Here is a 113646-nt window from a genome sequence, read left to right as displayed (position 1 = left end):
GCGGGATGACCACCAGGCGCAGACGGTCCCCTTCGCGCAATCCCAGTGACGATGCCGCCTCGGTCTGACCCTTGCTGACGGCCTGGATGCCGCTGCGAACGTTTTCGGCAATGAAGGCCGCCGTATAGATGGTCAGGCCGACGACCAGAGCCACCATTTCGGGCACAAGCTGCAGTCCGCCAGCAAAGTTGAAGCGCTCCAGCACGGGAATCTCGAACGCCAGCGATGCACCGGTCAGCCAATAAACCAGGGCCGGAGCCGCGATGACGATGAGGACAGGAAGCGCCAATGGGAACTTGCTTTCGGTAGCCGCCGGTCGGCGGTCTGACGAGAGCATGGTCCAGGCAAAGCCCACTGCGACGAGCGCGCTACCGAGGACGATGACACCTTCCGGCAGGAAACCGAACATGCCACCCAGGAGAAAATTGGCAACAGCCCATGCGAGGGCAAATCCCGTAAAGACGCCACCGTAAAGACCATAGGGCGTCAGCGTCAAAGCGGCCAGAAACAGCGCGCCGATCAGCGGCACAATCGGTGCGAGCGCGAGCGCCGGGATGACCGAACCCAAAAGACTGATAGCCAGGTATCCGAGTAAGAAGGTGACGACCATTGAGGCAAAACGTGAGCCCAGCACCACATAGCGGGGATAGTGACCCGTCAGCGTGCGCACCCGCGTGGCCCAGACCACCATGCTGATCGCAGCCACCAGAGCCAGGACGGCAGTCAACGCCACCCAGATGATCTCGGCGTCAGGCAAGGGACGTGGCACCATGATGCCCCGCTGATTGACGAAAATGCTGAGCGGCAACTCGAAGGATTCGCGCACGGCGGGCATGGCCTTGAGGACCGCGAAATACCAGAAGAAGAGCTGCAGCAGCAGGGGCACATTGCGGATGATCTCAACATAGACCGTCGCGAACCGGGCAATCAGCCAGTTCGATGACAGTCGAGCAACACCAAGCACAAAACCCAGCATCGTGGCGAAGACGATGCCGATGACGGCGACCAGCAGCGTGTTGAGCAGCCCAACGACAAAGGCCTCCCAATAATAGGAGGACCGGTCGAATGGAATGAGCGAGAAACTGATGCCGAAGCCCGAGGTTTCGAACAGGAAACCGAAGCCGGTCGACTTATTCTGGGCGGCGAGGTTCTGTGCGGTATTGAAGATAATCCATGCCAGGAAGGCGACCACGAGGCCGGCCACGACCACCTGGTAGATTATGCCTCGAATAACCGGATCGTTGTAGAATGCGGTGCGTGGTGGCCCCGCGAAATTGTCCTGGACGGCCATTGGGCGATTGTCCCCTTAGCAGACGGAGGCACGGATCCTGCGTGGCCGAATTTTGGGAAGAATCAGCTGTGCCTGACCACCATTGTGACCAGGCTGCCCCCAGAAAATCGCCAACCGCCGAGGCCTGCCCCACGACGAACTGGCGCCCCGGAGGGCGCCAGAACTGTTTCGCCTTAGCGGATTGGCATCGCGTACTGCAGACCGCCGTCGGTCCACAGGGCGTTCAGGCCGCGCTCCAGACCAATATCGGTTTCCGGACCGACATGCTTGGCATAGGATTCGCCGTAATTGCCCACATGTTTGAGGATGCGGTAGGCCCAGTCTGCGGTCAGCCCGATCGGGGTACCGAAGTCGCCCTCGACGCCGAGCAGGCGCTTGATGGCCGGGTTGTCCGAGCCGAGCATTTCATCGACATTGGCAGAGGTCACGCCGAGTTCTTCGGCCTCAAGCAGAGCATAATAGGCCCAGCGCGCGATGGAGAACCACTGGTCGTCGCCCTGGCGCACGGAGGGGCCAAGCGGCTCCTTGGAGATGATTTCCGGCAGAATGGCGTAATCATCGGGGTTGCCGAACTTGGAACGCTCGGCGGCGAGAGCCGAGGAATCCGTGGTGTACACGTCGCAGCGGCCGTCTTCGAAGGCCTTCACCACTTCGTCCTGGTCGGTGAACACAACTGGCGAATAGTCCATGCCATTGGTTTCGAAGTAGTCGGCTGCGTTAAGTTCGGTGGTGGTACCGGACTCGATGCAGATCGCGGCACCGGACAGGTCGAGGGCCGATGCAATGCCATCAGCCTTGCGCACCATGAAGCCCTGGCCGTCATAGTACATCACCCCTGCGAAGGTGATGCCCAGGTCGGTATCGCGGCTCATGGTCCAGGTGGTGGTGCGCGACAGGATGTCGATTTCACCGGCGGACAGAGCAGCAAAACGCTCCTGCGAGGTCAGCGGGGTATAGCGGACGGCTTCAGCGTCGTCGAAGATTGCTGCTGCAACAGCGCGGCAGAAGTCAACCTCCAAGCCCGTCCAGTTGTTGTTGGCATCAGGTGCTGAGAAGCCTGGCACGCCGCCGGTGACACCGCACTGGACGTAGCCCTTCTCTTTGACGTCATCGAGGGTAGCTGCATGAACAGCCGTCGCGCCGAGGCCCAGCGAGGCCGCGACTGCGATCGATACAAGCGCTTTTTGCATTTTTTTGCCTTTTGTTTCCTGACCCTGTGTTCGGAGCCGACCATAGTTGCCGCGGCCCCGAGAGCACCACCGCCTTTGTCTGGCGGTTTGGATGCTGCTAAGCATGCAACCTTCTATTGTCCCTAACGTCAAGGGCAGAAGGCATGTTGAGACAGGACCTCTGTCTCTTTTTTAGCCAAGCGCCCGCCATGAACCGTTTTTGAGCAGTTTCACGCCATGTCTGATCCACGCCGCGCCGACACGAACCTTTCAGTGGAAACCCTGCTGGCCCATGGCGGCCGCAAGCCCGACCAACAATTCGGCTTTGTGAATACGCCCGTCTATCGGGGCTCCACGGTGCTGTTCAACACCCTGGCGGACCTTGAGGCGCAGTCGCAACGCTATCTCTATGGGCGTGCCGGAAACCCGACCACAGCATCGGTCGAATCGGTTGTGACAGCTCTTGAAGGCGCTTACCGGACCAAGCTTGTGCCGTCGGGCCTCGCGGCCATCACCATCGCGCTCCTGTCGTGTCTCGCGACGGGCGATGACGTGCTCATCACCGACAGCGCCTATGAACCAGGACGCAAGTTCGCCGACGGGTTCCTGGAGCGCATGGGAGTGAGCGTGCGCTATTACGATCCACGCGTCGGAGCCGGCCTGTCCGGCTTGATGCGGCCCAATACGCGCGCAGTGCTCGCCGAAAGCCCGGGATCGCTGACGTTCGAGGTGCAGGACATTCCGGCCTTGGCCGCAGCCGCACATGCCGGCGGCGCGCGGCTGATCGTGGACAATAGCTGGGCCAGCCCGCTCTACCACCAGCCGCTGGCGCTCGGGGCCGACATTGTCGTGCATTCCGGCACGAAGATGTTTGTTGGCCATTCGGACGCCTTCGCAGGCACGATTTCCACCACCGAGACGGCATGGGCAGACGTGGAGCGAGTGCGTGCGCTCCTCGGCTTCTTCTCCTCGGGGGACGAGGCCTACCTGGTGGCCCGTGGCCTCAGGACCCTCGCCATCCGCATGAAGGAACACCAGCATCGGGCGCTTGAGATCGCCGGCTGGCTTGAGGCGCAGGAGGAGGTGAGCGCAGTGCTGCACCCTGCTCTCTCGAGCCATCCCGATCATGCCCTCTGGAAGCGCGACTTCACCGGTTCAGGGAGCCTCTTCGGGTTCGTGCTGAAGCCGGCGCCCCGTGCCGCCGTTGCGGCCTTTGTCGACCAGATGCAGCTGTTTTCCATGGGTTATTCGTGGGGCGGCTATGAAAGCCTCTGCCTGCCCGTCGTCATTTCAGGCGCACGGTCCGTCATCCCCTGGAGCGACAAGGGCAACCTGTTCCGCGTGCATGTCGGCCTTGAAGGCGTCGAGGACCTCAAGGCCGACCTGGCGGCGGCGCTGGAGCGCTATGCCCGGGCGCGCTGAAGCAGCTGTCTCAGGCCGTCGAGCGGCTTGAGGACCATGCGTCCATCGGGCAATTGCGTGAACAGCCATCCCCTGCGGGCGAAAAAATTGCGGATCAGGTAGGCGCCCAGCATGCCCACCACGACCCCGGCGAAGACATCCGTTGGATAGTGCATGCCCACCGGCACGCGCGAGATCGCGACGACGATGCCGACAACCAGCAGGATCGGGAATAGCGGCGGGCAAAGGAACCCCGCGACGAAGGCCATGGCGGCGGCTGTGGCCGAGTGGCCGCTGGGGAAGCTCTGGAAGGTCCAGTCATTGAGGACGTTCTGGAACGCGAACGCCCCGACCGTCTCGTATTCGGTGGGACGTCCCCGGCCGACCAAGCGCTTAAGCAGATTGGTCATGAGCCCGGGCACCCCGACACCGACAAAAACAAAGGCGGAGAGCATGGCCAATTCGCCCGTCGCCCGCCTCCAAACCCCGCGCATGGGAAACATGGCGAGGCGCAGCAGAATCATCAGCACGAGACTGGGGATAAGCACCCAGTCTGACAGGCCGTAATCGGTGATGAAGAAGAACGGCGCACGCCAGGCATCGGGCCAGGCGATGGCGCCGCGCGAGGCGGCCTCGTCAATCAGGGTGAGTAAGGCCAGAATGACGACGATAGAGACAAGGAACAGCGGCCACGACTTGCGATCCAGGCCCAGTGGCCAAGGTTTTTGAAGATCGAACATACCGAACTTGTCCTCCGGCCGACGCAATAGCGTCAAGTCGGTTGGCAAACCGCAAGTGGCCTTGCCCTTTCTTCCCGAACAGGCTAACGGAGGGGCGCGATTTCGGAGTGTAGCTCAGCCTGGTAGAGCACCGGTTTTGGGAACCGGGGGTCCAAAGTTCGAATCTTTGTACTCCGACCAATCGCCCGCATCGTGTTGAGGACTTTGCATGACCGCCCGAATCTATCGCCCCGCCCGCAATGCCATGCAGTCCGGCAAGGGCAAGTCCAAGAGCTGGGTATTGGTATTCGAGCAGGAAACGCCCCGCAGCATCGACCCGCTGATGGGTTATACAAGCAGTTCCGACACGCAGCAGCAGGTCAAGCTGTCGTTCGAGACGCAGGAAGAGGCGGAAGCCTACGCGCAGCGCAACGGCATTCCCTACTCGGTGCAGCCGGCGCATGACCCGACCCCGAAGAAGGTCAGCTACCCGGACAATTTCCGCTCGGATCGCAAGACGCCCTGGACGCACTGAGCGCTCCTGGCATTTTGAATCGGATTGGCGCCGCAAGTTATTGCGGCGCTTTTGTTTTTGGGCTGGCTGGGCCGGCTCATCGCCGCCCGGTCGTGAAGATCAGACGTCTGCGAAGCGCGTCCATTTGCTGTCGTTCTGGCTCGACTTAACCGATGCGGTGATGAACTGCATGCCTTCGATGCCATCGGCCATGGTGGGCAGCAGCGGCTCGTAGTCGTCGCCTTCGCCCCGGATGACCGCGGCAAACTGGCTGTAGAGCGTGGCGAAAGCTTCGAGATAGCCCTCGGGATGGCCCGCCGGAATGCGCACATTCATTGAGGCCGCAGGCGGCACCGAAATCGAGCCACCGCGCGTCAGCAATTGGCGAGGTTTTCCGAACTCGCTGAACCACATGTAGTTCGGATTTTCCTGGCTCCACTCCAAACCGCCCTTGTCGCCATAGACGCGAAGTTGCAGGCCGTTCTCCTTGCCCACGGCGACCTGGCTGGCCCAGAGCATGCCCTTGGCCCCACCCTCGAAGCGCAGCATGATGTGGACATTGTCGTCAAGCTGACGACCCGGCACGAAAGCAGTGAGGTCGGCCGAGACCGCCTCGGTCTTCAGACCGGTGACAAATCGCGCCAAATTATAGGCATGGGTACCGATGTCACCGATGCAACCGCCGGCCCCGGAACGCGCCGGATCGGTGCGCCAGGCCGCCTGCTTGTTGTCCTCGTCGGCGGCTTCGGTCAGCCAATCCTGCGCATATTCGGCGTGGACGACCCGGATCTTGCCCAGGGCACCGGACGCGATGAGTTCGCGCGCCTGCCGAATCAGCGGGTAGCCCGTGTAATTATGGGTTAGCAGAAACTTCGCGCCATTCTTTGGCTTGATGTCGAGCAGCTTGCGCGCGTCTTCCAGGGTCGAAGTGATCGGCTTGTCGCAGATCACATGGATGCCGGCCTCAAGAAAGGCCTTGGTGGGCCCGAAATGCATGTGGTTTGGCGTAACGATGGACACCGCCTGCACGCCGTCGGGACGAGCCGATTCTGCCTTGGCCATCTCCTCGTAGGAGGTGTAGATGCGATCGTCGGCCAGCCCGAGGTTCCTGCCCGATTCACGGGCCACTTCGGGGCGTGACGAGAGGGCGCCCGCCACCAGTTCGAAATCGCCGTCAATGCGGGACGCGATGCGGTGGACATAGCCAATGAAAGCGCCCGTGCCGCCGCCAATCATGCCCAGACGAATGGGCTTTGCGCCGTTTTCAGCCATTTATTCTCTCCCTGATCAGACCGTTTACGACAGACCCAGCATCTTGCGATTGGCCGCCTTGTCGGTGCCGCCGCTGGCGAAGTCATCGAATGCCTTCTCGGTCACGCGGATGATGTAGCTGTCGATGAGCTGGGCGCCTTCACGCGCACCATCCTCGGGGTGCTTGAGTGCGCATTCCCATTCGAGCACCGCCCAGCCCTGGAAGTCATTGGCAGCCATCTTGGCGAAGATGGCCGGGAAATCGACTTGGCCATCGCCGATGGAGCGGAAGCGCCCTGCCCGGTTCACCCAGGACTGGAAGCCGCCATAAACACCCTGCCGACCGGTCGGGTTGAACTCGGCATCCTTCACATGGAAGGCCTTGATGCGATCCTTGTAGATGTCGATGTAGTCGAGATAGTCGAGCTGCTGCAGCACGAAGTGGCTTGGATCATAGAGCAGGTTGGCGCGCGGATGATTGTTCACGCGCTCGAGGAACATTTCGTAGGAAATGCCGTCGTGCAGGTCCTCACCGGGATGAATTTCGTAGCAGACGTCGACGCCGGCCTCGTCGAAGGCGTTGAGGATCGGCGTCCAGCGGCGGGCCAGTTCGTCAAAGGCCTCCTCGACAAGGCCTGCCGGGCGCTGCGGCCACGGATAGAGATAGGGCCAGGCCAGCGCGCCCGAAAAGGTCGCATGGCCATTGAGGCCGAGATTTTGCGATGCCTTGGCGGCATGCATCATCGTCTGGACGGCCCATTCCTGACGGGCCTTGGGATTGCCGTGGACGCTGGCCGGGGCGAACCCGTCGAAGGCCGCGTCATAGGCGGGGTGCACGGCAACCAGCTGGCCCTGCAGATGGGTCGAAAGCTCGGTAATTTCCAGACCGTGACTATTTACGACGCCCTTGATCTCGTCCGCATAGGTCTTGGAACTGGCGGCTTTTTCGAGATCGATGAAGCTCGATACCCAGGTCGGGATCTGCACGCCCTTATAGCCAAGGCCAGCGGCCCATTTGCAGATATTGTCGAGGGTATCGAACGGCGCCTTGTCGCCGGCAAACTGGGCCAGGAAAATGGCGGGGCCCTTGATCGTGGTAGCCATGTGGTCTCTCCTCTAGTTGCCCTTCAACCGCAAAGTCGGGGCAGATCCCTGTCTAGTCAATTGCGGATTGTCATACCCCGCATATATGACGGGCGGCGATCACTCGCCGCCCTGACATGTTAGATAGCAATCTTGACCGGCGCCGGGCACCTGTCAATGACGTACGTTCGTCAAGCCTTCAGCAAGGCCCTGGCCTCTTCGACGCCAAGGGCGAGCGGACGCTCGCAGGTCGTTGTCAGGGTCAGCACTTCGCCGGTCTCACCAGCCTTGAGCAGGCCTGTCATCACTTCCACTACGTGCAGAGCGACATCAAGACCACACCGCGCGTTCTGGCCATTCTCGATCGAGAGCATCATGTCGGCGAGGCCGGCGCAACGATAGTTGGCGCGCGGGATTTCCTTGTCGAGATCCTGGTTCGGCTTGCCAAAGGGGTGATCCCAGGGCGAAACCGGCGTGCGGATGCCTTCGATGCCGGTGGTGACCAAGTCACCACCGAAGAAGTTCGGATCGGGCACAAAAATCGAGCCATCGGTGCCATAGAGCTCGATATTATGGTGGCCATGGGCCGCCACGTCCCAGCTGGCGCCGATGGTGATGATCGCGCCGGAATGGAACTCAAGCACGCCGTGGATGGTGGTGGGTGTGCCCACCTTGACCTTCGTGCCCTTATAGGGGCCCTCGGCGGTGACCAGACGCTCGGTGCGGGCCATGTTGGTGAAAGCCGAGAGGCGCTTGACTGGTCCCAGCAGGTGCACCAGATCGGTAATGTAATACGGCCCCAGATCGAGGATCGGGCCGCCACCGGGCTGGAAGAAGAAGTCCGGGTTGGGGTGCCAGTGCTCCATGCCGCGGCTCATCACATGCGTAGTGCCGCTCATGATTTTGCCGAGCTTGCCCGAGTCGATGATCTCACGGGCCTGCTGATGGGCGCCACCCAGGAAGGTGTCGGGCGCCGAGCCAACCTTGAGACCTCGCTCATCGGCCGCCTTCTTGAGGGCCAGGCCCTCTTCCACGCTCAGCACAAAGGGCTTTTCCGAATAGGAATGCTTGCCGGCCGAGATGATGTCCGAGGACACCTTGTAGTGCGTCGAGGGGATCGTGAGGTTCACGATCACGTCGATCTCGCTGTTCTTGAGCAATTCATCCGGCGTCTGGGCGGTAACGCCGAATTCCTCAGCGCGCTTCTGGGCGGCTTCGGGCAGGATATCGGCCACAGCGCGCACTTCGATCCCGTTGAACAGGGGCGCGAGGCGCAGATAGGCGGCGGAGATATTGCCGGCACCCATGATGCCGACGCCATAGGTTTTTGCCATTGTCAGACTCCGTAACCCTTGAGTGCGGCCGCCGCATTGCGAGCGAAGCGAATGGCATCGCTCGGCTTGTCATGTTCGGCCACGAAGTAGCGCGCCTTGGTCTTCGCCTTGATCTGCTCGATGAAGTGCGGCCAGTCCAATGTACCGGTGCCGACGTCCGCCCAGCCATCTTCGTCGGTCTTTTCGCCGGCGGGAGCGATATCCTTGACGTGGACCGCCGTGATGCGGCTGCCCAGCTTTTCGATCCAGAAGATCGGATCTTCATCAGCGCGAACAACCCAGGCCAGATCCATTTCCCACTGGGTATCAGGGGATGCGTCGAGGATCAGGTCCATCGGCGTCTTCCCGTTGGCGTCCTTGGCGAATTCCCAATGGTGATTGTGATAGCCGAAACCCTTGCCGGCAGCCTTGAAGGCGGCGGCGATGCGGGCGAGGCCTTCGGCAAATTCCTGCCAATTGCCCGTGCCGTTGCGGAAATCGTCGGAGGGCGGCGCCGGGCAATAAACCGTCTGGATGCCGACGGTGTCGGCAATCTTGAGAGCGGCTTCGGTGTCCTCAAGCTGGGCATAGCCCATATGAGCGGTCGGCATGGTCAGGCCGGCATTTTTCAGGCTCTGTGCCAGAGCGGAAGGATCGGCGAATTGACCGCCCCAGCCCTCGACCTGGGTATAGCCCAGGGTGGAAAGGGTCTTGAGGGTGTCATCCAGGGATGCCTCATTGCGAGCGCTGTAGAGCTGATACGAAAAGTCCATGATTGGCCTCGTCAGAGAAAATGGAATGCGGTGTCGCGTTCGGCCGGTGATAGCCGGGTCACGGGCTGGCGTCGCCGCGCCCGGGCAAATCGACTGCCGCGAAAGTAATGTGAGTGCCGAGAGCCGGCAGAACGGCGCCCCTGGGCGCCGTTCAATCGATTAGAGACGTTAGAGCCGTTCTTCAGATTTCGCGTCGAACAGCGAACCTCGGGCGATGTCGAAGCCAAGGCGAACCTTGTCGCCTGCAGCCAGCGGCACGTCCGCACTGCAACGGAAGGTTACCGACTTTCCGGCAATGGTGGTCCAAGCCAGCGTCTCAGACCCCATGGGCTCAACGATTTCGACTTCGGCATCGGTCGTAAAGACCATGCCTTCGGCCGGCTCGCCCACAAAAATGTGCTCGGGTCGGATTCCGAGAATAGCAGGCGTTGAGCCAGCAGTTTCCGAAACGAACTCATAGCCGCCAACTGGAATTTTCGTGCCGTCAGCAGTTACAAAGGTGCCACCCTCCAGCGTACCGTCGAAGAAGTTCATCGAGGGCGAACCGACAAAACCGGCAACGTAGAGATTGGTGGGCTTGTTGTAGATGGTGTGCGGGTCAGCCAACTGCTGGATCACACCATTCTTCATGATGGCGATGCGATCGGCCAGGGTCAGCGCCTCGATCTGGTCGTGGGTCACGTAGATCATAGTGTTCTTCAGGCGCTGATGCAGGCGCTTGATTTCAACGCGCAGGTCCGAGCGGAGCTTGGCGTCCAGATTGGACAGCGGCTCGTCGAACAGGAACACGTCCACATCGCGGACCAGGGCCCGGCCGATGGCCACGCGCTGGCGCTGACCGCCGGAGAGATTGGCCGGCTTGCGGGCGAGCAGCGGCTCGATCTGGAGGATTTCGGAGGCGCGCTTCACGCGCTTCTCGATTTCCGCCTTGGGCATGCCGGCAACGCGCAGGCCAAAGCTGAGGTTACGCTCGACGCTCATCTGTGGGTAGAGCGCATAGGACTGGAACACCATGCCGATGCCGCGGTCCTTGGGCTCTTCCCAGGTCACGTTCTTGCCGTTGATGAAGATCTGACCATCCGAGACGTCCAGGAGGCCGGCAATGCAGTTGAGCAGAGTCGACTTGCCGCAACCCGAGGGGCCGAGCAGGACGATGAATTCGCCCTGCGCGATATCGAGGTTGAGGTGTTCGAGGACCTTGACGCTACCAAAATTGAGCGAGAGGTCTTTGATTGAAACGCTTGGTTGCATCGAGATTTATCCCTTCACGGCGCCGGCGGCGACGCCGCGTACGAACAGCTTGCCGGACACAAAATAGATGATCAGTGGCACAAGCCCGGTCAGCACGGTGGCAGCCATGTTGACGTTGTATTCAGGCGTGCCCTGAGCCGAGTTGACGATATTGTTGAGCTGGACGGTCATCGGGTAGTTCTGCGTGCCGGCAAAGACCACGCCGAACAGGAAGTCGTTCCAGATACCGGTGATCTGCAGGATCAATGCCACCACGAAAATCGGCAGCGACATGGGCAGCATGATCTCGAAGAAGATGCGCCAGAACCCTGCCCCATCCACACGTGCCGCCTTGAACAGTTCCTGCGGCAGTGACGCAAAATAGTTGCGGAACAGCAGGGTCAGGATCGGCATGCCGAAGATGGTGTGGATGAGAATGACGGCCTGTAAGGTGCCGAAAATCTTGAGTTCCCGGGTGATCATGACCAGCGGATAGAGCATCACCTGGTAGGGAATGAAGGAACCGAAAATCAGGATCGAGAAAAAGATTTCCGAGCCCTTGAAGCGCCAGTTGACCAGCGCGTAGCCATTCACCGCGGCGATAAAGATCGACACGATGGTCGAGGGAATGGTGATCTTCACCGAATTCCAGAAGCCCGGCGACAGGCCCTGACAGTTCAGGCCCGTGCAGGCGCTGGTCCAGGCTTTCGCCCATGCGTCGAAATTGACCTGGTTGGGAAGGGCAAAGATGTTGCCGAAGCGGATTTCCGGCATCGTCTTGAAGGACGTGACGACCATCACATAGAGCGGGAACAGGAAGTAGAGGGTGAAGAACACCAGGATCGAGTAGATAATGATCTTCTGCGGGGTGAAGAACGGCTTGGGACGCGGCCCGCGCGGCTCCACACCGACGGCGGTGCCTTCTGCCGGCGCAGAGCCGGTCATGGTTGCGGTCTGGCTCATGTGCGACGGCCCTTTCCGCCAAATTCAAGATAGGCCCATGGGACCATGATTATGAGAACCGTCAGCAGCATCATGGTGGCGGCGGCCATGGCCTGGCCGATATTGCCGCCCGAGAACATGTAGTTGACGACGTATTTGGCAGGTACTTCCGACGAGATGCCCGGGCCGCCATTGGTCAGTGCCACGACCAGATCGTACAGCCGCACAATGCCGGAGCCGATCAGCACGACGGCAGTTATCAAAACGCCGCGCATCATGGGAATGACGACGGAAACATAGGTCCGCCAGGCGGGAATGCCGTCCACGCGGGCAGCTTTCCAGATTTCCTCATCGACGCCGCGGAGGCCGGCCAGCATGAGCACCATGCAGAAGCCCACGCCCTGCCAGAGTCCGGCGATCAGCAGCGCAAACAGCACCATGCGCGGGTTGGCGATCCAGTCGAAGGTGAAATTTTCCCAGCCCAGGTTCCGCATCGTGCCCTGAAGACCGAGCGTGGGGTTCATAACCCACTGCCAGACAAGGCCCGTCACGATGAAGCTAAGGGCGAAGGGATAGAGCATTATGGTCCGGAAGGCGCTTTCGAAGCGGATCTTCTGGTCCATCAGCACGGCAAGCAGGAAACCGAGGCCGAGGGTCAGTACCAGCGACATGGCGCCGTAGCTGATCAGGTTGGTGACCGAGACATTCCAGCGCGAGGTGGCGAAGAGGCGCTCATACTGTTCGACGCCGACGAACTTGCCATTGGGCAGAAGTCGCGAATTCGTGAAGGAGTAGTAGATCGTCCACAGCGTGCAGCCGACAAAGACGATAAGCACAGTGGCCATCATCGGAAGGGCTGCGATTTTGGCGGGTATGTTGTGCAGGAAGGTTTTTCTGAGGAAGCCGCGTCGACCGGAATTCCCGGCGCCCGCCCCCGTGTGAACGGCTGTGTCCGCCATTACGTCTCTCTCCATAAGGAAGTGGTCGACCTTGTCGATCAAGGCCGACCACCGCTTTTTAATGATGGGACCTTAGCCCCATCCAGACAGTCTGACTATCAGTCAGCCGACTCGATGATCGAGGCATAGCGCTCGATGTAGTCATCGACGGTGATGCTGTCGTCGTCCAGGAACTCGATGTTGAGATCCTGCATCTGCTGCTGGGTGTCGCTGGAGAGCGCGAAGTCACCGGAGGGCAGCAGGCCGTTTTCGAGCATGCCGAGAGCCTTCTGCATGCACGGATTGGCGGCAGCGAGGTCGATGTCGGTACGGATCGGCATGGAGCCTTTGACCATGTTGAACTTCAACTGGGCTTCGGGCGAGATCAGGATGCGGGCCAGATCGGCCTGAGCCTGGATCACGGCCGGATCGGTGCCTTCCGGAAGAACCGGGAAGTAGAACGAGTCGCCACCGCCGGTCAGCTGGTCACCCAAGCCGAGAGCCGGCAGACACTCATAGTCTTCACCCGGGACACCACCGGCAACCTGCAGGTCGCCCTGCAGCCAGTCACCATGAATGTTGCCGGCAGCAGTACCTTCGAGGAGCTGATTGCCCACATCACCGAAGGACGGAACCATCATGTCGGGCGAGATCACCTGACGAAGCGAGTCCATGGCCTCGGCAACCTTGCGGAATTCGGGACCACGAACGGCGTCGGCGCTCTTGTCGCGGTTGATGGCGAGAACGAGGTCCGAACCACCGAGACCCGACATCAGCACGCCGGGGACGCCCGAAATCGGCCAACCGGTCGCAAGACCGAAGGGCAGGATGCCAGCTTCCTCGAGGGCCGGCCAAGAGGCGACATACTCGTCCCAGTTGGTCGGCACGGGTTGACCGATCTTCTCGTAGGCAGCGGTGGAGAGCCACAGCCAGTCCCACGAGTGGATGTTGATAGGCAGACAGTAGAGACCGCCTTCGTAGCGGCAGGGCTCGAGCAGGCTCTCGTCGACGTAGAAGCCTTCAATGTTCATGTCGGCAACGACATCAGTCAGGTCGCGCATCAGGCCGGCCTGGATGAGTTCCTCGGCATCACGGCCGGTATTCATCTGGGTGGCGCCCATGGGATCGCCGCCGATGATACGGCTGATGATGACAGGGTTGGCACCAGTGCCCGAACCGGCAAGGGCGCTATCCACCCAGGTATTGCCGGTCTGCTCTTCGAAGACCTTGGCGAATTCGGCAATAGCCGCAGCTTCACCAGCCGACGTCCACCAATGGGTTACTTCGAGATCCACGGCATAAGCAGACGTGGAGCCAAGGAAAGCGGTTGCCATTGCGGCGACCACTGCAAACTTTTTCATAGGTTGTCCTCCCAACGAACACTAGGAGCATGCGCTCCAGCAATGCACCAGTCGCATGGCCGCCCTTCCAATCGGGCAATCCGCAACTGCGTGTAATCGATTGCACTACACGTTCCGAATTGGTTGTGCAATCGATTTCAAGAGTTTCATACAAGCCTTGCGGACATGTCAAGATCGATTTAGATCAAATGGGAAACTGACAGCGAGAGGGGGCGCTGCCAGCGATGACCGAGATTAGAAAAACGCCGACAATTCAAGACGTTGCGCGTTCTGCAAACGTATCGACTGCCACAGTCAGCCGCGCCCTCTCGTATCCCGACAGGGTCAGCGAAGGGACGCGCGCGCGCGTTTCAGAGGCCATTCGTGTAACCGGTTACACGCCGAACCAAACCGCCCGCTCGCTGCGCCAAAGAACGGCCCGCACGATCCTTGTGGCGCTGCCCGATATTCGCAATTCCTTCTTCTCGTCGATCCTGGATGCGATCGAGCGAGAGGCCACCAACCGGGGTTACGGCGTGCTCGTCGCCAATCTATTTCTGACCCATGCCCCCGCCAGGCGCCTGCAAGACTATATGCTATCCAACCGTGCCGACGGGCTGTTGCTGTTCGATGGATCATTGGACACGGCGACGCTGCAGGCGCTGGCGACAGCGCCATATTCCGTGCCACTGGTGGTGGCGTGCGAGGAGATCCCCAATTCCGCCTTTCACACGGTGCTTACGGACAATGTCCAGGCCGCCGAACGCGCCACGCGCCACCTGATCGATCTGGGCCACAAGAGAATCGGTCATCTGCTTGGGCCGGAGCACAATATGGTGGCCCGTGACCGGCTGGAGGGCTTTTCCAAGGCGCTGCGGGAGGCCGAGCTTCCGGTGCGACAGAACTGGCTGTTCCGTGGCAATTTCGAGATGGAGAGCGGATTTGGAGCGGCAGCCCACTTCATGTCTCTCGAGGAGCGGCCTAGCGCAGTGTTCGCCGCAAATGACGAATCGGCAATCGGCTTCCTGTCGGGCCTGCGGCAGTGCGGAATCATCTGTCCGCGTGACATCTCGGTCGTCGGATTCGACGATCTGGGTGTCGCCGCCCATTATGCGCCGCCCCTCACTACCATGCGTCAACCGCGCGAAATGCTTGGTCGCATGGCCGCAGAAACGTTGATCGACATTCTCGAAGACATCGACGAGCAGCGCGGTCAATTGCGCATGGTCCTCAACTCCGATCTCATCGTACGCGAAAGCACGGGGCGGCCAGGCAAGGATGTGACTGGCTAGAGGCGGCACAGGGGGTATGGCCTTCACGCGAAAATGCGCTAAACAGGCGCCGTTCGGTCCCGTAGCTCAGCTGGATAGAGCAGCAGCCTTCTAAGCTGTTGGTCACAGGTTCGAATCCTGTCGGGATCGCCAATCTTTTCCCATGACCTCTGCGTCCATGACATCGGGCGCACGTCGCTTACCCGCCCCGCGATGCAGAGAGCCCGTACCGTTCAGGGTTGTACGTGGTGGCGAATTGGGTCAATTTACGCCGACCAACGGGGGTTGATCCACTGGCTGATACTGCAAACCGACCGACCATCGTGCTCTTTGATCTCGATGGAACATTGGTGCATCACGTTAATCCGCGCGTGCTGCAGATGCTGGAGCTCCTTGACGATTACTCACATCGGGGCGGTCGTCTGGTCGCTCGGTTCCGGCTGGCCCGACGCAGCCGCAATGTGACCGCTACGGCGCCGAAATTGCTCGTGCACAAGGCCATCCACACGGTCCGCCGTAAAAGCGTTGATCAGATGCTGGTGCCTTGCGAGACCATGCGTGGGGTGCTGGAACGGCTGAAACGCGAAGGCGTCACCCTGGGTGTGGTCAGCAATGGCCTCGGCCGGGGCTATGGCCATGATGTGCTGGAGACTTTCGGCCTCAGGCAGTATTTCAGCGCGGCAGTTTTTCGGGAAGACGTGGCACGGGGCAAGCCCTGGCCGGATTCGGTGGTTGCTGCGCTCAGCGGCATCGGCCGCGAGCTGCGGAGCAGCGACGTCATCTGGTATGTAGGCGACCAGCGCAAAGATATCGGGGCGGCCCAGGCGGCGTCGCAGGTGATCGGCCACGCTATCCGGCCCTTCGCGCTAGGTGCCAGGGCGGCACTGGGAGCGGTCGAGGCCCGGCTGGCGCCGGCACAGATCATGTGGACCGCTGCCGATTTCGAGCGGGCCATCAATGTGGCCTTCGAACCCGAGGGCATTGAGCGATCCCTGATCGACCCCCTGCCCGCGCCGCTGCTCTAACCTATCAGAAATCAAAGCCCATCTGGTTGACCGGCGCCGCCTTTGGGGCCGGCATCGGCTTGGCAATTGGCAGGCCTGGTTCAGCGAGGGTGTTCGCGACCGGTGGCGCCAGAAACGGCTCCGGACGGGTGCGATGTGGCTTGGGCGCTGCTACAGGCTGCGGCTGTGGTGTCGGCTCCGCCGCACTTTCCACCATCTGTGCCTTGCGCGAGCTTATAGTCTCCAGCCAGACAATGGCGCTGTTCGTCCTGGCTGTGCGCAGGGCGTAGAGGTTTTCCCTCCCCTTTTTAACCTCGGCGACAAGCCCGGCCGTCTTGAGCACCCGCAGATGTCGTGAAATCGCCGGTCGGCTGATGGAGAAGGCATCGGCAAGCGTATGGACGGGCATCGGCCCGTCCAGCAGGATTTCCACGATACGGCATCGCGTGGCGTCGGCCAGAGCGGAATAGATAGCGGTCGGTGGCTTTGGTTTGCGCGTCATGGCTGCGTTTAAAGTAACGCCAGCGTTACCCGTCAAGCGGCGGTTCCGGGCAGAAATGCGTTGTTCACTAGAATAATTTGGGAGCGCTTTACGCTGTCGGCGATTGTGAGCCTGACGAAAGGTCTTGGTCACACCAACGCCACACCATGGCGGCAAGGAGAAGGAATGATGTTTTCAGCCGCCAAGCGCCCCGGAACAGCCGGGCTCTACCAACGCCGATCATATTCAAAGGCCGAATTGGTGGCTGACGCCGCCATCCACATACTGGGTCTTGTTGTTGCAGTCGGTGCGGGCTCTATCCTGTTAACATTTGCGTTATTGCACACTGCCCCCGAAGCCTTCCCTGCCCTGATTGTCTATGTCGCGACGCTCATCGTCGTGCTGGGGGTCTCGCTGGCTTTCAACATTTGGCCTGTGTCGCCTATCAAGCATCATCTGGCACGCCTCGACCAGGCGGCAATTTTCCTGTTCATTGCCGGGTCCTATACCCCGTTCCTGGCTGTGCTCGGGGGAACATCGGCCGGCATTATCATGATGAGCTTTGTCTGGGGCACGTCGCTGGTGGGCGTGGCCCTCAAACTGATCGTGCCGCAGCGCTTCGGGCGTGTCGCCATCATCCTTTATCTCGCCATCGGCTGGAGCGGTATTCTGGTGTTCCAGAAGCTCGGCCAGGCGTTGCCACCGTCGACGCTGTGGCTGCTGCTGGCCGGCGGCGTCACCTATTCGGCCGGTATCGTCTTCCACCTGTGGGAAAAGCTGAAGTTCCAGAACGCGCTTTGGCACGTATTCGTGGTGGCGGGGGCCAGCCTGCACCTCTGGGCCGTGATCGACTGCATGGTTATTGCGCGGCTGTGATCCGCGCATGCTCGACTTGATCGCCGGCGGCAATGCCCAGCTCGGTCGAGCGCCCTCCTGGGATTTCCAGCACGAACTGCACCGGCCCGGCTGACGGTATGGACGTCGTGTCATGCGGGCGGGCGTTCTCATGGATATTGAGGATGGTCCCGTCCGCCTCGATGAACAGCAAGTCGAGCGGGATATACGTGTTGCGCATCCAGAAAGAGACCGGACGCTCTTGCTGGAAATCGAACAGCATGCCGGCGTCGGCAGCCAGTTCCTGAACATACATCAGGCCCTTCGCCCGCGTTTCCGGGGTGTCGACGACCTCTACGGCAAAGTCGTGATCGCCCCCGGCGCTCTTGATCGTCAGACGTGACTCGTCGCTGCACGCCGCCAGGGTGAGGCTGGCGAGAAGCACCAGTGCCGCCAGCACAAGTTGCGCCGGACGCAGCAGTGCGGCGCCGGATTGACCAATAATACGCATGATATCGGTGCCTTCAGTGCGACGAGGGTGCATCGCCCCAACCATCCGGCCGAATTTCGGCAACCATGAGGCCCTTTGGGCCCTGGCCGTAGCGCACCAGCACATACTGGCCGGGGCGCAATTCGGTGATGCCAAAGCGACGCAGCGTTTCCATGTGCACGAAAACGTCGGGAGCACCCTCGCCCGCCGAGAGGAAGCCGAAACCGCGAATGCGGTTGAACCACTTCACTTCCAGCCGCACCATGCCCGAGGTCGCCTCGACTACCACATGGGTGCGCGGCGCGGGCATCTGCGAAGGGTGTCGCGCCGTCGATTCGTCCATGGAGACGACCCGGAAAGCCTGCAGGCCGCCGGGCCGGTTGAGCGCCTCCACCACGATTCGAGCGCCTTCATAGGCCGTCTGGTAGCCGTCGCGGCGCAGGCAGGTCACATGCAGCAGCACATCGGCCATGCCGTTGTCGGGGACAATGAAACCAAAGCCCTTGCCGGCATCGAACCACTTGATGCTGCCTGCAATTTCGATGGCATCGGCAGTTGAATGCACCCCGCCCGGCGCGTGTTCGTCGCGCAGACTGGCTCCTGAATCAGTCAGGTTGACGGCTTCACCGTCATCGCCGTTGCCCTTCGCCCCCATATTCCAAACGCCTTCTCACTCGCCCGCCGCACGCGGGTACTCCTCACAAGACCAAATCAGTCTGGCCGATTCAATGGCAAAAGTTAAGAAGGTGTTGCGATTTTGTTGACAGCTCCCGCGCGCTATTCTTGCGGCAGGGCCTATGGCTTGTTAGGCCATGCGCAATCGCCATCAATAAGGAGACGAGACTTGAAATATCTGCATACCATGGTGCGTGTCACCGATGTCGAGGAAAGCCTCCGATTCTACCGCGACGGCCTCGGTCTCGAGGAGGTGCGCCGCACCGATAATGAGAAGGGCCGATTCACCCTGATCTTCCTGCGGGCTCCAGGTGACCAGGGCGGCGAAGTCGAATTGACCTATAATTGGGACCCCGATCCCCAGCCCTATGCCGGCGGGCGCAATTTCGGTCATCTCGCCTATCGGGTTCAGGACATCTACGCGCTGTGCCAGCACCTCTCGGACATGGGTGTCACCATTAATCGCCCGCCGCGGGACGGCCACATGGCCTTTGTCCGCTCGCCCGACGGCATTTCTATCGAACTGATCCAGGATGGGCATCTGCCCCAGCAGGAACCCTGGGCCTCCATGCCCAATACCGGCAGCTGGTAAGCCCCTGACAGCCTTAAGGTTTCGCTAACCCTGCCCCTTAGCGCGAGGTTAGCGAAACCGCTCTAATTTTAGCGACTGAACCCCATGACCCATTGCCTGTTGCGATCACGCGACACGCCACGGGAAAGTCGCCATGCCCCGTCTGCTTCGTTCGCTCGCCATTGTCCTTGTCACCACCCTGGTGCTTGCCGGGTGCCTGCCCATGGCCATGTTCGCCAGTGGCGGCGGCCCGGGCTATTCGGGGCTGAAGCAGGACTGGGGCACCTATGTCAGCTCGGGCAATGTCAATGCGCTCTGCATCTCACCCAAGCTGCGCTTCGTGATATGGGAATTCGAGGGGCGCTTCGGCCGGAAAGTGGTGATGAGTTCGGGGTTCCGGAACGCCTTCCACAATGCTTCGGTTAGCGGCGCCGACAATTCCTATCATACCAAGTGCATGGCGGCGGACTTCTACATTCCGGGCGTGTCCAAGCAGGAGCTGATCGCCTTTGCCATGGGCGTGGACGGGGTCGGCGGGCTGGGTTGCTATCCGGGCCGCAGCTTCATCCATGTGGATGTGCGGGACCGTCCCCGCGGCTATCGGCGTCCGGTAACCTTCTCGGGCTGTTGATAAGTCGGAGCGCCGAAAAAAACCTCACAGGTTCAATGCAAACGGGGTTGCACAATCAAAGGCACCCCATTATACGACGGCCATCGCGCTGATGCGCCCTTCGTCTATCGGTTAGGACGGCACCCTTTCACGGTGCAGAGAGGGGTTCGATTCCCCTAGGGCGTACCATTCTCCCTTGCTGGCGGGGCCGCGAAATGCCAGCTTCGAGTTCCTCGCTCCGCGCCCATCGTCTAGCGGTCAGGACACCGCCCTCTCACGGCGGGAACAGGGGTTCGATTCCCCTTGGGCGTACCAATCTAGCTTTGACAGAGCCGTACTGCGTCAACGCGCTCCGCGAGCGTCGCCTGATCTCACGCCAGAGCTTTTTCCACGTGATGCCGACCTATCGGCACGATCATGGGCGTGTCGGATACCGGGTCGACAACGATCCGCGAGACCATGCCGAAGACATCGGCCACCACGGCCTCAGTCATCACATCCACCGGACGGCCCTCGGCGACGATCCTGCCCGCCTTCATGGCCACGATATGGTCGGCATATCGACAGGCGAGGTTGAGGTCGTGGAGCACGACCCCGACCGTGCGGCCACGCTGCCGGACCAGGTCGGTCAGGAGATCGAGCACTTCGACCTGGTGGTTGATGTCGAGGAAGGTGGTCGGCTCGTCGAGCAGCAGCAGGTCGGTTTCCTGTGCCAGGGCCATGGCAATCCAGACGCGCTGGCGCTGGCCGCCGGACAGTTCGTCCACCGGACGGTCGGCCAGCTCTGAAGTATCCGTAACCGCCAGCGCCTCGGCGACAGCAGCGTCATCCTGGGGCGTCCAGCGGCGGAACCAACCCTGATGCGGGTATCTGCCACGACCCACCAGATCGGCCACTGAAATGGCATCCGGCGCAATCGGGCTTTGTGGCAGCACGCCCAAGACAGTTGCCACGTCGCGCGTGGGCAATTGGTGGATGGGCTTGCCATCGAGATAGACAGCGCCGCGCGAGGGCGGCAGCAAGCGCGCGAGCCCGCGCAGCAGGGTGGACTTGCCGCAGGCATTGGCCCCGACGATCACCGTCAGCTTGCCCGGCGGCAGAGACAGGTCCAACGCCGAGACAATCTGTCGATCGCCATAGGCAAGGTCGAGTCCGGCGGCGAGGAGCAGGTGCTGTGCGGACATGGTTCGAACTCTTCGATCAGTTGACGCTGCCAGAGCGGCCGGAAGCCATCAGCAGCCATATCAGGAGCAAGGCCCCGCAGGCACCCGTGACGACGCCCACGGGCAGTTGCACGGATGGCAGCAGATGCTGCGCCACAAGGTCGGAGACCAGCATGACCAGAGCGCCAACCAGGCTGGCGTGGAAAAAGCCGCGCCCGGATCCCCGGAGCAGGCTGCGGGCCAGAGGGCCAGAAACGAAAGCGACAAAGCCGACCGGGCCGACAGCGGCAGTGGCAAAGGCCGAAAAGCCGACGGCCACCAGCATGAGGCCCAAGCGTGTGGTTTCAACTCTCGCCCCCAGCGCACGCGCCGTATCATCGCCCAGTTCCAAGGCATCAAGGCCACGCAGCAGGGCGATCATAAGCGGCACAAGCACCAGCATGGCGCCGCCCAGCACAAGGAAATCTCCCGGGCGCGAGGCGTTGAGGCTTCCCACCAGCCAGGCCATGGCCTGCTGCACCTCGGTAAGGCGGGCGCGGGTGAAGAGATAGGAAATCACCGCCGCCAGCATCGCCGCCATGCCGATGCCGATCAGCACGACGCGAAAGGCAGTGACGCCATTGCGCCAGGCAAGCAGGTAGATGGCCAGGGCCGTCAGCAGGGCGCCAGCGAAGGCGCCGAATGACACGGCAAGGCCCGACCAGCCTAGGATGATAATGCAAAACACCGCTGCGGCGCTGGCCCCATGGGCGATGGCGATAATATCTGGGCTGGCCAAGGGGTTGCGCAGAAGCGTTTGGAAAGTGATTCCGGCCAGCGCAAATGATGCGCCCGAGAGGACGGCGAGCAGTGCACGCGGCAGGCGCACTTGCAGCACGATGAAATCGACGCCTCGATCAACTAGCCCGGTCAGGGGAGAGAGCAGCGACTGCACGATGCCCGGAATGGGGACCGGGTAATCGCCCAGGTAGAGCGCCAGGGCAAAGGCAGCGCAGAGCGCCACGACCAGCCAAGTTGCGACGGCCCTGCGGCGTTGGGCGGCAGCATGACGGACAGAAGCGATGGCCGTAGAGTCGACTGTCGGGGTCATAGCGCGGCCAACTTGCGACGGCGCACCAGCGCGATGAAGAACGGCGCACCGATAAAGGCCGTGACAATGCCGACCTGCACCTCGCCGGGCGGTGAGATGATGCGTCCGAGCACATCGGCACCAAGCAGCAGGATAGGCGCCATCAGCATGGAATAGGGCAATATCCAGCGGTAGCTCGGGCCGGTGATGGCGCGGGCGACATGGGGCACGGAGAGACCGACAAAGGCGATGGGGCCTGCCGCTGCCGTGCTGGCTCCGGCCAGGATGACAGCGGCAAGCCCGGCCAGGCCGCGTGACAGCCCGATGCGCTGCCCGAGGGCGCGGGCCATGTCGTCGCCCATGGAGAGGCCATCGAGCAGGCGGGCCGTTGCTAGGGCCAACACCATGCCGATAGCAAGGAAGGGTGAAACCTGGAGGACGATGTCGATGGTGCGGCCAGAGAGCGATCCAACCTGCCAGAAGCGGACTTCATCGAGGGTGCGGGGACTGGTCAGCAGAATGGCGTTGATAATGGAGTGAAGGACCGCCGTGATGGCGGCGCCGCCCAGTGCCAGCTTGATCGGCGTCGCCCCTTCGCGGCCCAGCGAGGCCACAGCATAGACTACCAGCATGGCGGCCCCTGCCCCGGCGAAGGCCAGCCAGACATAGGTGGTCAACTGGCTCATGCCGAGCAGGGCAACGCCCAGCACGACGGCCAGGGAGGCGCCGGCATTGATGCCCAGGATGGATGGATCCGCCAGCGGATTGCGGGTCGCGCCCTGGAGCACGGCGCCTGCCAAACCCAGGGCCGCGCCGACCATGAGGCCCACGATTGTGCGCGGCAGGCGCAGGTCCCAAATGATCCGGTGCTCGGTCGTATTTGGATCGAAGGCCGTGAGCGCCGCCCATACATTTTCGAGCGGAATGGCGCGGGCGCCTGTGGCCAGAGAGAGCGTGGTGATGGCCGCCAGCGCTGCACCAAGCAGCAGCAGCCCGAGCGTGAGCCGGGCTGCAATATGTGCTCGGTTGGAAACCGCTTCAGCCATCGTTGGCATCAGGGCGCCAGATCAGGATCGGCTGCGTTGATCGCTGCGGTCAGTTTGTCGAGTTCGCTGGCATAGGCACCGTAATTGCGCAGCCAGAAGGCAGGCCAATCGGTGACCTGGCCGACTTCAGCGGCCTTCATCAGGGTCCATGTGGGCTGGGCCAGCGCGGTGTCCATGGTCGCGGCAGAGCGGTTGTCCACCAGGATCAGGTCAGGCTGGTACTTATCGGCATTTTCCCAGGAGAGCGTTTCCCAATAGCCGCGATCGTCGGCCACTTCGGGGTCCATGAGTTCGAGGCCCCAGGCGGCAAAGTCCATGAGTTCGGACGAGCCGGCCGTGGCGGCCACATAAAGCGCATCCGTGCCGGCCCAGACAGCCAGCGCCGTCAGCCCTGGCTTGACGGCCACTGCCGACTTGAAACCGGCGAGCGCTGTTTCGAATGTCGCCTTCTCGGCAGCGATGTCAGGCGCTGACAGATCTGCGCCAAGGCTCGCAGCCAGGTCTTCATAGTTCTCAATCAGCGTCAGAATGGATGCGCCTTGCTCCGGGCCAGTGATCGGCGCCAGCGGCGAGAGTGCCGCGACCACGTCATTGCCGCCGGACCAGGTGGTTTCGAGCGGCCAGAACTCGGCCACGATCAAATCGGGTTCGAGGGCCGCGGCCTTTTCGATGTCGACCTCGCCCCAGGCCTGGCCGATGATCTCTATGCCGGATAAATCCAGCCCCTGAAGGGCCTTGGCATCGGCCACAGCGCTGTCGGCGTAAATGCCCACGGGCCGGATGCCGAGCGGGATCAGGCCGGCCGCAGCGTCCTGGCTGGCAATGATCCGCAGCGGGGTTTCATCGAGCGTGACGGTCTGGCCATCGCCGCCGACAAAGCTCCACTCTTGTGCAAGGCCCGAAAGAGTGGTGGCAGCAAGCAGGGTCAAGGCAAGCGTAGCAGGACGAAACATGACGTAGCCTTCCGAGGTGCAGGAAATTTCCCGTTCCCTAGACTTCGTAAGATGACTGGTCAAGTCATGTTAATGCTGGATCAGGTTTCTGTCGCCTCAAGCCGGCCGGCGATACTGGTAGATGCCGACATCAATGGCGCCCTCGGTAAACCCCGCTTCGCAATAGGAGAGGTAATAAACCCATTTGCGCTTGAAGTGATCGTCATAGCCGAGCGGGGCGATCATGGGCCAGCGTTCCAGGAAGCGCTCCCGCCATAGCCGGAGGGTGCGGGCATAAGAGAGGCCAAAGGTCTCTACCTGTTCCAGGATCAGGCCATATCGATCCCCGAATTCCTTCATTACGCTCTTGGTCAGCAGCATGCCACCGGGAAAGATATAGCGCTGGATGAAGTCAGGCCCGCTGCGATAGCCGTCGAAATCTTCCTCGCGGATGGTGATGGCCTGGATGGCGGCGGTGCCGCCGGGTTTGAGCCGATCATGCAAGGTCTGGAAATAGCTGGGCCAGTTGTCCTCGCCGACCGCCTCGATCATCTCGATCGAGCCGATATGGTCGAACTGACCCTGGGTATGGCGATAATCCTCGAAGACCAGCGTCGCGTACTCATCCAGCCCCTGCCGCTTGAGGCGCTCGAGGCCGAACTTGAGTTGTTCGGCCGAAAGGGTGATGCCGCGCAAATTGGCCTTGTATAGGCGCGCCACGGTTTCGGCAAAGCCACCCCAGCCGCAGCCGATCTCCAGAACGGACGACCCCTCGGTAATACCGGCCATGTCAGCCACCCGCCGGTACTTGGCAAGCTGGGCCTCCTCCAGGCTCTGGTCACCCGAGGTGAACACGGCCGAGGAATAGGTCATGGAGGGGTCGAGCCACTGCCCGTAGAAATCATTGCCGAGGTCATAGTGCTCGGCAATGTTCTTCTTGGCCCCCTCAAGCGTGTTGCGGCGCGACAGGTGATAATGCAGGTCGCCTGCTGCCTTGCGGAAGAAACCCTTGTTGGCCTCGTCGAACATGTCGCGGTTCTGTAGGAAGAAGCGGAACAGCGCCGTCAGGTCATCGGATTCGATGTGACCATTCATGTAGGCGGAGGCAAAGCCGACTGTGCCGCGCTGCATGGCCTCGGTAATGACCCGGAAATTGTTGAGGCGGAGCGTGGCATGTTCCCCGTCACTGCCCGGCCCCACCGTGCGGGTACGGCCATTGGGAAAGATGACAGTCAACGAGCCGTGCTGCGGCTTGCCAATCAGGGAGACACCCACTCGCTCTACGAGCCACGAGGTGAAGTGTGTCCAAGCAGAAGTGCCAGTCTGTGTCTGTTCGACGGCTGTTTTTGTCATTGTGCCGCTTGATCCAACTATCGCAAGAAGCAGCGGCAGGCCATTGTCCCGTCGCCATACACTAAGCGTCAGAAATGTCTGTCGGAGAGGCGTCGCCTCCCCCAGGACACCGCAGGATAGTTTAGCCGTCGCAATCGGATATGCAAGCGGACTCGTCCTGCACCGGCATGCGCAATGCCCATGTCTCTCCACTACGCAGCGAGGCGCGGTTTGGATGCCACTGGTGCTCAGCGCGCCGGGCGGGCAATGTCGGTGAGACGGAACTGGACCTGCTCGCGGCCCTGGTAATGGTCGATCGACAAGCCGCCGGCAAAATGCAGTGGCCGGTCGCCGTCCCGCATCAGGGTGTCGCCAAGGGCGGTGCCGGCGGCGCGAAAGGCAATGGCCTTCAATTTCGCGCCATCGTCCGATGCCAGGGTGAAACTAACATGGCCGCCCTTCCCCACAATCTGCGGAAAGCGCGCGCGGTGAGCGGGAAAAGCGAAGACCGGCGAGGGATTGCCGGCGCCATAGGGGCCGGCCTTTTCGAGACTGCGCAACAGATCGACGCTGGCGCCGCGGGCGGTCAATGCCGCGTCGATCTTTAGTGCCGAGGCTGCACGGGCGCTGGCAACGCTGGAGCCGAGCTTTTCAACCAGGAAGGCGCGGAATGGCCCCAGATCGCCGGACCGCAATGTGACACCCGCCGCCATGGCGTGGCCGCCACCCTTGAGAATGAGGCCGGTTTCGACCGCCTCAATGACCGCGCTGCCCAGATCGACACCTGGCATGGAACGGCCAGACCCCGTACCGGTGCCATCGGGATTGAGAGCGATGGCAAAGCTGGGTCGTTCGAAGCGTTCGCGCAGGCGCGCTGCAATCAGGCCAACGACGCCGGGATGCCATTTGGCCGAGGCAAGGACCAGCAATGGCGGTCCATCCCCGGTCCCGATCTCCGCTTCTGCGGTCGCCGTGGCCTCTTCGACGGCCTCGACTTCGATGCGCTGGCGCTCACTGTTGAGTTCATCCAGCTGGGCGGCGATGACCATGGCCTGGTGTTCATCATCGAGGGCCAGGAGGCGCGTACCGAGCGCTGCATCGCCGATGCGACCGCCGGCATTGATGCGCGGGCCGATAAGAAAACCCAGGTGATAGGGATTGAGCGGACCGCTGGCGCGGGCGGCCAGCGCCAGGGCCGACAGGCCCGGTTTTTCGCCGCGCCGCGCCACTTCGAGGCCCCGCACCACAAAGGCGCGGTTGAGGCCAGTGATCGGAACCACGTCGCAAACCGTTGCCAGTGCAACCAGATCGAGCAGTTTCAGCAGGTCCGGCAAACCGGTATCGCCGCGATTACGCAAAGCACGGTTGATCGCGACGAGAACCATGAAGGTGACACCCGCGGCGCAGAGGTAGCCGAGGCCGGAAATGTCGTCGGGGCGATTGGGATTGACGAGCGCCGTCGCCAGCGGCAGATCGTGATCGCTGAGATGGTGATCGATGACCAGCACATCAGCGCCCCGGCCCCGTGCATGAGCGATAGGCCCGTCGCTGGTGGTGCCGCAATCGAGGGTGATGATCAGGGAGGCGCCGGCATCGATCAGTTTGTCCATGGCCGCGATATTGGGACCATAGCCTTCAAAGATGCGGTCGGGGATATGGACCTGCGGTTCGAGGCCGAAATGGCGGAGATAGCGGGTCATGAGGGCGCAAGAACAGGCGCCATCGACGTCATAATCGCCAAACAAGGCGATGGACTCGTTGTCGGCAATGGCCTGGGCCAGGCGCTCGGCCAGTTCGTCCATTGCGGTCAGGGTGGAGGGATCCGGCATGAGGTTGCGGATGGAGGGTTCGAGATAGCTTTCCGCCCCTTCAAGGCCCACGCCGCGCGCGGCCATGATGCGCGCCAGAATATCGGGGATTCCGATGCGCTGGCCAATCGCGGTGGCGGTGCGCGCCTGAGTTGTATCAAGCCGATCCACCCAGGCGCGGCCGGAAACCGAGCTGGTGATTTCGAGGAATGAACGCGGGGTTTCGGGCATGGGAGAGGGTTATGGGATTTTAGCGGCGGGGGGAAGTGGTGGACGTCAAACACCCCTGTCACCGCGCTTGCGGCTACCTTGCATGCCGCGCCTTGATCCACCTTGTGGTCTGGCTCCAGGATCGCATGACGACGGTGGACGTTTCCACGCTGCCGCGACGAAGGCGAACGCCTTCGACAAGCGAGCCGTCCGTAATGCCCGTGGCGGAGAAGAGGACGTCCCCGGCCGCCAGTTCCGTCACGTCATAAATCCGGTTCGGGTCTTCGATACCCATTTCCTTGGCGCGCATGCGCTTGTCGGGCGTATCGAGGATTAGCCTGCCCTGCATCTGCCCGCCAATGCAGCGAAGGGCCGCGGCGGCCAGCACACCTTCGGGAGCGCCACCGGAACCGAGATAGATGTCGACCCCGGTATCGGCTGTGTTCACGGCATGGATGACCCCGGCAATGTCCCCGTCACTGAGAAGTTTTACCGACACGCCAGCCGTTCGCAGCTCTTCGAGGAGGCCACCGTGGCGCGGGCGGTCGAGCACGATGGCAGTGATTTCGGAGATTGGGACACCCTTGGCCTTGGCCAGTGCCTTCACGTTCTCGGTAGCCGACCATTCGATATGGACCGTCTCGGCGGGATATTCGGCGCCGATGGCAATCTTGTGCATATAGACGTTACGGGCGACGTTAAGCAGGCCACCGCGCTCGGCCATGGCAAGAACCACGAGAGAATCGGGTTGATTCTTCGCGCAAAGGGTGACGCCTTCAAGCGGGTCTACGGCTATGTCGACTTCGGGCCCCTGCCCTTCACCGACCGCCTGGCCGACATAGAGCTCGTCGCATTCGAAATGCTCGCCCTCGCCGATGACGATGCGGCCCGATATGGCCAACTGGTCGAGTTCGGCTTTCATGGCGGCGACGGCGGCTTCATCAGCGGCCTTTTCATTGCCCTTGCCGCGCCATTCGGCGGCGGCAGTAGCGGCCCGCTCGGTGACGCGGACCATTTCCAGCGTCAAGGTCCGGTGCAGATTTGCCGGGTTCCTGCCGTCTTCAACCTTGCTGAGCTTCATATTTCCCCCCGGGGGCCTCACGCCCCCTCAGGGGTCAGAGCATTTCGATGCGGATCAATTGCGGTTCACCGACTATGAACCCATCCGCAGCAATCTGCGCAAGCGCTTCGCGCACCGATGATTCCAAAGTCTGTTGAGTGATCATGACGACGGTGCGGGTCGGAGACCCGTCGGGCGCCACCGCTTTTGCACTCAAATCCGACCGCTGGATGACAGAATCGATCGAAATCGACTTTTCCCCCATGCGCGTGGCGATGGCGGCCAGTGCACCAGCGACGTCCTTGGCGCTGAGGCGGATATAGAAGCCACCCACATGGGCGCGGCTGGGCGCTTCGCGGTAGGGCAGAAGCTCATCGCTGGGCACGCCCAGCGGCGGCACGCGGGTGCCACGGGCGATGTCGAGAATGTCCGACAGAACCGAGGATGCCGTCGGCGGACCACCGGCGCCGGGGCCAGCCAACAGCAGTTCGTGCACATGGTCGGTTTCGAGCGCGACGGCGTTCATCACCCCATCGACGCCGGCAATGGCGCTGCCCTTGGGCACGAAGGTGGGATGCACGCGCTGTTCAATGCCGTTTTCAGTGCGCTCGGCAATACCGAGGAGCTTGATCTTGTAACCGAGATCGGCAGCCACCTGAATATCGTGCTGGGTGATGCCGGAAATGCCTTCCACCCGCATCTTGTCGGGCGCGATCTCATAGCCGAAGCAGAGCGTGGCTAGGATCGAAAGCTTATGGGCGGTATCGAACCCCTCGACGTCAAATGTCGGGTCAGCCTCGGCGTAGCCCAGAGCCTGCGCGTCCTTGAGGCAATCGGCAAAGGTAATACCCTCATTGCCCATGCGCGTAAGGATGTAGTTGCAGGTGCCATTCATGATGCCAAAAACCTTGGCAATGCGTGCGGTGCCAAGGCCTTCACGAAGCGTCTTGATGACGGGAATGCCGCCGGCAACCGCGGCCTCGAAGCCAAGCTGGGCGCCTGATTCCTCGGCCAGGCGGGCCAGCGTCACGCCATGCTTGGCCAGCAGGGCCTTATTGGCGGTGACCACCGGACGACCGATCTCCAGCGCAGCCTTGACAGCCGCAAAAGCCGGGCCATCCTCGCCGCCTATCAGTTCGACGAAGAGGTCGATGCCGTCCCACTTGGCCAGCGCCACCGGATCGTCGAACCACTCGAGCCCGGAAATATCAATACCACGGTCGCGGGAACGCGAGCGGGCGGCAACGGCGACGACCTCCAATTGGCGGCCAAGTTTTCGCGTCAGTTCGGCGCCGTCCTTTTGCAGGATGCGAACCAGCGTCGCGCCGACATTGCCCAGACCCGCGACACCAACGCGAAGGGGGGCCTGACGGTCGGCATCGCCGAACTCGGCCATGGCCTTGAGGATACGGCCCCGCGTCTCCGTGCGTGGCTCGCGGCCGTCGCGCAGGTCGAACACGAATAGCGGATCGCCCGCGACGATGCGGCCAAACCGTGTTGGAGTCCAACCCCTTGCGGAGATGAAGGATTCGACGGCTTGGCGGAAAGACTGGATATCGCTCATGGGGGCGACATGTGCATAGGAATTCGCCTAGCCGTCAATAGGAGTTCGACAAGGAAAATGGGCCGATCTGCAGGTCGGCCCATCGGGATTATTCCGCCTGGCCGGCTTTGACGGCGTCGGCGATCAGCTTGATGTATTGCGGATAGCCCCATTTCAGCGACAGGGCGCTGGGCGGAGAGATCGAATTGATCAGTTCGGCGCCAACGACATGGGCCACGGCACCTTCCTGAACCTGCGGATGCAGGGCAATGACGGGGTTGCTGAAGAATGCGGCGTCGGTCTCGGGCGTTTCAAAATAGGAAACCAGGGCGTCGGCTGTCAGCTGCTCGAAGCTTTCAAAGCTCAGCGAAAAGTAGAAACTCTCGCCCTGCGCCAGTTCGGTGACTGCTGGGGACGGCACAAGGCCAATGTCGTTCAAGAACTTCACCCGGCTATCGAGGTTGGCATAAACGGCGACTTCGCCATTGTATTCCGAGACCGTAGCAAAGCTGGCGCCGGCCACCTCGGGGTATTTGGCGGTCTCGTCTGCAATAAACTGCTCGAGTTCGGCGACCAGCGCCTCGGCCTCGGTCTTCTTGCCCATGGCTTCACCAGTAATGGCAATAGTCTGCTGCCAGGGCGTACTCCAGGCCGTTTCGGGGAAGGCCACAACCGGCGCAATGCCGCTGAGGACTTCATATTCTTCCGCCGAAAGGCCCGAATAAACAGCGACAATCAGGTCCGGCTGCAAGGCCGCGATGGCTTCAACGGGCGCTTCGAAACCGTCGGGGAGGATGGTGGGGAAATCGGCGCCCAGAGCCGCTACGGCATCCTTGGTCCAATTCAGCGCGCCGTTTTCATCGCCACCATAACTGAAGTGGGGAATACCGACCGGCACCTCGCCCAGCGCGATGACGGCATCCTGCGCAGCCCAACCCCAGGTGACGATGCGTTGCGGCTTGGCGGGAATGGTGGTCTCGCCATAGGCGTGGGGAATGGTGGTGGGGAAAGACTGCGCCTGCGCGACGACAGCCATGGTCAGGCCGATTGCGGGAGATAGGACGAATGAATGGAGATGCATGGGTCACCCTTCGCACGGAGATTGCTTCTCTTACAAAAGGTGACAATTCATGTCATGTAATTTCTACCGGTGTATCCGAACAGGTTCCGATACGAATATCACCGAGATCAGCGTCGGATGAGCAGCACCATGGTCTCGTAGTGGTCAGTCTGGGGGAACATGTCGAACAGGCGGATGCGCTGCGGCATATAGGCGGGCATGGCGGCGATGTCCCGGGCCAACGTGATGGCGTTGCAGCTCGAATAGACGATCGCGGGAATGCCGGAGCCCTCCAGCGTTGCGCATAATTTCTCGCCGAGCCCTCTTCGCGGCGGGTTTACTATGATCGCGTCGGGTGGCTCGGTAGGGGACAATGTTGTCGCATCGCCCACCGCAAAAGTGACATCCCTGAGCCCCGCCTCGGACGCGCTCAAGCGTGCAGACTCGACGGCCGTTGCGCTCACTTCCACGCCGTGGACCAGGCGGCCGGGGGCAGCGACATGAAGTGCGAACCCGCCCACACCACAGTACAGGTCCCAAACGGTCCGGGGAGCAATCTCGTCGATCCACTCCCTGGCCTGCGCATAAAGACCCATGGCAATTTCCGTATTGGTCTGGAAAAAGCTGCCCGGTCGCAAATGCAGGAGCACCCCATCGAGGCGCATTGCGAGCGTCTGTCCACCACTCAGCGCAATCTCCTCATCGCCCTCAAGCACTGCCTTGTGCTGGGGCAACAGATTGGCTGTGACAACGGAGAGGCACGGCAAGTCGGCGAGCAGGCCAGACAGGTGCTTGCGCATGCGGCCAAGCGGTTCGGTCGAGCGCAGCACGAAGCGTAGCATCATCTCGCCGTCGGGGGACTCGGTCAGCAGTACATGCTTGAGTTCTCCACGGCGCGTGGGGATGTCATAGGGAACAATGCAGGCGCGGGCGATGAAGGCGGCGATCGGCCCGAACGCGGCACGCAGGCCGGCTGAGATAATGCCGCACGCGGTTAGGTCCACCCCATGCCGCCCCTCGTCCAGAATGCCAAGGGTGGGATTGTCCGCGGTGCCGCCAACGACCATCTTGGCCCGGTTGCGAAACCCTCTGTCGCTGCCTACCATCGGCGGCAGCCAGAGTGCATCCGGCCACGCGGCAAGCAGCGCGCGGGCACGCTCCGTCTTGGCGGCTATCTGGGTGTCGTGTGGTGTGCCCATTAGGGTGCAGGAGCGGCATACGCCCCTATCGAAGTAGCCGCACTGCATCACAGTGCTCACACCTGAATTCACCGGACTATCCCAAATATCGTAGGAGGCGGGATCACCGCCTCCCCGAGCCCGCTCTACTTGCTCGCTGTGGAGAGCGGCACGACATTGCCCTGCCCCGGCTTGGAGCCGAGCAGCTTCTTGATGTTGCGCGCGGCCTGGCGGATGCGCTGTTCGTTTTCAACAAAGGCGAGACGGATATATTGATCGCCATATTCGCCGAAGCCGACGCCGGGAGCGACGGCAACACCGGTTTCCTGCACGAGCAGTTTGGCGAATTCGAGCGAGCCAAGATCGGCGAACTGCGGCGGGATCGGCGCCCAGGCGAACATGGTCGCCTTGGGTACTGGAATGGTCCAGCCGGAGCGGCCAAAGCTTTCCACCATCACATCGCGGCGGTGCTTATAGACCTTGCGAACCTCGTCGATCACATCGTCTGAACCATTGAGGGCGGCGACGGCGGCGACCTGGATGGGGGTGAAGGCGCCATAGTCGAGATAGGACTTCACGCGCGCCAGAGCCGCGATCAGGCGCTCATTGCCCACGGCGAAGCCCACGCGCCAGCCGGGCATGGAATAGGTCTTGGACATGGATGTGAATTCGACGGTGATGTCGATGGCACCGGGCACTTGCAACACGGAGGGCGGGGGACTGTGCTCGTCGAAATAGATCTCGGAATAGGCAAGGTCCGAGAGAATGAAAATGTCATTGGCCTTACAATACTTGACCACCTCGATGTAAAAATCGAGGTCGGCGGTATAAGCGGTCGGATTGGCCGGATAGTTCATAACCAGCGCGATGGGCTTGGGGATCGAGTGTCGCACGGCGCGATCCAGCGAGCGCATGAAGTCCTCATTCGGATCGGCCGGCATGGAGCGGACGACACCGCCGGACATGATGAAGCCGAAGGAGTGGATAGGATAGGTGGGATTGGGCACCAACACCACGTCGCCTGGCGCGGTGATGGCCGAGGCCATATTGGCAAAGCCTTCCTTGGACCCCAGAGTAGCCACGACCTGGGTATCGGGGTTGAGCTTCACGCCGAAGCGGCGACCGTAATAACTGGCCTGGGCCTTGCGCAGGCCATAGATGCCGCGCGAAGTGGAATAGCGGTGGGTACGACCGTCCTTCACCGTTTCCTGCAGTTTGGCGACGATATGATCGGGCGTCGGCATGTCGGGATTGCCCATGCCCAGGTCAATGATGTCCACGCCTTCTGCGCGCGCCTTGGCCTTGATCGGATCGATATGAGCGAACACATAAGGCGGCAGACGGCGGATGCGATGGAAAACTTCGCTCATTTTGTCCTCATTTGGCCTGCTGGGGCCGGATGCTGGCCGCGATGCGCGGAAGCGCTACGCCTCCATAAGAGAGGCCGATTATCGCGGAATTATGGTTTTAGACGGGTTAAGCGGCCGCATCTGATGGGCCGGAGGCAGGATTTATTCGGCTCTTCCCGGCCACACATTGGCCATATGGGAAGAGCTATCGGGCGCTTGCTGCCGCTGCCGTAGGGGCCGCCACCGGATTGCCGGCGAGCAGTGCTCCAAACCATGCAATAGTGAACGGAGACGCCATGTCTCTTGCCCTTGTGAAATGTCTTCTGCTACCACGAACGCGCGTGGCCAGTGCCTTATTAAGTTCTCCGACCAGCCTTGTAAATGGCGCCGCGTCTTTACATGTAACGGCTTTGTCGGTCGCTGAGCGGCCCAGAAGCTTCAGGTAGGGTGTATGGGAAAACGCGTCGCGATCGCTACAATTGGCACGTCGGGCGACGTCCGGCCCTATCTGGCATTGGCCAAGGCTTTGCAACAGGACGGCCATGACGTCGTGGTGGGCACCAATTCTGATTTCGAGGAACTGGTCGCCTCGCACGGCATCGAATTTCACAGCTTGGGCACGAGAATCCAGGACTGGCTCCAGGAATCGCGCTTCGACAACGCTATCAGCCAGATGAAACTGCATCACTTCCCGCAATTGCTGCGGGAAGGCCAGGCCCTGGTCGAGCGCGCCGCGCGCAACGCCTGGGCCATGGCGCAGGGGGCCGATGCGATCGTGGTCAATATCAATACCAGCTTCGGTATCGACATTGCCGAAGCGCTGGACATTCCAGTCGTCATGACGGCGATGCAGCCCCTGAACCCAACACGCGAATTTCCCATTTGCGCTTATGAAGTGCCGGATCTGGGCCCGACCTTCAACAAGCTCAGCTACATCGCTATGAACCTGCAACAGGCATATTACGATATGCCGCGCGACCGGGTGCGCAAGCAATTGATGGGCCTGGGGCCGCGCAAGCGCGGTGGACTGTTCCGCGACAGCAATGGCAATAACCTGCCCACCCTCTACAATTTCTCGGCCATCGTGTCCCCCCGTCCAAGGGATTGGCCGCAGACGGCCGTCGTGACCGGTTTCTGGTTTCTCGAAGACAATACCGACTGGACGCCCTCTGCCGAATTGCGGCAGTTCCTCGATGCCGGCCCGCCGCCGGTCTATATCGGCTTTGGATCAATGCCGTTCGGCGCTGAGCGAAACACCCACATCCTGCGTTCGGCGCTGGAGCAGTGGGGCGGACGTGCCATCGTTTCGCGCGGCTGGGGCGGCATCAACCCCGCCGACCTGCCCAAGACGGTGTTTGCGGTTTCAGAAGCCCCGCATGACAGGCTTTTTCCGCTGACCTCTGGTGTGGTGCACCATGGTGGTGCTGGCACCACGGCAGCGGGCCTGCGGGCCGGAAGACCGACCTTTACCGTTCCCCAGGCCTATGACCAGCGCTATTGGGGCCGCCGCGTGCGTGCTCTTGGCTGCGGACCAGCACCCGTACGCCTGCGCACGCTGACGCCCGAAATCCTGGCCGATGCCCTTCACCAGCTGAGCTCCAACAAGGCTATGGCCGCCAATGCCAAGGCCATTGGCAAAGCGCTGTCGGAGGAAAAGGGTCTGGAAACTGCTGTTCACTTCATCGAAGCCACCATCGATGCAGCAAAGGCCGGTGCACGCCGCTACACGGCGTCCGTGTGAGCCGGCCAAAATTAATCGGCTTCGTCGCCGCGGCAGATGACTGAGGAGACGTAACCGGTGCGGATTTGTCTGGTGGGTGCGGGAGGGGGTATCGGGCGGCAGCTGACCCGTACCTTTGCAGCCAGACACAGTATTTCGGCAGTATATAGGCGTATGCCTGTTCCGGTGCCGAGCCAGGTCAATGCAGTTCGGTTTGACGATTCGCGGACCCTGGCGGCGGTCGTCAGCGGGGCCCGAGTGGTCATCCATGCTGCGCTCGACAGCAAGGCACGCGGAAAAGCCTTCCTCGACACCAACAGGGCCACGACCGAGCGGCTGCTTGCCCTGCTCGATCCCGCCCAATGCGGGCTTTTCGTCTATTTCAGCTCGCAGGTTGTCTATGCGGCGCTCGACCCGCTCGAACATAAGGTGCAGGGCGAGGACAGCGTGCTATCGGACCGAGGGGGGCTCGACGCCTATACAAGGCTAAAGCTGAGCGAGGAAGCGCGGGTGATCGAGGCTTGCACGGCCAAGGGCATCGCCTACCTGATCGTCCGGCCGACTGTGGTGATGGGGCCGGGCATGCAGTGGTCCAGCGGCATCGTGGATGCGATGCGTCTGGCGCCAGTCGGGCTCAGGGACCGCACCTTCAACCTCATCCATGTCGAAGACCTTGCACACCAGCTCCTCGCGCTAATCGAGGCCGGCGTAGCCGACGAAATTGTCAATTTGGGCGATCTCAACGTCACCTCGGAAGCATATTTTCGCTATGCCGCCGAGCTTGCCGGGCGCTCCATAAGGCTGGCGCCGCGATTGTTGTCCAGGCTGGCCGCAAAGGCAATCCCCTCCACGCTCTGGTTTCTCGCGCATGACGTGACCGTATCGACGGACAAGGTCCGCCGGTTGAGCGGCTGGACGGCGGGCAGGATGCTGCCTGAGTTCTTCGAAACCCCCGTTCGTGTCGTCAATGCCAGATCGCTTGACGTCATCCGCGACACAGTGCGCAGCGGCCGACCGTATCACGCCATCGGGCGGGGTTACTTTCTGTGGTTCAACGACCGGGTGGCAACTGACCAACTGGTCATGGAACATTATTCCGGCATTCTCGCGCTTGAGGACGGCCTGCTGTCCGTCAAGGCCGGCACCACTTTGCGAACCATTCTCGACTATCTCGTGCCCCGGCAATTGACCATTGCCACCCTGCCCGAGTTTGTCGATATATCCGCTGGTGCTTGTTTTTTTGCCGAGGTGCATGGCAGCAGCGCCGAGCACATCTCGATTTATGACCTGATTGCTTCCATCCGCTATGTCGATAGCAGCGGCGAAGAGAAGCACTCTGATCGGGATGATGCCATCTGGGACGGTCTGCGGGGCGATGGTGGAATTGTCGTTACCGAAGTCACGTTCCGGTGCCGCCCAAATCAGCTTTTAGCCAATGTCATCGAGTGGCAGCAGGAAAGCCGGCTGGAAGACTTTGTTGCGGGCGAGTACCAGACCAATTTCAGTACCACGGTGCATTGGTATCCGCTCAGCCACGAGTTGATGGTTTACAACGTGAACCCGGTTCCCGGCATGCAGGCCGGCGACCGGCGTCCGTTCCCGCCGATGCGCGGCTCGCCGCACTGGATTCAGAAACTGCTGCTCAATTTGCGTATGCGCGGCAAGCAACGCATTGTGGGCTCCTCCGAGCGTGTGCTGGCGCCGTGGACCGGCGTGCCCGCCAAGCACCTATTGGGAAAGTTCTTCCGCGACACCCGCCGGCGGGTGCGCAATATGGAAGTGTGCGTTCCCGATATATATGCCGTTGATTTCATTGGCAGGCTGCGACGCCATGTGCCGGAAATGAAGTTGATGCCGGGTCAGGGGATCGGCGTGCGCTTTACCCGCCAGCCGTCCACCGGCCGAGGGTTCGTGTGGGTGGAGATGACCTCCCGCGATGCCTCGCAGATGCATGCCATGGTCGAGATGGCGCGGGCGGCCTGTGGCGAAGAATTCTGGCTGCACCGTGGCAAGTATGTTCCTGCGGAAATTGGCGTCGAGCATCTCTACATACCGCGTAGCGTCAGTGCCGAATCGATATCGACGAACAGCCATACTGGCGAGGTTATGCCCCGATAAGCTTCTGCGGCTGAACCAGACACGAGAATGGCGACCCGATGGTCGCCATTCTGTTCGTTCGAGCATCTGCTGACGGACTGCGATCAGTGCGTCAGACTGGCGGTGGTATCTTCCGCCGGGTCGACTTTGGCGGCGACCGCCGGTTCGGCGTCGAAGTTCCACTCGATGGGCTCCGGCTTGCGCACCAGGGCGCGCTCGATCACCTGGTCCATGCGGCTGACTGGCACAATTTCCATGCCTTCCTTGACGATGTCCGGGATCTCGACGAGGTCGCGGACGTTCTCCTCAGGGATCAGCACGGTTTTGATGCCGCCACGCAGGGCCGCAAGGAGCTTTTCCTTCAGGCCGCCGATGGGCAGTACCCTACCCCGCAGCGTGATCTCGCCGGTCATGGCGACATCATTGCGCACTGGGATACCGGTCATCACCGAGACAATGGCGGTGGCCAGGCCAATACCGGCCGACGGTCCATCCTTGGGGGTGGCACCTTCGGGCAAGTGGACGTGGATATCTCGTGTGTCGAACATGGGCGGCTTGATGCCAAAGTCGATGCAGCGGGATTTCACATAGGCCTGGGCAGCGGTCAGCGATTCCTTCATCACTTCCTTGATGTTGCCGGTAACCGACATGCGGCCCTTGCCGGGCGTCATCACGCCTTCGATGGTGAGCATCTCGCCACCGACCGAAGTCCAAGCCAGACCGGTCACGAGGCCAACCTGTGCCTCAGCCTCGATCTCACCATGCTTGAAGATCATCGGCCCCAGATATTCGGCCAGCTTTTCTTCGGTGATTTCGATTGACTTAACCTTGGTTCGGACCAGTTCGGTAATAGCCTTGCGCATCAGCTTGGAGATTTCGCGCTTGAGATTGCGGACGCCGGCTTCGCGGGTATAGCCGCGAACAACCTTCATCAGCATCTCGTCGGAGAGCACGAATTCGCCTTGGGCAAGACCATTTTCCTTCGCCGTCTCAGGGATCAGGTGCTGCTTGGCGATCGCGTGCTTTTCCTCTTCGGTGTAACCGGAGAGGCGGATGATCTCCATGCGGTCCATCAGCGGGCCGGGAATGTTGAGCGTGTTCGAAGTGGTCACAAACATCACGTCGGAAAGATCGAAATCGACTTCCAGGTAGTGATCGTTGAACGAGTTGTTCTGTTCGGGATCGAGCACTTCGAGCAGGGCTGACGACGGATCGCCGCGGAAGTCCTGGCCCATCTTGTCGATCTCGTCGAGCAGGAACAGCGGGTTGTTCTTGCCCACTTTCTTGAGCGACTGAATGATCTTGCCAGGCATGGAACCGATATAGGTGCGGCGGTGGCCACGAATCTCGGCTTCGTCGCGCACGCCGCCAAGGGCCATGCGCACGAACTCACGGCCCGTTGCCCTGGCGATCGACTTGCCCAGCGAGGTCTTGCCGACCCCCGGAGGGCCGACGAGGCAGAGAATCGGGCCCTTGAGCGTGCCGGTACGGGCCTGCACTGCCAGATATTCCAGAATGCGTTCCTTGACCTTGTCGAGACCGTAGTGATCGGCATCCAGGACCTTTTCCGCCAGCGCTAGATCGCGCTTGACCTTGGTCTTCTTGCCCCAGGGCAGGCCCAGAAGCGTATCAAGATAGTTACGGACGACAGTGGCTTCGGCCGACATCGGGCTCATGCCCTTGAGCTTTTTGATCTCGCCCTCGGCCTTGGCCCTAGCTTCCTTGGAAAGCTTGGTCTTGGCGACGCGCTCCTCGAGCTCGGTGATTTCGTTGGCGCCATCCTCGCCATCGCCCAGCTCGCGCTGGATCGCCTTCATCTGCTCGTTGAGATAGTATTCACGCTGGGTCTTTTCCATCTGCCGCTTGACGCGGGAGCGAATGCGCTTTTCCACCTGCAGAACGCCAATCTCGCCTTCCATCAGGCCGATGACCTTCTGGAGCCGCTCGATGACCGAGATGGTCAGCAGCAGGTCTTCCTTTTCAGGTATCTTGATGACGAGGTGACTGGCGATGGTGTCGGCCAGCTTGCTGGCATTGTCGATCTGACCGACCGCAGCGACGACTTCGGCCGAAATCTTCTTGTTGAGCTTGACGTAGTTCTCGAACTCGGATTGCGCCGAGCGAGCGAGTGCCTCGACCTCGGTGGCGTCTTCCTCGGGTTCCGGCAGGATGGACGCCTCGGCCTCGAAATAGTCCTCGGTCTGCAGGTACTGGTCGATGGTGGCGCGATTGAGCCCCTCCACCAGTACCTTGACGGTACCATCGGGGAGCTTGAGCAGCTGCAGCACCGTGGCGATGGTTCCGGTGGGATAAATCTGATCCGGCGCCGGATCATCATCCTGCGCATTCTTCTGCGTCACGACGAGAATGTGCTTGTCGTCGCGCATGACTTCTTCCAGCGCCTTGACCGATTTCTCACGGCCAACGAACAGCGGCACGATCATGCCGGGGAAGACGACGATGTCGCGCAGGGGGAGGACCGGGTAAACCCGGTCCCGGCTTGTTTCGCCGGTGGAGGTAACTTCCGACATCACATTTCCTTTCCGCGGCGCGCCGGAGGGAGGAATTGGTAGCGCGCCCGTATTGCGACTGCCCAATCCTCTCGAGGCTGGGCGATTCAGGTTAATAAATAGGGTGGACCACCCCGCCCGCAAGTCAACCTTTGCGCTTTTGTGACCGTTAGCGTTACTTCGCACAGGAGATATGTCCGCAAGCCGGAAACACCGGTGTGCCTTGCATCCCGAAAGGATGTGCATGCTGGGCTGGACCGGATCGATCCCCTATGTTTCGAATCGTGACACTCCTGGAACCCAATCATGAACGTCCTTCCTCGCCCGCAGCGCATCGACATTCTCGGCATCGCCACCGCTTCCGGTGCCTCCGTGAGGGGATGCGGCATGGGCCCCGAAGCTCTGCGCGTTGCCGGACTGATCGAGGCGCTGATCGAGCTGGAGCACACCATTGCCGATCACGGTGATTTGCGGCGGCCCCACCCCGACATTTCCACCAATCCCTCCAGCACCCGCCTGCCTGAGGAGCGGAAGGCGGATGTGCTGGATCTGGCGGCGCGCGCCAGCGATGCCGGGCTGGCCATACTCAGTGAGGGCAATTTCCCGGTCTTCCTGGGCGGGGACCATTCGATTGCCATGGGCACCGTGTCGGCAGCCGCACGGCATTGCGCGCTGACCGGCAAGCCGGTGCATGTGCTCTGGATCGACGCTCATGCCGACTACAACACCCCCGAAACCTCGCCTTCAGGCAATCTGCACGGTATGCCGCTGGCGCTGCTCTGCGGCGAGCCGGAATTCGATGAGAGTTTCACAGGCGACTGGCTCGGGCGGATCGATCCGCGCAACGTGACCATTTTTGCAGCACGCTCCATCGACCGCGAGGAGCGCCGGCTGGTGCAGGCCCGCGGTGTCGAGGTGGTCGACATGCGCAAGATCGATCAACTCGGCGTGGTGGCTTCGCTGCAAAAGGTAATCGAGAGGGCTAAGGCCGATGGCGCGCATCTGCATGTCAGCTTCGATGTGGACTCAATAGACCCTGCCATCGCGCCGGGAGGCGGCACGCTGGTGCCGGGGGGCCTTACCTATCGCGAGGCACATCTGGTGATGGAAATGCTGCATGACAGCGGCGTGGTGGGCTCGCTTGACGTGGTAGAACTCAACCCTTTCCTCGATCATGGCGGGAAAAGCGCAACGCTGATGGTGGACCTGGTGGCGAGCCTCTTTGGCCGCTCGATCATGGGGGAAGAGCCCGGACCGGTGGAGTTCGTGACGGAAGGGTAAGCTCACGCGGCCAGGGCCTGCCCAATGATGGCACAGTCGCGGCCGCTGGCCTTGGCCTGTCAGAAGGCGTTGTGGCGCGGCGGTAAACCGACTGGATGCCGTCATCCCCCTGACCGGACTGGGCAACCCCGGCGCTAAATCGCACATCAGCGTGGTGCCAATATAGCTGCCGCCTTCTGACGACCGTCAAAGAGCGACGGCCTCCGGCATTTTATGCCGGAGGCCGTAAACGATTGGTTCGTTTGCGCTTTTGTTTAGGCTGTGGCCGGAGCCTCGTCCTTCTTGCGCTCGGAATAGATGTAGAGCGGACGCACGTCCTTGCCCTTCACCACCTCTTCCGAGATCACCACTTCTTCCACGCCCTCGAGCGAGGGCAAGTCGTACATGGTGTCGAGCAGGATGGCCTCCATGATCGAGCGCAGGCCACGGGCGCCGGTCTTGCGCTGGATGGCCTTCTCGGCGATGGCCTTGAGGGCATCCTCGTGGAAGGTCAGCTCGATCTCTTCCATCTGGAACAGGCGCTGATACTGGCGGACCAGTGCGTTCTTGGGCGCGGTCAGGATCTCGATCAGGGCCGGAATATCGAGATCGTCCAGGGTCGCAAGAACCGGCAGACGACCGATGAATTCCGGTATCAGGCCGAAGCGGACCAGATCCTCGGGCTCGACATCGGCCAGGACCTGGCCGACGCGACGGTCATTCGGGTCCTTAACGGTGGCTGAGAAACCGATGCCCGAGCCTTCGCCGCGGGCCGAGATGATCTTGTCGAGGCCGGCAAAGGCGCCGCCACATATGAACAGGATATTGGTCGTGTCCACCTGCAGGAATTCCTGCTGCGGATGCTTGCGGCCGCCCTGCGGGGGCACGGAGGCAACAGTGCCTTCCATGATCTTGAGCAGGGCCTGCTGCACGCCTTCGCCCGAGACGTCCCGGGTGATGGAGGGATTGTCCGACTTGCGGGAAATCTTGTCGACTTCGTCGATATAGACGATGCCGCGCTGAGCTTTCTCGACATTGTAATCGGCCGACTGCAACAGCTTGAGGATGATGTTTTCCACGTCCTCGCCGACATAACCGGCTTCGGTGAGCGTAGTGGCATCGGCCATGGTGAAGGGCACATCGAGAATACGCGCCAGCGTCTGGGCCAGCAGGGTCTTGCCGGTACCGGTCGGGCCGATCAGCAGAATGTTGGACTTGGAAAGTTCCACGTCCTGATTCTTGGCTGCGTGGTGCAGGCGCTTGTAATGGTTGTGGACAGCGACCGCGAGGTTCCGCTTGGCGCGGAACTGACCGATGACGTAATCGTCCAGCACCTTGCAGATCTCTGCAGGGGTGGGCACGCCTTCGGAGGACTTGACCATGGAGGTCTTGTTCTCTTCGCGGATGATGTCCATGCACAGCTCGACGCATTCATCGCAGATGAACACGGTCGGACCGGCGATCAGCTTGCGTACTTCGTGCTGCGACTTGCCGCAGAACGAGCAGTAAAGCGTGTTCTTGGAGGTTTCGCCGTTGGTGGTCTCTTTGGACATCCAGTCACTCCCGGGGGTTGAGCACCCCCAAATTCAAGCGTTAACAGGCAAGCTAACGCTCAAGGCATAAAGAAAGTCTAAGCCGAAACGACCTTAAAGGCCGTTCCGGCTGGGTGCAATTGCGCTTGGATCACAGTCCACGGCGCATCAGCAATGTGCTTAACGCGCGTCAAGGTCAGGCGGATGCCTCGGGGATGGCACGCTTTTCCATGACCGTGTCGATCAGGCCGAAAGCCTTGGCCTCTTCAGGCGAGAGGAAACGATCGCGCTCGAGAGCATTCTCGATTTCCTCGTAGGTACGGCCGGTATGCTTCTCATAAATCTGATTAAGACGGCGCTTCAAGCCCTCGACTTCCTTGGCATGAATCAGAATGTCAGTGACCTGACCCTGGAAGCCACCAGAAGGCTGGTGAACCATGACGCGGGAATTCGGCAGCGAGGTGCGCATGCCGGCTTCGCCCGCCGCGAGCAGCAGCGAACCCATGGAAGCTGCCTGGCCCATGACCATGGTAGCAACGGCCGGGCGAATGAACTGCATGGTGTCATAGATGGAAAGGCCAGCCGTCACCACGCCGCCGGGCGAGTTGATGTACATGGCGATTTCCTTCTTCGGGTTCTCTGATTCGAGGAACAGAAGCTGGGCCACGATGAGCGAGGCCATATTGTCCTCGACCACGCCGGTCACGAAGATGATGCGCTCGCGGAGAAGCCGCGAATAGATGTCGAAGGCGCGTTCGCCACGGTTCGACTGCTCGACCACCATGGGTACGAGCGTGTTCATGTAAAGATCGTGCGGATCCCGCATAGTTTGCCCCTTGGCCATGCCCCGGGTCGCGGACCGGGCGGCAGGCTTGGTTGGTTGGACACGTCCCCTGCCCCGAACGCGCACTCGGAGAGGCAGGCAAACATGCCGGAAAATCGAATCAGCGCGACGGCCGATTGCAGGCGATACCACCTTAACGGGCGGTAAAGGCACAGATAGGCGGCAATGAGGCGGGCTTCAATAGGAAGGGTCCAGGTTGTCGCTGTAAGGTGAATGCCGCGAAATCTATTCAAATCAGGCGAAGGTGACCGCCACGCCCTTCTTGCGGAAGTAGGCCTGCATGAGTTTGCGGCCCTGGCGATTGCCCTGCGCAAGCTTGGCGGTTTCGAAGGTGGCTTCCTTGACGCCTTCGCGAGCCATGGCGCCTTTGAGGGCGGCAATGTGGGTGTCGAGGTCTTCGTTGTCGGCGCGGATCGAGGCGTAGATGGCCTCGATAGCCTCGGAATATGTGATGTCGCTCACGGAAAAAGTGCTCCTCGAAATTGTTCGCCCCTTCCCTAGCGATTTTTTCGCCGGGAGCAAGGTTAAGAGGCCATAGGCAGATTGCCCATCAAACTCTAGATTTGACCAACCGATCAAAAGCGTCACCCAGTTCGAGACCATGGCCGCCATTATCCAAGTCAAGCCGATCACCGATGTCCCGACACATCTCCGCGCGAGCGCGCAGCCACAGGATCCGGCATTCTTCCAGAACCCCTACCCTTTCTATGCCCGTCAGCATGCGACGCATCCGGCCTTTTTCTGGCAGGAATACGGGCATTGGTGCTTCGCCGACTTCAAATCCGTCAGCGCCCTGTTACGCGACAAACGATTTGGCCGGGACATTCTGCATGTGGCAAGCCGGGAAGAAGTCGGCTTGCCAGCACCCAAACCGCATGTGGCGGGTTTTGACCTCACGGAGAAACACTCGCTGCTGAACCTTGAAGCGCCAGCCCATACGCGGCTGCGGACGCTGGTCAACCGCGCCTTCGTGTCGCGGCAGGTGGAGCAGTTGCGGCCGCGGATACGGCAACTGGCAAACGAGATCATCGACGGGTTCGAGGGCGGGGAGAACGTGGACCTGATCGAGGCTTTCGCGGCCCCCATTCCAGCCATTGTCATTGCCGAAATGATCGGGCTGCCGGCGGAGATGGCGCCGCAATTGCTCAACTGGTCCAACCGCATGGTGACCATGTACATGTACAGTGTCACCCGCGAGACCGAACTCGACGCCAATCAGGCGGCGGTCGATTTCATGGCTTATCTACGTGAAGTGATTGCCGAACGGCGCAAGGCGCCGCGCGAGGACCTGCTCACCCATATGCTGACGACAGACCGCGACGGCGATGTGCTAAGCGACGAAGAGGTGATGTCGACGGCAATATTGCTGCTCAATGCCGGGCATGAGGCCACGGTGCATACGACCGGCAATGGTGTGAAGTCGATCCTCGAAAGCGGGCTCGACCCACAGACCCTTTTCGCGACGCCGGAGCAGGCGGAGGCGACGGTGGAGGAATGCCTGCGTTTCGATGCACCACTACACCTGTTCACGCGCTATGCCCTGATGGACACCGAGGTGGCGGGGATTGCCCTGCGCAAGGGCGATGTGATCGGTCTGATGCTGGGCGCGGCCAATCGCGACCCGGTACGCTTTGCCCATGCCGACCGGTTTGACCCATTCCGCAATGATGGAGCCAATGTCAGCTTTGGCGCCGGCATCCATTTCTGCATCGGCGCGCCGCTGGCGCGGATCGAGCTGCAGGAAGCGATGGGCGTGCTGTTCCAGCGGCTGCCGAAGCTGCGGATCATGGAGACGCCGCGCTACGGCAATGTTTATCACTTCCACGGGCTGGAAAAGTTGATGGTGGGTTGGCGGTAGGCCCTCGCTTCAAGAGGCTGCTCCAAATACAGAATAGGGGAGGCTGGTGCCTCCCCTATTCCACTGATGCTGGCTTTTGCTATTCCGCCGGGACGGCGTCCACGTCGAGGTCTTCTATGGCCTTGCCATTGTCGTAAACAGCCTGATTGAGGATGCCCTGGCGCTTCGCCACGATGGTGGGCACCAGCGCCTGACCGGCGACATTGACTGCGGTACGGCCCATGTCGAGGATCGGGTCGATAGCCAGCAGCAGGCCAACGCCTTCGAGTGGCAGGCCCAGGGTCGATAGGGTCAGCGTCAACATGACGGTGGCGCCGGTGAGGCCCGCCGTAGCCGCGGAACCGATCACCGAGACGAAGACGATCAGCAGATAGTGTTCGGTGCCAAGCGGCACACCAAAGAACTGGGCAACGAAGATGGCTGAGATCGCCGGATAGATCGCAGCACAACCGTCCATCTTGGTGGTGGCACCAAGCGGCACGGCGAAGGCTGCATATTCACGCGGCACGCCAAGGTTTTTTTCGGTGACGCGCTCGGTAACCGGCAAAGTGCCGATGGACGACCGCGAGACGAAAGCGAGCTGGATGGCCGGCCATGCGCTTTGGAAATAGCGGATCGGGTTGAGGCCGTGAACTTGCAGCAGCACCGGATAGACCACGAACAGCACCAGCACCAGGCCGATATAGATGGCTGCGGAATACCAGCCGAGCTGGGCGAGCGCGTCCCAGCCATAGACGGCAACGGCATTGCCGAGAAGGCCGATCGTGCCGATGGGGGTGAGGCGAATGACCCACCACAGGATCTTGTGGATGATCTTGAGGAAAGAGCGGTTGAACGCGAGGAAGGTATCCGCGGCCGGGCCGACCTTGAGCGCTGCGACGCCGACGACAATCGAGACGATCAGGATCTGCAGCACGTTGAAATTGAGGCTGGTGGTCGCGCCGCTATCGGTGACGCGGGTGGACGCCTGGAGCCCGATGAAGTTTGAGGGAATCAAGCCCTTGAGGAAGTCGAGCCAGGAGCCGCTCGAAGATGGTGCGCGGGCGGCCTCGGCCGCCACGGCCGTGTTGAGGCCGGGCTGGATGATAAGACCTAGGGTAATGCCGATGGCCACGGCGATGAGCGCGGTGATAGCGAACCAGAGCAGCGTCTGCCAGACCAGCTTGGCCGCGTTGTTGAGCTCACGCAGATTGGCGATGGACGCAACGATGGCGGTAAATACCAACACCGGCACCAGGGCGCGCAGCAGCGACACGAAGGACGACCCGATGGTGGAGAGGGTTTGGGTAAGCCAATTGGCGCCGCCAGCGGCGTCCGGCCCCATGGTGCGGGCGATGAAGCCCAGGATGAGGCCTATGACCATGGCGGCCAGAACCTGAAAACCAAAATTGAGATAGAGCGGTTTGGGCGCGCGCGGTGGAGCGCTGGCCGAAACAGTGGTTGGCATGGGGATGGCCTTTCGGTGACCGGAGACTCGCTGCTCAAATGTTGAGCGCATCGCCTCACATTTGACCAGACCTTACGCCTCGTCCGGCCGGAATTCAGCGCATGGCATTGCGTTTACTTGGCCAAGTGGGAGATTTTTCTGCCCTGCATGGGGCCGCTAAAGCAACGCCTTGTCAGAAGCGGCGCAACACCAGGGTCGCAAGACCGGCAAGCAACGGCAATCCGCCGAGGATGGACGCCATCGCAAGGACCAATGGGCCCGGACCCGGATCGCTCCATGTCAGCCAGGCCAGAGCGGCAGCCGCGAACCCAGCGCCGATGCCGCCGAGGCGGTGAACGAGGCGCCAGTCCCTGTCGGACGGGATGGGCCAGGGCATGCGCAGGCCGGCGTAGGAATGACGCTCGGCCTCGTAGATGACCACCGCCAGCACGAGGAGCAATGCGGCAAGGCCACCCGCTGAAATGCGGAACATGTCGAAGTCCGAACCGATGCCGCTGAGCAGCAGGCCGAGTTGACAGGATGCAGCAACGGACAAGAGCAGGGTCAGGGCCGGATCGAGGATGTGCCGGGTCTTGGCGAGGTGGTTTTTGGTCAGCACGCGGCCAAGGGCGAAGAAGGCCGCCATAAAAAGAAGCTGGAGCAGTGGTGCGACGGCCAGCGTGATATCGCGCGGCCAGAGCCAGTCCACTGCGCTCCCCTGCCAATGGGCCGGGAAAGCGTAGGTCTGGGGAATTTGGATCAGGGCCACACCGCCGATGGCCACGGTGACGCCGAAGAGCAAGAGATGGAAACGGGTGACGAGGCTGGACATGAACAAGCTCTGGAAACCTTCTCCATATGAAAGCAGCGATGGAAGATGACCAGAGGAAATGAGAAATTTCCGTGCCGACTCTTGATGTGAGTCTCACGGCCCGGCACATCATTGCCGGTGCCAAGGGCAGTCAAAAGCAAAAGGGCCGGTTTCCCAGCCCCTCGCAAAAATCTAAATCGTTCCGAAGCTTAGCGCTTGGAGAACTGGAAGGAGCGGCGGGCCTTGGCCTTGCCGTACTTCTTGCGTTCCACAACGCGGCTGTCGCGGGTCAGGAAGCCACCCTTTTTGAGGAGCGGACGCAGGCCCGGCTCAAAGTAGTTCAGCGCCTTGGAGATACCGTGACGGACGGCACCGGCCTGACCGGAGAGACCACCACCAGCGACAGTAACGTTGACGTCATACTGATCGAGACGGTCGGTAGCAACGATCGGCTGCTTGACGATGAGCTGCAGAACCGGACGGGCGAAGTACTTGGCGAATTCGCGGCCGTTGACGGTGACCTTGCCCTTGCCCGGCTTGATCCAAACGCGTGCAACGGCGTTCTTGCGCTTGCCGGTGGCATAGGCGCGGCCGAGGCTGTCGAGCTTCTGGACATGGACCGGAGCGGTGTTGACAGCGGGAGCCGCTGCCGTGGTGCCGAGGTCTTCGAGGGAGTTGATGGTTTCAGCCATATTACTTCACCCGGACGTTCTTGGAGTTCAGCGAGGCGACGTCGAGCTTGGTCGGAGCCTGCGCTTCATGGGGATGCTCGGAACCGGCATAGAGGCGCAGATTCTTGAGCTGTGCACGGGTCAGCGGACCACCGGGCATCATGCGGCGCACGGCATTTTCCAGCACGCGGTGCGGGAAGCGGCCTTCAAGCAACTCACGCGCGGTGCGGTCCTTGATGCCACCGGGGTAGCCGGTGTGCCAGTAGAAGCGGTGCTGGTCGAGCTTGCGACCGGTCAGCTTCACCTTGTCGGCATTGATGACGATGATATTGTCACCCATGTCCATGTGGGGGGTGAAGGTCGGCTTGTGCTTGCCGCGCAGACGCGAGGCGATGATCGAAGCCAGACGACCCACGACCAGCCCTTCGGCGTCGATCAGGACCCACTTCTTTTCGATCTCGCTCGGTTTTGCCGAGTACGTGCTCATAATCGAATTCCTTGAGATTCAAGCAGCCGGCCCACGCATGGACCGGCCAGTTCGAGCGGCTCTCTATGTGAGATTCATGAAGGCGTCAACTGTCTTTAAATACGACAGTCAAATCAACGACTTACGATTGCGGTATTATATTACCGCACGCGCTTCATGTCGGCGACATAGGCCGTTCCGAGGCCGGCGAGCATGAAGGCCAAGGCTTGGTGCCCGACCGCAAGCCCGATAGGCACGCTCATCAGGAGGGTTGCGACGCCAAGCCCGACCTGAAGCAGCACGATGAATCCGATGCGAGGCAGCCAGCCATGCACACCGGCAAAGCCGCCATCCTTGTGCCGACGCCAGATCAGATAGCCGACATAGAGGACGATGAGGTAGGCCAAGAGGCGATGTATGAACTGAACCGTCAGCGCGTTTTCGAACAGGTTGCGCCATGCGGGCTCCATGACCATCAAGCCGTTTGGAACGATGGCGCCGTCCATCAGCGGCCAGGTCTGGTAGCCCATGCCGGCATCGAGCCCCGCGACGAAGGCCCCTGCCCCGATCTGCAGGATCACGGCAACCAGCAACAGAGTAACGGTTGTCAGGTGAAAGCCGGTCACACGACCCAAGGCTCGCCCCGGCGAGAGGGACCGGGCGACATAAATGAGGGCGATGAACAGCAGCGACGCGGCAGTCAGGTGGGCCGCCAGCCTATATTGCGAGACCGAAGTCAACTCGGTCAGCCCCGAGGACACCATCCACCAGCCAAGCGCGCCCTGGAAGCCTCCCAGAATGAAAAGGCCGAACAGGGGCAGCGCCAGATCGCGCGGCAGGCGCTTCTGAATAAGGAAGATGACAAAGGGCACAATGAAGAGCACTCCGAGGAAGCGGGCTACCAGGCGGTGCAACCATTCCCAGAAGAAGATAAACCTGAAGTCGTCGAGACTCATCCACGAATTAAGTACGGAATATTGCGGAATCTGCTGGTAGGCCTCGAACTCGGCCTGCCATTCGGCATCGTTGAGGGGCGGAATGACCCCGGAGATCGGCTTCCATGAAGTGATGGAAAGCCCTGATTCCGTAAGACGAGTAATGCCACCAACCACCACGATCAAAAGCACGAAGGCGGCCAGACCATAGAGCCAGATGCGCACCGGCCGCAGGCCGTCGCTGGCGAAGCTCACTTGACCCGGTGCGGCATCTTGCATGGCGTTCACGGAACTATTCCAGTATCGATCAGGGTGCCGGAGTGGTAGTCCTCCGGCCCGACGCCCGCAACAGTCCAGATGCCGCACATGACCCAGCGTAACCGCAAGTTGATTGGTGCCTTCCTGCTGGTCGGCTCCATTATCCTCTGGTCAGTGCTGGCGACGTGGATCTACCTGATCCTTCCCGAAGGACTGCCGGGGCTGGTGCTGATCGGTTTCTTCATCGTCGCCGGCATGGGCTGGGTCTTGCCCGCGATGCCGCTTATCACCTGGATGGCGAGACCCGACCGAACCAACTCCTAGCCTGTCAATCTTCCAAGCTGGGTGAACAATCCGCCGCTCGTAAAAACATCAACATACCGGTGTTTCTGAAAGTAACCATTGAGCGACACGCGTGGTAGGGCTGTCGGCGTCTTGAGATGATGGGGATAGAGACCACCAGGACGCGTGGTCACCGCAGTGCGAAAGCCCAGTTCCCTTGCCAGATCGAATTCCCGCGGGCCGCAGGAGAGCGGGCCGCCCAGAGGATAGGAAAAATGTTGGGGGCGCAGGCCGAACTGGGCCTCGATCACCTCAACCGAGAGCGCCATCTCGTTGCGCGCTTGCTCGGCCGGCAGCTTGGCCAGCTCATAGTGGTTCACAGTGTGCGCGCCGATGGTGCAGAGCGGATCCCCTACAAACAGGCGCAGTTCCTGCCAGTCCATGATCAGGTCTCGGCATTGCCGTTCGAGGTCGTAGCCGTAGGCGGTCGTGAACTCGGCCAGCAGCGCCAGGCGCTCGGCCTCCGGGAGCTTGCGCATGCGCCAATAGAGCCGATCAAACGCTTCGCGCTTCTGGGTCGGGGTTCGTGTGTCGACATATTCGGTCTCGCCATCTTCGGTGAAGGCAACGGCATCCTGACGGGCAATGATGTCCTCAATGGCCTGCCACCACAACTGGCCCACGCCGTCGACAAAGCCCGTCGGGACATAGAGCGTGAACGGTGCGTCATGGGCATGCAGGATCGGCAAGGCGTGGCGCAGATTGTCCCTATAGGCGTCATCGAAGGTGAGAACGACGAAGGAACGGCCACGGCGCTGCGCGGCAAGACGCTCAAGCGCCTCGTCGAGGCTCACAATGTCGATGCGCAGATCGCGGATGCGCTCCAGGCAATAGTCGAGGAAATCCGGCTGTATCTGTAGAATGGCATTTGGCGAGAAATCCGCCGGCTCCTCGGGCAAGACCCGATGCAGGGTCAGAATAACCCCACGCGAGCGCGACAGGAGGCGGAAAAGATGCGGCATGCCCGTGAGCCAGAGCAGTTCGAAACTGGCGCTAATGGCCGCATATTTGAGGGACATTGCGTTTGCCTGCTCAGGCAGCGACGGGTTCGGTCAGCGCCGTAATCTCGATCCGGGGCAGGCCGGCATCCTCAAGGGCGCGGCGCGCGGTCTCGGCGCGATCGATCCCGCTCTCGTCATCCGCGACCAGCACGATACGGCCACCCAGTTCGGCGAAGACATCCAGTGTCGAGCGCGGCCCGACCTGGCCAGTCAGCACGACCACCACTTCGTAGATGTCACCCAAGGCCTCAACCAGGGTTTGCGGCCGGTTGGAACGGCGGTCCAGACCGGTCCCCTGCCCCCAGGTCACCTCGGCAAAGCCGTGATCGGCAGACTTTTGCACCACATCGCCGAAGCTGGCATTGCCCGTGCTCAGGTCGCTCACTCCGAGGCTGTCGGTACGCCGCCCGGTGCCCGCGTCGATCAGCGCGACGCTGAGCCCCTTGGCGAGCGCGTCGCCAACTAGGTCCTCGGCGAGACTGCGGCTGACCTGACTCTCTTCATGGTCGGCCAGGAGCAGGAGGTGGGTGCGACCCAGAACCAGATCCGAAACCAGATCGGCATAGCGCACCAGTCCGTTGGCCGCCGAAAGGCGTGGCTGCGGAACGGCCTGCGCGATGGCAGGACCTGCCAGACCGGCGGATGGGGCCGGCATATCGGGGACCGCGGGCTCCACCGGATCGGGTTCGGACGCCGCGCCAGACCAGTCCGTCGACTCTGAGTCTCGCGCATCCGCCTCTGCGGTCGACGCACCGGCCATAAGTTCCCTGATGAGATCGCGTGCCGGGTCGGACGCCATCGGCGCTTCTTCATCCACATCAGGATCGAGAGCAGCAATGGAGGGTGGGCGTACCGATGACGGTGACACGGTTACGTCGGCCGTCCGATCGACGGGCACAAGGGCGTCAAGGTATCCGTCATCGGCGGGTTGCCCCACCGTATCTTCTTTCCCGGAATGAGCTGCTTCCAGTTCCCAGCGCTGCTCGGGCTCCAGTTCGGAAGCGTCGAATGGCGGGGTCTCCAGCGCATCCGTCGCGACCTTTGGGCGCGCCACCGGGGCCAGGGCACGACCGGACATGAGTTCGGCAAAGGCCACCGCGCCGAGCTGCCCCGCGAAGGCGACCAGTCCCACGGCCAGCATCACCAGCGAAGTCTTGGGCGAGGCCGGGGTCACCGATGGGGCGGCCTCGGAGACGACGCGCACATCGGGCAGTGCCGAATTGGCACCGACTCGCGATGACGCTTCATTGAAGCGCAAGAGATAGGCCTCAAGCAGGTCGCGCTGCGCCTTGGCCTCCCGCTCAAGCCCGTCCAGGGTCACGGTGTCCCGCGTCGCCAGCGAAGCGCTCGACTTGGCTCGGGCCAAATCTGCCTGGAGCGAGTCTTCCAGAGCGCCCTCTATCTGCGCCTCAGCCTCAAGCGCCGAAGCCACGCGGATGCCCTCGATGCGGATCTGGTTGTTCAACTCGGCGATCTGCGCGTTGAGCGCCCGAATACTGGGGTGATTGGACAGAAGCGTAGCCGAACGCTGGGCCTGCTCGCCCTGGAGGCGGGCCTTTTCTTCGCTCAGCCGCTGGATGACGACGGAATCGCGCACGTCGGCGACGCCCTCGATGGGCTGATTGCGATCAATCAGGCCACGGATCAGCGCGGCCCGTGACAGCGCCGTGTTCTTGCGCTCCTGCGCTTCGGTGATCTGGGTGGCAATATTGGAGAGCTGCTGATCAAGGAGGCTGGTATTGTTCTGGCCGGTGAACAGGTCATTATCGACCTTGAAATTGGCGACAGCGGATTCGGCCTGCTGCACGGAAACGCGGAGGCGCTCGATTTCTGCGCGCAGCCAGCCGGATGCATCGGCGGTGTCGGAAATGGAAAGCTGCGCCCGCCGCGCCACATGGGCCGCCGCCACGGCATTGGCAATGCGCGCCGACAATTCGGGGTCGGTGGTTCGAACCAGAACAGAAATGATGCGCGAATCGCGCTCCTGGACGACCGTCAGGCGATCATAGAGCGCCGTCAGCACAGTTTCGTCGATGCTGTTGGGTGTAGCCGTACGGCGCCCCGCGATCTGCATGATCAGGCCAATGGGCGACAGTCCAGATGCGGCGCCGTTGAACTCGGAAACCGAACGCAGATCAAGCGAGTCGATTACGCCCAGAAGCGTGTCGCGGGACTTGAGAAGCTCGATCTGGCTGGAGACCACGCCGACATCGCTGGCGGACACCGTGGGCGCCTGCTCATTGGAGGCCCGGACGTAAGAATTGGAGCGCGGCTCCACCAGGATCGAGGCTGACGACTCATAGAGCCGGGGCTGGAACATGAGGACGACAAAGGTCGCAACCAGCAAGCCGAGCGTCACGAGGAGGATGCGCGGCAACCGCCGCAGGACGGCCGAAAACAAGGCCGCAACGTCTACGCGTACATCATCCTGTATTGGCGATTCGTAAGCCATGGCGCTCCCTCGATCTGGAGGTAGAGCTACGCCCATCGTGGTCAATATTGGGTTAACCCGCCCTCGCATCTCGCGAACAAGTCGCTTTGACATAAGCAAAATCTTAACCATGCCCGACCAGACTGCCGGCAATTCGAAAGCGCGGGAAATAAATGCGCCGGTTATCCTTCATTGCAGTCCTGATCTCGCTGGCGCTGGCCGGCTGCGCCACCACGCGCCCGGCCACCTATCTGGTGGACACCAAGGGCCCCTACCAGCTCGATACCGGCGACGTGGTACGGGTGACCGTCTATGGCGACGCCGAACTGAGCAAGACCTACAAGGTCGACGACAATGGTGCCGTGGCGTTCCCGCTGGTCGGGCCGGTCGCGGTGCGCGGCGGCACTACCAAGGACGCCGCCCAGCGCCTCGCCCATGCACTGTCCAATGGCTATATGCGCAACCCGGACGTAGCCGTCGAAATCGATCAATACCGGCCCTTCTTCATCCAGGGCGAGGTCAAGACCGCAGGCCAGTTCCCCTATGTCTATGGCATGACCATTCGGGCCGCGATCAGCACGGCCGGCGGCTATACCGAAACGGCAGACCGGGCCGGGGCCATGGTCTATCGCCGGCAGGGCAACGAGATGGCCAAGGGTTCCGTGGACCTGGATTTCCCGATTTTCCCAGGTGACACCATCGTCGTGCAGGAGCGCTGGTTCTAGCGGTGAGCGGGGACAGCTTGCGCATATTGCAGGTCCTGCGCGCACCGGTTGGCGGATTATTCCGACATGTTGCGGACCTGACGCGAGCGTTGGCCGCCCATGGCCACAGCGTCGGCATCGTGGTGGACAGCCTAGCCAATGATGCGCAGACCGAGCGTCTGCTGACGGCGCTTGAAGCCGACGCGAGCCTCGGAATTCACCGCTTTGCCATGCCGCGCCTGTTCGGACGAGGCGACCTCAAGACCCCTTTCGCGGTCAGTGCCCTCGCCCGCAGGCTCGACATCGACATCCTCCACGGGCACGGGGCCAAGGGTGGCTTTTATGCGCGGCTGGCTGCCTATGGGCGCGGCAAGGCCAAGGTGTTTTACACCCCGCATGGTGGCGTGCTGCATTTCCCGGCGGACAAGACATCGGGCCGGCTGTTTCACCGCGTCGAACGGCTGCTGATGCCCAGGACCGCGGCGATCATCTTTGAAAGCGCCTATGCACAGAAAACCTATTCCGCCCTGATCGGCGCCCCGACCTGCCGGAGCCTGGTCATCCACAACGGGTTGAGGCCCGAGGAATTCGAGCCGGTCCTTTCCGTGGAAAATCCCGCGGACTTCGTATTCGTTGGAGAATTGCGTGCGCTCAAGGGCATTTTCCCGCTGGTCGAGGCCCTGGCCCATGTGGTCCGGCCCGATGGAACGCCAGCAAGGCTGGTGATGGCAGGGGATGGGCCGGACCGGCAGGCGCTGGAAGCACTAATCGAACAATTGGGGCTGAGCGATCGCGTAGCACTGGTCGGCTCGAGGCCAGCGCGCGAGGTTTTTGCCATGGGCCTGTGCACGGTAGTGCCGTCGCTGGCAGAGTCACTGCCCTATGTGGTCATGGAGGCCGCGGCCGCACAACTTCCCGTCATCTCGACGCGGGTCGGCGGTATCGCCGAGATTTTCGGCCCGACAGCGGATCGCCTGGTGTCACCCGGCGATCCCCTGGCGCTCGCTGCGGCCATGAACGCGGCGCTTGCCGATCCGGCTGAAGCCGAGCGGGACATGCGGGTCCGCCTTGCGCATGTGCGTTCCGAATTTGCCGTGGACCGCATGGCCGGAGCCATTGAGTCGCTCTACCGGGACGCCACTTGAAGTGCCGAATCGTTGCCGGGTCCAGGGGCCTGTTCCCGAGCTGATGTCTGGTGATACCGACGCACTGCACCCAAAGACTTCACCGAGTATAAAGGTCTCTTGGTGACAATGGCGCGCAAAACAAAAAGCGCCGGTAACCTCCATGTATCGCGTCGACCCCAAAAAGGCCATTGAGGATCATGCGTCCAGACCGGATGTATCGGACCTCATCCGCCTGTCCGCCAAGGCCGAAGAGATCATCGCCGCGCCTGTGGACAGGACGTTGTCTGGTGCGGTGATCGTGGGCGTTGCCCAGATCGTGGAAGCTTTGCTGCTGGCATTGCTGGGCTATGCGATCCATGTGGCCTATATCGAACCGCCACAGGACGGATTTTATATTCCAGTGATCCTGGCGAGCGCGCTGGTGGCCAATATTGCCTTCAACGCGGCCCGGTCACATCGCATCATTGTCTATCGCTCGCATGTTTCGCAGATCGGGCGGGTCCTGGGGGCCTGGGCCGGCGTGATGATGCTACTGATGGTGGGCATCTTCTTCTTCAAGGCGGGGGACCTCGTGTCCCGCGTCTGGCTACTGGCCTGGTTCGTCGCCGGCGCGGCGCTGCTGGTGGCCTATCGCTTGCTGTTACGTGTGCTGGTGCTGCGCTGGACTGGCGAAGGCCGATTGAAGCGGCGGACAGTCATCGTTGGCGGCGGCGCCGATGCGGCGCTGTTGATCGAACAGATACAGGCCGGCTCGGACAAGGATATCAACCTCCTGGGCCTGTTCGACGACCGCGAGGGCGAGCGGTCGCCTGACATGGTCTCGGGCTGCCACAAGCTGGGCAAGGTGGCCGAACTGATCGAATTTGCGCGGCGTACACCGATCGACCTGGTCATCGTCTCCATGCCGCTTTCAGCAGAGAAGCGCGTCTTGGACATGCTGACCCAGCTCTGGGTGCTGCCCGTCGACATTCGCCTTTCCGCACATATGAGCAAGCTGCGTTTCACCGAGAAGGCCTATTCCTATGTGGGCGATCTGCCGGTACTCGACATGGCCGACCGTCCGATCTCGGACTGGAACCTGATCTTCAAATGGGTATTCGACAAGGTCGTGGCCCTGATGGCGCTGATCCTGCTTTCGCCCGTCATGCTGGTCACTGCCATCGCCATCAAGCTCGAAACGCGGGGGCCTGTGTTCTTTGTCCAAAGCCGGCACGGCTTTAACAATGAGCATATCCGCATCTACAAGTTCCGCTCGATGTATGCCGACAAACTCGACCATCACGTCGCCAAGCAGGTGACGCGTGACGACTCGCGGGTCACCAAGGTCGGCAGGTTCATCCGCCGCACCTCGATTGACGAATTGCCGCAGTTCATCAATGTCCTCAAGGGCGAACTATCGGTAGTCGGGCCGCGTCCTCACGCACTCGAGGCCAAGGCCGCCAACCAGCTCTATTACGAGGCCGTTGAAGGCTATTTCGCCCGTCATCGCGTCAAACCGGGCATTACCGGATGGGCACAGGTCAATGGCTGGCGGGGCGAGACCGATACGATCGACAAGATCATGCAGCGGGTCAATCACGACCTCTATTATATCGAGCACTGGTCGATCCTGTTCGACATGTACATCCTGCTCATGACGCCGATCCGGCTGTTCACCTCCGAAAACGCATACTGAGCTGATGCCCAGCAGCACCTCCTATCGCTGGACCTGGCTATCCGCGCTGACCATGCTGGCATCGTTCAGTGCCAGTGGAGCCGAGGCCGCACAAGGCGATGTCTGTGTGGATTGCATAAGTGTGCGTGTCGGGCCTCCCGTCGTCGTCCGCGGGCCCTTTCCGGACGAAATCGACGCCGCTTTTGCGGCAATCAGGCTACCCGACGGCACATTTCGCGGCTTCAGCGCCAATGGCGTCACCTATGCCGTGGACGGTCCCAGCCTTTTCGACCTCGATGGCGAGCGGCGTCCGGTGTTGTTTCCGGGGAAACCCGGCAGCATCAATGATTGCGGGAGTTGGCTCACGTCAGTGAACAGACAGGATGACGAAATTGTCGGCTTCGTGCATCAGGAGCAGGCCTGCGACTATGACCAGGGCCAAACTGGCAAGTCGATGGCCATCGCCACGTCGAGCGATGATGGGCTTACCTGGACCGATCCGGAGACGGTCATTACGGGCACCGACACGCTGACGCCGGGCACGGTAACGGGCGAAGGCGACTGCTCTCTCGTCGATAGCCGCGATGGGTTCTTCTACGCCTATTGCCTACGCAATTCGGACTGGCAAACCATTGTCGCAAGGACGCCGGTCAACGATCTCACAGCTTGGCGGAAATATTTCGAGGGCGACTGGCGCGAGCCAGGCCTTGGGGGACGGGCCACCGATATCGGTTTTGTCGGCACCGGCGCAGCTTACCTGATCGATCACGGTTGGGTGGCGGCCGTGGCTACCGACCCCTGGTTCGGAGGTCTTCGGCTGTCGCTTTCTGCCGACAAGCTCAATTTCCTCGACTTGCCGGAGCCGCTTGTGCCGATTGAAGGATCAGAGTGGGAGCGTCCGGCGGACACCGACCTTTCCGCTTATGTGACTATCCTCAACCCGCAGGCAGGCGGCAACGTCGTCGGCGACCGGTTCATCCTGAGCTACATGTATGTGCCTGCCGGCCAAGGCTTTGAAAGCCGGTATCTGGTCCACCGCGAGGTGTCGCTGACTGTGGGCGATACGTCGTCGACCGCGCAGGTCGGCATAGCCCTCACCCGCTGGGTGGACCCGGCAAGAAAAACCTATGTCTCCTCGACCAACCCCCTCACCGGCGACCTCTCAGGCTACCAGCAAGATGGTGTTGTCGCGCATATGCTGACCCGGGCGCCCGAAGACGTCGCAAGCATCAAGTTCACGGAATGCTCCAGTCACTGGCCGGGACATCTCGACCAGATTATCGCCGACGAGGGTAGCTGCGTGGCCGAGGGGTACACACGAGAGCGCGTTGCCGGCTGGCTCTATGCTGCCGAACAGGCAGGGACGGTGCCGGTCTATCGTTGCGTTTCGAACATGCCCCCCACCCATTTCGCGTCCGGCGATCCTGACTGCGAGGGCCTGGGCAGGCCCGAATTTGTCCTTGGCTATGGTCTGGCCCCATGAGCACCACCGACGCGCCGGGCACGATTCCGAATGGAGGCTTTAGTCTGTCGGGCCTGAGGTTCGCCGTGTTGACCACGCGCAACTTCGTTTTTCTCGTCGCCATTCTGGCGATGAACTTCACGCTGTTGCGTCCCTCACCGGTCGACCTGCTGCTTCTGGCTGCCTTTCTGATCTCGGTGTTTCACCTTATGCTGTTCCACAAGCGCGAGGTGACGCGGCGGGTGCTTCACTTCACGCTGCTGATCGTGGCCTGGGTGTTTTTTGCCGCATTGGCCTCGTTCTGGAACATGGGCCATCCGGAGGTCGTCTTCGAGCTCGTGTCCAAGCTTTTCGCGATCACCATCGGCATGACTGCCGGCTTCGTGTCGATGACCTGGAGCCGGCGCAATTTCGAGACCTTCTTCAAGGTCTATATTGTTTCCTGTGTGATCTGCGCGGCGCTCGGCACGGTGGGCTTTCTGACCCAGAACCAGCTTCTGACCTGGGATGGCCGCGCCAAGGGCCTGATCGACGACCCCAACATGTACGGCACATTCCTGATTCCGGCGGTGCTGTTCTGTGCGTATTTCATGCCCCGTCCCGGCATTGGCAAACTCTACTATCTGAGCTCGATGGCCTTCATCCTTCTCGGGATTTTCTTCTCGCTTTCGCGTATCGCACTGGTGGCTGCGCTGGTGTGCGTTTTGGCCTATATCTTCTTCCAGAACCGCAGGAACCCGCGCCGACTAATGCTGCTCGTACTCGGGATGGTGATGTCGGCCACCCTACTCCTGGGCATAGCCAGCGTCGTTTCGCCCGAATTCAGCGAGCGCTTCCTGGAGCGCCTCACTCTGGCCCAACCCTACGACCTGGGCGAGCAGGGGCGCTATGCCCGCTACATGCTGGTGCTGCCCATGATCATCCAGGACCCGATCGGCGTCGGTGTCCTTGCGCTGGAGCAGCTCTTCCCTGAACCGATCCACAATGTTTGGCTCAGTTCGTTCGTCAATTACGGCTGGGGCGGTGGGATTGCCTGGGTCATCCTGGCCGTTGGGAGCGTGGTGGTCGCCATCCTCAACCACAGGCAGACGAGGAGCGATATTCCGCTGGTTATCCTGGCCTCGCTGATCGCGGTGGTCATGGGGGCGACCCTGCACGAGGGCGAGCACTGGCGGCAGATGTGGCTGATGTACGGCATGACCTGGGGTTTCAATGCCTTCGCCTTCAACGGCGGCAAGTGGGGATCATTTGCACCGCAACGAGTCGCTCCACCTCCAGGTCACATCGCACGGCAAGTGGCGCAACGGCCCGTGACGAAGCTGCGGGTTCACGACCAGATGGGACCGGCGAGGTAGCGCTCGGCGAGGTCGGCCGTACCCGCTGCGAACCCCTTCATATGGGTCTGGGCCAGGTTGGTCTCGGCATGCGAACCAATCCAGGCCAGGAGCGCCATGCGGCGCAGCATGACCATGGAGTCGAGCGCGGCGATGTCCTCATCCCAGAGCGGACGGACGACCTGATAAGCCTCTAGCCAGGAGGCCTTGAGCGCCGGAACGGCCTTGTGTGTCTCGTGGAACGAGATGGCAGCCGCGAAATCGTAGCCAAACCAACACAGGCCGCAATCATCGAAATCGATCAGGCAGACCTGGTCGTCATTCACCAGTAGGTTTCCCAATCGCATATCAGCATGGATCAGGCCATATCGGTCCGGCGCCGTTCCATAGGCTTCCAGGCGCAGCCGCAGTTCACGTTCAGCGCGATCGAGCACCGGGCGAATGGCATCGGTCACGCCGGGCGCGGCGCGCCAGTCTCCCCACAGACCGTCGGCATCCAGGATGCTGTTCGCATTCCAGGCCTGCCGGTCGAAGCCTGGGGGGCGATTCCACGAAATGGCATGCCGATGCAGGCCGGCGGCATAGCCACCCAGCACGGCGAAGAGGTCGACGAGGTTGCTGTCCGGGCTAGGTTCATGACCAGCGATGAAATGGAACAGCACAGCCTGGCGAACTTCGCCAGAGGCCGTGCGGAAATGCTGCAACAGCTTGCCATTGCGGCCCGCTACGGGTTCGGGAATCGACAGGTCGGTCTGGCGGTGCAGTGCTTCGAGCCAGGCCAGTTCGCTCTCGATATTGGCCACGGTCTGATAATCACGCCGATGCACGCGCATGGTGAAAGCTTCGCCGCCCGGTACGGACAGGAGGAAGGTTTGGTTCTCGGAGTGGTTGATGAGCTGGGGCGTGGCGCCTACCAGGTCGGACCAAAGCGGAATGGCGTTTTCCAGGTCGCGCACTTGCAGCGGCATGGTTGGCTCCGGCTTGGCAAGGGACCGCCAGTGGTCCGCAGATGGGCCTTAAGGTAGAATGGTCGGAGCGGCCGGATTTGAACCGACGACCCTTTGTCCCCCAGACAAATGCGCTACCAGGCTGCGCTACGCCCCGACTGCGCGGAGACATAGAGAAACAGGGCATTTGGTGCAACCCCGATTTTGCAGGAGCAAGTGATTTCTTAGGTGATGGGGATCCAGGCAGGACCAAGAGTCCCTCGATAGTCCTATGGAAATTTCAGTCATGATCACGGACTTAGCCAGCCAGCTTTCTAGGACACGGCACCGCATTTGGGATTACATGCTGGCTTAGAGGCAGCTGCCTTAACCCTAGGACCTGCAGCGCCTAAGCGCCTGTTGTAATCTTCCAGTTCAGCTGTTTCCAAGGGGCTTTTCTGTCAGCTGGCGCTTTTGATCCCCTCCCTCTCGCGCAGCCAGACTTCGAGCGCCTCCGCTGACATCGGTCTGGCGAACGCGTAACCCTGGAGATAGTCGCACCCCAGTCGGCGCAGCAGGTCCGCGTGTGCCTTAGTCTCGACGCCTTCGGCCACAACCTTAAGACCAAGGGTCTTGCCCATGCCAATGATCGATTTGATCACGGCGCGTTTTTCCTGGCTTTCGATGATCGGCTGCACCAGTTGGCGGTCGATTTTGAAGCGGCGCGGATTGAGGCGGAATAAGCTCAGAAAGGAGGTATGACCGGTTCCGAAATCATCGATATCGATTCCGATTCCCATCTTGCGAATGCCCTCGATATTGGCGCTGAAGTCGTCCTTGTCATCATCCAGGAAGATGGATTCGAGAAGCTCGAAGCTCAGCGTTCCTGGCTCGAAGTCGAGCTCCCTGAGCGCGCATATCAGGTGCTCATCGGCAAGTCGGTTGAGTGAAACATTGACGGATACCGAAGGGATGACGACCCCCTTTTCGCGCCAGTCTTTCATGTCGGTCACCGCCTGCTCGAGGATCATCGCGTCGATCACGCTGAGAACCTGATTTTCTTCAGCTGCTTTCATGAACCGCGCCGGCGCAAGAGTGCCCTGCACCGGGTGGCGCCAGCGGGCCAGAGCCTCCAAGCTGACCACCTCATGCGTCCGGGCGTCAACGATTGGTTGGTAGAAGGGCACAAACTGACGATGCTCGATGGCGTCTTTCACCTCTTCAACCGTGCGCCTTGCAACCTCGATTTCGGTGCGCAGGGCTGCGGTGAAGAACTCGAATCGTCCGCCTCCAGAAGCCTTGGCGCGATAGAGAGCGGCATCGGCATCCCCGAGCAGCCTATCCAGTTTCAGCTCACCCCAGTTTTGGCAGGCAATGCCGATACTGGCGCCGAGTCTGAGGGGCTTTCCCATGAAGCTGAACGGTTGGGAGAGCGCATCGAGGATGTCTTGAGCGAGCTGCTGCAGGGCGGCGGTGCTGCACAGCCCGGGACAGACAATGACGAATTCGTCTCCGCCGCTGCGCGCAACGAACTGAGCCGAGTTAATTTGGCTGGAAACGATCCCCGCGGCATGCCGCAGGACCGCATCTCCCGCCAGGTGGCCTGCGCTATCATTGATTTCCTTGAAGTTGTCCAGATCGAGGTGGAGGATAGACGTCTGGAACTGGTTATCTCTTTCGATACTCCGCAGAATCGTTTCCAGAAAGCGGCGGTTCGGGAGCTCGGTCAGCGGGTCGGTCAGGGCCTGCTTTTCGATCTGGTCCTTGGCCATCTGCAGCTCTGCATTGCGTGCTTCCGCAAGCTGGTTTGCGGCAATCAGATCTTCTTGCATCCGGACGTCATCTGTGATGTCCCAACTGGTGCCGATGATTTTGGGGATCCCTTCCTCATCCTCGCTATAAGTGACGTGGGAGGTAAGTGTCCGGACCTCTCCATCGAAACGGACAATCCGAAAACACGAGGAGTGCTCTCCCCGCAGTCGCAACAGCTCTGCGTTCGCTGCGAGTACTCTTTCGGCATCGTCGGGATGGAGCGCGCGCTCGAAGTCCTGGTTCGTCAACGGCCGCGAGGGGCCAAAGCCATAAATTTCGCGCAGCCGCAGATCGAATTCGAGGCTGCTGGTAGTCGCGTCATATTCGAAGACGCCAATCCGGGAGATGCTGAGTGCCAGCTCCAGTCTCTTCGCCAGGGACTGGCTCAGGGCCTCGGTGCGTTTGAGCTCGGTAACATCGGTGTCAGTGCCAATAAATTTGATTGGCCGGCCATTGGTGTCGAAATCCACCGGCGCGCCCCGGCTCTGGATCCAGATGTAGTGCCCATTGCGGTGGCGCTCGCGATATTCGAAGACACTTCGAGGGAGTTGATCAGCCTTGAGGATGTGAAGCTGCACGCGCGCTCGATCAAGCGGGTGCACGCGTTCGAGCCACTTCTCCCGCGAGCCTTCGACATGCTCGTCGGGCCCATAACCGCGCAGTCGCTTCCAGGTTGGCGAATAAAAGACCATTCCACTTTGGAGGTCGGACTCCCATACCCCCTGCCCCGCGCTTTCGAGGGCAAAGTTCCAGCGTTTCTCGGCATCCGCGAGTTCAATGGCTGCCGTCTTCTGCTCATCGATATCGGTAGCCTGGAGCCAGAGATATTTGGGTTGTCCGGAACAGTCGTTCAGCAGCGAGAGCGAGATCGCCGCCCAAAAGAGCCGGCCACTAGCGTCGACCAGGCGATGCTCGGATCGGTATGAGGGACGCCGCCCCTCCAGCAATCCTTCGGCAAGCCACCGGGCTTCGTCCAGATCAGGAGGATAGACAACTCCTTCAAGGCTCAGCCCCAGACAGCCCTGGTGGCCGAACCCGAGCAGCTCGTCGCCAGGCCGGTTGGCATAGAGCACGACACCTTGCAGATCGAGAATGTAACTGGGCAGGGGCGCCTGCTCGAGCAAACGGGCAAGCGTGTCGACGTCCTGGTCGAGCTTGAGGCGGTTGGCCTCGATGATCGTGGCCCGTGTCATGGTACGGCCTTCCTTTCCCAGTGCCCATTCTCTGCATGGCGCCGGTCCTGCGCATTCTTTTCTCGCTTGACCGGCAACTTGATGATGCTGCGCTCGATGCGGATGCCAGTTGACGGGTTGCGAATGAATTCGTGCCGAACATGGGAATGGGGCACCGCAGAGCGCTCGATGCCCGTGGGGGGACCAAGTTCCATCCGGCGCCGATCGGGTCCGAAATAGTCCTTGGTTTCGAAATAGACCTGTAGCCAGCTCAACTGGTTACAGAGCCGGGACTTGATCATGGTCAGCTTGTCGGGCAGCGTAATGACGTCGTCAAAGCCCATCCGGATAAAGCCGAGATAGGTCTCGAAACCGATGTCATGTGCAAACAGAATCACCGGCGCAAAACGCACGTTGATGTCGTCCCGTGCCCGCACGGCACGCAAGATAGCGCTGAGCGGCCCTGTGCCTATCCCCTCATGCGCCAGAAAGAAATTGATGCGGTGCGGTTTGTCCGCTGCGTCAAACTGACTCCGGGAGGCTAACGACTCGATCCTCGAAAAACCTGCCATCCGGGCGATGCGATCGAGCTGCTGGGCTTCCGCATCGTTACGCGTGATCAGCTGGGCAGTGCACTTCTCTAGCATGGCACGCCCCCCACCACCCGGTTGCGACCGGCATGTTTAGCCCGGTAAAGATTGCCGTCTGCCCGGGCAAGCAGATCCTCAAAGCTCGCGGTCCCGCTCGACATCGTCCCCACGCCAATCGAGACAGTCATCCGAAAGGTTTTTCCGTCATGAGACACTTCCAGCTGCTCAATCTGCTGGCGCAGCCTCTCGCTTTCGGCCAGGGCGCAGCTCTCCGTCATCCCTGGCATCAGCAGCACAAACTCTTCGCCACCGATGCGGGCAAACATGACCGAGTCCGATTTGCGCATTGTTGGAATGAAGGCGTGGCAGGCATCCGCAAGACGCTTGAGCGCGCGGTCGCCCCCGGAATGACCGAAGGTGTCATTGATGATTTTGAAATGGTCGACATCCAGGGCAGCCAGCGAGAACGGCGATCCGTTGTCGAGATAGGTGCCCGCGTGAAGCGAGCCTTCATAAAAGGCATGCCGCCGGTTATAGGCACCAGTCAGTTCATCCACGATCGTCAGCCGCCGCAGGGACGCCTCGGCGCGCTTCTGATCGGTGATGTCGTGGATGACGACCTGGGCCATGGGGGTGCCTGGCCAGGGAAGCCGTACCATCGTTAATCTGCAGAGGCGCTCGGTCTGTTCCATTTGGAGCAATGCCTCAGCCGAGGTCTTGTGATCATGCCGGTCCAAGGCCTGATTCAATGCGTCGGAAACCGAAGCCAGATCCTCGGGGCCTACAAAGTCAAGCAGGTGCTGGCCGATCAAGGCTCCAGGTTCGCTTTTCAAAAGCTGATTGGCGACGCCGTTGCTGAACAGAACCCCCTGGGCGGAATGGAACAGCAAGGCAAAAGGCAGCACATCGAGGGCAACGCCCATGAGTTCGCGTGCTCCGGACAACGCGGTTTGTGCCAGACGCGCATCGGATGCTCCGCCCTGATCGAGGGTAAAGTCATCCCAGCCGAATGCGTTGTGATCGACTGACGCACCCACCTCGGAAATATCCAACTGCTTGATCTGCAAGACTTCCACGACAAGCTCCTTTGGCCGCAAAATTCCATGCTGGAACTTATCGAGTGCTTAATGGCAGCAGGCTTTTAACAAGCCCTCGATCACGCCCGACGCCATGGTTACTCGAAGACAAACGAAGCAGGCGCCAAATAGAACGGCGGGCGCCTGCCGATGCCGCGCTTCGGTTCTGAGAAGGAGACGGCTTCTGCCCAACCATGGCCGACAAGATCGTGTTGATGCATGCCGGCAATGTTGAGCAGATTGGCGCGCCGCTGGACCTCTATGACCGCCCGGCAAACCAGTTCGTGGCTGGCTTCATCGGTTCGCCGGCCATGAACTTCATCTCTGGCAGCATCACCTCGGCCGGGTTTGAAGCCGATGGCGTGACCCTGCCCTTGCCTGAAGATGTTAGCGGGGGCCGGGCCGCCTATGGCATTCGTCCCGAACACTTCGTGCTGCGGCAGATGGCTTGCCCGCTACCGTCCTTCTCGTTGAGCCGATGGGGTCGGAAATCCAGGTCCACATGAGCCTTGGGGCGTACCAGGCCATCGGGGTCTTCCGTGAGAGAGTGCAGGCAAGGCCCGGAACGACGATCAATCTCCGTCCCGACCTTGCCCACGTCTATCTGTTCGATGCGGCCACCGGGCTGCGGATCAATTGATCTCCATCAATCAGTTCTCGCAGGCTGCGTTCCAAGCCCACTTGTGCTGCGGTGCAGGGCGTACTTCACTAGAGTGGAAACGATCGGGGCCGCTATTGGCGTCGCCCGATGGGCTTTTCGGATGCTGAAGAGGAGAAGCAGCACATGAACCAGGACGAAGATTATGGTCTCGATTTTATCGAGGGCTTTTCGCTGCTGGCCGGCGCGATCTGGATCATCGGTGCCTTGGTCATCGCGGTGATGGTGATGCTCGGCCAGGGACGCGTCTAGGCCAGCGTCCGGGCGACAGGCGCTGGCCTGAAGTCGTCAACGCGTTCGATACAAGCCGAATAGAAAGCGCCTAGACGGCTATCGACCGCCACGGCGGCGCGTCGGCAGGCGTCGAGCGCAAGGGCAGGATCGGTCCCTTTGGACAGGTCGATGAGCAGGCGTTCATGCGCCGCCGCGAGCGCCCCAAAGGCGGCGCCTTGGCGCATGGCCTCGCCACCGACCAAGATATGGATGGGTTCGCGGCCGGACATGCCCTTGAGTTCCACTGCGCCAGCCGGCAGTAGCGCCAGCTCGGGCACAGACGCGGCGGTCTCCGCGGTGACCAGAATGTCGTGGCCGACGGTGCGGCACATGCCCTCAATGCGGCTCGATACGTTGACGGTGTCGCCGATGCAGGAATAATCGAAGCGGCGCTCGAAGCCCATATTGCCCACCAGCGCCGGACCGGTGGCGATGCCGATCCCGATGGCGATGGGCTCGCGCTCGGAGACATTGAGCTTGTCGAGCGCGTCGCGCATGGCAAGGGCCGCGCGGCAGGCGCGCCCGGCATGCCCGTCGACATCGACCGGGGCATTCCAGAACGCCATCACTGAATCGCCCATGAATTTGTCGATCGTGCCCTGCTCGGCAACAATGGCGGCGCCGAGGACGGCAAAGAGCCGATTGAGCATGGCGACCAGTTCCGCCGGCTCGGTTCGCTTGGTCAGGGCCGAAAAATTGCGCACGTCCGAAAACATCACGGTCAGGTCGCGCACGTCGCCGCCCAAGCGCAGCAGGCGTGCATCGGCCTCGATGCGGCTGAGCAGCGAGGGTTCGACATAATGGGCAAAGGCACGGCGAATGCGGCGCCGGTCGGCATCGGTGACGGCAAAGCGGAAGAAGGCCATGGCGGCGTATAGCAGTAGCGCCCCCAGCAGCGCGAAGCTGGGGTCGATCAGCAGCCGCGGCGCGGAGAAGGCCCACCAGCTCGTGGCCAGCAGCAGGCCCGCGATGGCGAGGGACACGACGAGGCCCAATATCGGGCCGGTGAAGATGACCGCCAGCACGATCAGCAGGCCGGCGGCGGCAAAGACCACCATTTCCAGGCCGCCAACCCAGTCGGCTCGGACCAGGAAAGTGCCGGTCAGCATCTGCTCGAGTGCCTGGGCGTGGATCGAAACGCCTGGGACGGCGACACCCAGCGTACTATTCCTAATATCGAGCAACCCGCTGGCCGAGGCCCCCACCAGCACTATCTGCCCAGCAAGTAGCGGGGCGAAGTCCTGGTAGCCGTCCGCGAGCATATCCCGGGCCGAAATGTAGAGGTCGGGCGGCAGGTGCCGGTAGTAGAGCCAGATATCGCCGCTCGGCCCGGTGGGCACTGTAAATTCGCCGATGCGCAATTGTTCGACCGTCCCGGCTCCGGCGCTGTCCCCGATGGCGACGAGCGTGGAAATGCCCAGCGCCACCCGCAGCGCTTCGGCAGAGAGCGTGGGCAGCACCGAATCGCCGTTGCGCCAGAGGATCGGCAGGCGCCGCGCCACCCCTGCCCCGTCCCTGTCGAGGCTGGCAACGCCAAGCCCCGGCGCCGCATCGGCCAGAAGCGGCAGGGGCTGCGCCGCTCCTCCCAGTTCGGGCAGCATGGCCAGCGGGTTCGACCCGGTCATGGCCAGGCCCGATTTTGACGCCAGGCTGGTCTGTTCGGCCCGCCCGTTCTGGGCCAGGCTCAGGATTGTCGGGCCAGCAGCCAGCGCCGAAGCAAAGACTGCATCATAGTCCTCGCCACTGCCCGCGACCGCTGAAGGCGAAAGGCGGTCCGGCTCGCTGAACAGCAAGTCGAAGGCAATCGCGGCGGCGCCCAGTTCCGTCAGCCGCTCGGCCAGAATTGCCATGGTGGAGCGCGGCCAGGGCCATTGCCCCAGTTCGGCAAGCGAAGCCTCATCAATGTCGATGATCCTGACGGGCAGATCGGGCGGTGCTTCGCGCGGGCGCAATTGCTGGAAGACGTCGAAACTGGTCTCGCGGGCCACCTGCAAGGCATAGGGGTCGGCGGCGCGCAGCAACGTCAGGACGACGATGACAGCCAGGCCGAAGGAGAATGCCATCCAGCCCCGCCTGCCCATGCCCAACCTCAGTTGTAGCGGCCGTCAGCGGCCATTGGCGGCGCAAAAGCGACGGGCGGGCGGCTGCGGACCTCCCGGCGGAAATCGCTGGGGGACATGCCGGAAATCTTGCGAAACGACTTGTTGAAGGCAGAAAGCGAGCCGAAGCCGCTGTCCATCGCCACCGCCAGGACGCTGGCTTCGTCCTTCATCAAAAGCGCCTGCGCATAGGACAGGCGCATGAGAATGATATAGTCGTTGAGCGTCATGCCGGTGCATTTCTTGAACACGGTCATGGCGTATTTGGGATGAATATCCGCCGCCACCGCGATATCGACGCTGTCGATCTCCTCGCGGAAATTATCGGCGATATAGTCGCAGATGCGCACCACGATGGGCGAGGTGTGCTGGTCGAGCCCACCAGCATCGGCAATGGGCCGGGTCTCGGGCAGCAGTCGATAGGGTGAAAACCGCAGCCGTTCGATTCGCAGCAGCAATTCATCCACGGCGAGGCTCGCCCTCATGGGATCGCCCGAGCGGGTATAATCCAACCAGCGCTGAAAATTGACCGGGTCGGCGGCGTCCGTGGCGTCGGAAACCAGGGTTGCACCCTGCATCAGCCGTGCCTGCACGTCGGATGGCAGCCGCAGCCGGAAGAAATGCACCAGTGGCAGGTGACCACCGGCATAGATGAGATCGTCAGAGGAATCGTTGAGCCAATGCGGCTGGCCGCCCCAGAACAGGGCAAAATCTCCGGCGACAAAACGCGCCTCGTGACCGGCCATGCGATAATGCGCCCAGCCGCGGACGATGTAATTGACTTCCACCTGGGCATGCCAATGGGCCGCCCGCATCAGGCGCGGCGTGGTCAGAAACATCTGCAGGGCCGTGGGCAGGCGCTCGACACCATTGGCCCGGGGCTCGTAATAGGGGTGAGAATCCATCTTACTTTCCGCCCGGTCCGCATACCCGAAATCGGGGTATGCCATTGGCGGGCGGGCTAACTTAGAAATCGCGGGCTCCAAGAGCAATGGAAAAGCTCACTTTGCCACCGGCGAAGCGGGCCACACGGACAACGATCCGATAATGAGGAATGAGTCGAGTTCCGGGTCGCGCAAGAATTGCGTGGCGCGTCGGCCCGATGATCCAGTGAGGAAACCAGATATGACTGATACCAAGATTCGCTGGGGCATTATCGGCCCGGGCAGCATTGCCAAGGCCTTCCGCGGCGGCCTCAACGACAGCCAGCATGGCGTGCTGGCGGCGATCGCCACGCGCAACCCTAACAAGCCGGGCCTCAAGGAGACCTTCCCCGAGGCGCGAATCGTTCATGGCTATGAGGCGTTGCTGGCCGACAAGGAGATCGACGCGGTCTATATTGCGGTTCCCCACACCGGCCACGCCGAATGGGCGATCAAGGCCGCCGAGGCCGGCAAGCATGTGCTGGTGGAAAAGCCACTGGCCCTCTCGGCCCACGAGGCGGACGCGGTGTTCCACGCCCATCGCAAGGCCGGCACTTTTGCCGGAGAGGCCTTCATGTATCGCCTGCACCCGCAGGCGAAGAAGATTATCGAACTGATCCAGTCCGGCGCCATTGGTGAGGTGCGGATGATCCAGTCGAGCTTCGGCTTTTCGATGGGAAAGTTCCAGCCGCAGCATCGCCTGTTCGCCTCGGACCTGGCCGGCGGCGGCATCATGGATGTGGGCTGCTATCCGGTATCGATGGCGCGGCTGATTGCTGGCATCGCCAGCGGAAAATCTTACGCGGACCCGGTAAAGGTGTCCGGCGCGGCAAATCTCAATGCAGAAGGGACGGACGACTGGGCGGCAGCGACGCTGACCTTCGAAAACGGCATCGTGGCGCAGGTGAGCTGCGCGGTGATGGCAAATCTCGACAATGTGCTGCGCATTCACGGCTCCGAGGGTCGGATCGAAGTACCCGACTTCTGGTTTGCCGGTGGCAACCGCGACCAGGGCTTGGGCAGGATCGACATCATCAAGGGCGGGAAGACCGAAACGATCAGCGTCAACGAAACCGCCCATGTCTATTCCTTTGAAGCGGAAGCAGCCTCTCTCGCCATCCTTGCGGGCAAGCAGGAATTCGACGCGCCTGGCATGAGCTGGGGCGATACGCTGGGCAATCTGCGGGTCTTGGACAAGTGGCGCGGCGATGCTGGGATAGAATTCTCCATCGAGACGCCTCAGGTGCGGACCCGGACGCTCGACAATCGTCCGCTGGGCGCAAATACCGGCATCATTCCAAAGCGGACCATCCCGGGCCTCTCCAAGCAAGCCTCTGCCGTCGCCTTGGGCTTTGAAGATTTCAAGACGTTCTCCTCGGGCGCCATCCTGCTCGACGCCTTTTGGGAAAAGGGCGGCAATCTCTTCGATACCGCCTTCATCTACGGTGGCGGTTATACCGAAAAGCTCTGGGGCCAATGGCAGAAGAGCCGTGGCGTGCGCGAGCAGGCCGTGGTGATTGGCAAGGGCGCCCACTCGCCACTGGTCTATCCCGACGTGATTGCCAGGCAATTGACCCAGTCCCTTGACCGGTTGCAGACCGATTATGTCGACATCTATTTCATGCACCGCGACAATACCGACGTGCCGGTGGGCGAGTTTGTCGACGCCATGGATGCCGAGGTAAAGGCTGGGCGCATTCGCGGGCCGTTCGGCGGGTCGAACTGGACCAAGGAGCGCATGGACGAGGCCATGGCCTATGCCGAGAAGACCGGCAAGACCAAGCCACAGGCGCTCTCGAACAATTTTGCCCTGGCCGAGATGCTCGATCCGATCTGGGGTGGATGCGTCACTGCGGCCACGCCGGACTTCAAGCAGTGGCTGATAGACCGACAGGTCACCAATTTCTCCTGGTCGAGCCAGGCGCGCGGCTTCTTCACCGACCTTGCTGGCCGGGACAAGCGGGACAATGAGGAATTGGTACGCTGCTGGTACAATGACCAGAATTTCGGCCGCCGCGACCGGGCGATCGAACTGGGCGAACAGCTTGGCCACTCACCTATCCACATCGCGCTAGCCTATGTGCTGGCGCAGCCTTTCCCCAGTGTGCCACTGATTGGGCCGCGTCGCCTGATTGAGCTTGAGGACAGCCTCAAGGCTTTCGAGATCAAGCTGACGCCCGAGCAGGTCACCTGGCTCGAACAGGGCTGATTCGCCGGCCCGGAAAACAAAGGCCCCGGATCGCTCCGGGGCCTTTTTCTATTCGCTGGCAAAAGCCGAGATTGGCGTGGTCTTGGCCAGGTGCACCATGCGCAGGGCGGCCAGGAAGGCGAGCGCAGCAAAGGCCACGGCAACCATGAAGAGCGGGATGATGGCCACGAGGATCGTCGCGCTGTCGCTGGCCTGAGCATAGCCTGCCGCATTGGCCGCTACGCCGGCCAGCGCCGCACCAAGGGCATTGCCGGCGGACTGGGTGGTGGGCAGGAGCGCCGAGGTGCGATCCCGCTCGGCATCGCTGCTGGCCTCCATGATGGTGAGCATGGTGTAGCCGTTGGAAATGCCGAACCCCATGCCAATGGCCAGTTGCGCAACAATCAGGATAATCGGCTGCGTCAGTTCAAGGCCAATCAGCACGCCCACGAGCCCCAGCGCCAGCAGCACCGGGCCGGTGCGGATCAGGATGCGGCGGGTGGAGCGCTGGCGGACATTGGCGACGGTCACAGAGGAAAAGCTCCAGCCAATGGCCATGACGGCCCCGATCACCGCCGCATGCGTGGGGCCGTAGCCCCAGAGCTGTTGCAGCAATAGCACCAGGTAGACGCCGGTGGCGGCGCCGGCGATGGGCATGAGCAGGAACATCCAGAGGCCCGACCCGACCGCCGTGCGCAGCGAGAAGGCGTCGAGCGGCATCAGCCGCTCCTGGCTGCGCCGATCCAGCCAGACGGCGGTGCAGAGCGCAATGGTGGCGCCGACCAGCAGCAGGGCGGCCTGGAGCGGTGGGGCAATGGCGGCCAGCGCCACCAGCATGGTGCCGCCGCCGATTGTCACCAGCCGCAGGCCGGGAAAGCCGCGCGAGGCGACCCGTTCAGGGCCGCGCGGCACAACGAGCGGCACCATGATGCCGAAGATCAGCACCAGCGGAACATTGATCAGGAAGGCGGCGCGCCAGGAGATCAGTTCGGTGAGTGCCCCTGCCCCGGCCGGTCCACCAAAAGCGGCAATGGCCCAGACCATGGCCTGCATGCCGAACACTTTCGGGACGAGACGGCTGGGAAAGAGCTCTGGAATCAGCGCAAAGCAGAGGGCTGCGACGACGCCTTCGCCAAATCCCTGAATGGCCCGGCCCACCAGCACCTGAGGCATATCCCCGGCCAGGGCTGCCACCAGGGTGCCAATCAGAAACACGCCGGAGAGGCCGAGAAGCGACCGGCGCGACCCGAGACGGCGCTTGAGCATCGCCGCGGCCGCCCCGCCGACAATGGCGAAGACGAGGTAGAGCGTGGTCGCCCAGGAAATGACTTCGAGGCCACCCAGTTCCTGAACCGCCGACGGCAGGGCCGTAGAGGAGAGGAATGCGTTGAATGCAAACAGCGACACGCCCAGTGCGAGAATGGTGGTCACAGGCAGATAACGGGGACCGAAAATCTCGGCCCAGCGACCCTCGACAGTGTCGGACATGACAGGGACTCAATTAAACAAGCTATATCTTGATTAATTTAGCCAAGGGCGCCAGGCAAACGAAATCTGCGCAAAAATTGTGCAGACACTTCCGGCGAGCAGGTCACCACCCGGCCGGCTAGCTGATTTCGTCTGTGATGACCGTAAAATTGACCAGTCCGGCAGAGCCGAACTGCGTGGAGATCGCGACGTCCGTCGCGTCCCGGCCGCGGGCCATGAGGATGCGCCCGATCCTGGGAACCAGGTTGCGTGCATCGGCGGTGTGCCAGGCGCCACCAAGATAGACCTCGAACCACGCCGAAAAATCCATTGGCGGGCGGTAAGGCACGCCAATATCGCCGAGATAGCCGGTGCAGTAACGCGCTGGAATATTCATGCAGCGGCAGAAGGCGATCGCCAGATGGGCATAGTCACGGCACACCCCGGTCTTTTCTAGATAGGCGCCAAAAGCCGACCGCATGGGATTGGCCAGCGCATAGTCAAAGCGAATGTGATTGTGCACGAACTCCAGGATTGCCTGGACCCTTGGCCAGCCGGACGGCGTGTGCTCGAACAAACGCCAGGCCGTCTCGGAGAGGACATCGGTCTCGCAATAGCGCGATGCCAGCAGATAGGTCAGCGTTTCGTGGGGAAGCTGATCGATCGTGTGCTGGACGGCATCGAGCGGCACGATGTCCTTGTCGCCGCTATCGGCGATGTCGAACTGGTTGGTGATGGTCAATGTCCCCTTGGGCGCCAGCAACCGGGTACAGGTATTGCCGAAACTGTCGACATAATCCTGGGCCGGTACCGGCGGATCAAAGGCCAGGGCTTCGGGGGTCAGCAGGTCGCCCGTGCGGCTGGGATGAACCTTGAGCACCAGAAGCGTGGGTGTGTCCTTGGGAAAGTCGTAGGTGATCGAATAGCCGGCTCTGATCTTCATGGTGCCTCTGAACTCTACATTACGTGCGGACGACGAAAATTGCCGCCGGATCGGAGGCTGTCGGCTAGGTGGCGACGTCGATGGGAGCATTGTCACGCATGAGGGCTGCCTCAAGCTCATCCGCCGTTACCGGATAGGCCTCGACCCCGCCGGCGACCGGAATCTCGATACTCATCCGAACCCATGAGGCCGGAAACAGGACGTCGATTGCCTCCTCTTCGGAGTGCACCTCGAAGCTGCCGGGAGCGTGGGATTCTGCCATGCCGGGCAGGAGAAAGGATGACCTGAAGGTAACCGTCCGGCTACTTGACCTGGTTGTCATTCAGCCCCCCTGCCACCGCCACTTCCGCTGGCTTCAGCAAGGATGCTGGCGGGTCGTAGAAGCTGCGGGCAAATCGGGGGAAATTCTCGAACCGCCGCAGGACGACTGCGATGGAAACCCTGCCAGAAACGGGAAAGCGTATGATCTTTGTAGAGTCCATAACGTCCTCCTGAGACAGTGGCATAGACATGGGATCGAGCAGCAACAGACCTAAGGACCTCGTCCTGACACGCGAGGGTGCGCGCCCCAGACCCGCTCTTGCGATGATTTTGGCTCCGCTCTCTGCGAAACCCAACGAGGCGAGAAAAGCTAACGTTCCGCCCGCAGAGCGAAACAGGTCAGCAAAGGCAATCCGCGCACCTGCGCATCGGCGATGCTGAGGGCGTTGTCGAACGCGGTCTACACACGGTGATCCATCAGGACAGCAGGCGGTCAAAATGACCGTTGGTTCGGCGCGATCAGTGCGGTCACGACAAAGACCTTACGCATGTCCCTTGGTTCAGTATGGACCCCATCGGGGGTAACCACAAGCGTCGCGCGGGGCTCGAAACGACCCGGCGGGGACCTGGAGCGCATTTGTCCGGTCCGGTGGACGCACTGTTACGCCTTTGTGCCACTTGTCCTGACGCCCACCCTGCCCTAAATGTGTCCCCGCAGGTTCGCCTGCATTGTTCTCAGGGCGGGGTGAAATTCCCCACCGGCGGTAAAGGCAGATATGCCAAGCCCGCGAGCGCCTCTTTCGGGAGGGTCAGCAGATCCGGTGTAATTCCGGAGCCGACGGTTAGAGTCCGGATGAAAGAGAACGGGATCAAGCGCCTTGCCGGCGCGCGTGGCTATATGGCCGTGCATATTCCGGCATGTCGTCTCCCGTAACCCTGAGGAAACTGGTTACGGAAAGGACGACAGATGAACCAGATTTCCTCTACTCACAGCGCCGCAACTTCGGGCGCCTTCTTCATGGTGATCGCCAGCGCGGTTTTTGCTGGCACCAATGTGCTGCAGTCAGTCTTGCCAACCCCGGCCGAATGGGGCGGCTTCGGCATGAGCTCGACCGGCATGGCCTTCTGGCAATATCTCATTGCCTCCATACTGGCGCTGCCGTTGATCTTCAGGATTGGCATTTCCAACCTGCGGACCCCCCGTCCCCTGGCGCATGAAGTCCGCGCCTTTGTCTCGGCGCTTGGCGTTCATGTGTTCGTCTATGGCTTTGCCTCGGGCGTGCCGATCTGGCAGATGGTGACGCTGCTGGCCACGGGCCCGCTGTTCATCATTCTTGGCTCGGCGCTGTTCCTGGGCGAAAGAGTTTCGCCGGCCCGTCTCGTCGCTGCCATCGCCGGCTTTGTGGGCGCGATCATCGTCTCGGGTGTGGGCACCGACAACCTTGGCTGGCAGGCGCTTATCCCGATCACCGCCGCAGCACTCTGGGCGGGTACCGACGTCTTGACCAAGCATCTGACGCGTCGGGGCGAGAACCCGGAAACGCTGACGATCTCGCTCCTGGTGCTCATGACGCCGAATCATCTGGCAATCCTGCTGATTGCCAATGCGCTCGCCGGCGTGCTGCCGGTGGGCATGGCGCCAGGCTTCCCATTTGCACTGCCGGACGGCACCGGTCTTTGGCTGTTGCTGTTGCTCGGCGCGCTGACAGCCGTCGCGCAATACCTGCTGGCCTTTGCCTACAAGGTCGCCGACGCAACCTATCTTCAGCCCTTTGGCGATCTCAAGGTGCCGCTGAGCGGGTTGGTGGGGTGGATCGCGCTGGGCCAGGTGCCATCGCAATGGTTCTGGCTCGGCGCCGCGCTGATCGTGGCGGCCTCGGCGTTTATCTACTGGGTGGAGAACCGCAGCGCCCCGGGCGGATTGCAGCCAGCCTAAGCTCTGACGCAGGCATCTATCGAGCGGCAGGACGGGAGACCGCCCTGCCCCTTTTCCTTGCGACGAGCCGAGACTCATTCCATTTATGGAATGGCCATTCCGCAGGAGCTCTGCATGCCCGCACAATCAGTCATTGCGCCGCCCGATTTCGAGGGCCTGCGCCTGGCGATCATGGAACAGCGCAACACCCTGCCCAAGCGGCTGATTCAGGTTGCTGCCTATGCGCTCGAGCATCCGGACGAACTGGCCTTCGGCACCACGGCGAGCATCGCCCAGGCGGCCCAGGTTCAACCCTCGACACTGGTGCGCTTTGCACAGCATTTCGGGTTCGACGGCTTTTCCGGATTGCAGTCCCTGTTCCAGGCACGGCTCAAGGGCCGCAATTCCTCTTATGAGGAGCGGCTCAGGCAGCTGGAATCCGGGGGAGCCACGGAGGCTGAAGGCAGCACGATCCTGAACGGCTTCATTTCGGCTGCGCATCACAGCCTCGATGCCCTGACCAATTCGATCGACCATGCACAGCTGGAGCGCGCCATCGACCTCATGGCGAGGGCAGAAACGATCTACCTCATCGCGCGGCGCCGCAGCTTCCCCATTGTCACCGCAATGGCCTACGCCTTCGGCAAGCTCAAGGTGCGCTGCCAGATCGTCAGTTCTGCCACCGGCAATGACGATGACCTGCTCGAGCTTGCCACATCAATGGATGCCGCTTTCGCCATCAGCTTTGCCCCCTATGCGGCGGAAAGCGCTACGCAGGCGCGAACGTTGGCACAACGCGGGGTCCCCGTGGTGGCATTGACCGATTCCGCGCTTTCGCCGCTCGTTGCCTGCGCCGCGGTATGGTTCGAACTGGTCGAGGCGGATCATGCCGGGTTCCGCTCTCTGTCTGCAAGCCTGGCCCTGGCTACGGCGCTGACCGTCAGCGTGGCAGAGAGGCGCCGCCAGATTTAAGCGGTCCAGCGCAAGTCGAACGCACCGAAACTATTCAATATGGAATGAACATTCCATATTGAATAGTTTCGGAACTTGTGTTTCATTCACTCCATGGACGATGCAGCCCCGAGGAGGATCCGGCGTGGCCCCTGGCTCCACAGGCAATCTGGACATGACGCTGGACGTGATCACCATTGGTCGCGCCTCGGTAGATCTTTATGGCCAGCAAATCGGGACTCGACTGGAGGATGTCGGCAGCTTCGCCAAGTCCGTTGGTGGCTGCCCAACCAATATCGCTGTCGGCACGTCGCGCCTTGGTCTCAAATCGGCGTTGATCACCCGCGTCGGAAACGAGCAGATGGGCCGTTTCATTCGTGAGCAATTGGCACGCGAGGGGGTTGAGACCGGGGGGGTCTCTACCGACCCGGTGCGGTTGACGGCGCTAGTGCTGCTTTCCGTCGAGAACGACAAGTCCTTCCCGCTGATTTTTTATCGCGACAATTGCGCCGATGCCGCGCTTGAAGAAGACGATGTCGATGAGAATTTCGTCCGCTCCGCCAGGGCCGTTCTGGTCACTGGAACTCATTTTTCCAAGCCGCATAGCGACGCAGCGCAACGCAAGGCCATGCGCGTCGCCCGGGCAAATGGGGGAAAGGTGGTCTTCGACATCGACTATCGCCCAAATCTCTGGGGGCTGGCGGGGCACGATGCCGGTGATAGTCGCTACATCGCCTCGGACGCAGTCTCGGCGCATCTGCGCACCGTGCTCCCAGACTGCGATCTGATCGTTGGCACAGAGGAGGAAGTGCTCATTGCTTCCGGCGCCGACGATCTCATCTCTGCGCTCAGGACGATCCGGTCGCTGTCCTCCGCCGTGATCGTTCTGAAGCGCGGACCAATGGGCTGCATCGTCTATGACGGCGCCATTCCCGAGGATCTCGAAGAGGGGATCGTGGGCAAGGGCTTTCCCATCGAGGTCTACAATGTCCTGGGCGCAGGCGACGCGTTCATGAGCGGGTTCCTGCGTGGCTGGCTGCGCGGCGAATCCCACGCAACCAGCGCGACTTGGGCCAATGCCTGCGGCGCCTTCGCGGTGTCGCGCCTCCTGTGCGCGCCGGAAATTCCGACCTGGACCGAACTTCAATTCTTCCTGGAAAACGGCAGCTCGGAACGAGCCCTGCGCAAGGACGAGGCTCTCAACCACGTCCACTGGGCGACCACCCGGCGGCGCGATATTCCGAAGCTGATGGCGCTGGCGATCGACCATCGCAGCCAGCTCGAAGACATGGCCGGCGGGGACCTGGAGAAGCTGGCGCGGGTGCCGGCGTTCAAGGTCCTGGCGGTCAAGGCGGCTGCGGAGATCGCTGCGGGGCGGGACGGGTTCGGCATGCTGCTCGACGACAAATATGGGCGTGATGCGCTATTTGCGGCGAGCGCATTGCCCAATTTCTGGGTGGCCAGGCCCATCGAACAACCGGGTTCGCGACCGCTGCAATTCGAGTTTACGCAGGATCTTGGATCGCGGCTGGTGGAATGGCCGGTGGATCATTGCATCAAGGTGCTGTGCTTTTTGCACCCGGATGACCCCCAGGACCTGCTTGATGAACAGATTGCCAAGCTGCGCTCGGCCTTTGCCGCGGCGCGCAAGATCGGGCGGGAATTGCTGGTGGAGATCATCGCCGGCAAGCACGGAACGCTGAGTGACGATACGGTGGCGCGTGCGCTCACCGAGATTTACAATGCCGGGATCAAGCCAGACTGGTGGAAGCTGGAGACGCAGCCCAGCGCTGTTGCCTGGGCGAATATCGACAGCGTCATCGAGACACGCGACCCCCTCTGCCGCGGCGTAGTGCTGCTGGGGCTGGATGCCAAGATGTCCGATCTTAAGGCCGGCTTCGACATTGCCAAGACATCGCGCACCGTGAAAGGCTTTGCCGTGGGGCGGTCCATATTCGGTCACGCAGCGAGTGCCTGGCTTGATGGCAGCATGAACGATGATGAAGCCATTGCCGAAATGGCACGTCGTTTTGGCTGGCTGGTAGAAGAGTGGGAGCGGCCATGAGCCAGAATACAGTGCGATTGACGATGGCGCAGGCCGTGGCGCGGTTCCTGTGCGCGCAGAAGACAGTCATCGAGGGCGAGACGGTCCCCATCTTTGGCGGGGTCTGGGCCATTTTCGGGCATGGCAATGTCGCGGGCGTGGGGGAAGCCCTGCATGGCATCAAGGACACGCTGCCCACCTATCGCGGCCAGAACGAGCAAAGCATGGCGCATGCCGCCATCGCCTATGCAAAGGCCAATTTCCGTCGCCGCTTCATGGCCTGCACCAGTTCCATCGGCCCGGGCGCGCTCAATATGGTGACAGCCGCGGCCCTGGCGCATGTCAACCGCATCCCGGTGCTGCTGCTGCCCGGCGACGTCTTTGCCAATCGCCTGCCGGACCCTGTCCTGCAGCAGGCCGAGGATTTCGGCGACGGCACGGTGACGGTCAATGATTGCTTCAGGCCCGTCAGCCGCTACTTCGATCGCATTACCCGGCCCGAACAGATCATGCCGGCGCTGCGGCGGGCCATGCAGGTGCTCACCGACCCGGCCGAATGCGGGCCGGTGACGCTGAGCCTGTGCCAGGACGTGCAGGCCGAAGCCTACGACTATCCGGAGAGCTTCTTTGCCGAGAAGGTGTGGACGCCGCGTCGCATCATGCCCGATGCCGACGAGTTCGCGACGGCTGCCGCTGCGCTGAAACTGGCCAGGAAGCCGGTGATCATTGCGGGCGGCGGGGTGCTCTATTCTGAGGCCAGCGATAGCCTTGCCGTCTTTGCCGAGGAGCACGGCATACCCGTGATGGAAACGCAGGCGGGCAAGAGCGCCTTGCCCCATGACCACGAGCTCAACATGGGTTCGGTCGGCGTGACCGGAACGTCGGCCGCCAATGTCCTGGCCGAAGAGGCGGATGTCGTGCTGGCGGTGGGTACGCGCCTCCAGGATTTCACCACCGGCTCATGGGCGCTGTTCAAGAACGAGAGCGTCAAGATCATCGGCCTCAATGTGCAGGTGTTCGATGCCATGAAGCACAATGCCCTGCCGCTCGTCACCGATGCCCGCGTGGGGCTGGCAGCGCTCGACGCTGCGCTGTTGGGTTGGCAGGTTGATTCCGCCTGGACCGCCAAGGCGTTGAAAGGCAAGGATGATTGGGTGGAAGCAGCCGATGCTGCCCTGGCCGCGTCCAATGTCGAACTGCCCTCCGATGCCCAGGTAATCGGGGCGGTACAGCGCGGCCGCAACAGGGCCACGCTGATCTGTGCCGCCGGCGGATTGCCGGGCGAGTTGCACAAGCTCTGGCGGGCCGGCGCACCGGGCAGCTATCACCTCGAATATGGCTTCTCGACCATGGGCTACGAGATTGCCGCCGGCCTGGGCGTCGCGCTGGCGCGGCCGGATGGCGATGCCGTGGTCATGGTGGGCGACGGCTCCTACCTGATGATGAATTCAGAGATCGTCAGCGCCGTGATGCTGGGGGTTCGCCTGACCATCGTGGTGCTCGACAATTCCGGCTATGGCTGTATCAACCGGCTGCAGATGGCGACCGGCGGGGCCAATTTCAACAATCTTTTCCGCGATACCAGGCATGTCGAATTCCCCCGGGTGGACTTCGCCGCCCACGCCGCGTCCATGGGCGCAAGGGCGAGGAAGGTTACCTCACTGGCCGAGCTTGAGGCCGGGTTGAAGGAGAGCGAGGGCGCGGCGGGAGTCACGGTTTTGGTTATCGACACTGATCCGCTGATCACCACGGACGAAGGTGGGCATTGGTGGGATGTGGCTGTGCCGGAGGTCAGCGTCCGACTGCAGGTGAACGCGGCGCGCGAAGCCTATGTGAAGGCGCTCAAGGCGCAGCGGGCGGGTTAGGAGAGAAGTATGAGAGCCAAACTCGGCATGTCGCCCATCGCATGGTGGAACGACGATCTGGTGGAGTTGAGCGATGATGTTTCGCTTGAGGAATGCCTCAGGCAGTCGCGGTCGGCGGGGTTTACCGGCATGGAAAAGGGGCGGCGGTTTCCCGATGATCCAGCGGTCATGCTGCCGATCCTTCGGACGGCCGATGTGACGCTGTGCGGTGGTTGGTTCTCAGGCACGTTGGTGGACGAGGATATCTCGGCGAACAAGGACCGCATTGCGCCGATGATCGAACTGTTCAAAGCCGTTGACGCACCCTGCATCGTCTATGGCGAGGTCGGCCGATCCATTCAGGGCAAGCGGGACATTCCGTTGGCGCAGAAGCCTCGCCTCTCGGATGACGAGATGAAGGCCTATGCCCAAAAAGTCACCGCCTTTGGCGAATGGTGTGCCGAGCAGGGCATGCCGCTGAGCTATCATCATCATATGGCCGCGGTGGTCGAGACGGAGGAAGAGCTCGACGCCTTTATGACCGCGTCCGGGGCCGGTATCCCGCTGCTGCTTGATGCCGGACACCTGGTCTTTGCGGGCGGCGATGTGCTGAGAGCGATCGACAAGCATCATGCGCGCATCAACCATGTGCATGTGAAGGACATTCGCCGCGCCGTGGTGGATGGGCTGGACCGGAGCAAGCAGAGCTTTCTCGATGCGGTGGCGCTTGGCGCCTTTACCGTGCCGGGCGACGGGTCGCTGGACTTCGGCGCCATCGTTCAACGGCTGGCCGATCACGGCTATGAAGGCTGGTTCGTGGTCGAGGCCGAGCAGGACCCAAAGAAAAACCCGCCCCTGCGAATGGCCCAAGTCGGTCATGCGGAGCTGATGCGGGTAATGTCTGCGGCCGGCTACACCGTCGAAACCGAAGGCTTCCCAAAAGGGTGAGTCTTTCGAGCGGGTTGTGCTAAAGCGTTCCGCCAACAAATCAGAATTGGGAAAACGCGCATGGCACTGAAACAGAACGATCTCAATTGGTTCAGGCCACTCTGGCGTCGAGTGGCAGTCGCCGCGTTCCTTGTCCTTTGGCTGGGCTGGGAATTGCTCTTCACCCAGGACATGTTCTGGGCTCTCCTGGTGGGCGCTGCACTTGCCTATGTGGCCTGGAATTTCTTCTACACCTTCCCCAAGGAGCCGCTCAATGACGCAGTCCCCCCTGCTGGTTCGTCCGAAGAACAAGATCGGCAAGATCCATGATGTGACGCCACAGTCTGCCGGCTGGAGCCATGTTGGGTTCGGCCTGCATCGGCTTACGGCGGGCGAGGCTTATGGTGAAGCGACGGGCGAGCGCGAAGTGTGCCTCGTCCTCGTCGGCGGCAAGGGTCGCTTTGCCGTGGATGGCGAAGATTTCGGCGAACTTGGCGAGAGGATGAGCCCGTTCGATGGCGCGCCTTGGGCCCTTTATGTGCCTGCCGGGCGCAACTGGGCGGTGGATGCGACGACCGACCTGGAACTGGCGGTATGTTCGGCGCCTGGCGGCGGCGACTATCATGCCAGGGCGATCGCCCCCGGTACCCATCCGCGCTTAAGTCGCGGCAAGGGCGCCAATGTTCGTCACGTCTACAATATCATGCCCGAGGATGATGGCGCGGCCAATGCTCTGCTGGTTGTCGAGGTGATTACGCCGCAGGGCAATACCTCGTCCTATCCGCCGCACAAGCACGATCAGGACAATCTTCCGCACGAAAGCCAGCTGGAAGAGACCTATTATCACCGCATGAACCCGCCGCAGGGCTTTGCCTTCCAGCGCGTCTATACCGACGACAGGAGTCTCGACGAGGCCATGGCCATCGAGGATGGCGACGTGACCCTGGTGCCGCGTGGCTATCATCCAGTGGCCACCACGGCGGGGTATGACCTCTACTACCTGAACGTCATGGCCGGCCCGAAACGCGTGTGGAAATTCCACAATGCACCCGAGCATGAGTGGTTGCTGAAGTAGGTCAATCACCTAAGGAAGCACCGCCCACCCTCGGATCGAGTCAGAGGGCGGGGCAGTGTTTGGTGCGCCGTCAGCGGCCCAGAAACACCGATTTGTCTGCCAGCGGCCCGGTTACTTCGCTGACCTTGACCGCCCTGCCCTCTCTCACCGATTTCAGCGCCGCCTCGGCCAACGCCAGGGCGATCAATCCATCCGCACCGCTGGGCGAAGCGGGAGCCTTCGACTCCACAAAATCGATGAAGCTGGTGATTTCGTTGGCATAGGCCTCGGTATAGCGGGTCATGAAGAAATCATGCAGCGGTGGCCTCGTGTAGCCATTGGCATTGGCGATCTCGATGGAGACCGGACGCTGGTTTTCGGCTGCAACCGCACCCTTTGACCCATGCACTTCGATGCGCTGGTCATAGCCATAGGTTGCGCGCCGTGAATTGGAGATGGTGGCGTGCCGGCCCGATGCGGTGAACAGCATGACCGAGGCGCTGTCGAAATCGCCTGCCTCGCCGATGGCCTTGTCAACCAGCACCGAGGCCTGAGCCGACACTGATTCGATTTCCTCGCCCAGCAGGAAGCGGGCCATGTCAAAATCATGGATGGTCATGTCGCGGAAAATGCCGCCGGAGCGCTTCACATAGTCCACGGGCGGGGCGCCCGGATCGCGCGAGACGATGGTGACCATTTCCACCGCGCCGATCTGCCCGTCGTCAATCGCGCGTTTCACAGCCTGGAAGTGCGGATCGAAGCGACGGTTAAACCCGACCATGAGCGTGGCAGCGGTTTCGTCCACGACCCGGAGGCAGGCCTTGACGCGCTCGACGTCGAGGTCGATCGGCTTTTCGCAGAAGATCGCCTTGCCGGCGCGGGCAAAACGCTCGATCAGGGCGGCGTGGGTATCGGTGGGTGTGCAGATGATGACGGCGTCGATGTCGGTCGCAGCCTCAATCGCGTCGATGGTGCGGATATCGGCATCATATTGCCCGGCAAGGGTACTGGCGGCTTCAGCCATCGCGTCGACCACCGCAACGAGCTTTGCCTTGGGGTTGGCCGTCACGGCCCTGGCATGCACCTTACCGATGCGTCCCGCACCCAGGAGACCAAAACGGACAGTCATTTTCGTAGAACTCCACCTTGAAGCGGGACGGAACCAAGCCGGCCAGTAGTGGAACAATTAGGCGATTTCTGAGACTATTGAAACAGGAATTCCAGACTGTTCAGTGCTCGCGGGCGCGCTCAAGGATGCGCTTGCATTCGAGCAGGTTGCGCAGCACTTCGGACAGTTTTTCGCGCGCCTCTTCATCCAGCGCCGCGCTGGCGAGCATTGCGGCCTCTTCCAGTTCCGCCTCGTCCCCCGCGGTCTCTGCCTGCTCGATCAGGGGCAGGATTTCATCAAGGCCTTTGCCCTCGCCAACAGCGATGACATAGCGTGACCCTTGGTCCTTGAGGATCTTCTGCACACCTTTGATGGTAAAGCCCTGATCATAGAGCAAATGCCGGATGCCGCGCAGGAGCATCACATCCTCGGGGCGATAGTAGCGGCGCCCGCCGCCGCGCTTCAGCGGCTTGATGGTGGAGAAACGGGTTTCCCAGAATCGCAGCACATGCTGCGGGAGATCGAGCTCTTCAGCAGCTTCAGAGATGGTACGGAACGCGTCAGGCGACTTGTCCAAACCGCAGGTCTCCCCGGCGCGAGCAACAAAAACATTGCCCTATCTCGACTGAAAAATTCTGCTGCCGACATCAATTTCGGCGGCATGGCGCAAAGCTCGTAAAAGCCTTACTTTCCAGCGGAGACCATAGACTTGTTGATCTTGGACTTCAACACATTGGAGGGTTTGAACACAAGAACCTGCCGGGGAAGGATCGGGACCTCCTCGCCGGTCTTGGGATTGCGGCCTATCCGCTCATTTTTCGAGCGCACCTGAAAAGAGCCGAAGGAGGAGAGCTTAACGTTCGCCCCAGTTACCAGGGCGTCGGTAATGAGCTCCAGGACACGCTCGACCAGTTCCGCCGATTCGGTCCTCGACAGCCCAACAGAGCCATAGACTGCCTCAGCCAGGTCGGCCCGCGTTACCGTCTTCTGCGTCATTCGCACCCCCATGTTGCCGTAGGCTCGGAATCCCCAAGTTTGGCATGCCAGTTGTTGCTATCAGTCCGTCAACGCGACCCCAAACGGCCAAGCCCTTGCTCGGGAAACTTTCCCATGTCAGCGCTCGCTGCGATCTTGCCGTCGCGGGTTCAGCGCCGGGTTCCTCCACCCGATGAAGACACTAACGCCTTGAAACGCTTAAGGTCAATGCGGGTTAACTGGTTCAAGCATTGCCAAATTTGATGGATTCGGACGAAGCGCTCCAAGGGTCCGGCCCGCCGGCTTACCGAACCGATATCCAGCGGCCGGTATTATCGGTCGCTCTCTACCAGCGAATGAGCGAGGCGCCCCAGGTGAAGCCGCCACCCATAGCCTCCAGCATGACCAAATCGCCGCGCTTGATGCGGCCATCGGCTACCGCAACGCTCAGCGCCAGGGGCACCGAAGCGGCGGAAGTATTGGCGTGGACATCGACAGTCATGATGACCTTTTCAGGCGGCAGGCCGAGTTTGGCCCCTGCCCCATCGATGATGCGCTTGTTGGCCTGGTGCGGCACGAACCAGTCGAGATCGGCGACCGTATAGCCGGTCTGCTCAAGGGTGGCGTAAACAACGTCGGTAATCTTACCGACCGCATGGCGGAAGACTTCCGGTCCCTGCATGTGGACGTGGCCCGTAGTGCCAGTGGTGGATGGCCCACCATCCACATAGAGCTTGTCCCAATGACGGCCATCGGAACGGAGCGCCGAGGCCAGCACGCCTCGCTCCGGTTCGCCTGGCGCCAAGTCGATGCGTTCCATGACAATGGCGCCCGCACCATCGCCAAACAGCACGCAGGTGGTGCGATCGGTCCAGTCGAGCAGTCGCGAGAAAGTTTCGGCACCGATGACCAGCACACGACGCGCCATGCCGTTCTTGATATAGCTGTCTGCCGTGGCAACTGCGTAGACGAAACCGGAACAGACTGCCTGGATATCAAAGGCAAAGCCGTGGTGCATGCCGAGTTTCATCTGCACCAACGACGCAGCGCTGGGGAAGGTATAGTCGGGCGTGGTAGTCGCCACGATGATCAGGTCAATGTCTTCTACTGCCAGCCCGGCACTGGCCAGCGCCGCGCGGGCGGCCGCCGTCGCCAGATCCGATGTGTATTCACCCTCGGCGGCGATGTGGCGTTCCTTGATGCCAACGCGCTGCTGGATCCATTCGTCCGACGTGTCGACGGTTTTGGCCAACTCTTCGTTGGTAACAACTTTGGACGGCAAATAGCTGCCAACGCCACGAATGACTGATCGAACGGTACTGGTCACGCCGTTTTCGCCTCGGTCTCGGAGGACAGCCCAGGGTCTGCCTTTTGAATGGGGAAACGGTGCATAGTATCGCCAACCTTATCCATCAAGCGATTGCGCGCCATCTCATGGGCAAGACCAAGGGCGCTTTTGTAGCCAATTTCGTCGGTGCCCCCATGGGACTTGATGACAATACCATTGAGGCCCATGAACACACCACCATTGACGGTGCGCGGGTCCATCCGACGCCGCAGGGAGTTCAGTGCTGAGGTGGCAAAAAGTGCACCAATCCGGCTCATAAGCGAACCCTGGAGCGCTTCGCGCAAATAGGTCGCAACCTGACGGGCCGTGCCCTCAGCGGTCTTGAGCGCGATATTGCCGACAAAACCTTCGGTGACGACAACATCGACAGTGCCCTTGCCGATATCATTGCCCTCAACGAAGCCATGATAGGTAAACCCGGCGCCGCTGGCTTCGGTGAGCATTTTGCCGGCGTCCTTGATCGACTCGAGGCCCTTTACTTCCTCGGTGCCGACATTGAGCAGGCCGACGGTGGGCGATTCAGAACCGAACAGGGCGCGCGCCAGGGCCGAGCCGAGAATGGCATAGTCCACTAGCTGCCGGGCGTCGGCGCCAATGGTAGCGCCCATGTCGAGCACGATAATGTCTGAGCGCAGAGTTGGCCAGATTGCGGCGATGCCTGGACGAGAAATCCCTTCCATGGGCCGCAAGCAGAAGGTCGCCATGGCCATCAGGGCGCCAGTGTTACCACCCGAAATTGCGACGTCGGCTTCCTTGTCCTTGACCGCCTGAATGGTCATCCACATGGACGAGACACCCTTACCCTTGCGCAGGGCCTGACTGGGTTTTTCGTCCATCGCTATAACGGTTTCGCAATGGCGAACGGTCGAGACTGGCTTAAGGTCGGGGAATTCCTCGAGCAACGGCTCGATCTGCTCCTTGATGCCATGAAAGATGAAACGCGTGTTCTTGCGCTCCTTCAGGGCCAGATGGGCCCCGTGAATGACGGCACGCGGGGCGTGGTCGCCGCCCATGGCATCCACGGAAATCGTAATAGAATCGGTCATTTCAGCCCGTTTTTCGGCCCACAGGAGCAGGCAATTAAACATATCCCATCACGGGGTCGGTGCAAGCCCCGCGGGACATGCTCTCAATCCTTGTCCCCGCTCTCGTCCTTGAGACGCGCCAATTTGGAAAAGGGACCTTCTTCCGCATCCTTCGCGACAAGACCCAGCTTTTCCAGGGATTCCTTGGGCAGACGCGGATAGGGATCGAGCGCCAGAGCCAGGGTTTCGAGCAGCAGGGCACTCAGATCGACTTCAGGACCATCGATATGATCAGGAAAGTCGTCATCTTCAAGGTCGACAAAGATTTCGGCACCGGGAGCAGGCGCCTGGCCCTCGCGCGGCGCCGGCAAGAAGACCCGGTCGATGTCCTCGGAAATGGTTTCGGCCACCGGCTCGAAACTGACCACCGAGGCCTGGGTTACCCGGGCATCCAGATGCCCCTGAGCGCGCAGACCACCGCGCAGCGGCACGATGGTCAGGCTGGCGGAAAAGAACTCCACCGAGACGATATTCATGGCCTCGGCAATCGCTGCACGCTCCGCGTCATTGGCCTCGACGACCAGCGAGCGTCCGGCGGAGGGCATCTTGTCGACGCGCACCACGGCGTCGAAGACGGGTTGCTCACGCCGGGTCATGCTACGGTCTCGAATCGGACGTCGCCCCCGGTGATGGCCTCGATCGACTGGGCGGCGAGCTCGGTATCGCGGGCGAACACGTAGTCGGCCAGGGCCCGCAATTGCGGGCTATCCTCACCTTCGAAGATATTGCGCGCGAGGACCCCGGCCAAGGCCTCGGCATCGTTGCGGTCGAGGGCCTCGTTCAGCGCCGCCAAAAGGCCAAAGAAGATATTGCCCATCTTCTGGATCTTCTTGGGCACGCCCAGGTCAGTGACGCCCATTTCACGCAGGGAGCGGTCCATGTCCTTGAAGAACAGGTCAAAAACGGCCTGGCTGAAGGCCTTGGCGCCATCCGGGCCATGTCGCAAGCGGCGAAACAGCAGTGCCATATGCAGGCTGATCATGTCGAAGCGGCCGGTCACGGTGTCGGGTACGCCCATATCGGCATAGAATTGAGGCTGCCGGGATTGCGCCACAATGGAATTATAGACGGCATAGACCGGCTTGTTGGCGGTCTTCTTGCGAAACATGGACAAGATCATGGGATTGCGCTCTGCGTCGGTATCGGTCAAACACTGGCAGATATTGGTGCCGGACCACTGCCAGCTTGCCAGACAGCCAAGTTGACAGCTACACAGTCCGGCGGCCCAAGGGCAAGCGCCCAAGTGTCACGCCTATAGTCGAGAGCAATCGGGAAAGTCAAATTCATGCCCCTGCGCATTGCAAAAGCCTCCGTCGCTGCGGCCATCCTGGCAGTCGCGCTCGCCGGCTGCACCAGCAGCACCTCGCTGATTTCCAAGCGGACGCAAGGCTATGAAATCCCGGACTCGGCGCTGCAGCAGATCCGCCCCGGCCAGAGCCAGCAATTGGTGACCCTGGTGCTCGGTTCGCCGCAGTCGACCAATACGTTCGGCGACCAGACGGCGTGGTATTATGTCGAGACCAAGGTCAGCCAGACCGCCTTCGGCATGACCATGGTGGAAGAGCGCACGGTTCTGGCGATCTATTTCGATCGCAACAAGAAGGTCGTCGAGCGCGCCATCTATGCGCTGGAAGATGGCAAGGCGGTCAATATCGAGACCCGCCGCACGCCTTCGTTCGGCGAGGACGCCACCTTTATCGACGCGATCCTGTCGTCGTTCTAGAAGTGCGTTATCGTCAATCAAAGCCCCGGTCTGCCGGGGCTTTTTTGCTTTCAGGCTCGGGCCTGACGCATGGCGCCGAAGCCAAGGAGCAGAATGGTGAGCGTCGCCACGGGAATGGCGAGAAGGTTGATTGCCTCCCACCCCGCATATTGCAGCAGGACCCCCGAGCTGAGGGAGGCAATGGCGCTGGAGCCGAAGACAATCTGTTCATTGACCGCCTGAACACGTCCGGCCTCCTGCGGCCGGTAACTGGTGGCCAGCATGGTTGTGGAACCGATGAAGCCGAAATTCCAGCCCAGTCCAAGCAAGATGAGCGCCGCCGTGAAATGCCCCACGGTGATGCCATTAAGCGCGATCGCCGCGCAGACAATGATGAGCAACAAGCCGATGGACGTAACCAGAGCCGGGCCGATGCGCTTGATGATGGCCCCGGTAATGAAGCTTGGCGCGAACATGGCCACGACATGCCATTGAATAGCGCCCGCCGCTTCAGTAGGTGAATGGCCGCAAAGGTGCACCATGGCCAGCGGGGCCGCCACCATGATCAGGGTCATCAGGGCGTAGCTGAGCGCCGCGCCGAGCATGGGAAGTATGATTTCCGGCTGGCGCAGCAGGACCGAGAGCGGGCGGCCTTTATCGGCCATATCACCCGACGCGCGCGTGGGCGCGAGCCGGGTAGCGGACAACACCAACACCGAGGTCAGGGATAGAACCGCGATGACCAGAAAGCTGGCCGCATATTCGGCCCCATCGATCCAGGTGCGGGTCAACGCACTTAGTTGCGGACCGAAAAATCCTGCCGCCACGCCCCCGAACATTACCCATGAAATGGCCTGGCTCTTGAGATCGGGCGCAACGCTGTCAGCGGCGGCAAAGCGCACCTGCTGCATGAAGGCACCCGATACACCAACCAGGAAGAGCCCAGCAGCGAAGAGATAGAAATTGCCGACAATGACCGCCAGCGTTGCCAGCAGCGAGGCGGGAATGCCGATAGCCGCACCCAGCATCAAGCCACGGGTCCTGCCCAGTCGATAGATAATCAGCGTTGCCGAAGAGGTCGTCAGCGCCAGCCCGATGATCATGGCGGTAACGGGTAAAGTAGCGGCAGACGGATCCGGGGCCAGGTTGATTGCCGCCAGCGCCGCTACTGACATGATGATGGATGAGTTCGACCCGCCCAGCGCCTGGACGGCTGAAAGCAGGCCGATATTGCGGATGGATAGGCTGCGCTGAGTCATTGGTTGTCCCTAGGCAGCACAAGCTGCGCGATCAGGACGACCCTTGCAAGTCGCTTGTTGCGAAGGCCGGCCCGGGTGATGCCGGAGCCGGCAAGGATCAGGCGAAGGAGAGGCTTAGAGTATAAGTCAGTGGCGACCGGCCAGTGATGAAGACACGGTTGCCCTTCACGGTCAGACTGCCATTGTGCCAACTATACTGCTCGCCCGCACTGGCGTTTACCGACCCATTGCCATTGCCAGGGCTTGCCACGGCGGATGCGCACGAGGCCAGCTACATAGTGGCGCTCAAAAACTTCGAAAGGATCAACCTTCGCCGGGAGTTCCATGGCGAGTTCCGGCCGTTCAACCAAATCACCGAGAAAGTCTCCGAGATCAGCGGCAAAGCGCCGCTCTATCAGACGGGCCATGGCAGCGAACTGGCCATTGTCGTCCATCAAGGCCAATTCGCGGGACTGGGGATAGAAATGGCGCAGGTTGACGACGCGCTGATCCTGATCATGGCGGCGCATCGCCCGGATACGGGGGTCACGGTCCCAATCTGGGATCAGTTAAAGTCCGAACCGGCAGAGCGCGCAATGGAATCGAGCGCCGCATTGACGAGGCCTGAGGCGTCGTCCTCGTAGAAGGCGCGAGCGATGTCGACATATTCGGTAATGACGACGCGCGCCGGAATATCCTTGCGGCGGAGCAGCTCAAAGGCAGCGGCGCGCAGAATGGCGCGCAAAGTTGCGTCGACGCGTTCGATGGGCCAGCCTTCGGCTAGCGCCTTGTCCACCGAAGGGTCGATCTCGAGCTGATGCTGCGCTACCCCAGAGACGATCTGCCTGAAAAAGTCGGCGTCGGCCGGGAGATATAGCTCGCCCTCGATCTCGCGACCGAGATGGAAGGCGCCGAACTGCGCCAGCGTGTCCTCGAGCGTCGCCCGACCGATATCCATCTGGTAGAGCGCTTGCACGGCGGCAAGGCGAGCGGCGCCGCGCTGATTGGCGGGGCGAAGGGCGCCGGGATCGCGTTTAGGGTGGTCAGTCATCTAGGTGTTCAGTTTCACTTTCACGTCGGACAGGGCGAGCGCGGCACGCGCCGCATCCCCGCCCCGGTCCTGATCATTCACATGGGCCCGCATCCAGGCCTGCGCTTCGTTTTCTACTGTCAGGATGCCGATGCCAAGAGGCAAAGCATCGACAACGGCCAATTCGGCCAGCGCCCGTATGCTTTCATTGGCGACGGACACATAGTGGTTGGTCTGCCCCCGAATGACGCAGCCCAGCGCCACATAGCCATCGAAACGGCCGGTTTCAATCGCCATTGCCATCGCCACGGGCACTTCCATGGCGCTGGGGACGGCAATAACCTCGAATGTCGCGCCGGCCTTTTCCAAGGCAGCGACCGCGCCGCGTTTCATCTCGTCGCCGATGTCGGGATAGGAGCGCCCCTCGACGATCAGAAAATGAAGCCCGTTGCCCGCGCCTTCGGGCAGTGCAAAACGTACGCCATAGGAGTCCACGATCAATCTCCTCCGCTCGCGCCGAGGTTTCGACGCAAGAGGATCATAGCGCAACGCGGCCCCGTCGTGCAGTACAGCCTGCGACGGGTATGAATGAATGCTTCCTCGCCCCTGGCGGCGCCTTCAATCTTCGTCGTCTGGCAGGACGATCTTGTCCTCGGCCAGTTCGGTGAGAAAGGAGCGGAAATCGTCTGCGGCCGAGAAATTCTTGTAAACACTGGCAAATCGGACGAATGCCACATCGTCGAGGCCTTTCAGCCCCTCCATCACATATTCGCCGATCTGGTCGGAGGTGACTTCCACTTCGCCCAAGCTTTCCAATTGGCGCACGATGCCCGAAATCATCCGCTCAACACGCTCCGGCTCCACTGAGCGCTTGCGCAGGGCGGTGCTGACGGAACGAGCCAGTTTTTCGCGGTCAAAGGGGACCTTGCGGCCGGTCTTCTTGACCACGGTCAGATCGCGCAGCTGGACGCGTTCGAAGGTGGTAAAGCGACCGCCGCAGGCATTACAGACGCGGCGGCGCCGGATAGCGCCCGAATCTTCGGTCGGGCGGCTATCCTTCACCTGGGTATCGTCATTGCCGCAATAGGGGCAGCGCATGGCGGTTGTTGACCTTGCCTAGTTGTAGATGGGGAAGCGATCAGTAAGTGCTTTCACCTTCTCGCGCACCTGGGCTTCGACAGCGCCATTGTTGTCGTCTCCATTTGTCTTGAGACCATCGAGCACTTCGATGATGAGTTCGCCCACTGTCTGGAACTCAGCCTCGCCGAAGCCGCGCGAGGTGGCAGCCGGCGTTCCGAGGCGCACGCCAGAGGTGATGGCAGGCTTTTCCGGGTCGAAGGGCACAGCGTTCTTGTTGCAGGTGATGTGCGCGCGTTCGAGCGCCTTTTCCGTCGCCTTGCCCGTGAGACCCTTAGGCCGGAGGTCGACCAGCATCAGGTGATTGTCGGTGCCGCCGGAGACGATGTCGACGCCCCCCTTGACCAGCGTGTCGGCCAGCACCTTGGCATTGGCGACGACCTGGCGGGCATAGGACTTGAACTCGGGGGACAGGGCTTCCTTGAAGGCCACGGCCTTGGCTGCAATGACATGCATCAGCGGGCCACCCTGGATGCCAGGAAAAATGGCCGAGTTAATCTTCTTGGCGATGTCTTCATCGTTGGTGAGGATCAAGCCGCCGCGCGGGCCGCGCAGGGTCTTGTGTGTTGTGGTGGTAGCCACATGGGCATGCGGGAACGGGCTGGGATACTGCCCGCCAGCGACCAGGCCCGCCACATGGGCCATATCGACAAAGAGGACCGCCCCGACTTCATCTGCAATGGCGCGGAACTCGGCCCAGTCCATAATGCGCGAATAGGCCGAGAAACCAGCCACGATCATCTTGGGGCTGTGCTCGCGAGCCAGCTGGCGCACCTGATCCATGTCAACGCGGCCGTCCTGCTGGCGCAGACCGTATTGAATGGCGTTGAACCACTTCCCGGACTGATTGGGCTTGGCGCCGTGGGTCAGGTGGCCACCGGCGTCGAGGGACATGCCCAGAATGGTATCGCCCGGCTTGATCAACGCCTGATAGACACCCTGATTGGCCTGGGAGCCGGAATTGGGCTGCACATTGGCAAAGGCGACGCCGAAGAGCTGTTTGGCGCGCTCGATGGCAAGGCTCTCGGCCACATCGACATATTGGCAGCCGCCATAGTAGCGCTTGCCCGGATAGCCTTCGGCATATTTGTTGGTGAGCACCGAACCCTGCGCTTCAAGCACGGCGCGCGAGACGATGTTTTCCGAGGCGATCAGCTCGATCTCGTTCTGCTGACGGCTCAGTTCGTCCCGCATGGACTTTGCCAGTTCCGGATCGGTATCGGCGACCGAATTGGAAAAGAAACGGGGAAAGAGCGGAAGTGAGGTCGCAGCGCTCATCGGACAATTACCTCGCAAAAGGTCGAGTTGATCGGCAAGGCGATGGCATTATCACGCGGTGAAGTGCGATTCCAAGGCCGGGAATTTCGGGACGTGTTCATGGACAGATTCATGGGGCTCCCCTTGAGTTCGGATGGGTGCCCAGGCGAGCGGCATTCTCTAGGTTCGCGTTCCCCGATGGTTCCCCATCTTTTCTCGCCAGTCGCGCGAACACCCCCTTATGCCGCAGAACGGCCTGGAGGAAAAGGGGGAAGACCCCTGTCAGGCAAACTTGCCCGGCGGGGCGGCCGGAGCGCCCCTGCCCTGATCCAGCTTGCGGCGCAGCTTGGCCATGGCAACGCGCTGCATCTGCAACCGGGTGGCAGTGAGAGGGCTGATGACGATCACTTCGGTGCCGGTGGCCTCGTCTATGGCGGCAACGCGCATCTGTTGGCCGACCTGGACGAATTCAAACAGGATGTCGCCGTCGCTCATAATGGCTCACCTCCGCGCGCAGCATAGCGGAGTCGGCGGGAATGAAAAACGGACCCCAGTGGCGCTGGAGCCCGTTCGATCTGGTTCACGGACCTGCGCGCTCCCTAGGCGGCAAAGCTGACCTTGCCTTCTTCGTCGAATTTGTAGACGTCGTCGCGGAAGCTGACCGTGCCCTGGCGGTTGGCCCAGGCGGTAATGTAGGTCGTGTGGATCGGCACGCGGCCCCGACATTCAACGTCCAACCGCTCCAGCGACGCGAAGGTGTTGTCGACACGGGTCTGATCCCAGTCGCCATTGTCCCGAAGCAGCCAGGCAACGAGCTGGTTCACGCCTTCGACGCGGACACAGCCAGAAGAGTGGAAGCGGGCGTTTTCGCCGAACAGCGCTTTGGACGGGGTGTCGTGCAGATAGACGTCGTGCGGATTGTAAAAATTGATCTTGCAGTGGCCCATGGAATTGGCAGCGCCGGGCTCCTGGCGATACATGTAGTTCACCTGTGCATCGGTGATGTTCGCCCAATCGATCGACTGTGGATCAACCTTCCCGCCGGAGCCGTCATAGATGAAGATGTTCTGTTCGGTCAGGTAGTTTGGGTTTTCGAGCATGTACTTGGTCAGGTCCTGGCGGACCAGTGACTTGGGCACATGCCAATAGGGGTTGAAATTGATCTGGCTGATATTGCTGGCCATGATCGGGGTTGCGCGGTCAACGCGACCAACCACCGCTGTATGGCGCTGCTCGACCATGCCGCCGGCAACCGCTTCGATCGTGGCGGCCGGAATGTTGACAACGATATAACGGTCGTTGAGCCTGGCCGCCATGTTCTGGACGCGGGTATAATTAAGATAAAGCTGCTGCAGGCGGGTCGCAGCGGGCACGTTCATGGCGTACCAGGTCGGCTCATCGATCTGGCCGGTGACCACAAGGCCGTGCCGCGCCTGGAAAGTACGCACACCCCTGTCCGTTTCCGCGTCGAAAACGTCGCTGGCATGATCGACCAGCGGCATATCGCCGGACGAAATGAGACGACGCTTGAGCTGGACCACGGCGGGGGAGGAATTGCCAAGGATCAGCTGATAGGCCTGCTGCGGAATCTCTTCCCAGCCGCCGGCAGCCACAAAGGGTTCGTACTGGGCGATGGCCAGCTGCAGATTATGCAGTGTGTCGAAGGAGAGGATGGGCTCGTTGGTAGCGATCGTCGCCGCAGCCGCCGCGGTATTGCCTTCGCGGTCGGTCTCGCGCAGCACCCTGCCCGCCCCCGAAAGCATGTCAAAGACCGAATCCTGAGCCCATGCCGGGATTGCCGCAGATGCACCGGCCAGCGCCGCAGTGCGGATAAAATTACGTCGAGTCAGCCGCATTCGATCACCCAAATATTTGCCCGCCATCCACTCTGGCCGATAGCCCGCTCCGGGTCAGATCACAACGGCTCTCAACGCCTTGTGAACCTTGCGGGAGGATAGCCATGCCAGCAAAAGGTTTCAAACCAGGTAATCGGGCTGCCTGTGCTTTGCGGCACAAATAAGAAACGCCGGCCTCGCGACCGGCGTCTTCCCAGCAGTTGTGGCATGGAGGCAACACATGCCGCCAGCTGCCGCCCTTGGCTCTGCCCCGGAGGGCAGGACAATCAGAGCTTGTAGAGGATCTGGTCGACCCAGAAGCGTTCGAGGCGGGCGAGGGCCTTGTTGAGGCCGTCGAATTCCTCGTCGCCCAGGCCACCTACCTTGTCGATGGACTTCAGGTGACGATCATAGAGCTCGTCGATGACTTCGGCCACTTCCTCGCCCTTAGGGGTCAGCTTGATGCGGACCGAGCGACGGTCGGTGCGCGAGCGCTCCTGGAAGATGTAGCCGGTCTCGACCAGTTTCTTGAGATTGTAGGAGACGTTGGAGCCGAGATAGTAGCCGCGCGAGCGTAGTTCGCCAGCGGTCAGTTCAGCATCGCCGATATTGAACATCAGCAGGGCCTGGACCGGGTTGATGTCGTCCCACCCCATGCGGTCGAACTCGTCCTTGATCAGATCGAGCAGGCGGCGGTGCAGGCGCTCGACGCGCGAGACGGCCTCCAGATAGAGGGGTTTCAGACCTTCGTTGCGTTCCGGGGTAAGCGCCTCGGCCGCATTCGACTTGATTGCCATTTGTGCCTCACTGTTTATCCAACGTGCGATTTTTCGCATCTCATGAGGCCAAACTAGGGCTGCCCGACTAAGATCAGCCTAAGCGACACGCTTAAAACTATCTTACTGGAATGCAATGAGAATTTGGCTTAATAGCGCCTTACCACTGGTGATAATCCTGTAACCTTGTTGAGGTGTTAAGGGCGGCGCGAAGCCGCCCCAAAGCTTGTAATCATCGGGACGAGATCCGCCGCGCGCCAAGCACTTTAGTGGCCATGACCGCGCTCACTGCCAGGGCCTGGCCGATCAATACCGCCCGGCCCATCGCCGTCAGTTGACTGGCATAGATGAGGATCAGGGCTGCCGAGCCGGCAATCCAGATTAGGTCGCCGATAATGTTGATGCGGACCCGGCGCGGCACGGGCTTCACACTGCGGGCAATGGCCAGGTTGAACAGCGCCCATGGCAGAAGCGCCACGCCGATCCCCGTCAATACGACGGAGGGAAGCGACCAGCCGACCAGTGACGTGATCGGCGTAGCTGCAGCCACGAGGACAATGCCGAAGGCCAGCGAGCCCACAGCGTCCAACCAGTAGATCAGGCGCGGATCAGGAAAATCGACCCCTCTTGCAGTCGCGTCCATCGTCATTTCTCCATTACCGATTGATGATGGGCGCAGGATCGAGCGACAGGGTCATGGTTTCAATTCCCTCCGAGGTAATGGAAATCGCTCTGCTTGGATGTCATGCTTGGACTAAAGGGGGCCCAGATGTTCGAAACAGCGCTGCGCGAATGGCGCAACCGGCGCGGCATGAGTCAGATGACGCTGGCGCTAGCTGCCGAGGTATCACCGCGCCATCTCTCCTTCCTCGAATCGGCACGTGCACGACCGAGCCCGACCATGGTCCTTCGGTTAGCCGAGGCGCTGGACCTGCCCCTTCGCGAACGCAATGGCTTGCTGGTGGCGGCGGGGTTTGCGCCACAATTCGGCGACAGCGACTGGCAGAGCCCGCAAATGGCGGAGATCCGACAGGCCGCGCAATTGCTGCTCGACGCCCATGATCCCTACCCTGCCATGGTGCTGGATGCGGCTTTTGGGATTCTGGCTGCCAATGCCGGCGCCCTCAGGCTGGTGGCCATGGCTCCAGGCGCCGGCGTGGGGTCGAACCTGGTTGACCTCGTCTATCGGCCGGGGCCGGTCCGCGAGGCCATCATCAACTGGGCGGATGTAGCGGGCTATCTCATGTTGCGCCTGCGCGAGGCGACGCGGCGCCATGGCCCGGAATCGGCGGTGGCGCAGGTGCTGGCCAAGGCGCTGCGGCAACCCGGCGCAAAGGAACTGGAACAGGGGTCCGCGGCACCGCGCGGGACGGTGCTGCTACCGCTTGAATTCCGCATGGATGGCAGGGTCACACGCTGGTTCACCACGGTCACCAGCTTTGGCGCGCCGCAGGACGCGCTGGCCGAGGAGATCACCATCGAGCAGTTTCACCCCGTAGGTGATCAGTCGGCTTGAGCTCGCTTGGAGCGCAGACTGAGACCGAAGATGATGACAACTGAGGCCAGCAGCACCACGCGGACGGCAAAGCCGATGGCGCTCATACGGATATCAGGGCTGCCCGAAACATAGAGCCCCAGTTCCAGGGCGGTCGCGCCAACCAGCAACACGGCACCCCAACTGGCCTTGATCCACAGGCCCACGGCGGCGAATAGCCGTGCGAGACTGAATACCGCCAGGTAGATGAAGGCCGAGGTGCCCATGGCGGCGATCGGGCTGGTGGCGCCCAGATTGATGCCGAGCAGACGCGCGGCGTCGCTGAGGCCCAGGACCAGCGCCAGTATAGCGACGATGCGGATATAGAGCGCGAGACTGGGGGCCTGGAACAGCATGGCGGCTTGATACCCCGACAGCCGGGCTGCGACAAGCATTGGCTTGGACGGCAGCGGCGGGACTGGTAACTAGGCCGGACAAGGAGACACCCCATGACCCAGAACTGGCCCCGGCACGACATGGACTTTCTCGGCGGGCGGCGCCTGAGGCGGCTGAGGCAGGCCGAATGGAGCCGGGCCATGGTGCGCGAGACCCAATTGTTGCCCAACGACCTGATCTGGCCACTCTTTGTCATCGAGGGGCAGAACGAAAAGACGCAGATCAGGACCATGCCGGGGGTTGAGCGGCTGTCCATCGATTTGATGATCGAGGCGGCAAAGGCCGCGCGCGACGCCGGCATTCCGGCGCTGGCAATCTTTCCCAATACGCCAGACCATCTGCGATCGGAGAGCGCCAACGAGGCGTACAACCCAGACAATCTGATGTGCCGGGCGCTCAGCGCCATCAAGTCGGCGGTGCCCGATATCGGGCTGATCGCCGACGTGGCGCTGGACGAATATTCGAGCGACGGCCAGGACGGGCTGGTTCGAAACGGGGAAATTCTCAACGACGAGACCGTGGCCGTCATGGTCAGGTCGGCGCTGGTGCAGGCGCGTGCCGGCGCCGACATCATCGCACCGTCGGACATGATGGATGGCCGCGTGGCAGCGATACGGGCCGCTCTGGATGCCGAAGGATTCGGCCATGTGCAGATCATGTCCTATGCGGCCAAATATGCGTCATGCTTTTACGGGCCGTTCCGCGAGGCCGTCGGCTCGGGCAGTCGGCTCAAGGGCGACAAGCGCACCTACCAGATGGACTATGCTAATTCGGACGAGGCGCTGCGCGAGATCGAGCAGGATATTACCGAGGGCGCCGACAGCGTCATGATCAAGCCCGGCCTGCCCTATCTCGACGTGTTGCGGCGGGCGCGGGACGCCTTCAACGTGCCAATCTACGCCTATCAGGTGAGCGGGGAATACGCGATGGTCGAGCTGGCCGGCGCGGCCGGGGCGATCGACCGTGACGCGGCTGTGCTGGAAAGTCTCTGGGCGTTCAAGCGCGCCGGGGCCAATGGCGTGCTCACCTATTTTGCATTGGAAATGGCACGCAAGTTGGGTGGTTAGCCGGCTTTTTCGGTCAAGCCATCTTCGGAAGCCAATTGTGCGGGTCGTCGGCCTCGGCGGGGCCGAATGGCGCTGACGAGGCCAGCGGCCATGACCAGCACCATGCCGCCCAGCGCCAAGGGGCCCGGCACATCGCCGAAGACCAGGAAGCCGAGCACACCGGCCCAGACCAGATGCATATAGGTCATTGGCGCCACCAGTGCGGCAGGCGCATAGCGATAGGACTGGGTGAAGAGATAGTGTCCGAGCCAGGCCGATACGCCGAGACCAGCGAACAGCACGATCTGCAAGGGCGTGGGCGCGACGCCATGCAGGGTCCAGGGGAGGAAAATACCGAAGCCGATGGCCCCAGCCAATGCCGAAAAGAACAGCATGGCCATCGTCCGCTCGGTGTGCGCAAGGACGCGTGACAGCAGATTATAGGCGAGCGCCAAGCAGACATTGCCCAAGGCAAAGGCGACGCCAAGCGGGTCGAGGCCTCCACCCGGCCGTGCGATGAGCAGAACGCCGGCAAAGCCAAGGAGCGCGGCAACCCATGCCAGGGGGTTTACATGCTCCTTGAGCAGTGGACCGGACAGCAGGACCACCAGAACCGGACAAAGGTAGATAATTGCCGTGGTCTCGGCGACCGGCATGCGTTGCAGCGCCAGGCTCATGAGGAAAGAGCCAAGCGCCAGGCTGGCCCCGCGCACGACAACCAGACCGGTGCGCTGCGTCCGCACCATTTCGCGGCCATGGAAGGGGGCGACGAGGGCCAGCATCAGCAAGCAATGGGTGATGTAGCGGATCGCCGTCACCATGGGCACATTGTACTCGGTGATGAGCAGCTTGTTGGTGGTATCGTTATAGGCGAAGAGCAGGGTCGCCCCGAGGATGAAGACGAGGCCGCGCAGGGGCTGGTGGGTCAGCGGCGCGGCAGGCGCAATGGGAGCAGACATGGATACGGGTCCGGCGCGGCGCCACTCTGGCAGCAATTGCCGGCGACTCGCTCAATTCGAGGGAAGCCAAGACTAGCGCCCTTCCCTCCGGCTGGACAGCGGGCAGGAGCGCTCAGGCGTCAGCTTTTCGGGCCGTCAGAACGCCCACCTGCTTGGTGACATCGATAGCTCCGCCGCCTTCGGAAAAGGCCTTGTCGATGGCATCCCGGAATGCCCGCTGCTGCTCCGGCTGCGCCGTTTCGCCAGGCGGATAGGAGGTTAGTGCCAAATAGACCACTTCGGGGTCAGTGACGCGCATAGTGGCCGGATGAACCTCCAGAGCGACGTTGCCAAATTCGGCGTGCATGAGCGCTTCCGCCCGCTTCAACCCGAAAGCGTCGGCGGACGGATCATGCGGCGCGCTGCCGAAGACGGTCGTGAGCGCATAAAGCTCGCGCATGTTGTCGATTCCATTGGTGGTGACGACAAGACTGCCACCCGGCTTGAGGACGCGGCGGAATTCGGCCATGGCTTTTTCCTGGTCGGCCACGTGATAAAGCATGTGCATGGCGATGATAGCGTCGAAGCTGGCATCGGCGAAAGAGAGCGCTGCGGCGTCGCCGACCTTCCCTTTCACTGACTCAAGAGGCAGCGGCCCGCACCGCTCCAAGGCTTCCTCCACCATGCGGAGGGATTGATCGAACAGTGTCAGATTAAGGTTCGGTGGCAGTACGACGAATGCCTCGGGCCAGAACCAAGCCGGACCGCAGCCGACATCCAGCACCGCCCCGCCTTCCTCGACCGCCACACGTTGCGCAACCCAGGTGAACCAGGGCACATCGGCATGGCCGAACTGATGCAGCTTGGCCCGAGCGGCCAGTTTGGCGCTGTCGGAATATTGGGTGTTCATCCCCTGGGTAATGCTCGACATGGGCGTGTCCTCCTTGATGATAAGTCTATCCACCTCTCGGCGGCGCGTCGCCCAGGCATTTAAAGGTCACATTTGTGTGCCCTGCCCTCTTGCATCCGACGCCACCCATGCCAATGTCTGCGCCATGAGCCAGAACACCGCAGACCGCCCCCATCTACCTGATCCCTCGACGGCGCCCGAACTGTTCGACGGGCTGCTGACACGACGGGCCACGGCCTACTTTATCGACGTGGTACTGATGGGGATGCTGGTGTTCGCCATCACGCTGATCGGTACGATCCTAGGCTTCCTTACCTTTGGGCTGGCCTGGGTTTCTTTGATCTTCGCCGTGCCGGCGGCCATCGTGCTCTATTATGCCGTGACGCTGGGTTCGCCGCGCCGCGCCACTGTGGGCATGCAGATGATGGATATCGTGCTGACGCCAACCCGAGGCCAGCCGCTGGACGGCTGGATGGCGGCACTGCATGCGCTGGTGTTCTGGATCACCATCTGGATCTGCTGGCCGGTAACGATCCTGTTCGCGCTGTTCACGCCACGCCGGCAGATGATCCACGACTTCATCATGGGCACGCTGATGGTGCGCCGCTCCCCGATGCTGCGGCATTGGCACCGCATGGACATGGCGGATCAATACAACGTTTGAGGCGTTGCCGGGGATGGGGCGGAGCGCTACACTGACGTAATTCGCATCAACGGGTCTTGAATGACCGATCAGACGCCCGAAACCACCCAACTCTTCCTGACCGCGGCCATGCCTTGCCCCTATCTTCCGGGCAAGCTCGAGCGCAAGCTGTTCACGCATCTGAGTGGGCGGCGCGCCTCCATGCTGCATCAATTGCTTAGCGACAATGGTTTCCGCCGCAGCCAGAACCTGATCTACCGCCCCGCGTGCGAGGGCTGCAATTCCTGCCAGTCGGTGCGGATCGTGACGCGCCAGTTTGCCACCAACAAGCGGTTCCGCCGGGTGCTGCGCGCCAATTCGGACATTGTAGTCTCGGTGCAACCGACGGTGGCCACGGTGGAACAGTATGAGCTGTTCAAGCGCTATCTGGACGCTCGGCATGCCGGCGGCGGCATGACGCAGATGAGCTACCAAGACTATGAATATATGGTCGAAGACACACCGGTGCAGTCGGTGCTGGTGGAATATCGCCTGCGCGACCTGCCGGACCAGCCGCTGATGGCAGTGGCGCTGACCGATGTGATGCCTGATGGGCTCTCCATGGTCTATTCGTTCTACGACCCCGACATGACGCATCGCAGCATGGGCACTTTCCTCATTCTCGACCATATCGAGCAGGTGCGCTCGGCGGCGCTGGACTATGTCTATCTTGGCTATTGGGTGAAGGACTCGCCCAAAATGGCCTATAAGGGAGACTATCGTCCCCTCGAAGTGCAGCGCGGCTCGCTGGGCTGGATGCGGCTGGAAGAGTAGCGGCTAAACCACCAGATCGAAGACGATGAGGCCGTCCCGTCCCCCTTCAAGGGCGGCGACAAGGCGCGAACCTGCGGCCTTGTGGTCCGGGTGGACGAGGTAGGCATCGCGGGCGGCTTCGTCGATGAATTCCATGGAAAAGCCGTCGGTATATCCCTGATGTAGGCCCTCCGGTGAAACATTGGGACCATAACTCATGTTCAGCATGCCGGGGACAACGTCACGCAGGGCGAGGAGGTCGGCGTAGATTGAAGATTTCTCGGCGCTGTTGATTTCAGGGCGGAAGCGGACGAAGACGTTGTGACGGATCATTTTTACGAGTCTCCGAAAGTGGTTAGGGGCGCGGCTTCAGGTTTAGATTCCGCAGGAAGGCCCCCTCACCCGGCGCTGCGCGCCGACCTCTCCCCCAAAGGGAGAGGTAAGGACCTGCGCCAGCGGCGGCATTGCCCGGCCCTGCGAGCATAGCTCTCTGAACGTTCCTCGCTCCAATCTCTCCGCCGGAGAGATTGGTTGCCTTCGGCAATCGCTCGTCACCCAGTAAACCTGTTGTTCCGCGGGAAGCCGGTGGGTGGCTGGCGGCCGGCGGTGGCGCGGTCGGCGGACCAGTCGGTGAGTTCTTCGGTGGGCTTGGAATAGGTGCGGCCGGAACTGTCAGTCCAGGTCAGGCCATCGGCGGCATAGAAGGTCTTGATGTCGGAAATACCGCCATCCTTGTAGCGCTGTAAACGGACGCCCTTGCCGCGGCTCATTGCAGCCAGCTGGCTCAAGGGGAAGACCAGCAGCTTGCGGTTCTGGCCGATAACGGCGACACGATCGCCTTCGCAGGGCACGATCAGTCGGGCCTCGTCTGGCAACGAGACGTTGAGGATCTGCTTGCCCTTGCGGGTATTGGCGATCAGGTCATCTTCGGCAACTATGAATCCGTAACCGGCGGAGGAAGCAATGATGCGCTTCTTGCCGGGCGAAAAGACGAAGAGCTCGACAATGTCCTGCCCTTCCTCAATGTCGACCATGATGCGGACCGGCTCGCCCTGGCCGCGGCCGCCGGGGAGCTTGTCGGCGCCCAAGGTATAGACCTTGCCGCCGGTGGTGAGCATCAGGATCTTGTCGGTGGTCTCGCAATTGAAATGTTGCTTCAGGCGATCGCCGGCCTTGAAGCCCTTTTCGTCGATGGGCGCATTGTGGCCCTTGGGCGCGCGAATCCAGCCTTTTTCCGACAGGATGACGGTGATCGGCTCGCGCTCGATGAAGGCTTCGGTGATTTCAGCGGCATCGGCGGTCGGCGTATCGCCGAAAATGGTGCGGCGGGCGCCGAGGGGATGGGGTGTCACCCCATCGGCCTCGAACAGCGGATAGGCCTTCTTGAGCGCCTCGACCTGCTTGGCGATCTCACCCCATTGGCGCTTGTCAGAGGCGAGCAGAGCTTCGAGCCGGCCCTTTTCCTCGGTCAGGTTCTTGTGCTCCTGGCGCAGCTCCATTTCCTCGAGCTTGCGCAAGGACCTCAGGCGCATGTTGAGGATGGCTTCGGCCTGGTTGTCGGTCAGGTTGAATGCCGCGATGAGGCTGAGCTTGGCGTCATCCTCCTCGCGGATGATGCGGATCACCTCGTCGAGGTTGAGAAAGGCAATGATATAGCCTTCAAGTACCTCAAGGCGGTTGGCGATCTGCTCCAAGCGGTGCTGGCTGCGCCGCATCAGCACCACCTTGCGGTGGTCGAGCCAGGCCCGCAGTGTATCGGCCAGGCTCATGACACGCGGCGTGGTGCCGTGGTCGAGGACGTTGAGATTGAGGCTGAAGCGGACTTCCAGCTCGGTGAGCTTGAACAATTGCTCCATCAAGATGACAGCATCCACGGTGCCGGCGCGCGGCTCGAGAACGAGACGGATGTCATCGGAGCTTTCGTCGCGTACGTCTTTGAGCAAAGGCAGCTTCTTGGCGAGCAGCAATTCGGCGATCTTTTCAACCAGCCGCGATTTCTGCACGCCATAAGGGATCTTGGTGACGACGATCTGATAAACGCCCCGACCCTTCTCCTCTTTCTCCCAGATCGCACGGTGGCGGAAGGCGCCGCGACCGGTCTCGTAGGACTGGACGATGGAGGCGCGCGATTCCACCAATTGCCCACCGGTGGGAAAATCCGGGCCACGGATCAGGTCGTCCATGCTCGGCGGGGCCGAGAGGTCCTGGTGGATCAGTTCTTCGCTGGTGGCGGCAGGGTTGTGGATCAGCTTGAGCGCGGCGTTGCACAACTCGACCAGATTGTGTGGTGGCACGGAAGTGGCCATACCCACGGCAATGCCGGTGGAGCCATTGGCGAGCAGGTTGGGGAAGTTGGACGGGAGCACCATGGGCTCCTCGTCTTCGCCGTCATAGGTCGGCTTGAAGTCGATGGCATCCTCGGTGATGCCTTCGAGCAGCCGCGTCGCCACATCGGTCATGCGGCTTTCGGTGTAACGCATGGCCGCAGCGCTATCGCCGTCGATATTGCCGAAATTGCCCTGGCCATCGACCAGCGGGTAGCGCAGCGCAAAATCCTGGGCCAGACGCACCAACGCGTCATAAATCGACTGGTCGCCATGGGGGTGGAATTTACCGATCACGTCGCCGACGATGCGGGCGCTCTTCTTGTAGCCCTGGTTTGGATCGAGCCTGAGCAGGCGCATGGCGTGGAGAATGCGGCGGTGCACCGGTTTCAGGCCGTCGCGGGCATCCGGCAGGGCGCGCTGGGTGATGGTCGAGAGGGCGTAGCTCAGATACCGCTCTTCGAGCGCCTGCTTGAGGTCGACGATGCGCTGATCGTCGGGCGGCGGAAGGGTATCGGCATCGGACATGGGCGGCTCAATTCATGGGGAACGAATCAGGAGCAGAGTATAGCGGCGGCGACCGCAAGACACGGTGCGGGGGCAGGTTTTGCCCGGATTTTCGGGGATTTCCCTCTATACCCGCGTCAGCATCCCGATCAGCGGGTCGCGCGTGGGCGGGGAGTCTATCTGGCGGGCGGACCAGAGGTGCATGTCGAGAAAGTGGCCGGTGAGGCGCAAGGCGTTGCGCAGGTCGTCTGGTGAGGCATTGCCGCGCGCGGCAAGGAAGCTGGGGAGCGGCAGGAGCCGATCTCTATAGGGCTCGGCGGCGGCCCGGCTGACGGCGCGGCCGGTTTTTGGAGAGACGTGGGTCAGGTCCTCGGTGACACCGGTGGCGGCGCAGGTTTCGAGGTCGAGGCCAAAGCCCAGTTCGTCGAGCAGGGCGAGTTCGAAGCGGGCGAGAGAGGCGCCGTCAGGGTCGTGGTCGATGAGGTCGAGTGCCATGCCCAGAAGCCGGTCATGCGGATCGCGCTCGGGCAGGAGGCGCAGGTGCTCGCAGATGGTCTGGGCGAGGTAGAGCCGCCTGCGGTCGGCAATGAGCCCGGCGGCGCGGGCATGCAAAAGCTCGACCGTGAAGGTGCCGAGGTGATCTTCGAGGCGCGCGCGCCAGGTGAGCTGGATGGTGTTTCCGGGCTGGAGGGTTGCAGCGAGCTTTGAAGAGCGCCCGCCGCGGATGAGGCCCATATGGCGACCGCGCCCGGCCACCATGGCCTCGGCCAGAACACTGGTCTCGCCGTGGCGACGCACGCCTATGAGCAGGGCTTCACCCGTCCATTCCATTTTTATTCGTCTCCCTCACGGGGAAAAGGTGGCGCGGAGCGCCGGATGACGGGGAAGCCTGTGCAGGAACCGAATTCCCCCCTCAATCCTCTCGCGCTACGCGCAATCCACCCTCCCCCCAAGAGGGAATGGAATAAGCGGTCACTTCTTCCCATGTGGGAATTCCAGCCCCATTTCGCGGTAGCGTTCGGGGTCGTCGGCCCATTTCTCCCGCACCTTGACGAAGAGGAAGAGGTGGATGGGAACATCGTACATCCCCATCAGCTCCTTACGGGCCTCGGCACCAATGGACTTGATGGTCTGGCCGCCGGCGCCGAGCACAATCATCTTATGGCTGTCGCGGGTGACATAGATCACCTGGTCAATCTTGTAGGAGCCGTCCTTCTGGATCTTGAAGCTCTCGGTTTCGACCGTAGCATTGTAGGGGATTTCATCGTGTATGCGCAGGAACAGCTTTTCGCGCGTGATCTCGGCGGCCGTGATAGCCATGGTGAGATCGGTCAGGTGATCCTCAGGGAAGTGCCAGGGACCGGGCGGGATATGATTGGCGCACCAGTCGATGAAGCCCTTGACGCCATGGCCCTTGAGCGCGGACAGCATGAAGGTGGCCTCGAAGCGCAGGCGCTCATTGAGGCTCTGCGAGAGGGTGAGCAGGCTCTCATGCTTGACGGTGTCAATCTTGTTGAGGATCAGCACCTTGGGCTGGCGTATGTTTTCAAGGCCTTCGAGCAGGGTTTCGATTTCGGCCGTAACCCCGCGCTCGGCGTCGATGATAAAGGCGACGAGGTCAGCGTCCCCTGCCCCGCCCCAGGCGCTTTCGACCATGGCGCGGTCGAGGCGACGCTTGGGCGCGAAGATGCCGGGGGTGTCGATGAAGACCAATTGCGCCTTGTCGAGTGTCAGGACGCCCCGCACCTGGGAGCGCGTCGTCTGCGCCTTATGGGTGACGATGGAGACCTTGGTGCCAACCAGCGAATTGAGCAGCGTCGACTTGCCGGCATTGGGTGCACCGACCAAGGCGATGAAGCCGCAGGACGTGTCGGTGAGTTCGATGGTCATTTGCGTTCCTTCCAGACCTTCTGGCGGACGAGAAATTGTTCGGCGACGCGATGCTCGGCGATCTTCTTGGAAGGGCCTGTCGCTTCGATGCGATCAAAGCCTGCCAGTTCCACACCGATGGTGAATTCAGGCGCATGGTCGGGACCGGTGCGCGCGACCAGCAGGTAATCGGGCGGTTCGAGACCGCGCGCCTGGGCCCATTCCTGCAAAGTCGTCTTGGCGTCGGCACGGCTGGCCTGGCCATCGACCAGGAATTCCTCGAACAGCCGCTCAACGAACTCGTGGGCGCTGGCAAGGCCGCCATCGAGATAAATGGCGCCGATGATGGATTCGGTCACGTCGCCCAGGATGGCATCCTTGTCGGCGCCGCCCGAGCGGGCTTCGCTCTCACCCAGGATCAATTCACTGCCGAGATCGAGCTGGCGGGCGATATCGGCGCAGGTTTCCTTGCGCACCAGGGTGTTGAGCGTCCGGCTCAGATCGCCCTCGTTGGACTTTGGATAGCGGCGGTAGAGCATGTCGGCCACTACAAGGCCCAGCACACGGTCGCCCAGAAATTCCAGCCTCTGGTAGGAGCGCTCGATGCGCTTACCCGGTGAAACGGCGCTGGAATGGGTCAGCGCCTGTTCCAACAGGTCCGGATCGGCAAAGCGGTAGCCCAGCCGGAACTGGAGCTTTTCGTGGGTCTTGTCGTGTCGGCTCACGGCGTCCCCGTCGTGTCATACGGCGTGTCGCCATAGACGGAGCGGAACATGCGGTCCCAGCGGACATTGGCCGGCCACTGCCAGATCTGCCAGGGCGGCAGATTGTCCTTGATCGAGAAGAACCGCGCCTCGGCCTTGGCGATCAGGTTGATGGCCGGGACATAGCCCACCTGGCTCAGCACGCGGCTATCGGCAGAACGGTCGCGATTGTCGCCCATCATGAAATAGTGCCCGGCGGGAACGACATATTCAGGGGTGTTGTCGAGCGAGAGATTGTCGCCGATTTCCTGGATGATGTGGGTTGTCCCTTCGGGGAAGGTCTCGCGATAGACGGTGACCTCGCGGGTATCGCCATTGCTGTCGGTGTCCATGGTCTTGCCGACTTCCTCGCGCTCGACCATGGTGCCGTTGATGTAGAGGCGACCCTCTTGCACCTGGATGCGGTCGCCGGGGAGGCCGACCACGCGCTTGATATATTCCATGTTCTGCGGCACTGGGCGGAACACGGCAATGTCGCCGCGATTGGGGTCACGCCCCATGATGCGGTTAGAAATCGGCAGCTCGAAGTCGAGCAAGGCGAAATCGCCGTAGCGGCCCAGCGAGAACGAATGCTTGCCGTAACCCCAGACATATTTGTTGGCGACAAAGTAGTCGCCGATCATCAGCGTCTGCTGCATCGAGGCGGTCGGAATGGAAAAGGGCTGATAGAGGAAGAAGCGCAGGAAGATGGCGATCAAGAGCGCCTCGACAATGACCACGAAGGTTTCCACCCACTCGTTGGTGGTGGACTTCTTGGCGGGCTTTTCAGCAGGCTGGCTCATGTTTCTTCCCGGATTTGCGGTGCGGAAGGGTTAGGCGTTTGACCGGGCGGGGTCAACTTGCTTCGTCTGACCGGCTGGCCGGGCCTATTTGACCGGCAGGGCCTCGATGATGACGAATGCCTGCGCCAAGCCGGCGTCATCGGTGATGGTGAGGTGGATATGGGGCTCGTGCCCCTCGGGCACAAGGCGGGCCAGGGCCCTGGCCGCGCCATTGGTGAGCTGCATGGTGGGCTTGCCCGATGGCAGGTTCACCACCCCCATGTCGCGCCAATAGACGCCCCAACTCAAACCGGTCCCCAGGGCCTTGGAGCAGGCCTCCTTGGCAGCAAAGCGCTTGGCATAGGAGGCCGCGCGCTGGGCCCTGCGGTCCGACTTCCTCTGCTCGATGGGCGTGAAGCAACGCTGCACGAAGCGATCACCGAAGCGGCTGAGAGTTTGTTCCACCCGATGGATCTGGATAAGATCGGAGCCGAGACCGATGATCACTTCACCCCCTGGATGCCGCGGCTGCCTGGCTTTACGGCGGGCAGAGCGGCCAGTTCGGGCGGCAGTTGATCGGCAGGATAGGCGGGCACCTTAAAATCTATGAGGCTCACCAACGGCACGCCCACATCGGCTTCCCCGCCCGAGCGGTCAATGAGGCAGGCGGCGGCAACGACATTGGCGCCGATCTTGCGCAGCGCGGTGACGCATTCGCGGATGGAAAGGCCCGTCGAGACGATGTCTTCGACCACGATTACGGTGTCATCGGGGGAAATCTCGAAACCGCGACGCAGTTCGAACTGGCCTTCGACGCGCTCCGTATAGAGCGAGGGCACACCCAGGTGGCGCGCTGTCTCATAGCCGGGGATGATGCCGCCGATGGCGGGCGAAACCACTTTGGTGACGCCGGGCACTTCGGCCTTGATCCGCTCGGCCAGCGCCTTACAGAGCTTTTCGGTCTGGTGGGCATATTGGAAGACTTTCGCCTTCTGGAGAAAGACCGGCGAACGCAAGCCGGACGAGAGAATGAAATGTCCCTCCAGCATGGCGCCGCAATCGCGGAATACCTGCAGGACCTGTTCTTTATCCATCACGCGAGCTCCTATCGACCGAACCGTCCCATTCGAGCGTGGAAATCATCCCCGCTTCGCGCAGGCCGGCCCGCTGCACGGCGGACAGCCCGGGACTGCGCTTGAGCGTTGCCAGAACATCGGTCAGTTGCGCAAGGTCGCGCACTTCGATTTCAAAGATCATCTGGTGGAAATCGGGCGAAATCATCCGCATCACGAGATTGTTGATATTGGCATCACACGCCGCAATGGCCGAGGAAATCTGGGCCAGCGAGCCGGGACGATTGACCGATTCCATTGAAATGACCGCAGAATAGAGTTTTTCTTCCGCCCGGGCCAAGTTCCAGCGTACATCGACCCAAGCCAGATCACTATCATGCTTGGCAATCAGGGCGTCGGAGTGAATCGGATAGACGGTCAGCGGATTGTCGGGCTCGAGAATACCGACCAGGCGATCGCCCGGCACGATCCCCTCTCCCGACACGATCACAGGCGTGTGGAAATCGAGATGGGCCAGCGCGGCCTTGGCGCGCGGGCCGGAGCGCTGGCCGCCGGGCACGCGGAAGCGGAACTGGTCAGCGCCGCGCAAGGCGAACCAACCATCGGCGGTGTCGGCCACGGGCAGTTCCAGCTTGCGGCGGCGCTTGCGGATGCCCTTGACCTGGGCCAGCGCCATCGCGAGCGCTTCCGACCCTATCTTGCCCTCGCCAACGGCCACCAGCAGATCGCGCTTGCTGTTCTGTTCAAGGGCCTCGGCAAGCGCCTTGCCTTCGCTTTCGTCGAGCATCACCCCTTCGCGTTCGAGCATCATGTTAAGCACATGCTCCCCCAACGCATGGGCGCGCTGGGCTGCCGCCTGGCGCACGGCACGACGGATGGCAGCGCGTGCCTTGCCGGTGGCGGCAATGCCGATCCAGTTGCTCGGGGGGCGATGATTCTGGTCGCGGAGGATTTCCACCTCGTCGCCACTGCGCAGTTGCGTGACGAGCGGCAGGATCAGCCCATTGATCTTGGCCCCGACGCAGGTATCGCCAATGTCGGTATGAAGAGCGTAGGCGAAATCAATGGGCGTCGCGCCACGCGGCAGGGCAATCAGCCGACCGCGTGGCGTAAAGCAGAACACCTGGTCCTGGAACAGTTCGAGCTTGGTATATTCCAGAAAGTCCTCGGTCGAGATGCCAGAGGTCAGGTGGCTGATGGTCTGGCGCAGCGACCCATAGGCCTGCGATTCCATTTCGATGCGCCCCAGATTGGCCGAGGCGCCGTCCTTGTAGAGCGCATGGGCCGCAATGCCGAATTCGGCGATACGGTCCATGTCTTCAGTGCGAATCTGCAATTCGACGCGTTGCCGGCTGGGACCGACAATGGTGGTGTGGATCGACTGGTAATCGTTGTGCTTGGGGACCGATATATAGTCCTTGAACCGCCCCGGAACCACTTTCCAGGTGGTGTGGACCAGCCCCACCGTCCGGTAGCATTCCTCGGGTGAACCGACGACCACGCGGAAGCCGATCATGTCGGAAAGCTGTTCGAGGGCGATGGACTTGCGCTCGATCTTGGAGAAGATCGAATAGGGCGATTTGACCCGCGCCTTGACGCGCGCGGCAATGCCGGCCTCGCTCAGTCGCTCAGTCAACTCGGCGGTGATGGTGTCGATAGCCTCGCGATTGTCTTCCTGCAACTGGTCGAGCCGCGCGATGATCGCGTCATAGTGATCCGGCTGCAGGATACGGAAAGAGAAATCCTCGAGCTCGTTGCGCATGTCCTGCATACCCATGCGACCGGCCAGCGGGGCATAGATATCCATGGTTTCCTGCGCGATGCGCCGCTGCTTGTCAGCGGGCATGTATTGCAGGGTGCGCATATTGTGCAGACGGTCCGCGAGCTTGACCAGGAGCACACGGACGTCCTGACTGATGGCCAGCAGCAGCTTGCGCAGATTTTCGGCCTGGGCCTCCTCGCGCGAGACCAGGTTGAGGCGATCGATCTTGGTCAGCCCGTCGACAATGGTGCCGATCTCGCCGCCGAACAATTGGTCGATTTCGGCGCGGGTGGCGTCGGTATCCTCGATCGTGTCGTGCAGCAACCCAACTGCAATGGAGGCATCGTCGAGCTTGAGCTCGGTGAGAATGGCAGCGACTTCAAGGGGATGGTTGAAATAGGGGTCGCCGGAGGCGCGCTTCTGCGAGCCATGCTTCTGCATGGCGTAGACATAAGCCTTGTTCAACAATTGCTCGTCGGCGTTCGGGTTATAGGCCTGAACGCGTTCGACAAGCTCGTACTGACGCATCATGGAATTAGCCGCCCGCTCGCATCTGCAAGCTTAGCGCCTGTGACAGAAATGAAAAGAGCGCCCGACGCATGCCGGACGCTCTCAGATATAATTGCGATGCCCTCAAGCGCAAGCAATTCGAGCACAGCTCTCAGGGCCTGCTCGCATCAAATCTCTCCACCGGAGAGATTTGCCCAATTGGGACGGGTCGCAGTCAGTCGTCGCGCCTTTCCGGCGGAGCGAGGCTCTCGATGCCACGCAGCAATTCTTCTTCGCTGATGGTGTCGAAGTTGATCGCGTCGTCGTCGCCGGCGCTCTCGATCATTGGAGCAGCGCTGGTTTCGGGTTCGTCGACCTCGACATATTTCTGCAGCGAATGGATCAGATCCTCGCGCAGGTCTTCCGGGGAGATGGTGCCATCACCAATCTCGCGCAGGGCAACGACGGGATTCTTGTCGTTGTCACGAGATACGGTGATCTGGGCGCCCGAGGAAATCATGCGCGCGCGATGTGCGGACATGAGGACGAGATCGAAGCGATTCTCGACCTTTTCGATGCAGTCTTCAACGGTGACGCGTGCCACGAACGTCTCCACACTTGAGGGGATGAAGGGCCGCAATACACGATGGCGGTGACCATGACAAGGCTTGCCGGCCTACGCAAACATAATGCGCGCCAGCTTTACGGGACCAGCCAAACGTGCGAATACCGAATTTAAGACTTAAAGTTATTGGCAGAATTTAATTCAGGGGCGGCCCGCGCGGCTATGGAACCGGCAGGCCCCTGCCCTTTTCGGGAGTTTTTCATGGCAATTGATCCGCGCGAGAAGATCGCGCTCTTCATCGACGGTGCCAATCTCTATGCTACGTCCAAGGCAATCGGGATCGATATCGATTATCGCAAATTGCTGACCGAGTTCAGTTCCAAAGCCTATATGCTGCGCGCGAACTACTACACAGCGCTGATCGAGGACCAGGAATATTCTTCCATCCGACCACTGATCGACTGGCTGGACTACAATGGCTACACAGTCGTGACCAAGCCCGCCAAGGAGTTCACCGACTCCTTGGGTCGCCGCAAGGTCAAGGGAAATATGGACATCGAGTTGGC

110 protein-coding genes, 5 tRNA genes and 2 riboswitches (2 of these 117 only partly in view) are annotated in these 113646 nt (G+C 61.5%); of the genes, 38 read left to right on the top strand and 77 right to left on the bottom strand.

Annotated elements, in window-relative coordinates; genetic code table 11:
• Positions 1-1291, bottom strand: partial view of an amino acid ABC transporter permease gene (locus ACXYMS_RS11225; RefSeq protein ID WP_458906339.1) — the 5' portion only. It extends 245 nt beyond the left edge of the window; only the first 1291 of its 1536 coding nucleotides appear in the window; its start codon is at positions 1289-1291; its stop codon lies off the left edge, out of view.
• A gap of 173 nt (positions 1292-1464) precedes the next feature.
• Complete coding sequence (locus ACXYMS_RS11220; RefSeq protein ID WP_458906337.1) at positions 1465-2481, bottom strand: amino acid ABC transporter substrate-binding protein; 1017 nt, start codon at positions 2479-2481, stop codon at positions 1465-1467.
• Positions 2482-2697: 216 nt separating this feature from the next.
• Between ACXYMS_RS11220 and metC the strand changes: the two genes are divergently transcribed.
• On the top strand, positions 2698-3882 hold the full coding sequence (gene metC / locus ACXYMS_RS11215; RefSeq protein WP_458906335.1) for a cystathionine beta-lyase: 1185 nt from the start codon (positions 2698-2700) through the stop codon (positions 3880-3882).
• On the opposite strand, the gene ACXYMS_RS11210 is transcribed toward metC, so the two are convergent.
• Complete coding sequence (locus ACXYMS_RS11210) at positions 3864-4601, bottom strand: phosphatase PAP2 family protein (RefSeq protein WP_458906333.1); 738 nt, start codon at positions 4599-4601, stop codon at positions 3864-3866. The genes metC and ACXYMS_RS11210 overlap by 19 nt on opposite strands.
• Positions 4602-4704: 103 nt before the next feature.
• On the opposite strand from ACXYMS_RS11210, the gene ACXYMS_RS11205 reads away from it, so the two are divergent.
• Both ACXYMS_RS11205 and ACXYMS_RS11200 read left to right on the top strand, forming a co-directional pair.
• A tRNA-Pro gene (locus ACXYMS_RS11205) sits at positions 4705-4781 on the top strand.
• 28 nt (positions 4782-4809) lie between these two features.
• Positions 4810-5115 (top strand): ETC complex I subunit, encoded by a 306-nt coding sequence (locus tag ACXYMS_RS11200; protein WP_458906331.1) that lies wholly within the window; start codon positions 4810-4812, stop codon positions 5113-5115.
• Positions 5116-5214: 99 nt separating this feature from the next.
• On the opposite strand, the gene ACXYMS_RS11195 is transcribed toward ACXYMS_RS11200, so the two are convergent.
• From ACXYMS_RS11195 to ACXYMS_RS11160, 8 genes are all read right to left on the bottom strand, one after another.
• A complete protein-coding gene (locus ACXYMS_RS11195; protein WP_458906330.1) occupies positions 5215-6366 on the bottom strand; it encodes a Gfo/Idh/MocA family protein in 1152 nt (383 codons plus the stop codon).
• Between the two features lie 24 nt (positions 6367-6390).
• Complete coding sequence (locus ACXYMS_RS11190) at positions 6391-7449, bottom strand: sugar phosphate isomerase/epimerase family protein (RefSeq protein ID WP_458906328.1); 1059 nt, start codon at positions 7447-7449, stop codon at positions 6391-6393.
• A 170-nt stretch (positions 7450-7619) separates the two neighbouring features.
• Positions 7620-8762, bottom strand: coding sequence for a Gfo/Idh/MocA family protein (locus tag ACXYMS_RS11185; protein ID WP_458906326.1), 1143 nt, complete (start codon positions 8760-8762; stop codon positions 7620-7622).
• Positions 8763-8764: 2 nt separating this feature from the next.
• Positions 8765-9514, bottom strand: coding sequence for a sugar phosphate isomerase/epimerase family protein (locus tag ACXYMS_RS11180; protein WP_458906324.1), 750 nt, complete (start codon positions 9512-9514; stop codon positions 8765-8767).
• A gap of 168 nt (positions 9515-9682) precedes the next feature.
• On the bottom strand, positions 9683-10765 hold the full coding sequence (locus tag ACXYMS_RS11175; RefSeq protein ID WP_458906323.1) for an ABC transporter ATP-binding protein: 1083 nt from the start codon (positions 10763-10765) through the stop codon (positions 9683-9685).
• Between the two features lie 6 nt (positions 10766-10771).
• Positions 10772-11707 carry a carbohydrate ABC transporter permease gene (locus ACXYMS_RS11170; protein WP_458906321.1) on the bottom strand — a complete coding sequence of 312 codons (936 nt, stop codon included), beginning with the start codon at positions 11705-11707 and terminating at the stop codon, positions 10772-10774.
• The gene (locus ACXYMS_RS11165) at positions 11704-12645 is read right to left on the bottom strand and encodes a carbohydrate ABC transporter permease (protein ID WP_458906320.1); all 942 of its coding nucleotides are present in this window, start codon (positions 12643-12645) and stop codon (positions 11704-11706) included. Before ACXYMS_RS11165 ends, ACXYMS_RS11170 begins: the two co-directional genes overlap by 4 nt.
• Positions 12646-12743: 98 nt before the next feature.
• Positions 12744-13985 (bottom strand): ABC transporter substrate-binding protein, encoded by a 1242-nt coding sequence (locus ACXYMS_RS11160; RefSeq protein ID WP_458906318.1) that lies wholly within the window; start codon positions 13983-13985, stop codon positions 12744-12746.
• 224 nt (positions 13986-14209) lie between these two features.
• Between ACXYMS_RS11160 and ACXYMS_RS11155 the strand changes: the two genes are divergently transcribed.
• From ACXYMS_RS11155 to ACXYMS_RS11145, 3 genes are all read left to right on the top strand, one after another.
• A complete protein-coding gene (locus ACXYMS_RS11155) occupies positions 14210-15256 on the top strand; it encodes a LacI family DNA-binding transcriptional regulator (RefSeq protein ID WP_458906316.1) in 1047 nt (348 codons plus the stop codon).
• A gap of 55 nt (positions 15257-15311) precedes the next feature.
• Positions 15312-15388, top strand: a tRNA-Arg gene (locus ACXYMS_RS11150).
• 170 nt (positions 15389-15558) lie between these two features.
• Positions 15559-16260, top strand: a complete 702-nt coding sequence (locus ACXYMS_RS11145) for an HAD hydrolase-like protein (RefSeq protein WP_458906314.1) — start codon at positions 15559-15561, stop codon at positions 16258-16260.
• 4 nt (positions 16261-16264) lie between these two features.
• Here ACXYMS_RS11145 and ACXYMS_RS11140 read toward each other — a convergent pair whose 3' ends face one another.
• Positions 16265-16741 (bottom strand): ArsR/SmtB family transcription factor, encoded by a 477-nt coding sequence (locus ACXYMS_RS11140; protein WP_458906312.1) that lies wholly within the window; start codon positions 16739-16741, stop codon positions 16265-16267.
• Positions 16742-16906: 165 nt separating this feature from the next.
• On the opposite strand from ACXYMS_RS11140, the gene trhA reads away from it, so the two are divergent.
• Positions 16907-17596, top strand: coding sequence for a PAQR family membrane homeostasis protein TrhA (trhA, locus tag ACXYMS_RS11135; RefSeq protein WP_458906309.1), 690 nt, complete (start codon positions 16907-16909; stop codon positions 17594-17596).
• On the opposite strand, the gene ACXYMS_RS11130 is transcribed toward trhA, so the two are convergent.
• Positions 17580-18065: a DUF192 domain-containing protein gene (locus tag ACXYMS_RS11130; protein ID WP_458906307.1), complete on the bottom strand. Its 486-nt coding sequence runs from the start codon at positions 18063-18065 to the stop codon at positions 17580-17582. The genes trhA and ACXYMS_RS11130 overlap by 17 nt on opposite strands.
• A 13-nt stretch (positions 18066-18078) precedes the next feature.
• The gene (locus ACXYMS_RS11125) at positions 18079-18699 is read right to left on the bottom strand and encodes a cold-shock protein (RefSeq protein ID WP_458906306.1); all 621 of its coding nucleotides are present in this window, start codon (positions 18697-18699) and stop codon (positions 18079-18081) included.
• 189 nt (positions 18700-18888) lie between these two features.
• Between ACXYMS_RS11125 and ACXYMS_RS11120 the strand changes: the two genes are divergently transcribed.
• From ACXYMS_RS11120 to ACXYMS_RS11105, 4 genes are all read left to right on the top strand, one after another.
• Positions 18889-19311 carry a VOC family protein gene (locus ACXYMS_RS11120; protein ID WP_458906304.1) on the top strand — a complete coding sequence of 141 codons (423 nt, stop codon included), beginning with the start codon at positions 18889-18891 and terminating at the stop codon, positions 19309-19311.
• A gap of 133 nt (positions 19312-19444) precedes the next feature.
• A complete protein-coding gene (locus ACXYMS_RS11115) occupies positions 19445-19921 on the top strand; it encodes a YcbK family protein (RefSeq protein WP_458906302.1) in 477 nt (158 codons plus the stop codon).
• 93 nt (positions 19922-20014) lie between these two features.
• A tRNA-Glu gene (locus tag ACXYMS_RS11110) sits at positions 20015-20089 on the top strand.
• Between the two features lie 51 nt (positions 20090-20140).
• Positions 20141-20215 (top strand) — tRNA-Glu (locus ACXYMS_RS11105).
• Between the two features lie 56 nt (positions 20216-20271).
• Here ACXYMS_RS11105 and ACXYMS_RS11100 read toward each other — a convergent pair.
• The 11 genes from ACXYMS_RS11100 to ACXYMS_RS11050 form a co-directional block, all read right to left on the bottom strand.
• A complete protein-coding gene (locus ACXYMS_RS11100) occupies positions 20272-21084 on the bottom strand; it encodes an ABC transporter ATP-binding protein (RefSeq protein WP_458906300.1) in 813 nt (270 codons plus the stop codon).
• Between the two features lie 16 nt (positions 21085-21100).
• Positions 21101-22153, bottom strand: a complete 1053-nt coding sequence (locus ACXYMS_RS11095) for a FecCD family ABC transporter permease (protein ID WP_458906298.1) — start codon at positions 22151-22153, stop codon at positions 21101-21103.
• Positions 22150-23178, bottom strand: a complete 1029-nt coding sequence (locus tag ACXYMS_RS11090) for a FecCD family ABC transporter permease (RefSeq protein WP_458906297.1) — start codon at positions 23176-23178, stop codon at positions 22150-22152. The genes ACXYMS_RS11095 and ACXYMS_RS11090 overlap by 4 nt, the downstream gene beginning before the upstream one ends.
• A gap of 8 nt (positions 23179-23186) precedes the next feature.
• Positions 23187-24131 carry an ABC transporter substrate-binding protein gene (locus ACXYMS_RS11085; protein ID WP_458906295.1) on the bottom strand — a complete coding sequence of 315 codons (945 nt, stop codon included), beginning with the start codon at positions 24129-24131 and terminating at the stop codon, positions 23187-23189.
• 96 nt (positions 24132-24227) lie between these two features.
• The gene (locus tag ACXYMS_RS11080; RefSeq protein WP_458906293.1) at positions 24228-25463 is read right to left on the bottom strand and encodes a class I SAM-dependent methyltransferase; all 1236 of its coding nucleotides are present in this window, start codon (positions 25461-25463) and stop codon (positions 24228-24230) included.
• A gap of 227 nt (positions 25464-25690) precedes the next feature.
• Complete coding sequence (gene recJ, locus ACXYMS_RS11075) at positions 25691-27481, bottom strand: single-stranded-DNA-specific exonuclease RecJ (protein WP_458906291.1); 1791 nt, start codon at positions 27479-27481, stop codon at positions 25691-25693.
• A gap of 73 nt (positions 27482-27554) precedes the next feature.
• Positions 27555-28541 carry a class II fructose-bisphosphatase gene (gene glpX / locus ACXYMS_RS11070; RefSeq protein WP_458906289.1) on the bottom strand — a complete coding sequence of 329 codons (987 nt, stop codon included), beginning with the start codon at positions 28539-28541 and terminating at the stop codon, positions 27555-27557.
• 34 nt (positions 28542-28575) lie between these two features.
• On the bottom strand, positions 28576-29916 hold the full coding sequence (locus ACXYMS_RS11065) for a homoserine dehydrogenase (protein ID WP_458907002.1): 1341 nt from the start codon (positions 29914-29916) through the stop codon (positions 28576-28578).
• Positions 29917-30172: 256 nt separating this feature from the next.
• A complete protein-coding gene (locus ACXYMS_RS11060) occupies positions 30173-31144 on the bottom strand; it encodes an ABC transporter substrate-binding protein (protein ID WP_458906287.1) in 972 nt (323 codons plus the stop codon).
• Positions 31145-31251: 107 nt separating this feature from the next.
• Positions 31252-32322, bottom strand: coding sequence for a methyltransferase domain-containing protein (locus tag ACXYMS_RS11055; RefSeq protein WP_458906285.1), 1071 nt, complete (start codon positions 32320-32322; stop codon positions 31252-31254).
• Between the two features lie 125 nt (positions 32323-32447).
• On the bottom strand, positions 32448-33671 hold the full coding sequence (locus ACXYMS_RS11050) for an LL-diaminopimelate aminotransferase (RefSeq protein ID WP_458906283.1): 1224 nt from the start codon (positions 33669-33671) through the stop codon (positions 32448-32450).
• 430 nt (positions 33672-34101) lie between these two features.
• On the opposite strand from ACXYMS_RS11050, the gene ACXYMS_RS11045 reads away from it, so the two are divergent.
• Positions 34102-35391, top strand: coding sequence for a glycosyltransferase (locus ACXYMS_RS11045; RefSeq protein ID WP_458906281.1), 1290 nt, complete (start codon positions 34102-34104; stop codon positions 35389-35391).
• A 57-nt stretch (positions 35392-35448) separates the two neighbouring features.
• A complete protein-coding gene (locus ACXYMS_RS11040) occupies positions 35449-37488 on the top strand; it encodes an NAD-dependent epimerase/dehydratase family protein (RefSeq protein WP_458906279.1) in 2040 nt (679 codons plus the stop codon).
• 83 nt (positions 37489-37571) lie between these two features.
• On the opposite strand, the gene lon is transcribed toward ACXYMS_RS11040, so the two are convergent.
• The gene (gene lon, locus ACXYMS_RS11035) at positions 37572-39998 is read right to left on the bottom strand and encodes an endopeptidase La (RefSeq protein ID WP_458906277.1); all 2427 of its coding nucleotides are present in this window, start codon (positions 39996-39998) and stop codon (positions 37572-37574) included.
• A gap of 285 nt (positions 39999-40283) precedes the next feature.
• Between lon and rocF the strand changes: the two genes are divergently transcribed.
• On the top strand, positions 40284-41258 hold the full coding sequence (gene rocF / locus ACXYMS_RS11030; RefSeq protein ID WP_458906276.1) for an arginase: 975 nt from the start codon (positions 40284-40286) through the stop codon (positions 41256-41258).
• Positions 41259-41512: 254 nt separating this feature from the next.
• On the opposite strand, the gene clpX is transcribed toward rocF, so the two are convergent.
• From clpX to ACXYMS_RS11015, 3 genes are all read right to left on the bottom strand, one after another.
• On the bottom strand, positions 41513-42790 hold the full coding sequence (gene clpX / locus ACXYMS_RS11025; RefSeq protein ID WP_458906274.1) for an ATP-dependent Clp protease ATP-binding subunit ClpX: 1278 nt from the start codon (positions 42788-42790) through the stop codon (positions 41513-41515).
• Positions 42791-42965: 175 nt separating this feature from the next.
• The gene (locus ACXYMS_RS11020) at positions 42966-43595 is read right to left on the bottom strand and encodes an ATP-dependent Clp protease proteolytic subunit (RefSeq protein WP_458906273.1); all 630 of its coding nucleotides are present in this window, start codon (positions 43593-43595) and stop codon (positions 42966-42968) included.
• 252 nt (positions 43596-43847) lie between these two features.
• A complete protein-coding gene (locus ACXYMS_RS11015) occupies positions 43848-44075 on the bottom strand; it encodes a hypothetical protein (protein ID WP_458906271.1) in 228 nt (75 codons plus the stop codon).
• A gap of 139 nt (positions 44076-44214) precedes the next feature.
• On the opposite strand from ACXYMS_RS11015, the gene ACXYMS_RS11010 reads away from it, so the two are divergent.
• Positions 44215-45471 carry a cytochrome P450 gene (locus ACXYMS_RS11010; RefSeq protein WP_458906269.1) on the top strand — a complete coding sequence of 419 codons (1257 nt, stop codon included), beginning with the start codon at positions 44215-44217 and terminating at the stop codon, positions 45469-45471.
• Between the two features lie 79 nt (positions 45472-45550).
• Here ACXYMS_RS11010 and ACXYMS_RS11005 read toward each other — a convergent pair whose 3' ends face one another.
• The 5 genes from ACXYMS_RS11005 to ACXYMS_RS10985 form a co-directional block, all read right to left on the bottom strand.
• Positions 45551-46918 carry a dicarboxylate/amino acid:cation symporter gene (locus tag ACXYMS_RS11005; protein ID WP_458906267.1) on the bottom strand — a complete coding sequence of 456 codons (1368 nt, stop codon included), beginning with the start codon at positions 46916-46918 and terminating at the stop codon, positions 45551-45553.
• A gap of 172 nt (positions 46919-47090) precedes the next feature.
• A complete protein-coding gene (locus tag ACXYMS_RS11000; protein WP_458906266.1) occupies positions 47091-47729 on the bottom strand; it encodes an SdpI family protein in 639 nt (212 codons plus the stop codon).
• A 188-nt stretch (positions 47730-47917) separates the two neighbouring features.
• Positions 47918-48400 carry a 30S ribosomal protein S9 gene (gene rpsI / locus ACXYMS_RS10995; protein ID WP_458906264.1) on the bottom strand — a complete coding sequence of 161 codons (483 nt, stop codon included), beginning with the start codon at positions 48398-48400 and terminating at the stop codon, positions 47918-47920.
• A 1-nt stretch (position 48401) separates the two neighbouring features.
• Positions 48402-48866 (bottom strand): 50S ribosomal protein L13, encoded by a 465-nt coding sequence (gene rplM / locus ACXYMS_RS10990; RefSeq protein WP_458906262.1) that lies wholly within the window; start codon positions 48864-48866, stop codon positions 48402-48404.
• Positions 48867-49006: 140 nt separating this feature from the next.
• Positions 49007-50059: a COX15/CtaA family protein gene (locus ACXYMS_RS10985; protein ID WP_458907000.1), complete on the bottom strand. Its 1053-nt coding sequence runs from the start codon at positions 50057-50059 to the stop codon at positions 49007-49009.
• An 87-nt stretch (positions 50060-50146) separates the two neighbouring features.
• Between ACXYMS_RS10985 and ACXYMS_RS10980 the strand changes: the two genes are divergently transcribed.
• Complete coding sequence (locus ACXYMS_RS10980) at positions 50147-50362, top strand: DUF2842 domain-containing protein (protein WP_458906261.1); 216 nt, start codon at positions 50147-50149, stop codon at positions 50360-50362.
• Here the strand turns inward: ACXYMS_RS10980 and ACXYMS_RS10975 are convergent.
• Both ACXYMS_RS10975 and ACXYMS_RS10970 read right to left on the bottom strand, forming a co-directional pair.
• Positions 50359-51399, bottom strand: coding sequence for a polysaccharide deacetylase family protein (locus ACXYMS_RS10975; protein WP_458906260.1), 1041 nt, complete (start codon positions 51397-51399; stop codon positions 50359-50361). The two genes, ACXYMS_RS10980 and ACXYMS_RS10975, sit on opposite strands and share 4 nt — an antisense overlap.
• 13 nt (positions 51400-51412) lie before the next feature.
• Positions 51413-53833 (bottom strand): GumC family protein, encoded by a 2421-nt coding sequence (locus tag ACXYMS_RS10970; protein ID WP_458906258.1) that lies wholly within the window; start codon positions 53831-53833, stop codon positions 51413-51415.
• A gap of 152 nt (positions 53834-53985) precedes the next feature.
• Here ACXYMS_RS10970 and ACXYMS_RS10965 point away from each other — a divergent pair, with 152 nt between their 5' ends.
• From ACXYMS_RS10965 to ACXYMS_RS10945, 5 genes are all read left to right on the top strand, one after another.
• The gene (locus tag ACXYMS_RS10965) at positions 53986-54537 is read left to right on the top strand and encodes a polysaccharide biosynthesis/export family protein (RefSeq protein WP_458906257.1); all 552 of its coding nucleotides are present in this window, start codon (positions 53986-53988) and stop codon (positions 54535-54537) included.
• 2 nt (positions 54538-54539) lie between these two features.
• A complete protein-coding gene (locus tag ACXYMS_RS10960; protein WP_458906255.1) occupies positions 54540-55661 on the top strand; it encodes a glycosyltransferase in 1122 nt (373 codons plus the stop codon).
• Between the two features lie 142 nt (positions 55662-55803).
• Positions 55804-57318, top strand: coding sequence for an undecaprenyl-phosphate glucose phosphotransferase (locus ACXYMS_RS10955; protein WP_458906253.1), 1515 nt, complete (start codon positions 55804-55806; stop codon positions 57316-57318).
• 4 nt (positions 57319-57322) lie between these two features.
• Entirely contained in the window at positions 57323-58780 is a 1458-nt protein-coding gene (locus ACXYMS_RS10950; RefSeq protein WP_458906251.1) for a hypothetical protein, read from the top strand.
• Positions 58777-60114 (top strand): O-antigen ligase family protein, encoded by a 1338-nt coding sequence (locus ACXYMS_RS10945; RefSeq protein WP_458906249.1) that lies wholly within the window; start codon positions 58777-58779, stop codon positions 60112-60114. The genes ACXYMS_RS10950 and ACXYMS_RS10945 overlap by 4 nt, the downstream gene beginning before the upstream one ends.
• Here the strand turns inward: ACXYMS_RS10945 and ACXYMS_RS10940 are convergent.
• From ACXYMS_RS10940 to ACXYMS_RS10920, 5 genes are all read right to left on the bottom strand, one after another.
• A complete protein-coding gene (locus ACXYMS_RS10940; protein WP_458906247.1) occupies positions 60087-61061 on the bottom strand; it encodes a phosphotransferase enzyme family protein in 975 nt (324 codons plus the stop codon). The two genes, ACXYMS_RS10945 and ACXYMS_RS10940, sit on opposite strands and share 28 nt — an antisense overlap.
• 59 nt (positions 61062-61120) lie before the next feature.
• A tRNA-Pro gene (locus ACXYMS_RS10935) sits at positions 61121-61197 on the bottom strand.
• A 283-nt stretch (positions 61198-61480) separates the two neighbouring features.
• Positions 61481-64024 carry a sensor domain-containing protein gene (locus tag ACXYMS_RS10930; RefSeq protein ID WP_458906245.1) on the bottom strand — a complete coding sequence of 848 codons (2544 nt, stop codon included), beginning with the start codon at positions 64022-64024 and terminating at the stop codon, positions 61481-61483.
• Positions 64021-64650 carry a hypothetical protein gene (locus ACXYMS_RS10925; RefSeq protein ID WP_458906244.1) on the bottom strand — a complete coding sequence of 210 codons (630 nt, stop codon included), beginning with the start codon at positions 64648-64650 and terminating at the stop codon, positions 64021-64023. The genes ACXYMS_RS10930 and ACXYMS_RS10925 overlap by 4 nt, the downstream gene beginning before the upstream one ends.
• Entirely contained in the window at positions 64644-65660 is a 1017-nt protein-coding gene (locus ACXYMS_RS10920) for a GGDEF domain-containing protein (protein ID WP_458906242.1), read from the bottom strand. The genes ACXYMS_RS10925 and ACXYMS_RS10920 overlap by 7 nt, the downstream gene beginning before the upstream one ends.
• 203 nt (positions 65661-65863) lie before the next feature.
• Between ACXYMS_RS10920 and ACXYMS_RS10915 the strand changes: the two genes are divergently transcribed.
• The 3 genes from ACXYMS_RS10915 to ACXYMS_RS10905 all read left to right on the top strand — a co-directional run bounded on the left by ACXYMS_RS10915 (position 65864) and on the right by ACXYMS_RS10905 (position 66579).
• Entirely contained in the window at positions 65864-66175 is a 312-nt protein-coding gene (locus ACXYMS_RS10915; protein WP_458906240.1) for a hypothetical protein, read from the top strand.
• Positions 66148-66309: a hypothetical protein gene (locus ACXYMS_RS10910; RefSeq protein ID WP_458906238.1), complete on the top strand. Its 162-nt coding sequence runs from the start codon at positions 66148-66150 to the stop codon at positions 66307-66309. Before ACXYMS_RS10915 ends, ACXYMS_RS10910 begins: the two co-directional genes overlap by 28 nt.
• A 144-nt stretch (positions 66310-66453) precedes the next feature.
• Positions 66454-66579 (top strand): hypothetical protein, encoded by a 126-nt coding sequence (locus tag ACXYMS_RS10905; RefSeq protein WP_458906237.1) that lies wholly within the window; start codon positions 66454-66456, stop codon positions 66577-66579.
• Here ACXYMS_RS10905 and ACXYMS_RS10900 read toward each other — a convergent pair.
• Both ACXYMS_RS10900 and ACXYMS_RS10895 read right to left on the bottom strand, forming a co-directional pair.
• Positions 66576-68663: a CHASE2 domain-containing protein gene (locus ACXYMS_RS10900; protein ID WP_458906235.1), complete on the bottom strand. Its 2088-nt coding sequence runs from the start codon at positions 68661-68663 to the stop codon at positions 66576-66578. The two genes, ACXYMS_RS10905 and ACXYMS_RS10900, sit on opposite strands and share 4 nt — an antisense overlap.
• Positions 68664-68689: 26 nt before the next feature.
• Positions 68690-69604: a helix-turn-helix domain-containing protein gene (locus tag ACXYMS_RS10895; protein ID WP_458906234.1), complete on the bottom strand. Its 915-nt coding sequence runs from the start codon at positions 69602-69604 to the stop codon at positions 68690-68692.
• A gap of 220 nt (positions 69605-69824) precedes the next feature.
• On the opposite strand from ACXYMS_RS10895, the gene ACXYMS_RS10890 reads away from it, so the two are divergent.
• A complete protein-coding gene (locus ACXYMS_RS10890) occupies positions 69825-71831 on the top strand; it encodes an aldo/keto reductase (protein ID WP_458906232.1) in 2007 nt (668 codons plus the stop codon).
• A 48-nt stretch (positions 71832-71879) separates the two neighbouring features.
• On the opposite strand, the gene ACXYMS_RS10885 is transcribed toward ACXYMS_RS10890, so the two are convergent.
• The 4 genes from ACXYMS_RS10885 to ACXYMS_RS10870 form a co-directional block, all read right to left on the bottom strand.
• On the bottom strand, positions 71880-73298 hold the full coding sequence (locus ACXYMS_RS10885) for an MFS transporter (protein ID WP_458906230.1): 1419 nt from the start codon (positions 73296-73298) through the stop codon (positions 71880-71882).
• A gap of 118 nt (positions 73299-73416) precedes the next feature.
• Entirely contained in the window at positions 73417-74220 is an 804-nt protein-coding gene (locus ACXYMS_RS10880) for a transglutaminase-like domain-containing protein (protein WP_458906228.1), read from the bottom strand.
• Between the two features lie 64 nt (positions 74221-74284).
• Entirely contained in the window at positions 74285-74542 is a 258-nt protein-coding gene (locus ACXYMS_RS10875) for a hypothetical protein (protein ID WP_458906226.1), read from the bottom strand.
• Positions 74523-74702: a hypothetical protein gene (locus ACXYMS_RS10870; protein ID WP_458906224.1), complete on the bottom strand. Its 180-nt coding sequence runs from the start codon at positions 74700-74702 to the stop codon at positions 74523-74525. The genes ACXYMS_RS10875 and ACXYMS_RS10870 overlap by 20 nt, the downstream gene beginning before the upstream one ends.
• 506 nt (positions 74703-75208) lie before the next feature.
• Positions 75209-75350, top strand: a riboswitch (FMN riboswitch).
• A gap of 98 nt (positions 75351-75448) precedes the next feature.
• Between ACXYMS_RS10870 and ACXYMS_RS10865 the strand changes: the two genes are divergently transcribed.
• The 7 genes from ACXYMS_RS10865 to iolB all read left to right on the top strand — a co-directional run bounded on the left by ACXYMS_RS10865 (position 75449) and on the right by iolB (position 83237).
• Positions 75449-76417, top strand: coding sequence for a DMT family transporter (locus ACXYMS_RS10865; protein ID WP_458906222.1), 969 nt, complete (start codon positions 75449-75451; stop codon positions 76415-76417).
• Between the two features lie 114 nt (positions 76418-76531).
• Complete coding sequence (locus ACXYMS_RS10860; protein WP_458906220.1) at positions 76532-77368, top strand: MurR/RpiR family transcriptional regulator; 837 nt, start codon at positions 76532-76534, stop codon at positions 77366-77368.
• A 154-nt stretch (positions 77369-77522) separates the two neighbouring features.
• Positions 77523-79412, top strand: a complete 1890-nt coding sequence (locus ACXYMS_RS10855; RefSeq protein WP_458906998.1) for a bifunctional 5-dehydro-2-deoxygluconokinase/5-dehydro-2-deoxyphosphogluconate aldolase — start codon at positions 77523-77525, stop codon at positions 79410-79412.
• Positions 79409-81256, top strand: coding sequence for a 3D-(3,5/4)-trihydroxycyclohexane-1,2-dione acylhydrolase (decyclizing) (iolD, locus tag ACXYMS_RS10850; RefSeq protein ID WP_458906218.1), 1848 nt, complete (start codon positions 79409-79411; stop codon positions 81254-81256). Before ACXYMS_RS10855 ends, iolD begins: the two co-directional genes overlap by 4 nt.
• A gap of 9 nt (positions 81257-81265) precedes the next feature.
• Positions 81266-82183 (top strand): myo-inosose-2 dehydratase, encoded by a 918-nt coding sequence (gene iolE / locus ACXYMS_RS10845; protein WP_458906216.1) that lies wholly within the window; start codon positions 81266-81268, stop codon positions 82181-82183.
• A gap of 60 nt (positions 82184-82243) precedes the next feature.
• Positions 82244-82492: a DUF3329 domain-containing protein gene (locus ACXYMS_RS10840; protein WP_458906215.1), complete on the top strand. Its 249-nt coding sequence runs from the start codon at positions 82244-82246 to the stop codon at positions 82490-82492.
• Positions 82437-83237 (top strand): 5-deoxy-glucuronate isomerase, encoded by an 801-nt coding sequence (iolB, locus tag ACXYMS_RS10835; RefSeq protein WP_458906213.1) that lies wholly within the window; start codon positions 82437-82439, stop codon positions 83235-83237. Before ACXYMS_RS10840 ends, iolB begins: the two co-directional genes overlap by 56 nt.
• A gap of 70 nt (positions 83238-83307) precedes the next feature.
• On the opposite strand, the gene iolG is transcribed toward iolB, so the two are convergent.
• From iolG to ACXYMS_RS10800, 7 genes are all read right to left on the bottom strand, one after another.
• On the bottom strand, positions 83308-84345 hold the full coding sequence (gene iolG, locus ACXYMS_RS10830) for an inositol 2-dehydrogenase (protein ID WP_458906211.1): 1038 nt from the start codon (positions 84343-84345) through the stop codon (positions 83308-83310).
• A 100-nt stretch (positions 84346-84445) separates the two neighbouring features.
• On the bottom strand, positions 84446-84901 hold the full coding sequence (locus ACXYMS_RS10825; protein WP_458906209.1) for a MerR family transcriptional regulator: 456 nt from the start codon (positions 84899-84901) through the stop codon (positions 84446-84448).
• Between the two features lie 107 nt (positions 84902-85008).
• Positions 85009-85320: an integration host factor subunit alpha gene (locus ACXYMS_RS10820; RefSeq protein ID WP_198876614.1), complete on the bottom strand. Its 312-nt coding sequence runs from the start codon at positions 85318-85320 to the stop codon at positions 85009-85011.
• A gap of 325 nt (positions 85321-85645) precedes the next feature.
• Entirely contained in the window at positions 85646-86626 is a 981-nt protein-coding gene (locus tag ACXYMS_RS10815) for a beta-ketoacyl-ACP synthase III (RefSeq protein ID WP_458906207.1), read from the bottom strand.
• Positions 86623-87693 (bottom strand): phosphate acyltransferase PlsX, encoded by a 1071-nt coding sequence (gene plsX, locus ACXYMS_RS10810; RefSeq protein WP_458906205.1) that lies wholly within the window; start codon positions 87691-87693, stop codon positions 86623-86625. The genes ACXYMS_RS10815 and plsX overlap by 4 nt, the downstream gene beginning before the upstream one ends.
• Before the next feature lie 83 nt (positions 87694-87776).
• Entirely contained in the window at positions 87777-88328 is a 552-nt protein-coding gene (locus ACXYMS_RS10805; protein ID WP_458906203.1) for a YceD family protein, read from the bottom strand.
• Complete coding sequence (locus ACXYMS_RS10800) at positions 88325-88840, bottom strand: ubiquinol-cytochrome C chaperone family protein (protein WP_458906201.1); 516 nt, start codon at positions 88838-88840, stop codon at positions 88325-88327. Before ACXYMS_RS10800 ends, ACXYMS_RS10805 begins: the two co-directional genes overlap by 4 nt.
• Positions 88841-89017: 177 nt before the next feature.
• Between ACXYMS_RS10800 and ACXYMS_RS10795 the strand changes: the two genes are divergently transcribed.
• Positions 89018-89455 carry an outer membrane protein assembly factor BamE gene (locus ACXYMS_RS10795; RefSeq protein WP_458906200.1) on the top strand — a complete coding sequence of 146 codons (438 nt, stop codon included), beginning with the start codon at positions 89018-89020 and terminating at the stop codon, positions 89453-89455.
• A 50-nt stretch (positions 89456-89505) separates the two neighbouring features.
• Here the strand turns inward: ACXYMS_RS10795 and ACXYMS_RS10790 are convergent, their stop codons facing one another.
• The 10 genes from ACXYMS_RS10790 to ACXYMS_RS10745 all read right to left on the bottom strand — a co-directional run bounded on the left by ACXYMS_RS10790 (position 89506) and on the right by ACXYMS_RS10745 (position 97350).
• Positions 89506-90693: an MFS transporter gene (locus ACXYMS_RS10790; protein ID WP_458906198.1), complete on the bottom strand. Its 1188-nt coding sequence runs from the start codon at positions 90691-90693 to the stop codon at positions 89506-89508.
• A gap of 191 nt (positions 90694-90884) precedes the next feature.
• Positions 90885-91202, bottom strand: a complete 318-nt coding sequence (locus ACXYMS_RS10785) for a hypothetical protein (RefSeq protein ID WP_458906196.1) — start codon at positions 91200-91202, stop codon at positions 90885-90887.
• Positions 91203-91237: 35 nt separating this feature from the next.
• Positions 91238-91723 carry a transcription antitermination factor NusB gene (gene nusB / locus ACXYMS_RS10780; protein ID WP_458906194.1) on the bottom strand — a complete coding sequence of 162 codons (486 nt, stop codon included), beginning with the start codon at positions 91721-91723 and terminating at the stop codon, positions 91238-91240.
• Entirely contained in the window at positions 91724-92197 is a 474-nt protein-coding gene (gene ribH / locus ACXYMS_RS10775; RefSeq protein WP_458906192.1) for a 6,7-dimethyl-8-ribityllumazine synthase, read from the bottom strand. It lies immediately after the preceding gene.
• 123 nt (positions 92198-92320) lie between these two features.
• Positions 92321-92800, bottom strand: coding sequence for a transcriptional regulator NrdR (gene nrdR / locus ACXYMS_RS10770; protein ID WP_458906191.1), 480 nt, complete (start codon positions 92798-92800; stop codon positions 92321-92323).
• An 18-nt stretch (positions 92801-92818) separates the two neighbouring features.
• Positions 92819-94117: a serine hydroxymethyltransferase gene (gene glyA / locus ACXYMS_RS10765; RefSeq protein WP_458906189.1), complete on the bottom strand. Its 1299-nt coding sequence runs from the start codon at positions 94115-94117 to the stop codon at positions 92819-92821.
• A 132-nt stretch (positions 94118-94249) separates the two neighbouring features.
• Positions 94250-94333, bottom strand: a riboswitch (ZMP/ZTP riboswitch).
• Positions 94334-94378: 45 nt separating this feature from the next.
• The gene (locus tag ACXYMS_RS10760; RefSeq protein ID WP_458906187.1) at positions 94379-94591 is read right to left on the bottom strand and encodes a DUF6898 family protein; all 213 of its coding nucleotides are present in this window, start codon (positions 94589-94591) and stop codon (positions 94379-94381) included.
• A 104-nt stretch (positions 94592-94695) separates the two neighbouring features.
• Complete coding sequence (locus ACXYMS_RS10755) at positions 94696-95952, bottom strand: L,D-transpeptidase family protein (protein ID WP_458906185.1); 1257 nt, start codon at positions 95950-95952, stop codon at positions 94696-94698.
• Between the two features lie 266 nt (positions 95953-96218).
• Positions 96219-96728 (bottom strand): transcriptional regulator LdtR, encoded by a 510-nt coding sequence (ldtR, locus tag ACXYMS_RS10750; RefSeq protein ID WP_297108216.1) that lies wholly within the window; start codon positions 96726-96728, stop codon positions 96219-96221.
• 211 nt (positions 96729-96939) lie between these two features.
• Positions 96940-97350, bottom strand: coding sequence for a hypothetical protein (locus tag ACXYMS_RS10745; RefSeq protein ID WP_458906183.1), 411 nt, complete (start codon positions 97348-97350; stop codon positions 96940-96942).
• A 126-nt stretch (positions 97351-97476) separates the two neighbouring features.
• Here ACXYMS_RS10745 and ACXYMS_RS10740 point away from each other — a divergent pair, with 126 nt between their 5' ends.
• The gene (locus ACXYMS_RS10740; protein ID WP_458906182.1) at positions 97477-98223 is read left to right on the top strand and encodes an MmyB family transcriptional regulator; all 747 of its coding nucleotides are present in this window, start codon (positions 97477-97479) and stop codon (positions 98221-98223) included.
• On the opposite strand, the gene ACXYMS_RS10735 is transcribed toward ACXYMS_RS10740, so the two are convergent.
• On the bottom strand, positions 98211-98597 hold the full coding sequence (locus ACXYMS_RS10735; protein WP_458906180.1) for a hypothetical protein: 387 nt from the start codon (positions 98595-98597) through the stop codon (positions 98211-98213). The two genes, ACXYMS_RS10740 and ACXYMS_RS10735, sit on opposite strands and share 13 nt — an antisense overlap.
• Positions 98598-98690: 93 nt before the next feature.
• On the opposite strand from ACXYMS_RS10735, the gene hemB reads away from it, so the two are divergent.
• Complete coding sequence (hemB, locus tag ACXYMS_RS10730; protein WP_458906178.1) at positions 98691-99704, top strand: porphobilinogen synthase; 1014 nt, start codon at positions 98691-98693, stop codon at positions 99702-99704.
• Here the strand turns inward: hemB and ACXYMS_RS10725 are convergent.
• Both ACXYMS_RS10725 and ACXYMS_RS10720 read right to left on the bottom strand, forming a co-directional pair.
• Positions 99701-100642: a DMT family transporter gene (locus ACXYMS_RS10725; protein ID WP_458906176.1), complete on the bottom strand. Its 942-nt coding sequence runs from the start codon at positions 100640-100642 to the stop codon at positions 99701-99703. The genes hemB and ACXYMS_RS10725 overlap by 4 nt on opposite strands.
• A 112-nt stretch (positions 100643-100754) precedes the next feature.
• Positions 100755-101552: a class I SAM-dependent methyltransferase gene (locus ACXYMS_RS10720; RefSeq protein WP_458906174.1), complete on the bottom strand. Its 798-nt coding sequence runs from the start codon at positions 101550-101552 to the stop codon at positions 100755-100757.
• A 124-nt stretch (positions 101553-101676) separates the two neighbouring features.
• On the opposite strand from ACXYMS_RS10720, the gene ACXYMS_RS10715 reads away from it, so the two are divergent.
• Positions 101677-102195 carry an RDD family protein gene (locus tag ACXYMS_RS10715; RefSeq protein ID WP_458906173.1) on the top strand — a complete coding sequence of 173 codons (519 nt, stop codon included), beginning with the start codon at positions 101677-101679 and terminating at the stop codon, positions 102193-102195.
• Between the two features lie 60 nt (positions 102196-102255).
• The gene (locus tag ACXYMS_RS10710) at positions 102256-102987 is read left to right on the top strand and encodes an arginyltransferase (protein ID WP_458906171.1); all 732 of its coding nucleotides are present in this window, start codon (positions 102256-102258) and stop codon (positions 102985-102987) included.
• Positions 102988-102990: 3 nt separating this feature from the next.
• On the opposite strand, the gene ACXYMS_RS10705 is transcribed toward ACXYMS_RS10710, so the two are convergent.
• The 10 genes from ACXYMS_RS10705 to rpoZ all read right to left on the bottom strand — a co-directional run bounded on the left by ACXYMS_RS10705 (position 102991) and on the right by rpoZ (position 113119).
• Positions 102991-103299, bottom strand: a complete 309-nt coding sequence (locus ACXYMS_RS10705) for a Dabb family protein (protein ID WP_458906170.1) — start codon at positions 103297-103299, stop codon at positions 102991-102993.
• Positions 103300-103517: 218 nt separating this feature from the next.
• Positions 103518-105818 (bottom strand): DNA topoisomerase IV subunit A, encoded by a 2301-nt coding sequence (parC, locus tag ACXYMS_RS10700; protein ID WP_458906169.1) that lies wholly within the window; start codon positions 105816-105818, stop codon positions 103518-103520.
• 105 nt (positions 105819-105923) lie between these two features.
• On the bottom strand, positions 105924-106628 hold the full coding sequence (gene recO / locus ACXYMS_RS10695; protein ID WP_458906167.1) for a DNA repair protein RecO: 705 nt from the start codon (positions 106626-106628) through the stop codon (positions 105924-105926).
• 141 nt (positions 106629-106769) lie between these two features.
• Positions 106770-107687 (bottom strand): GTPase Era, encoded by a 918-nt coding sequence (gene era / locus ACXYMS_RS10690; protein WP_458906165.1) that lies wholly within the window; start codon positions 107685-107687, stop codon positions 106770-106772.
• Positions 107684-108391 (bottom strand): ribonuclease III, encoded by a 708-nt coding sequence (rnc, locus tag ACXYMS_RS10685; protein WP_458906163.1) that lies wholly within the window; start codon positions 108389-108391, stop codon positions 107684-107686. Before rnc ends, era begins: the two co-directional genes overlap by 4 nt.
• Positions 108388-109212 carry a signal peptidase I gene (lepB, locus tag ACXYMS_RS10680; RefSeq protein ID WP_458906161.1) on the bottom strand — a complete coding sequence of 275 codons (825 nt, stop codon included), beginning with the start codon at positions 109210-109212 and terminating at the stop codon, positions 108388-108390. The genes rnc and lepB overlap by 4 nt, the downstream gene beginning before the upstream one ends.
• Positions 109213-109296: 84 nt before the next feature.
• Positions 109297-109698: a holo-ACP synthase gene (gene acpS / locus ACXYMS_RS10675; RefSeq protein ID WP_458906160.1), complete on the bottom strand. Its 402-nt coding sequence runs from the start codon at positions 109696-109698 to the stop codon at positions 109297-109299.
• Positions 109695-110285 (bottom strand): orotate phosphoribosyltransferase, encoded by a 591-nt coding sequence (pyrE, locus tag ACXYMS_RS10670; protein ID WP_458906158.1) that lies wholly within the window; start codon positions 110283-110285, stop codon positions 109695-109697. The genes acpS and pyrE overlap by 4 nt, the downstream gene beginning before the upstream one ends.
• The gene (locus ACXYMS_RS10665; RefSeq protein WP_458906156.1) at positions 110278-112557 is read right to left on the bottom strand and encodes a RelA/SpoT family protein; all 2280 of its coding nucleotides are present in this window, start codon (positions 112555-112557) and stop codon (positions 110278-110280) included. Before ACXYMS_RS10665 ends, pyrE begins: the two co-directional genes overlap by 8 nt.
• A 193-nt stretch (positions 112558-112750) precedes the next feature.
• The gene (rpoZ, locus tag ACXYMS_RS10660; RefSeq protein WP_458906154.1) at positions 112751-113119 is read right to left on the bottom strand and encodes a DNA-directed RNA polymerase subunit omega; all 369 of its coding nucleotides are present in this window, start codon (positions 113117-113119) and stop codon (positions 112751-112753) included.
• Positions 113120-113341: 222 nt separating this feature from the next.
• Here rpoZ and ACXYMS_RS10655 point away from each other — a divergent pair, with 222 nt between their 5' ends.
• Positions 113342-113646, top strand: the 5' portion of a protein-coding gene (locus ACXYMS_RS10655; RefSeq protein WP_458906152.1) for a LabA-like NYN domain-containing protein. 247 nt of this gene lie beyond the right edge of the window; only the first 305 of its 552 coding nucleotides appear in the window; it begins with the start codon at positions 113342-113344; its stop codon lies beyond the right edge, outside the window.

Source organism: Devosia sp. CAU 1758, assembly GCF_054482695.1.
The sequence above is the reverse complement of the archived record's forward strand: the minus strand, read 5'-3'. Positions and strand labels throughout refer to the sequence as shown.

Bases quoted from the DNA above. Each gene is read 5' to 3' on its own strand.
- ACXYMS_RS11220 (WP_458906337.1), bottom strand. From the start codon at position 2,481: ATGCAAAAAGCGCTTGTATCGATCGCAGTCGCGGCCTCGCTGGGCCTC.
- metC (WP_458906335.1), top strand. From the start codon at position 2,698: ATGTCTGATCCACGCCGCGCCGACACGAACCTTTCAGTGGAAACCCTG.
- ACXYMS_RS11210 (WP_458906333.1), bottom strand. From the start codon at position 4,601: ATGTTCGATCTTCAAAAACCTTGGCCACTGGGCCTGGATCGCAAGTCG.
- ACXYMS_RS11200 (WP_458906331.1), top strand. From the start codon at position 4,810: ATGACCGCCCGAATCTATCGCCCCGCCCGCAATGCCATGCAGTCCGGC.
- ACXYMS_RS11195 (WP_458906330.1), bottom strand. From the start codon at position 6,366: ATGGCTGAAAACGGCGCAAAGCCCATTCGTCTGGGCATGATTGGCGGC.
- ACXYMS_RS11190 (WP_458906328.1), bottom strand. From the start codon at position 7,449: ATGGCTACCACGATCAAGGGCCCCGCCATTTTCCTGGCCCAGTTTGCC.
- ACXYMS_RS11185 (WP_458906326.1), bottom strand. From the start codon at position 8,762: ATGGCAAAAACCTATGGCGTCGGCATCATGGGTGCCGGCAATATCTCC.
- ACXYMS_RS11180 (WP_458906324.1), bottom strand. From the start codon at position 9,514: ATGGACTTTTCGTATCAGCTCTACAGCGCTCGCAATGAGGCATCCCTG.
- ACXYMS_RS11175 (WP_458906323.1), bottom strand. From the start codon at position 10,765: ATGCAACCAAGCGTTTCAATCAAAGACCTCTCGCTCAATTTTGGTAGC.
- ACXYMS_RS11170 (WP_458906321.1), bottom strand. From the start codon at position 11,707: ATGAGCCAGACCGCAACCATGACCGGCTCTGCGCCGGCAGAAGGCACC.
- ACXYMS_RS11165 (WP_458906320.1), bottom strand. From the start codon at position 12,645: ATGGCGGACACAGCCGTTCACACGGGGGCGGGCGCCGGGAATTCCGGT.
- ACXYMS_RS11160 (WP_458906318.1), bottom strand. From the start codon at position 13,985: ATGAAAAAGTTTGCAGTGGTCGCCGCAATGGCAACCGCTTTCCTTGGC.
- ACXYMS_RS11155 (WP_458906316.1), top strand. From the start codon at position 14,210: ATGACCGAGATTAGAAAAACGCCGACAATTCAAGACGTTGCGCGTTCT.
- ACXYMS_RS11140 (WP_458906312.1), bottom strand. From the start codon at position 16,741: ATGACGCGCAAACCAAAGCCACCGACCGCTATCTATTCCGCTCTGGCC.
- trhA (WP_458906309.1), top strand. From the start codon at position 16,907: ATGATGTTTTCAGCCGCCAAGCGCCCCGGAACAGCCGGGCTCTACCAA.
- ACXYMS_RS11130 (WP_458906307.1), bottom strand. From the start codon at position 18,065: ATGCGTATTATTGGTCAATCCGGCGCCGCACTGCTGCGTCCGGCGCAA.
- ACXYMS_RS11125 (WP_458906306.1), bottom strand. From the start codon at position 18,699: ATGGGGGCGAAGGGCAACGGCGATGACGGTGAAGCCGTCAACCTGACT.
- ACXYMS_RS11115 (WP_458906302.1), top strand. From the start codon at position 19,445: ATGCCCCGTCTGCTTCGTTCGCTCGCCATTGTCCTTGTCACCACCCTG.
- ACXYMS_RS11100 (WP_458906300.1), bottom strand. From the start codon at position 21,084: ATGTCCGCACAGCACCTGCTCCTCGCCGCCGGACTCGACCTTGCCTAT.
- ACXYMS_RS11095 (WP_458906298.1), bottom strand. From the start codon at position 22,153: ATGACCCCGACAGTCGACTCTACGGCCATCGCTTCTGTCCGTCATGCT.
- ACXYMS_RS11090 (WP_458906297.1), bottom strand. From the start codon at position 23,178: ATGGCTGAAGCGGTTTCCAACCGAGCACATATTGCAGCCCGGCTCACG.
- ACXYMS_RS11085 (WP_458906295.1), bottom strand. From the start codon at position 24,131: ATGTTTCGTCCTGCTACGCTTGCCTTGACCCTGCTTGCTGCCACCACT.
- ACXYMS_RS11080 (WP_458906293.1), bottom strand. From the start codon at position 25,463: ATGACAAAAACAGCCGTCGAACAGACACAGACTGGCACTTCTGCTTGG.
- recJ (WP_458906291.1), bottom strand. From the start codon at position 27,481: ATGCCCGAAACCCCGCGTTCATTCCTCGAAATCACCAGCTCGGTTTCC.
- glpX (WP_458906289.1), bottom strand. From the start codon at position 28,541: ATGAAGCTCAGCAAGGTTGAAGACGGCAGGAACCCGGCAAATCTGCAC.
- ACXYMS_RS11065 (WP_458907002.1), bottom strand. From the start codon at position 29,916: ATGGCCGAGTTCGGCGATGCCGACCGTCAGGCCCCCCTTCGCGTTGGT.
- ACXYMS_RS11060 (WP_458906287.1), bottom strand. From the start codon at position 31,144: ATGCATCTCCATTCATTCGTCCTATCTCCCGCAATCGGCCTGACCATG.
- ACXYMS_RS11055 (WP_458906285.1), bottom strand. From the start codon at position 32,322: ATGGGCACACCACACGACACCCAGATAGCCGCCAAGACGGAGCGTGCC.
- ACXYMS_RS11050 (WP_458906283.1), bottom strand. From the start codon at position 33,671: ATGAGCGAAGTTTTCCATCGCATCCGCCGTCTGCCGCCTTATGTGTTC.
- ACXYMS_RS11045 (WP_458906281.1), top strand. From the start codon at position 34,102: ATGGGAAAACGCGTCGCGATCGCTACAATTGGCACGTCGGGCGACGTC.
- lon (WP_458906277.1), bottom strand. From the start codon at position 39,998: ATGTCGGAAGTTACCTCCACCGGCGAAACAAGCCGGGACCGGGTTTAC.
- rocF (WP_458906276.1), top strand. From the start codon at position 40,284: ATGAACGTCCTTCCTCGCCCGCAGCGCATCGACATTCTCGGCATCGCC.
- clpX (WP_458906274.1), bottom strand. From the start codon at position 42,790: ATGTCCAAAGAGACCACCAACGGCGAAACCTCCAAGAACACGCTTTAC.
- ACXYMS_RS11020 (WP_458906273.1), bottom strand. From the start codon at position 43,595: ATGCGGGATCCGCACGATCTTTACATGAACACGCTCGTACCCATGGTG.
- ACXYMS_RS11010 (WP_458906269.1), top strand. From the start codon at position 44,215: ATGGCCGCCATTATCCAAGTCAAGCCGATCACCGATGTCCCGACACAT.
- ACXYMS_RS11005 (WP_458906267.1), bottom strand. From the start codon at position 46,918: ATGCCAACCACTGTTTCGGCCAGCGCTCCACCGCGCGCGCCCAAACCG.
- ACXYMS_RS11000 (WP_458906266.1), bottom strand. From the start codon at position 47,729: ATGTCCAGCCTCGTCACCCGTTTCCATCTCTTGCTCTTCGGCGTCACC.
- rpsI (WP_458906264.1), bottom strand. From the start codon at position 48,400: ATGGCTGAAACCATCAACTCCCTCGAAGACCTCGGCACCACGGCAGCG.
- rplM (WP_458906262.1), bottom strand. From the start codon at position 48,866: ATGAGCACGTACTCGGCAAAACCGAGCGAGATCGAAAAGAAGTGGGTC.
- ACXYMS_RS10985 (WP_458907000.1), bottom strand. From the start codon at position 50,059: ATGCAAGATGCCGCACCGGGTCAAGTGAGCTTCGCCAGCGACGGCCTG.
- ACXYMS_RS10980 (WP_458906261.1), top strand. From the start codon at position 50,147: ATGACCCAGCGTAACCGCAAGTTGATTGGTGCCTTCCTGCTGGTCGGC.
- ACXYMS_RS10975 (WP_458906260.1), bottom strand. From the start codon at position 51,399: ATGTCCCTCAAATATGCGGCCATTAGCGCCAGTTTCGAACTGCTCTGG.
- ACXYMS_RS10970 (WP_458906258.1), bottom strand. From the start codon at position 53,833: ATGGCTTACGAATCGCCAATACAGGATGATGTACGCGTAGACGTTGCG.
- ACXYMS_RS10965 (WP_458906257.1), top strand. From the start codon at position 53,986: ATGCGCCGGTTATCCTTCATTGCAGTCCTGATCTCGCTGGCGCTGGCC.
- ACXYMS_RS10955 (WP_458906253.1), top strand. From the start codon at position 55,804: ATGTATCGCGTCGACCCCAAAAAGGCCATTGAGGATCATGCGTCCAGA.
- ACXYMS_RS10950 (WP_458906251.1), top strand. From the start codon at position 57,323: ATGCCCAGCAGCACCTCCTATCGCTGGACCTGGCTATCCGCGCTGACC.
- ACXYMS_RS10945 (WP_458906249.1), top strand. From the start codon at position 58,777: ATGAGCACCACCGACGCGCCGGGCACGATTCCGAATGGAGGCTTTAGT.
- ACXYMS_RS10940 (WP_458906247.1), bottom strand. From the start codon at position 61,061: ATGCCGCTGCAAGTGCGCGACCTGGAAAACGCCATTCCGCTTTGGTCC.
- ACXYMS_RS10930 (WP_458906245.1), bottom strand. From the start codon at position 64,024: ATGACACGGGCCACGATCATCGAGGCCAACCGCCTCAAGCTCGACCAG.
- ACXYMS_RS10925 (WP_458906244.1), bottom strand. From the start codon at position 64,650: ATGCTAGAGAAGTGCACTGCCCAGCTGATCACGCGTAACGATGCGGAA.
- ACXYMS_RS10915 (WP_458906240.1), top strand. From the start codon at position 65,864: ATGGCCGACAAGATCGTGTTGATGCATGCCGGCAATGTTGAGCAGATT.
- ACXYMS_RS10910 (WP_458906238.1), top strand. From the start codon at position 66,148: ATGGGGTCGGAAATCCAGGTCCACATGAGCCTTGGGGCGTACCAGGCC.
- ACXYMS_RS10905 (WP_458906237.1), top strand. From the start codon at position 66,454: ATGAACCAGGACGAAGATTATGGTCTCGATTTTATCGAGGGCTTTTCG.
- ACXYMS_RS10900 (WP_458906235.1), bottom strand. From the start codon at position 68,663: ATGGCATTCTCCTTCGGCCTGGCTGTCATCGTCGTCCTGACGTTGCTG.
- ACXYMS_RS10895 (WP_458906234.1), bottom strand. From the start codon at position 69,604: ATGGATTCTCACCCCTATTACGAGCCCCGGGCCAATGGTGTCGAGCGC.
- ACXYMS_RS10890 (WP_458906232.1), top strand. From the start codon at position 69,825: ATGACTGATACCAAGATTCGCTGGGGCATTATCGGCCCGGGCAGCATT.
- ACXYMS_RS10885 (WP_458906230.1), bottom strand. From the start codon at position 73,298: ATGTCCGACACTGTCGAGGGTCGCTGGGCCGAGATTTTCGGTCCCCGT.
- ACXYMS_RS10880 (WP_458906228.1), bottom strand. From the start codon at position 74,220: ATGAAGATCAGAGCCGGCTATTCGATCACCTACGACTTTCCCAAGGAC.
- ACXYMS_RS10875 (WP_458906226.1), bottom strand. From the start codon at position 74,542: ATGACAACCAGGTCAAGTAGCCGGACGGTTACCTTCAGGTCATCCTTT.
- ACXYMS_RS10870 (WP_458906224.1), bottom strand. From the start codon at position 74,702: ATGGACTCTACAAAGATCATACGCTTTCCCGTTTCTGGCAGGGTTTCC.
- ACXYMS_RS10865 (WP_458906222.1), top strand. From the start codon at position 75,449: ATGAACCAGATTTCCTCTACTCACAGCGCCGCAACTTCGGGCGCCTTC.
- ACXYMS_RS10860 (WP_458906220.1), top strand. From the start codon at position 76,532: ATGCCCGCACAATCAGTCATTGCGCCGCCCGATTTCGAGGGCCTGCGC.
- ACXYMS_RS10855 (WP_458906998.1), top strand. From the start codon at position 77,523: ATGACGCTGGACGTGATCACCATTGGTCGCGCCTCGGTAGATCTTTAT.
- iolD (WP_458906218.1), top strand. From the start codon at position 79,409: ATGAGCCAGAATACAGTGCGATTGACGATGGCGCAGGCCGTGGCGCGG.
- iolE (WP_458906216.1), top strand. From the start codon at position 81,266: ATGAGAGCCAAACTCGGCATGTCGCCCATCGCATGGTGGAACGACGAT.
- ACXYMS_RS10840 (WP_458906215.1), top strand. From the start codon at position 82,244: ATGGCACTGAAACAGAACGATCTCAATTGGTTCAGGCCACTCTGGCGT.
- iolB (WP_458906213.1), top strand. From the start codon at position 82,437: ATGACGCAGTCCCCCCTGCTGGTTCGTCCGAAGAACAAGATCGGCAAG.
- iolG (WP_458906211.1), bottom strand. From the start codon at position 84,345: ATGACTGTCCGTTTTGGTCTCCTGGGTGCGGGACGCATCGGTAAGGTG.
- ACXYMS_RS10820 (WP_198876614.1), bottom strand. From the start codon at position 85,320: ATGACGCAGAAGACGGTAACGCGGGCCGACCTGGCTGAGGCAGTCTAT.
- plsX (WP_458906205.1), bottom strand. From the start codon at position 87,693: ATGACCGATTCTATTACGATTTCCGTGGATGCCATGGGCGGCGACCAC.
- ACXYMS_RS10805 (WP_458906203.1), bottom strand. From the start codon at position 88,328: ATGACCCGGCGTGAGCAACCCGTCTTCGACGCCGTGGTGCGCGTCGAC.
- ACXYMS_RS10800 (WP_458906201.1), bottom strand. From the start codon at position 88,840: ATGTTTCGCAAGAAGACCGCCAACAAGCCGGTCTATGCCGTCTATAAT.
- ACXYMS_RS10795 (WP_458906200.1), top strand. From the start codon at position 89,018: ATGCCCCTGCGCATTGCAAAAGCCTCCGTCGCTGCGGCCATCCTGGCA.
- ACXYMS_RS10790 (WP_458906198.1), bottom strand. From the start codon at position 90,693: ATGACTCAGCGCAGCCTATCCATCCGCAATATCGGCCTGCTTTCAGCC.
- ACXYMS_RS10785 (WP_458906196.1), bottom strand. From the start codon at position 91,202: ATGCGCCGCCATGATCAGGATCAGCGCGTCGTCAACCTGCGCCATTTC.
- nusB (WP_458906194.1), bottom strand. From the start codon at position 91,723: ATGACTGACCACCCTAAACGCGATCCCGGCGCCCTTCGCCCCGCCAAT.
- nrdR (WP_458906191.1), bottom strand. From the start codon at position 92,800: ATGCGCTGCCCCTATTGCGGCAATGACGATACCCAGGTGAAGGATAGC.
- glyA (WP_458906189.1), bottom strand. From the start codon at position 94,117: ATGAGCGCTGCGACCTCACTTCCGCTCTTTCCCCGTTTCTTTTCCAAT.
- ACXYMS_RS10760 (WP_458906187.1), bottom strand. From the start codon at position 94,591: ATGAGCGACGGCGACATCCTGTTTGAATTCGTCCAGGTCGGCCAACAG.
- ACXYMS_RS10755 (WP_458906185.1), bottom strand. From the start codon at position 95,952: ATGCGGCTGACTCGACGTAATTTTATCCGCACTGCGGCGCTGGCCGGT.
- ldtR (WP_297108216.1), bottom strand. From the start codon at position 96,728: ATGGCAATCAAGTCGAATGCGGCCGAGGCGCTTACCCCGGAACGCAAC.
- ACXYMS_RS10745 (WP_458906183.1), bottom strand. From the start codon at position 97,350: ATGGACGCGACTGCAAGAGGGGTCGATTTTCCTGATCCGCGCCTGATC.
- ACXYMS_RS10740 (WP_458906182.1), top strand. From the start codon at position 97,477: ATGTTCGAAACAGCGCTGCGCGAATGGCGCAACCGGCGCGGCATGAGT.
- ACXYMS_RS10735 (WP_458906180.1), bottom strand. From the start codon at position 98,597: ATGCTGTTCCAGGCCCCCAGTCTCGCGCTCTATATCCGCATCGTCGCT.
- hemB (WP_458906178.1), top strand. From the start codon at position 98,691: ATGACCCAGAACTGGCCCCGGCACGACATGGACTTTCTCGGCGGGCGG.
- ACXYMS_RS10725 (WP_458906176.1), bottom strand. From the start codon at position 100,642: ATGTCTGCTCCCATTGCGCCTGCCGCGCCGCTGACCCACCAGCCCCTG.
- ACXYMS_RS10720 (WP_458906174.1), bottom strand. From the start codon at position 101,552: ATGTCGAGCATTACCCAGGGGATGAACACCCAATATTCCGACAGCGCC.
- ACXYMS_RS10715 (WP_458906173.1), top strand. From the start codon at position 101,677: ATGAGCCAGAACACCGCAGACCGCCCCCATCTACCTGATCCCTCGACG.
- ACXYMS_RS10710 (WP_458906171.1), top strand. From the start codon at position 102,256: ATGACCGATCAGACGCCCGAAACCACCCAACTCTTCCTGACCGCGGCC.
- ACXYMS_RS10705 (WP_458906170.1), bottom strand. From the start codon at position 103,299: ATGATCCGTCACAACGTCTTCGTCCGCTTCCGCCCTGAAATCAACAGC.
- parC (WP_458906169.1), bottom strand. From the start codon at position 105,818: ATGTCCGATGCCGATACCCTTCCGCCGCCCGACGATCAGCGCATCGTC.
- recO (WP_458906167.1), bottom strand. From the start codon at position 106,628: ATGGAATGGACGGGTGAAGCCCTGCTCATAGGCGTGCGTCGCCACGGC.
- era (WP_458906165.1), bottom strand. From the start codon at position 107,687: ATGACCATCGAACTCACCGACACGTCCTGCGGCTTCATCGCCTTGGTC.
- lepB (WP_458906161.1), bottom strand. From the start codon at position 109,212: ATGAGCCAGCCTGCTGAAAAGCCCGCCAAGAAGTCCACCACCAACGAG.
- pyrE (WP_458906158.1), bottom strand. From the start codon at position 110,285: ATGGATAAAGAACAGGTCCTGCAGGTATTCCGCGATTGCGGCGCCATG.
- ACXYMS_RS10665 (WP_458906156.1), bottom strand. From the start codon at position 112,557: ATGATGCGTCAGTACGAGCTTGTCGAACGCGTTCAGGCCTATAACCCG.